This is a genomic window from Pseudoalteromonas sp. NEC-BIFX-2020_015 (genome assembly GCF_012952265.1).
Taxonomy (GTDB): Bacteria; Pseudomonadota; Gammaproteobacteria; order Enterobacterales; family Alteromonadaceae; genus Pseudoalteromonas; species Pseudoalteromonas neustonica.
Map to the genome: position 1 here is coordinate 115,343 of NZ_JABCJL010000002.1, position 115,343 is coordinate 230,685.

Annotated in this window: 101 protein-coding genes and 1 tRNA gene (2 of these 102 running past the window's edge); 35 read left to right on the forward strand and 67 right to left on the reverse strand. The window is 40.3% G+C overall.

The genetic code is table 11. From position 1 onward, the window contains the following. A protein-coding gene (gene prfC, locus HH219_RS02045; RefSeq protein WP_054204212.1) for a peptide chain release factor 3 crosses the window boundary here: on the reverse strand, positions 1-449 show its 5' end (the start). The gene continues 1,135 nt to the left of window position 1, outside the view; 449 of the gene's 1,584 nt are visible here — the first part of the coding sequence; it begins with the start codon at positions 447-449; its stop codon lies off the left edge, out of view. Between the two features lie 262 nt (positions 450-711). Between prfC and HH219_RS02050 the strand changes: the two genes are divergently transcribed. Next, entirely contained in the window at positions 712-3,390 is a 2,679-nt protein-coding gene (locus HH219_RS02050) for an ATP-binding protein (RefSeq protein WP_054204213.1), read from the forward strand. Here HH219_RS02050 and rimI read toward each other — a convergent pair. The 5 genes from rimI to guaB all read right to left on the reverse strand — a co-directional run bounded on the left by rimI (position 3,376) and on the right by guaB (position 7,578). Beyond that, complete coding sequence (gene rimI / locus HH219_RS02055; protein ID WP_054454862.1) at positions 3,376-3,837, reverse strand: ribosomal protein S18-alanine N-acetyltransferase; 462 nt, start codon at positions 3,835-3,837, stop codon at positions 3,376-3,378. The two genes, HH219_RS02050 and rimI, sit on opposite strands and share 15 nt — an antisense overlap. Next, the gene (locus HH219_RS02060) at positions 3,824-4,132 is read right to left on the reverse strand and encodes a hypothetical protein (protein WP_169326492.1); all 309 of its coding nucleotides are present in this window, start codon (positions 4,130-4,132) and stop codon (positions 3,824-3,826) included. Before HH219_RS02060 ends, rimI begins: the two co-directional genes overlap by 14 nt. Before the next feature lie 65 nt (positions 4,133-4,197). Beyond that, positions 4,198-4,274: transfer RNA gene (locus tag HH219_RS02065), tRNA-Trp, on the reverse strand. A gap of 154 nt (positions 4,275-4,428) precedes the next feature. Then, the gene (gene guaA, locus HH219_RS02070) at positions 4,429-6,006 is read right to left on the reverse strand and encodes a glutamine-hydrolyzing GMP synthase (protein WP_169326493.1); all 1,578 of its coding nucleotides are present in this window, start codon (positions 6,004-6,006) and stop codon (positions 4,429-4,431) included. Between the two features lie 102 nt (positions 6,007-6,108). Beyond that, positions 6,109-7,578 (reverse strand): IMP dehydrogenase, encoded by a 1,470-nt coding sequence (guaB, locus tag HH219_RS02075; protein WP_054204217.1) that lies wholly within the window; start codon positions 7,576-7,578, stop codon positions 6,109-6,111. A 135-nt stretch (positions 7,579-7,713) separates the two neighbouring features. Between guaB and xseA the strand changes: the two genes are divergently transcribed. Continuing rightward, the gene (gene xseA, locus HH219_RS02080) at positions 7,714-9,048 is read left to right on the forward strand and encodes an exodeoxyribonuclease VII large subunit (RefSeq protein ID WP_169326494.1); all 1,335 of its coding nucleotides are present in this window, start codon (positions 7,714-7,716) and stop codon (positions 9,046-9,048) included. Positions 9,049-9,084: 36 nt separating this feature from the next. Here xseA and HH219_RS02085 read toward each other — a convergent pair whose 3' ends face one another. The 3 genes from HH219_RS02085 to HH219_RS02095 form a co-directional block, all read right to left on the reverse strand. Next, positions 9,085-9,759 (reverse strand): hypothetical protein, encoded by a 675-nt coding sequence (locus tag HH219_RS02085; protein WP_169326495.1) that lies wholly within the window; start codon positions 9,757-9,759, stop codon positions 9,085-9,087. Between the two features lie 110 nt (positions 9,760-9,869). Then, complete coding sequence (gene cysE, locus HH219_RS02090) at positions 9,870-10,688, reverse strand: serine O-acetyltransferase (RefSeq protein WP_054204220.1); 819 nt, start codon at positions 10,686-10,688, stop codon at positions 9,870-9,872. Between the two features lie 558 nt (positions 10,689-11,246). Beyond that, positions 11,247-14,132, reverse strand: a complete 2,886-nt coding sequence (locus tag HH219_RS02095; protein ID WP_169326496.1) for a M16 family metallopeptidase — start codon at positions 14,130-14,132, stop codon at positions 11,247-11,249. Between the two features lie 247 nt (positions 14,133-14,379). Here HH219_RS02095 and HH219_RS02100 point away from each other — a divergent pair, with 247 nt between their 5' ends. After that, complete coding sequence (locus HH219_RS02100; protein WP_054204222.1) at positions 14,380-15,336, forward strand: hypothetical protein; 957 nt, start codon at positions 14,380-14,382, stop codon at positions 15,334-15,336. A 10-nt stretch (positions 15,337-15,346) separates the two neighbouring features. On the opposite strand, the gene HH219_RS02105 is transcribed toward HH219_RS02100, so the two are convergent. The 6 genes from HH219_RS02105 to proB all read right to left on the reverse strand — a co-directional run bounded on the left by HH219_RS02105 (position 15,347) and on the right by proB (position 22,422). Beyond that, positions 15,347-16,324 carry a sensor domain-containing diguanylate cyclase gene (locus HH219_RS02105; RefSeq protein WP_169326497.1) on the reverse strand — a complete coding sequence of 326 codons (978 nt, stop codon included), beginning with the start codon at positions 16,322-16,324 and terminating at the stop codon, positions 15,347-15,349. 222 nt (positions 16,325-16,546) lie between these two features. After that, a complete protein-coding gene (locus HH219_RS02110) occupies positions 16,547-17,791 on the reverse strand; it encodes a DEAD/DEAH box helicase (RefSeq protein WP_054204224.1) in 1,245 nt (414 codons plus the stop codon). A 109-nt stretch (positions 17,792-17,900) separates the two neighbouring features. After that, positions 17,901-18,602, reverse strand: coding sequence for a DUF3581 domain-containing protein (locus HH219_RS02115; RefSeq protein WP_054204225.1), 702 nt, complete (start codon positions 18,600-18,602; stop codon positions 17,901-17,903). Between the two features lie 322 nt (positions 18,603-18,924). Then, the gene (gene gltX, locus HH219_RS02120) at positions 18,925-20,409 is read right to left on the reverse strand and encodes a glutamate--tRNA ligase (protein ID WP_169326498.1); all 1,485 of its coding nucleotides are present in this window, start codon (positions 20,407-20,409) and stop codon (positions 18,925-18,927) included. A gap of 82 nt (positions 20,410-20,491) precedes the next feature. Continuing rightward, a complete protein-coding gene (locus HH219_RS02125) occupies positions 20,492-20,851 on the reverse strand; it encodes a glutaredoxin domain-containing protein (RefSeq protein WP_054204227.1) in 360 nt (119 codons plus the stop codon). A gap of 467 nt (positions 20,852-21,318) precedes the next feature. Next, positions 21,319-22,422, reverse strand: a complete 1,104-nt coding sequence (proB, locus tag HH219_RS02130; protein ID WP_054204228.1) for a glutamate 5-kinase — start codon at positions 22,420-22,422, stop codon at positions 21,319-21,321. A 258-nt stretch (positions 22,423-22,680) separates the two neighbouring features. Here proB and HH219_RS02135 point away from each other — a divergent pair, with 258 nt between their 5' ends. Together HH219_RS02135 and HH219_RS02140 are read left to right on the forward strand one after the other, a co-directional pair. Then, positions 22,681-23,622 (forward strand): DMT family transporter, encoded by a 942-nt coding sequence (locus tag HH219_RS02135; RefSeq protein WP_169326499.1) that lies wholly within the window; start codon positions 22,681-22,683, stop codon positions 23,620-23,622. A 266-nt stretch (positions 23,623-23,888) separates the two neighbouring features. Beyond that, complete coding sequence (locus HH219_RS02140; RefSeq protein ID WP_054454874.1) at positions 23,889-24,122, forward strand: hypothetical protein; 234 nt, start codon at positions 23,889-23,891, stop codon at positions 24,120-24,122. A gap of 30 nt (positions 24,123-24,152) precedes the next feature. On the opposite strand, the gene HH219_RS02145 is transcribed toward HH219_RS02140, so the two are convergent. From HH219_RS02145 to HH219_RS02160, 4 genes are read right to left on the reverse strand one after another with little or no spacing between them, the layout of a single operon-like run. After that, the gene (locus tag HH219_RS02145; RefSeq protein ID WP_064435251.1) at positions 24,153-24,653 is read right to left on the reverse strand and encodes a DUF1543 domain-containing protein; all 501 of its coding nucleotides are present in this window, start codon (positions 24,651-24,653) and stop codon (positions 24,153-24,155) included. Positions 24,654-24,674: 21 nt separating this feature from the next. Further along, complete coding sequence (locus HH219_RS02150) at positions 24,675-26,024, reverse strand: sigma 54-interacting transcriptional regulator (protein ID WP_054204232.1); 1,350 nt, start codon at positions 26,022-26,024, stop codon at positions 24,675-24,677. A gap of 2 nt (positions 26,025-26,026) precedes the next feature. Continuing rightward, a complete protein-coding gene (locus tag HH219_RS02155; RefSeq protein ID WP_169326576.1) occupies positions 26,027-26,539 on the reverse strand; it encodes a hypothetical protein in 513 nt (170 codons plus the stop codon). A 1-nt stretch (position 26,540) separates the two neighbouring features. Continuing rightward, entirely contained in the window at positions 26,541-28,013 is a 1,473-nt protein-coding gene (locus tag HH219_RS02160) for a HAMP domain-containing sensor histidine kinase (RefSeq protein ID WP_231658994.1), read from the reverse strand. Between the two features lie 312 nt (positions 28,014-28,325). On the opposite strand from HH219_RS02160, the gene HH219_RS02165 reads away from it, so the two are divergent. From HH219_RS02165 to HH219_RS02185, 5 genes are all read left to right on the forward strand, one after another. After that, complete coding sequence (locus tag HH219_RS02165) at positions 28,326-28,553, forward strand: cag pathogenicity island protein Cag25 (protein WP_054204235.1); 228 nt, start codon at positions 28,326-28,328, stop codon at positions 28,551-28,553. Between the two features lie 20 nt (positions 28,554-28,573). Next, positions 28,574-28,801 (forward strand): hypothetical protein, encoded by a 228-nt coding sequence (locus HH219_RS02170; protein ID WP_169326500.1) that lies wholly within the window; start codon positions 28,574-28,576, stop codon positions 28,799-28,801. Between the two features lie 113 nt (positions 28,802-28,914). Beyond that, positions 28,915-29,151 (forward strand): calcium dependent protein, encoded by a 237-nt coding sequence (locus HH219_RS02175; RefSeq protein ID WP_054204237.1) that lies wholly within the window; start codon positions 28,915-28,917, stop codon positions 29,149-29,151. 9 nt (positions 29,152-29,160) lie between these two features. Next, positions 29,161-29,397 (forward strand): calcium-binding protein, encoded by a 237-nt coding sequence (locus HH219_RS02180; protein ID WP_054454883.1) that lies wholly within the window; start codon positions 29,161-29,163, stop codon positions 29,395-29,397. 115 nt (positions 29,398-29,512) lie between these two features. After that, entirely contained in the window at positions 29,513-31,171 is a 1,659-nt protein-coding gene (locus HH219_RS02185; RefSeq protein ID WP_169326501.1) for an amidohydrolase, read from the forward strand. A gap of 6 nt (positions 31,172-31,177) precedes the next feature. Here the strand turns inward: HH219_RS02185 and HH219_RS02190 are convergent, their stop codons facing one another. Further along, the gene (locus HH219_RS02190) at positions 31,178-31,417 is read right to left on the reverse strand and encodes a YgjV family protein (RefSeq protein WP_054204240.1); all 240 of its coding nucleotides are present in this window, start codon (positions 31,415-31,417) and stop codon (positions 31,178-31,180) included. Between the two features lie 268 nt (positions 31,418-31,685). Here HH219_RS02190 and HH219_RS02195 point away from each other — a divergent pair, with 268 nt between their 5' ends. From HH219_RS02195 to HH219_RS02205, 3 genes are all read left to right on the forward strand, one after another. After that, a complete protein-coding gene (locus tag HH219_RS02195; protein ID WP_054204241.1) occupies positions 31,686-32,342 on the forward strand; it encodes a cyclic nucleotide-binding domain-containing protein in 657 nt (218 codons plus the stop codon). A gap of 478 nt (positions 32,343-32,820) precedes the next feature. Continuing rightward, positions 32,821-34,428: a hypothetical protein gene (locus HH219_RS02200; protein WP_169326502.1), complete on the forward strand. Its 1,608-nt coding sequence runs from the start codon at positions 32,821-32,823 to the stop codon at positions 34,426-34,428. 162 nt (positions 34,429-34,590) lie between these two features. After that, positions 34,591-36,756, forward strand: coding sequence for a YjbH domain-containing protein (locus tag HH219_RS02205; protein WP_169326503.1), 2,166 nt, complete (start codon positions 34,591-34,593; stop codon positions 36,754-36,756). A 375-nt stretch (positions 36,757-37,131) separates the two neighbouring features. On the opposite strand, the gene HH219_RS02210 is transcribed toward HH219_RS02205, so the two are convergent. Both HH219_RS02210 and pepB read right to left on the reverse strand, forming a co-directional pair. Next, positions 37,132-37,698: a phosphoribosyltransferase family protein gene (locus HH219_RS02210; protein WP_054204243.1), complete on the reverse strand. Its 567-nt coding sequence runs from the start codon at positions 37,696-37,698 to the stop codon at positions 37,132-37,134. Positions 37,699-38,033: 335 nt separating this feature from the next. Beyond that, the gene (gene pepB / locus HH219_RS02215) at positions 38,034-39,329 is read right to left on the reverse strand and encodes an aminopeptidase PepB (RefSeq protein ID WP_054204244.1); all 1,296 of its coding nucleotides are present in this window, start codon (positions 39,327-39,329) and stop codon (positions 38,034-38,036) included. Positions 39,330-39,419: 90 nt separating this feature from the next. Between pepB and sfsA the strand changes: the two genes are divergently transcribed. The 8 genes from sfsA (at position 39,420) to HH219_RS02255 (ending at position 46,046) form a co-directional block, all read left to right on the forward strand. Beyond that, positions 39,420-40,136: a DNA/RNA nuclease SfsA gene (gene sfsA / locus HH219_RS02220; RefSeq protein WP_169326504.1), complete on the forward strand. Its 717-nt coding sequence runs from the start codon at positions 39,420-39,422 to the stop codon at positions 40,134-40,136. Between the two features lie 224 nt (positions 40,137-40,360). Next, positions 40,361-40,804 carry an RNA polymerase-binding protein DksA gene (dksA, locus tag HH219_RS02225; protein WP_054204246.1) on the forward strand — a complete coding sequence of 148 codons (444 nt, stop codon included), beginning with the start codon at positions 40,361-40,363 and terminating at the stop codon, positions 40,802-40,804. An 18-nt stretch (positions 40,805-40,822) separates the two neighbouring features. After that, positions 40,823-41,761: a tRNA glutamyl-Q(34) synthetase GluQRS gene (gluQRS, locus tag HH219_RS02230; protein ID WP_054204247.1), complete on the forward strand. Its 939-nt coding sequence runs from the start codon at positions 40,823-40,825 to the stop codon at positions 41,759-41,761. Between the two features lie 507 nt (positions 41,762-42,268). After that, a complete protein-coding gene (gene pcnB, locus HH219_RS02235; protein ID WP_169326505.1) occupies positions 42,269-43,621 on the forward strand; it encodes a polynucleotide adenylyltransferase PcnB in 1,353 nt (450 codons plus the stop codon). Between the two features lie 4 nt (positions 43,622-43,625). Beyond that, the gene (gene folK / locus HH219_RS02240; RefSeq protein WP_169326506.1) at positions 43,626-44,111 is read left to right on the forward strand and encodes a 2-amino-4-hydroxy-6-hydroxymethyldihydropteridine diphosphokinase; all 486 of its coding nucleotides are present in this window, start codon (positions 43,626-43,628) and stop codon (positions 44,109-44,111) included. A 31-nt stretch (positions 44,112-44,142) separates the two neighbouring features. After that, positions 44,143-44,937, forward strand: coding sequence for a 3-methyl-2-oxobutanoate hydroxymethyltransferase (gene panB / locus HH219_RS02245; protein ID WP_054204250.1), 795 nt, complete (start codon positions 44,143-44,145; stop codon positions 44,935-44,937). Continuing rightward, the gene (gene panC, locus HH219_RS02250; protein WP_054454896.1) at positions 44,937-45,788 is read left to right on the forward strand and encodes a pantoate--beta-alanine ligase; all 852 of its coding nucleotides are present in this window, start codon (positions 44,937-44,939) and stop codon (positions 45,786-45,788) included. The genes panB and panC overlap by 1 nt, the downstream gene beginning before the upstream one ends. Positions 45,789-45,806: 18 nt before the next feature. Beyond that, positions 45,807-46,046: a hypothetical protein gene (locus HH219_RS02255; RefSeq protein ID WP_054204252.1), complete on the forward strand. Its 240-nt coding sequence runs from the start codon at positions 45,807-45,809 to the stop codon at positions 46,044-46,046. Between the two features lie 243 nt (positions 46,047-46,289). Here HH219_RS02255 and HH219_RS02260 read toward each other — a convergent pair whose 3' ends face one another. The 13 genes from HH219_RS02260 to HH219_RS02320 all read right to left on the reverse strand — a co-directional run bounded on the left by HH219_RS02260 (position 46,290) and on the right by HH219_RS02320 (position 60,529). Next, complete coding sequence (locus HH219_RS02260; RefSeq protein WP_054204253.1) at positions 46,290-47,258, reverse strand: phosphate ABC transporter substrate-binding protein PstS family protein; 969 nt, start codon at positions 47,256-47,258, stop codon at positions 46,290-46,292. A gap of 91 nt (positions 47,259-47,349) precedes the next feature. Further along, the gene (phoR, locus tag HH219_RS02265; RefSeq protein WP_169326507.1) at positions 47,350-48,669 is read right to left on the reverse strand and encodes a phosphate regulon sensor histidine kinase PhoR; all 1,320 of its coding nucleotides are present in this window, start codon (positions 48,667-48,669) and stop codon (positions 47,350-47,352) included. Positions 48,670-48,739: 70 nt separating this feature from the next. After that, positions 48,740-49,429: a phosphate regulon transcriptional regulator PhoB gene (gene phoB, locus HH219_RS02270; protein WP_054204255.1), complete on the reverse strand. Its 690-nt coding sequence runs from the start codon at positions 49,427-49,429 to the stop codon at positions 48,740-48,742. A 279-nt stretch (positions 49,430-49,708) separates the two neighbouring features. Beyond that, complete coding sequence (locus HH219_RS02275; RefSeq protein WP_169326508.1) at positions 49,709-50,641, reverse strand: porin; 933 nt, start codon at positions 50,639-50,641, stop codon at positions 49,709-49,711. Positions 50,642-51,295: 654 nt separating this feature from the next. Next, a complete protein-coding gene (gene fba / locus HH219_RS02280) occupies positions 51,296-52,360 on the reverse strand; it encodes a class II fructose-bisphosphate aldolase (protein WP_054204257.1) in 1,065 nt (354 codons plus the stop codon). Between the two features lie 213 nt (positions 52,361-52,573). Beyond that, positions 52,574-53,749 (reverse strand): phosphoglycerate kinase, encoded by a 1,176-nt coding sequence (locus HH219_RS02285; protein WP_054204258.1) that lies wholly within the window; start codon positions 53,747-53,749, stop codon positions 52,574-52,576. Positions 53,750-53,804: 55 nt separating this feature from the next. Further along, positions 53,805-54,821 carry an erythrose-4-phosphate dehydrogenase gene (gene epd / locus HH219_RS02290; RefSeq protein WP_169326509.1) on the reverse strand — a complete coding sequence of 339 codons (1,017 nt, stop codon included), beginning with the start codon at positions 54,819-54,821 and terminating at the stop codon, positions 53,805-53,807. A 159-nt stretch (positions 54,822-54,980) separates the two neighbouring features. Beyond that, positions 54,981-55,241 (reverse strand): hypothetical protein, encoded by a 261-nt coding sequence (locus HH219_RS02295; RefSeq protein WP_054204260.1) that lies wholly within the window; start codon positions 55,239-55,241, stop codon positions 54,981-54,983. A 200-nt stretch (positions 55,242-55,441) separates the two neighbouring features. Continuing rightward, positions 55,442-56,065 (reverse strand): 3'-5' exonuclease, encoded by a 624-nt coding sequence (locus tag HH219_RS02300; RefSeq protein WP_054204261.1) that lies wholly within the window; start codon positions 56,063-56,065, stop codon positions 55,442-55,444. Positions 56,066-56,098: 33 nt separating this feature from the next. Further along, positions 56,099-57,937, reverse strand: coding sequence for a DUF294 nucleotidyltransferase-like domain-containing protein (locus tag HH219_RS02305; protein WP_054204377.1), 1,839 nt, complete (start codon positions 57,935-57,937; stop codon positions 56,099-56,101). 108 nt (positions 57,938-58,045) lie between these two features. Continuing rightward, positions 58,046-58,258, reverse strand: a complete 213-nt coding sequence (locus HH219_RS02310) for a cold-shock protein (protein ID WP_054204262.1) — start codon at positions 58,256-58,258, stop codon at positions 58,046-58,048. Positions 58,259-58,530: 272 nt separating this feature from the next. Continuing rightward, on the reverse strand, positions 58,531-60,255 hold the full coding sequence (locus HH219_RS02315) for a sodium:solute symporter family protein (protein ID WP_169326510.1): 1,725 nt from the start codon (positions 60,253-60,255) through the stop codon (positions 58,531-58,533). A 10-nt stretch (positions 60,256-60,265) separates the two neighbouring features. After that, entirely contained in the window at positions 60,266-60,529 is a 264-nt protein-coding gene (locus HH219_RS02320) for a DUF4212 domain-containing protein (RefSeq protein ID WP_004586074.1), read from the reverse strand. Positions 60,530-60,916: 387 nt separating this feature from the next. On the opposite strand from HH219_RS02320, the gene HH219_RS02325 reads away from it, so the two are divergent. After that, complete coding sequence (locus HH219_RS02325) at positions 60,917-64,357, forward strand: PAS-domain containing protein (protein ID WP_169326511.1); 3,441 nt, start codon at positions 60,917-60,919, stop codon at positions 64,355-64,357. Positions 64,358-64,505: 148 nt separating this feature from the next. Further along, a complete protein-coding gene (locus tag HH219_RS02330) occupies positions 64,506-64,883 on the forward strand; it encodes a hypothetical protein (RefSeq protein WP_054204265.1) in 378 nt (125 codons plus the stop codon). Between the two features lie 92 nt (positions 64,884-64,975). On the opposite strand, the gene HH219_RS02335 is transcribed toward HH219_RS02330, so the two are convergent. From HH219_RS02335 to HH219_RS02345, 3 genes are all read right to left on the reverse strand, one after another. Beyond that, positions 64,976-65,578, reverse strand: coding sequence for an alpha-ketoglutarate-dependent dioxygenase AlkB (locus HH219_RS02335; protein ID WP_169326512.1), 603 nt, complete (start codon positions 65,576-65,578; stop codon positions 64,976-64,978). A 122-nt stretch (positions 65,579-65,700) separates the two neighbouring features. Next, positions 65,701-67,317, reverse strand: coding sequence for a M56 family metallopeptidase (locus HH219_RS02340; RefSeq protein ID WP_169326513.1), 1,617 nt, complete (start codon positions 67,315-67,317; stop codon positions 65,701-65,703). Between the two features lie 11 nt (positions 67,318-67,328). Further along, positions 67,329-67,709 (reverse strand): BlaI/MecI/CopY family transcriptional regulator, encoded by a 381-nt coding sequence (locus tag HH219_RS02345; protein ID WP_169326514.1) that lies wholly within the window; start codon positions 67,707-67,709, stop codon positions 67,329-67,331. 385 nt (positions 67,710-68,094) lie between these two features. Between HH219_RS02345 and HH219_RS02350 the strand changes: the two genes are divergently transcribed. Continuing rightward, positions 68,095-68,868, forward strand: coding sequence for a hypothetical protein (locus HH219_RS02350; RefSeq protein WP_169326515.1), 774 nt, complete (start codon positions 68,095-68,097; stop codon positions 68,866-68,868). Positions 68,869-69,066: 198 nt separating this feature from the next. Here HH219_RS02350 and HH219_RS02355 read toward each other — a convergent pair whose 3' ends face one another. The 4 genes from HH219_RS02355 to HH219_RS02370 all read right to left on the reverse strand — a co-directional run bounded on the left by HH219_RS02355 (position 69,067) and on the right by HH219_RS02370 (position 77,580). Next, the gene (locus HH219_RS02355) at positions 69,067-71,799 is read right to left on the reverse strand and encodes a DUF2339 domain-containing protein (RefSeq protein ID WP_169326516.1); all 2,733 of its coding nucleotides are present in this window, start codon (positions 71,797-71,799) and stop codon (positions 69,067-69,069) included. A 110-nt stretch (positions 71,800-71,909) separates the two neighbouring features. Continuing rightward, on the reverse strand, positions 71,910-73,274 hold the full coding sequence (locus HH219_RS02360; RefSeq protein ID WP_169326517.1) for a hypothetical protein: 1,365 nt from the start codon (positions 73,272-73,274) through the stop codon (positions 71,910-71,912). Positions 73,275-73,438: 164 nt separating this feature from the next. Beyond that, positions 73,439-74,746, reverse strand: a complete 1,308-nt coding sequence (locus HH219_RS02365; protein ID WP_169326518.1) for a metallophosphoesterase — start codon at positions 74,744-74,746, stop codon at positions 73,439-73,441. 47 nt (positions 74,747-74,793) lie between these two features. After that, positions 74,794-77,580 carry a TonB-dependent receptor gene (locus tag HH219_RS02370; RefSeq protein WP_169326519.1) on the reverse strand — a complete coding sequence of 929 codons (2,787 nt, stop codon included), beginning with the start codon at positions 77,578-77,580 and terminating at the stop codon, positions 74,794-74,796. Between the two features lie 336 nt (positions 77,581-77,916). On the opposite strand from HH219_RS02370, the gene HH219_RS02375 reads away from it, so the two are divergent. Together HH219_RS02375 and HH219_RS02380 are read left to right on the forward strand one after the other, a co-directional pair. Then, positions 77,917-78,849 carry a GGDEF domain-containing protein gene (locus HH219_RS02375; RefSeq protein WP_169326520.1) on the forward strand — a complete coding sequence of 311 codons (933 nt, stop codon included), beginning with the start codon at positions 77,917-77,919 and terminating at the stop codon, positions 78,847-78,849. Beyond that, the gene (locus tag HH219_RS02380) at positions 78,846-79,883 is read left to right on the forward strand and encodes an AraC family transcriptional regulator (RefSeq protein WP_169326521.1); all 1,038 of its coding nucleotides are present in this window, start codon (positions 78,846-78,848) and stop codon (positions 79,881-79,883) included. The genes HH219_RS02375 and HH219_RS02380 overlap by 4 nt, the downstream gene beginning before the upstream one ends. A 310-nt stretch (positions 79,884-80,193) precedes the next feature. On the opposite strand, the gene HH219_RS02385 is transcribed toward HH219_RS02380, so the two are convergent. Beyond that, entirely contained in the window at positions 80,194-80,715 is a 522-nt protein-coding gene (locus HH219_RS02385) for a DUF1566 domain-containing protein (protein ID WP_169326522.1), read from the reverse strand. A 176-nt stretch (positions 80,716-80,891) separates the two neighbouring features. Continuing rightward, on the reverse strand, positions 80,892-84,113 hold the full coding sequence (locus HH219_RS02390) for a DUF1566 domain-containing protein (protein WP_169326523.1): 3,222 nt from the start codon (positions 84,111-84,113) through the stop codon (positions 80,892-80,894). A gap of 480 nt (positions 84,114-84,593) precedes the next feature. Between HH219_RS02390 and purU the strand changes: the two genes are divergently transcribed. Then, complete coding sequence (gene purU, locus HH219_RS02395; RefSeq protein WP_169326524.1) at positions 84,594-85,424, forward strand: formyltetrahydrofolate deformylase; 831 nt, start codon at positions 84,594-84,596, stop codon at positions 85,422-85,424. 81 nt (positions 85,425-85,505) lie between these two features. Here the strand turns inward: purU and HH219_RS02400 are convergent, their stop codons facing one another. Beyond that, positions 85,506-86,159 (reverse strand): response regulator transcription factor, encoded by a 654-nt coding sequence (locus tag HH219_RS02400; protein WP_054204275.1) that lies wholly within the window; start codon positions 86,157-86,159, stop codon positions 85,506-85,508. Between the two features lie 97 nt (positions 86,160-86,256). Continuing rightward, complete coding sequence (gene acs, locus HH219_RS02405) at positions 86,257-88,197, reverse strand: acetate--CoA ligase (protein ID WP_054204276.1); 1,941 nt, start codon at positions 88,195-88,197, stop codon at positions 86,257-86,259. 298 nt (positions 88,198-88,495) lie between these two features. On the opposite strand from acs, the gene HH219_RS02410 reads away from it, so the two are divergent. Both HH219_RS02410 and HH219_RS02415 read left to right on the forward strand, forming a co-directional pair. Further along, a complete protein-coding gene (locus HH219_RS02410) occupies positions 88,496-89,662 on the forward strand; it encodes a DcaP family trimeric outer membrane transporter (protein ID WP_054204277.1) in 1,167 nt (388 codons plus the stop codon). A 156-nt stretch (positions 89,663-89,818) separates the two neighbouring features. Then, positions 89,819-91,951, forward strand: coding sequence for a TonB-dependent siderophore receptor (locus tag HH219_RS02415; protein WP_169326525.1), 2,133 nt, complete (start codon positions 89,819-89,821; stop codon positions 91,949-91,951). Between the two features lie 395 nt (positions 91,952-92,346). Here HH219_RS02415 and recA read toward each other — a convergent pair whose 3' ends face one another. Together recA and HH219_RS02425 are read right to left on the reverse strand one after the other, a co-directional pair. Then, the gene (gene recA / locus HH219_RS02420; protein WP_169326526.1) at positions 92,347-93,390 is read right to left on the reverse strand and encodes a recombinase RecA; all 1,044 of its coding nucleotides are present in this window, start codon (positions 93,388-93,390) and stop codon (positions 92,347-92,349) included. Between the two features lie 65 nt (positions 93,391-93,455). Next, positions 93,456-93,947, reverse strand: a complete 492-nt coding sequence (locus HH219_RS02425) for a nicotinamide-nucleotide amidohydrolase family protein (RefSeq protein ID WP_169326527.1) — start codon at positions 93,945-93,947, stop codon at positions 93,456-93,458. A 21-nt stretch (positions 93,948-93,968) separates the two neighbouring features. Between HH219_RS02425 and mutS the strand changes: the two genes are divergently transcribed. After that, positions 93,969-96,539 (forward strand): DNA mismatch repair protein MutS, encoded by a 2,571-nt coding sequence (gene mutS / locus HH219_RS02430; RefSeq protein WP_169326528.1) that lies wholly within the window; start codon positions 93,969-93,971, stop codon positions 96,537-96,539. A 77-nt stretch (positions 96,540-96,616) separates the two neighbouring features. Here mutS and rpoS read toward each other — a convergent pair whose 3' ends face one another. The 11 genes from rpoS to HH219_RS02485 all read right to left on the reverse strand — a co-directional run bounded on the left by rpoS (position 96,617) and on the right by HH219_RS02485 (position 104,227). Continuing rightward, positions 96,617-97,600: an RNA polymerase sigma factor RpoS gene (rpoS, locus tag HH219_RS02435; protein WP_054204282.1), complete on the reverse strand. Its 984-nt coding sequence runs from the start codon at positions 97,598-97,600 to the stop codon at positions 96,617-96,619. Between the two features lie 57 nt (positions 97,601-97,657). Next, positions 97,658-98,482 (reverse strand): peptidoglycan DD-metalloendopeptidase family protein, encoded by an 825-nt coding sequence (locus HH219_RS02440; RefSeq protein ID WP_169326529.1) that lies wholly within the window; start codon positions 98,480-98,482, stop codon positions 97,658-97,660. 41 nt (positions 98,483-98,523) lie between these two features. Next, entirely contained in the window at positions 98,524-99,102 is a 579-nt protein-coding gene (locus HH219_RS02445; RefSeq protein ID WP_054204284.1) for a YqaA family protein, read from the reverse strand. Positions 99,103-99,111: 9 nt separating this feature from the next. Then, entirely contained in the window at positions 99,112-99,750 is a 639-nt protein-coding gene (locus HH219_RS02450) for a protein-L-isoaspartate(D-aspartate) O-methyltransferase (protein ID WP_054204285.1), read from the reverse strand. Then, positions 99,740-100,504, reverse strand: coding sequence for a 5'/3'-nucleotidase SurE (surE, locus tag HH219_RS02455; RefSeq protein WP_169326530.1), 765 nt, complete (start codon positions 100,502-100,504; stop codon positions 99,740-99,742). The genes HH219_RS02450 and surE overlap by 11 nt, the downstream gene beginning before the upstream one ends. Next, entirely contained in the window at positions 100,485-101,534 is a 1,050-nt protein-coding gene (locus HH219_RS02460) for a tRNA pseudouridine(13) synthase TruD (RefSeq protein WP_054204287.1), read from the reverse strand. The genes surE and HH219_RS02460 overlap by 20 nt, the downstream gene beginning before the upstream one ends. Then, positions 101,531-102,013, reverse strand: coding sequence for a 2-C-methyl-D-erythritol 2,4-cyclodiphosphate synthase (ispF, locus tag HH219_RS02465; protein ID WP_064435243.1), 483 nt, complete (start codon positions 102,011-102,013; stop codon positions 101,531-101,533). The genes HH219_RS02460 and ispF overlap by 4 nt, the downstream gene beginning before the upstream one ends. Further along, on the reverse strand, positions 102,010-102,711 hold the full coding sequence (gene ispD, locus HH219_RS02470; RefSeq protein ID WP_064435242.1) for a 2-C-methyl-D-erythritol 4-phosphate cytidylyltransferase: 702 nt from the start codon (positions 102,709-102,711) through the stop codon (positions 102,010-102,012). Before ispD ends, ispF begins: the two co-directional genes overlap by 4 nt. After that, positions 102,701-102,991, reverse strand: a complete 291-nt coding sequence (gene ftsB, locus HH219_RS02475; protein WP_054204290.1) for a cell division protein FtsB — start codon at positions 102,989-102,991, stop codon at positions 102,701-102,703. The genes ispD and ftsB overlap by 11 nt, the downstream gene beginning before the upstream one ends. 58 nt (positions 102,992-103,049) lie before the next feature. After that, positions 103,050-103,682 carry a hypothetical protein gene (locus HH219_RS02480; protein WP_054204291.1) on the reverse strand — a complete coding sequence of 211 codons (633 nt, stop codon included), beginning with the start codon at positions 103,680-103,682 and terminating at the stop codon, positions 103,050-103,052. A gap of 62 nt (positions 103,683-103,744) precedes the next feature. Then, positions 103,745-104,227 carry a DUF2947 domain-containing protein gene (locus HH219_RS02485; RefSeq protein WP_054204292.1) on the reverse strand — a complete coding sequence of 161 codons (483 nt, stop codon included), beginning with the start codon at positions 104,225-104,227 and terminating at the stop codon, positions 103,745-103,747. Between the two features lie 60 nt (positions 104,228-104,287). Here HH219_RS02485 and HH219_RS02490 point away from each other — a divergent pair, with 60 nt between their 5' ends. From HH219_RS02490 to HH219_RS02500, 3 genes are read left to right on the forward strand one after another with little or no spacing between them, the layout of a single operon-like run. Then, positions 104,288-104,527: a DUF1653 domain-containing protein gene (locus tag HH219_RS02490; protein WP_064435241.1), complete on the forward strand. Its 240-nt coding sequence runs from the start codon at positions 104,288-104,290 to the stop codon at positions 104,525-104,527. A gap of 51 nt (positions 104,528-104,578) precedes the next feature. After that, positions 104,579-105,427 carry a MoxR family ATPase gene (locus HH219_RS02495; protein WP_169326531.1) on the forward strand — a complete coding sequence of 283 codons (849 nt, stop codon included), beginning with the start codon at positions 104,579-104,581 and terminating at the stop codon, positions 105,425-105,427. Between the two features lies 1 nt (position 105,428). After that, positions 105,429-106,616, forward strand: a complete 1,188-nt coding sequence (locus HH219_RS02500; protein ID WP_169326532.1) for a VWA domain-containing protein — start codon at positions 105,429-105,431, stop codon at positions 106,614-106,616. A 261-nt stretch (positions 106,617-106,877) separates the two neighbouring features. Here the strand turns inward: HH219_RS02500 and HH219_RS02505 are convergent, their stop codons facing one another. The 4 genes from HH219_RS02505 to HH219_RS02520 form a co-directional block, all read right to left on the reverse strand. Next, the gene (locus HH219_RS02505) at positions 106,878-107,126 is read right to left on the reverse strand and encodes a hypothetical protein (protein WP_054204296.1); all 249 of its coding nucleotides are present in this window, start codon (positions 107,124-107,126) and stop codon (positions 106,878-106,880) included. A 205-nt stretch (positions 107,127-107,331) separates the two neighbouring features. Continuing rightward, on the reverse strand, positions 107,332-108,579 hold the full coding sequence (locus tag HH219_RS02510; protein WP_169326533.1) for a divalent metal cation transporter: 1,248 nt from the start codon (positions 108,577-108,579) through the stop codon (positions 107,332-107,334). A gap of 142 nt (positions 108,580-108,721) precedes the next feature. Beyond that, on the reverse strand, positions 108,722-109,078 hold the full coding sequence (gene raiA / locus HH219_RS02515; protein ID WP_054204298.1) for a ribosome-associated translation inhibitor RaiA: 357 nt from the start codon (positions 109,076-109,078) through the stop codon (positions 108,722-108,724). Between the two features lie 183 nt (positions 109,079-109,261). After that, on the reverse strand, positions 109,262-109,573 hold the full coding sequence (locus HH219_RS02520) for a pyrimidine/purine nucleoside phosphorylase (protein ID WP_054454931.1): 312 nt from the start codon (positions 109,571-109,573) through the stop codon (positions 109,262-109,264). Positions 109,574-109,650: 77 nt separating this feature from the next. Between HH219_RS02520 and HH219_RS02525 the strand changes: the two genes are divergently transcribed. Then, positions 109,651-109,812: a hypothetical protein gene (locus tag HH219_RS02525; protein ID WP_169326534.1), complete on the forward strand. Its 162-nt coding sequence runs from the start codon at positions 109,651-109,653 to the stop codon at positions 109,810-109,812. 118 nt (positions 109,813-109,930) lie between these two features. Here HH219_RS02525 and HH219_RS02530 read toward each other — a convergent pair whose 3' ends face one another. The 3 genes from HH219_RS02530 to tkt form a co-directional block, all read right to left on the reverse strand. Then, the gene (locus HH219_RS02530) at positions 109,931-110,470 is read right to left on the reverse strand and encodes a hypothetical protein (RefSeq protein WP_169326535.1); all 540 of its coding nucleotides are present in this window, start codon (positions 110,468-110,470) and stop codon (positions 109,931-109,933) included. A gap of 46 nt (positions 110,471-110,516) precedes the next feature. Next, on the reverse strand, positions 110,517-110,735 hold the full coding sequence (locus HH219_RS02535) for an HNH endonuclease (protein ID WP_169326536.1): 219 nt from the start codon (positions 110,733-110,735) through the stop codon (positions 110,517-110,519). A gap of 434 nt (positions 110,736-111,169) precedes the next feature. Next, on the reverse strand, positions 111,170-113,161 hold the full coding sequence (gene tkt, locus HH219_RS02540; RefSeq protein ID WP_054204301.1) for a transketolase: 1,992 nt from the start codon (positions 113,159-113,161) through the stop codon (positions 111,170-111,172). A 278-nt stretch (positions 113,162-113,439) separates the two neighbouring features. Here tkt and metK point away from each other — a divergent pair, with 278 nt between their 5' ends. Beyond that, a complete protein-coding gene (metK, locus tag HH219_RS02545; protein ID WP_054204302.1) occupies positions 113,440-114,591 on the forward strand; it encodes a methionine adenosyltransferase in 1,152 nt (383 codons plus the stop codon). Positions 114,592-114,726: 135 nt separating this feature from the next. On the opposite strand, the gene HH219_RS02550 is transcribed toward metK, so the two are convergent. Next, positions 114,727-115,343 carry the 3' portion of an START domain-containing protein gene (locus HH219_RS02550; protein ID WP_064435234.1) on the reverse strand. 52 nt of this gene lie beyond the right edge of the window, so only the last 617 of its 669 coding nucleotides appear in the window; its start codon lies off the right edge, out of view; its stop codon occupies positions 114,727-114,729.

Below are 115,343 nucleotides of genomic sequence, written 5' to 3' on the forward strand. Positions count from 1 at the left end.
ATAGGATCACGGATGTCGCGGTCACATTTATTCATAAAGGTAACAATTGGCGTGGTACGAAGACGTGTTACTTCCATTAATTTACGAGTTCGGGCTTCAACACCTTTAGCTGCATCGATAACCATTAAACATGAATCCACAGCCGTTAAGGTACGATAAGTATCTTCAGAGAAGTCTTCGTGCCCTGGGGTATCAAGTAAATTAACAAGTGCTTTATTAAACGGAAATTGCATTACAGAAGTGGTTACAGAGATACCACGCTCTTTTTCCATCTCCATCCAGTCAGATTTAGCATGTTGATTTGAACCGCGACCCTTTACCGTACCGGCTTTTTGAATTGCTTGTCCGAACAACAACACTTTTTCAGTGATGGTCGTTTTACCCGCATCTGGATGCGAGATGATTGCGAACGTACGTCGCGTATTGATTTCGTTTAATAAATTAGACATGTAAGCCGCTTTAAGTCAGAACAAGGCGCAACTAAAAACAAACCTAAGCAAAGGTCTTTTTTGCGCACTGTAAATATAAAATAGAATTACCCGCATTATACCTTGTTTACCTTAGCCAAAAAAGCAACGATTGTAAGTAATTAGCTGATAACTTTGTTTCAAATTGCACCAAGCACGTAGGTGCAGTCAACGCGCTAAACTTGTGTAATTTTACACTAGCGCATACTATTGATGGATTACATGGAGGATATTTTGTTTGGGCATGAAAACCAGTAAGCTAAGCATACGATTATTATGGTATATCACGCCGTTGGTGATCTTACCGTTACTGTTTTTAGGGGGCTTTACGCTCACTAACGTCACTAGTTCAACACAAAAACAAGCTGAACTTATCGTGAGCCGTTTTGTAGAACAACAACAGCAAAAAATGTTCAACTACATTGACTCCTTTCATTCCACCACAAAATTACTGTCAACCTCCCCTGTTTTAAGCGACTTTCTCGCTGACGACCTTCGCTATAATGGTAATTACACACGTCGTTTGGGCGCATTAATGGACGTATTTGCCAGTTATTCTGAAGCGTACCCAGACATTATTAGTGTAAATTTAGTTTCCCCAAATGGTAAAAGTGACGCGTATTACTCTAGCAGTTTAAATATAGCTCCTGACAGCTACCCTTTTTTCGATCAAGTATTACAAAGTAATTTAGGCCAACAACAGTTTATGGTGCAAAAAAAAGATGGCACCACCAGCTTGTATTTCATCCAACGTATTTTTAGTGCTGATTATTACTTAAAGCGTCCTCAGCAATTAGGTTTTATTATTGTTCATGTTGAGCCGTCAATTTTAAATACCAGTATTTTAGAGGCCCCCTATAACAACACACTTAATTTATTATTAACTAACGACGGTAAAATTTTATTTAGTTCAGATTATGACAAACGGGGTAATTACATCAGTGAGTATGAGTTAAAACAAATTCATGAATTAGCTGATTTAGGTAAACTCTCCACCATAGAGCTCTCCAGTATCGATAAGGTTGAACGAATGATTTATGCCGTGCAAATGAGTGGCGGTTATTATTACGTATCGACTATCCCAAAAGCACTGCTTTATCAGTCGGGTAGAGCCATTAGCCTGATCACAGCTTTAATTGTAATTATTTCGGTGGTTACGCTACCACTGCTTATTTTTATTGTAGTGCGTAACTTATTACTCAATCCCATTGAGCAACTAGGTGCGGCGAGCCATCGCGTTGGCGATGGTGATTTATCAGTTTACTTACCAGCACACAACAATGATGAAGTTGGTGTTTTATTTAATGATTTTAATCATATGATCAACCAAATCCGTCATTATCAAGATGAATTAAAAGAATACAAGCACCACCTTGAAGATAAAGTTGAAAGCCGTACTAAAGCGCTTGAAACAATGAATAGCCAGCTTGAAGGGGCTATTGCACAAGCGGAACAAGCCAACCAATTAAAGAGCCGTTTTTTAGCGAATATGAGTCATGAGATTCGCACACCACTAACTGCGATTATGGGTTTTACAGAGCAACTGCTACATACAAAAAAAGCAGTTAATGATGAATTGCATTTAAGCACGATTTTACGTAACTCAAAGCACTTACTTGAGCTAATTAATAATATTTTAGATTTATCAAAAATTGAAGCTGAAAAACTAGCCGTTGAACGTGAGCCGCTGTCTGTTGTTGAATTAGTCCATGATATTGATTCGATTATTCGCCCGTTAGCGCAAGAGAAACAGCTCACTTTTGAAATAAATTACACATTACCTTTACCGCAAACAATCTATAGCGATGCGACTCGCTTAAAGCAAATTCTGATTAATATTGCCAGTAATGCCGTAAAATTTACTGAGCAAGGCCAAATAACCCTCGATATTAAATACCTCGAAGATAAACAATTTATTGAATTTGCAATTGAAGATACCGGCATTGGCATGTCAGAGCATGAAGTTGAACGAGTCTTTAAACCATTTGAACAAGCCGATGCAACGACTACGCGGCGTTTTGGCGGTACTGGTCTCGGGTTATGTATTTCCAAAAATTTAGCACAATTACTTGGCGGTGATGTTCATTTAGAAAGTGAACCGGGTAAAGGCAGTCGATTTTGCATTCAAATAGCCTGCCACCTTGATGAAAATGCAGAGCATGCCCATGCAATGCTAACAGCAATAGAGCAACTAACCCCCACTAAAGACCAGCAGCTTTCCTTTGCAGCTAATAGCTTTGATGCCAATATCCTTGTTGCTGAAGATAACCCTGATAACCAAGTGCTAATTAAGTTATTACTACAAACATGGGGGCTTGAGCCTGATATCGCAAAAAATGGAGCTGAAGCTGTCGAAATGGCGTTAGTGAATGACTATCAGCTCATTATTATGGACATGCAAATGCCTGTGATGGGTGGTTTAGAAGCCACACAAATGCTACGTCACGCCGCTTACGATGGTCCTATTATTGCGCTTACTGCGAATGTAATGAAGCATGATGTTGACACCTACCTCAAAGCAGGTTGCGATGAAGCACTAGCAAAACCTATCGACAAAGATGCGCTTGAAAGCGTACTCGTTAGTTATTTACACATAGAAAAAGACAGTCAAAGCAAATGGGATAGCTTGCTCAACAGCGATAAGTTTCAACAGATAAATGAAAACTATCGCTCTAAACTACCTGATTACCTAGTTGAAGTGACGGATTTATATAATTCAGGTGAATGGGATCAACTCAGGGCACTAGCACACAACTTAAAAGGCAGTGCTGGGTGCTTTGGGTTTAGTAATATTCATCATGGTGCTGCGACTCTTGAGGATAACTTGCGAGGGCGCGATCATAGTCGTCGTGACTATTTGGCATTGAGTTTAATTGAAGCAATTAAATATACGATACAACAAGCTAAATCACCCAAAGAGTAAAGTGAGCCCCATTAGTATTGCATCTTCATGACCATTTTTTGATGGGTCATCACTTGGGTAGTAATTTTTACGTACTGACATCTCACTAAAGCCTGCCCGTTCATACAAGTTAATTGCACGGGTGTTGGTTTCGCGTACTTCTAAGAATAAGTTTTCAGCGTTGTGCTTTTCGCCATATTCAATAAATGCTGTAAGTAACTGCTTTGCTATGCCTTTCCCCTGAAAATCAGGTGCTACGCAAATATCCATTAAGGTAAAGTCAGGTCCTGCTTTCTCACCAATGTAAAAACCAATCATTTGTTGTTCACTAAACGCGGCTAAATTAAAGTAGCGCCCAGCTAAACATGATTTCATTGTGTTAACAGTCCACGGATGGCTGTGACATGCACTCTCAACACGCATTAGCGCGTCAATAGATGATTCAGTAACAGATTCAAAGGTTATCAAGGTGTATGCTCATCAGCGCCCATAGCGCGCGTTTATTATCAGCACTAAGCTGTTGATTTGGTAAACTCAGTTGGCCTTTATGCCATGCTAGCGTATCACTTTGCACTACGTGCTTAATTTGCTCTGGTGCAATAGCACGATTTAGATCTGCTAACAGCTTTTGATTTAACTCTAGAGTTACCTGTGGTGCCGTCATTGTTTGATCAGGAAATTGCTCAACAATAGACTGTGGACGAAAATGTTGATTTAGTTCAAGGTTTTCTATACCAAAAATAGCTGCGTATCGTGGATGCATAACAACTCAGTAGATTTAAAAACAAGAACAATATAAGAAGTAATAAAAACGATGTAAAGAAGAAATGGCAGGGGCGGAGAGACTCGAACTCCCAACCATCGGTTTTGGAGACCGCTGTTCTACCAATTGGAACTACGCCCCTGCAATGCGACGAATTATAGAGAAGTTTCGCTAAAGGTAAAGAAAAAAATTACACTTTTAGTTCAACTGCTTTTTAAATAAACAAAACGGCGAATTAGCATGCTAATTCGCCGTTTTACAATCAATTATCAAACTAGTTTGCTACTAAGTTTTAATTATTCCCATTCAATCGTTGCCGGTGGTTTACCTGAAATATCGTAAACAACACGTGAGATACCATCAATTTCATTAATGATACGGTTTGAAACCAAACCTAAGAACTCATACGGTAAATGTGACCAACGCGCTGTCATAAAGTCGATAGTTTCTACACAACGAAGCGACACAACCCAATCGTACTTACGTGCATCACCCATTACCCCTACCGACTTAACTGGCAAGAATACCGTGAACGCTTGGCTCACTTTATGATAAAGCTCAGCTTTGTGTAGCTCTTCAATGAAGATAGCATCAGCGCGACGTAGTAAATCACAGTATTCTTTTTTGATTTCACCAAGTACGCGCACACCTAAACCAGGCCCAGGGAACGGATGACGGTAAAGCATGTCGTATGGTAAACCTAGCTCTAAACCAATTTTACGCACTTCGTCTTTAAACAATTCACGTAATGGCTCCACTAAGCCCATTTCCATATCATCCGGTAAGCCACCCACATTGTGGTGAGACTTGATCACATGTGCTTTACCTGTCGCTGATGCTGCTGATTCGATGACATCTGGGTAGATAGTACCTTGGCCTAACCATTTCGCATTTTTAAGCTTTTTAGATTCGCTATCAAATACCTTAATAAACGTATGACCAATGGCTTTACGCTTATCTTCAGGATCAGATTTACCAGCAAGGTCCGCTAAAAATAACTCTTCAGCTTCTACTTTAATGATGTTCAAGCCAAATTTATTACCGAACATATCCATTACTTGTTGGCCTTCGTTTAAACGAAGTAAACCATTATCAACAAATACACAGGTTAAACGGTCGCCAATGGCGCGATGGATAAGCATAGCTACAACCGATGAATCAACACCGCCTGATAAACCTAATATGACTTCATCTTCACCAACAGTCTCTTTAATTCGCGCGATTGCGTCATCAATGATTTTTTCAGCAGTCCATAATTTTTCACAACCACAAATATCAACAGCAAAGCGCTCTAATAAACGCTGACCTTGATGAGTGTGTGTTACTTCAGGGTGGAACTGCACGCCGTAGAAACGCTTTTCTTCGTTAGACATTGCCGCATGTGGGCAAGTAGATGTTTTAGCTGTGGTTTTGAAAGTATCAGGGATTTCCATTACTTTGTCGCCGTGGCTCATCCATACATCTAGAATGCCTTCGCCGCCGTCAGTAATGCTGTCTTCAATGGCATCAAATAATGCACAACTGCCTACTTTTTCAACTTGTGCATAACCAAACTCTTTCTTATCAGAGCTATGAACGTTACCACCAAGTTGAGTCGCCATTGTTTGCATGCCGTAACAAATACCAAGTACGGGTACACCGGCATTAAATACATATTCAGGGGCACGCGGGCTGTTTTCTAACGTTGTTGACTCAGGGCCACCAGATAAGATGATACCTTGTGGATTGAACTCACGGATTTGCTCTTCCGTTACGTCCCATGCCCACAGTTCACAGTAAACACCAATTTCTCGCACACGGCGGGCGATCAATTGCGTGTATTGCGAACCAAAGTCTAAAATAAGAATTCGTGAATCGTGAATGTCTTTGCTCATTGAGGGTCTCGTTAGTCAAGAACTGGCACTCAGGGTATCTGAATGACTAAAAATAAATAAGGGCCAGCAAAAGCTAGCCCAGTAATATCAATAATATATTGATTAACCTAAGCGGTAGTTAGGTGCTTCTTTAGTGATTTGCACATCATGAACGTGTGACTCACCCATACCTGCTGAAGTAACGCGTACAAACTGAGGTTTAGTGTTTAATTCATCAATAGTTGCACAACCGGTTAAACCCATTGCACTACGCAGGCCGCCAACTTGTTGGTGAATGATGGTTGCGATTGGGCCTTTATAAGCCACTCGACCTTCAATTCCTTCAGGAACTAGCTTGTCTGCTTGGTTTGACTTTTGGAAGTAACGATCAGATGAACCTTCTTTTTGGTTCATCGCGCCAAGCGAGCCCATACCACGGTATGATTTGTAGTAACGACCTTGATAAAGCTCAACTTCACCCGGCGCTTCTTCAGTGCCCGCTAGCATAGAACCAACCATTACACATGATGCACCAGCAACCAATGCTTTTACGATATCGCCAGAGAAACGGATACCACCATCAGCTATCACTGGAATATCGCGACCTTTTAGGCCTTCAACTGCATCAGAAATAGCCGTGATCTGTGGTACACCACAACCAGTAACGATACGCGTAGTACAGATTGAACCTGGGCCGATACCAACTTTAACGGCATCAACACCGGCATCAGCCAGCGCTATTGCGCCTTCAGCTGTTGCCACATTACCCGCGACTATTTGCAAGTCTGGGTAAGCTTGACGTGTTGCAGCTACGCGGTCAATAACACCTTGAGAGTGACCATGTGAAGTATCTATTAGTAATACATCAACACCCGCTTCAACTAATGCGGCAATACGTTCATCTGTACCAGGACCGACACCTACAGCAGCGCCTACACGAAGACGACCTTGCTCATCTTTACACGCATCAGGTTTGTCTTGTGCTTTTTGATAATCTTTTACTGTGATCATGCCTTTTAATTTAAACGCATCATCAACAACAAGGATTTTTTCGATACGGTGCTCGTGCATTAACCCTAAGATTTCATCACGTGCAGCACCTTCTTTAACGGTGACTAATTTTTCTTTTTTAGTCATTACCGTTGAAACTGGCTGTTCAAGTTTTGTTTCAAAACGCATGTCGCGGCTGGTAACAATACCCACAAGGCCATTTTCAGCATCCGTTACCGGAAAGCCTGAAAAGCCCTTTTCTTCAGCAAGTACAATCGCATCTGCAATGGTTAAATCCGCTGTAACTGTAACTGGAAAAGAAACAATGCCGGCTTCATACGTTTTAACTTTACGTACGTTTTTAGCTTGTTCTTCAATAGTCATGTTTTTGTGGATAAAACCTAAACCGCCTTCTTGTGCCAGCGCAATCGCTAAGCGGGCTTCTGTAACAGTATCCATAGATGCTGAAACTAGCGGCAAGTTAAGTTTGATACCACGCGTTAAGCGAGTTGAAATATTTGCCGTATGTGGCAAAACAGTAGAATGACCTGGTACTAAAAGTACGTCATCAAAGGTAAGAGCTTCTTTAGCAATTCTAAGCATTTTGGCAACTTCTCACATGTGGATCTTGTATAAGGAATTGCGGCCAAATTTTATCAGCGTTATGGGCACGAGTAAATAAGATTTCACAAATATTTATGATAAAATACCGTCATCATCGCTTTTTAGAGTCGCTTTATGGCCGTAACATCCCAGCAGCAAACGATTTATACCGTTTCTAGATTAAATAGAGAGATCAGAACCGTACTCGAACAAGGGTTTGCATCGTTAAATTTAACGGGTGAAATATCAAATTTCATTACACCTGCCTCTGGCCATTGGTATTTCACACTCAAAGATGATCGTGCCCAAGTAAAAGCAGCCATGTGGCGCGGTAACAACCGTAATCAACAATACCGCCCTATAAATGGCGCACAAGTAACTGTACGTGCTCGTGTTTCTTTATATGAGCCACGCGGCGACTACCAACTGATTGTTGAACATATGGAAGCCGCGGGCGAAGGTCAATTAAAGCAAGAGTTTGATGATTTAAAAATGCGTCTTGCCGCTGAAGGCTTATTTAGCTCAGCACATAAGCTGCCAATTCCATCTGTTGTGCATCGTGTGGGCATTATTACATCCGCTACAGGGGCAGCAATTAAAGATATTTTGACGGTTCTAAAACGCCGCGCCCCACAACTTGAAGTCGTGATCTACCCTGCGATGGTGCAAGGGAAAGAGGCGCACCTGCAACTGATTGATAAAATAAACATAGCCAATGCCCGTAATGAAGTCGACGTACTTATTTTAGGCCGGGGTGGTGGCTCACTGGAAGACTTATGGTGTTTTAATCATGAGCTGCTTGCCCGTGCTATTTTTGCCAGTGAGCTGCCAATTATTAGCGCTGTGGGTCATGAAATTGATACCACGATAAGTGATTATGTAGCTGATGTACGTGCAGCAACACCTAGTGCAGCTGCGGAGCTTGTAAGTCCAAACAGCAGCGAGCTTGCAAACCAAATTCAACAGCAGTTAAACCGTTTAGCAAATGCCTTTAAACACCAATTATCTGCAAAGCAAAGCATTGCAACCGCACTTGAACACCGCTTAACACTATGTCATCCGCGCAATCAGTTAAATCAACAATCACAACGCTTAGATGAGCTAAGTTTGGCACTACAACAAGCTATGCAACAGCATATTTATTTACACGAGCGTCGTTTAAATAATTTAGCCCCACGATTAATACAGCAATCACCTGATCGTAAACTTGCTCAAGCAAGTCATCAATTGCAGCAATTACAAGCAAGACTTCAGCAAAGTATGCAACAGCAACTAAATGATGCTAATAACCAATTATCAATGCAAGCAGGGAAACTAGAGTCAGTTAGCCCATTAAATGTGCTCGCCCGTGGTTATAGCATCACTAAAAATAAGCAAGGAAGTGTAATAAAATCAACGTCACAAGTGAATAAAGGCGATTCACTTGTGACAGAATTAGCTGATGGAGTAATTCAATCTATCGTTAGTTAACTTTAGTAAACGACTCTTTGCTTGCTGCACAATTGGTTATTTTGACTCTGTAGCAAGCAGTAAAGAAAAGTCTCGATCGCTGGATTTGGATGTACTAACGGTAAATTGTTGCCAAAATTCTTGTTTTACCAACTTATCATTTAACTCACGCCAGTGAATATGGTTAAAATCATCCATATCTTTTGGTGCTGAAAGGTCAAATTTACATACCGAACTTTTACACTGAGCATTTACCATGTCTGGGGTGATGCTTAGATCGGCCGTTTGCAAAAAGTCTTTCATTGCGGTCTCTGTTCGATAAGCCCACTCTTCGTTACGTGTTTGTTCGTCAAATTGGGTTAGTAACGCCTGTTCAAGATCGGTGGGAGCATTGAGGCGTTTTTCATATACTTTTACAAGCTTACGCTGTGTTTCTAATTCAACTCTCAACTCTTCTAACTGAGCTTCAAGTGGTGCAGGGTTTACTAATTCAGATATTGCTGAAATATTTACTCCAGCAATATCTGTTTGGCTTTGCGTTGCACTAACAGGCGCAGGAGGAAGCTTGATTGAGTCTGACTCAGTAAGAAATGTTTGAAACGCTTGCTCTGATTGAACATCATCTTCAAAAAATGCTAATTGAGAGGAGGCGATAAATCCAAAAAAAACAGAAGTAAGAGTTACACCAGCTAAAAAAGCCAATAATAAAGAAAGATAAATATTTTTTATCATTGTGCGGTAATTCCTTTACTACCCTTAACCACGGCTTGTAATCGAGGTTTTACTAAATCACTGTATTTCCCAAGATGATCACACCTTGGGATAGCCTGAATAAGTATGGTTTATAACATTGCACTGGTATGTGATTCGTTCTGTGGCTCATCCGCATCTAAAAAGTTTTGGTTCATGCTTTTCGCCGGACAGGGACAGTTTGGTTTACCCACTATTTTAGCTGGAACGCCAACAACAGTCGTATGTGCAGGTACTGCACTCAGAACAACCGAACCTGCACCAATGCGTGCCCCTTCGCCTACTTCAATGTTACCTAATACTTTTGCACCTGCACCAATCAAAACACCGGCACGAATTTTTGGATGTCGGTCACCTTTTTCATTACCCGTACCGCCTAGCGTCACAGACTGCAAGATAGACACGTTATCTTCTATTATGGCTGTTTCACCAATAACTATACCAGTTGCATGGTCAAACATAATACCATGGCCGACTTTACAAGCAGGATGGATATCAACGCCAAATACTTCTGAGGTACGACTTTGAATAAATCGCGCGAGCTCTTTACGATTTTGGCGCCATAAGCAATGGGCAAGTCTATGTGCTTGAATTGCATGAAAACCCTTTAAGTTTAATATCACTGTTAAATAGGTATCGGCAGCTGGGTCACGATCTTTAACGGCTTTTATATCATGAGCAACATGCGTAAGCATTCGGTCACAATCAACAAAGGCCTGATCAAATAATTCTCGAATGGTAAATGCTGATACCACTGCGTCCGACAATTTATTAGCAACAATAAAGCTCAGCGCAGACCCTAAACACTCATGATTTAAAATGCATGAATACACATGACTTGCTAACAGAGGTTCACGGGTAACGACTTCTTTTGCTTCAGTGCGAAGCTGTTGCCAAATTTCATGACGCATAGGTTTGCCTTATTTAATACCTAGATGGGCTTTTCCTCAGTCTAACGGATTTCTACCTTGATGTGTTAATACAGCCGTTATTTGTTCTGGTTATTATATATAACTAATCTATACCCAAGCCACCTCAAGATGCACAATTCAGCGTTTCACTGGGGCTTAATACCAATCGTGTTAAGTTAATGACCATTTATAGCGAAAGATAAATACAGTGATAACAAGGCAGAAATTTTGACATGGTGTTGTTCTCGGCAATTGCACCTGCATTGCTCTACCTCCTGCATCCATGCAGTCGTACATGAAAAACTACTAACGCAGTTAGCGCTTTATTTAGTCCGCTAGAATGGTTAAATATTTAAGTCGATTGGTATAATATCAAGGCGTTACTTTGCAACAATAGTCGTCCCTTTTAGAAGTAGCAACGATAAGAGTGAGTACCGGTGAAATGCCCGAAGGGTTGGTTTGGGTATATTGGCTTACTTTGTTATAGGCAAAATAAAAATGCCCCAATTATTGGGGCATTTTAGTTAAGCTGAGCTTTCTTAGGTATTTGAATATTGATTATTCAAATACTTTATCTACAGCAAGTACTTCAATATTTTTCGCTGGTATTGCCAGTTTATAATCAGCAATGACTTTATCTTCGGCAACTAACTCAGCTGGTTTTTCAGCGTTATACACCATTGGCGATGTTTGCTCTGACGCTAGGCGTTTTTGCATGTCTTTGCCATCACCTGTGATAAATACATACTGAATATTATCCGTTTGTAAGTTAGCTTTAATAACGCGGTTTACGTCAGCTACAGTGAGCTTTTCAAGCTTACTGGTTACATATTTTACGAAGGTATCTGTATTATAAAATTCACTGTCAAGCGCATAACCCAATTGACGATTTTGACTTGCGACCATTTGTGGCACAAAGTTGATTAAGAAGTTACGCGTTGCGTCAAAGTCTTTTTCTGTCATGCCATTTTTGATCAGCTTATCAAGTTCAAATAACGCTGTACGTGTTGCAAAGTGCGCATCGTTATTTGAACGAAGTGGGCGTAACCAGACTTGAAATATTTGCTCTGAACGAGCAAGGTTTGCGTCTGGCTTTGTTTGATACATACCACGAGGGAAATACTCGATATACGCGTAATCACCGTAGTTCATGCCACGTGTTTGACGAATGCGCTCATATAAATATGAGTTAGAGCTGCGGTGTTCGCCAAAGTAAGAACGCACAAGCCAAAGCGCAGTCCAATCTTCGCTACTACGAATAGTGTCTATAGGGAAACCAAACGATACTGCAGTTGACTGTGCTGACTTTTCAACAATAGTTGCGTGGTGACCTTTTAACTCTGGTGCATCTGGAATTGATAAACGGCTTTGCTCACCTTTAGGTAATGCGCTTAAATCCGCAAACATGGTGTTTTTAAGCGAATCAGGCACTGCACCAATCAAACCAACTGTAAGCTTGGCTTGAGTAAATTCTTTAGCATAAAACGCCTTTACATCATTTAATGTTAATGCTTCTAAATCAGATAAGTCACCATAGTTATAACTTTCATAAGGGTGACCTTGATATAGTTTGTGATAAAGCACTTCTTTACCTAGCTCTTCATCGTTAGACGCTTTTAAGCCTGATTTAATGCCGTCAATCAGTTCTTTCTTTAAACGTTTAAAGTCATCTTCTCTAAAACCGGGGTTAAGTAACTGTTCACTTACAAGTGCATACCATTTTGCTGCATTATCTTTATGAACACGCCCTTGCAATGAAATCATTTCTTTATCTAATTGGTAACCAAAGCTGCCAGCCAGTGGATAAAGCGCTTGTTTGATATCGTTATAGCTCTTAGATTCTGAGCCACCTTGTGCAAGCATTGCTGCTGTTAGTGCTGCTACGCCTTTTTGACCTTTAGGGTCTGCCGCAGCGCCGGTATGAAATAACCAATTTACATCAATCAGTGGTGAGCTATTGGTTTTATCAAGCACATTAAAATGGCGTTCTTTAACTGTTTGCTGACTAGCAACTAAGGTATTTAAATCAACCTCTTGATCAAACCCTGCAATTTTATCAAGTGCAGACATAGTTACTGTTGTACGGCTGCTATCTATAAAATATTTATTAGCAATGCTTTGAATATCTTGCGCACTGATACTGTCAGCGGTTGCATATAGCTGATTAACAACTTCAGGGTCTCGCTCAAAATGCATGTAACTTGCAAGTGTTGATGCGATTGATTGAGATGAATCTAAACCATTAATAAAGCTGTACTTAAGGTTCGATTTTAAATCAGCTAACTTTTGACTATCAACTAATTCTGTACGAGCTTTTGCATAAGTATTATTAATTGCTTCGCGGGCTTTCGCTAAATCTTCTTCATTTTCAACTTTTACAAACACATGGAGTAAACCCGGATCTTTAGTGTCTGGGTTGTAGCTAAACATTTGGCTAGCAATTTGTTTGTTAACAACTAACTCTTGATATAGCTCTGAGTTGCTTGAAAAATAAAGCTGAGAGAGAAGATCAAGTGCTGCTCTGTCTTTTTTCTTAGGTTCCCAAGCTGCCCCTTTATAAGACACTAACAACCAATGCCCTGGTAAGCCTTCATTTTGCTCATGTACATATTTAGCAGCTTGTTGTTTTGGCTCGGTTGGTATATCGGCAACATAGTCACCCTTTTGCCACTGACCCCAATGTTTTTTAACCATTGCCATAGTCTCTTGCGGATCGACATCCCCCACAATCACTAACGATACATATTCAGGCTTATAAAACTTCTCAAAAAACTCTTTACCATAGGCCATTTGATCAGGCATCGCTTCAATGTCTTCAAAAAAGCCCATTGTGGTATGTTTATAAGTGTGTTTTTCGAATGCTTCATTACGAACAGCTGAAAGTAACTTGCGTACTGGGCTGGCATTATTTTTAAGGTACTCACCTTTAACAGTTAATGCTTCGGTACGGAACTGCTCTTCTGAATACTTTAAGTTTTGAAAAATATCAGCTTCGATCTCAAGCACTTTATCAAGATGCTGCTTAGAGAAATTTAAATGGTAGTTAGTATAATCATTTGTTGTATACGCGCGGTTATCTACGCCTGAGTTTTTTAAAATATCTGAATATACATCTTGCGGAAATTTTTCAGATCCTTTGAACATCATGTGCTCAAAAAAGTGTGCAAAACCGGTTTTTCCTGCTTCAACTTCATTACGTGAACCTACCGATACCGGTATTTGTAATGAAACAACATCAGGGTAGTCAGTTTTAACAACCATGACGCGTAAACCATTCTCTAACTCTTCAAGTAAGTAGTCTTGTGAAAACACACGATCATTTGCAGCTTTAGCAGCCGTTTGTGTTATTTCAACCTCTTTCACCATAGTTGAACCTGAGTTACTCGCACAACCACTTAGTGCAAGTGTCACCGCGAGGCTTGTTGCTAATAATTTAAATTTCATTGCTATCCCTTGTTAGTTGAATAAATTTCTTGTTTTTAGTCATTTTATTATGCAATAAAGCGAGCAGATATGAGAGCCCTAGCGCAGCTATTTATGTAAACAGTTGTGTATACACAAACTCAGTTACATGCCAAACATGAATAAATTTCATATTAATTGAATAACTTTCATTAAAAAAATCTATCTAGACGTCTAAATGGCTGTTATATTGTTTGGCATAGACATCTAAACAGCTGGAATGAGAGTTATGGCTTTATCACTGCAAGAGAAAATCGAAGATACTAATCAAGGCGTGTATTTAATTGGTACAACTCCGCCACGTATTGGAACTGATGAAACTCAGCTTGAAACCATTGCACAAAAGCTTTTAGCTCGTTTACATGAAATTGAATACGATGGTGTCATCATATACGACATTCAAGATGAAAGCAGTCGCACAGAAAAACCACGGCCATTCCCTTTTAAACAAACGGTCGACCCGCGTGAGTACAGTCACTTGTTACGTAAGTTATCACACCAAGATGTCATCACTTATAAAAGTGTGGCACAACGCGGGGTGGCTGAATTTAAAGATTGGTTAAGCGAAACGAAGGAAAAATTTGATTTAAAAAACTTAGTGCTAGTAGGTAGCCCATCGTCTGCTGGCGATATTAAATTAAGCTTACCTAACGCTTATAAAACCCTAAGTGAACAGCAGCAAGATTTCTTTTTAGGCGGTGTTACGATTGCAGAGCGTCATGCAAGTAAGCGAAATGAACATGAACGTCTGCTTGAGAAAACGGCGCAAGGGTGTCAATTTTTTATCTCACAAGCCGTATATGACGCGCAAGCAACCATTGATTTAATTACCAGTTATGTACGTAGCTGTAAAGCACAAGATATTGAGCCAAAACGCATTATCCTAACGTTTACACCGTGTGGTAGTGAAAAAACCTTAGACTTTATGGAGTGGTTAGGTATATCAGTGCCTGAAGCGACAAAGTGGCGCATGCTAGATTCGCACAACCCATTAAGTGAGTCTGTGCGTATTTGCCGCGAAAATTTAGACTTGATCTTAAAAAGCTGTGCACATTTAGAGGTGCCGTTAGGTTTAAATATTGAAAGCTTAACTAACCGCAAAGAAGAAATCGACGCATCAATAAACCTATACCGTTTATTAAAAGCGACTATGGAACTTAATTTAGCTGAAAAACAAATAGCCTAACAACTTACGTTTAAAGTAATTGCCCAGCTTTAAACGCCAATTTATTTTTATACATGTCTTTATCGGCTTTATTGAGTAGTATTTCAAACGTTTCTTTGGTGTGCTCAGCAAATCCATAACCAATACTAATACTCAACGGTGGTAAAGACAGCTTAGCTAATTGAGCATTATACCCTTGAACTATCTTAGCCTTTATTTGAAGTGGTTCATTGGTATCATTTGTTTGTAATACAACCACAAATTCATCTCCCCCCAAGCGGCCAATTATATCAGCCTCTCTTAAGCACTCTTTAAGCGTTGCGGCTAATACAACCAATGCTTTATCACCTACCTCATGGCCATGCGTATCATTTAGTAACTTAAAATCATTTACATCGATAAATAGACAACAGACCTCAAAACCTAACCTTTGCGCTAAATTTAGCTTTTGCTGAGAAAGAATACTTACTGCACGCCGATTATAAATATGAGTAAGGGGATCAAGCATGGCTATTTCGCGCATTTGCACAAAACTATTAACCATGAATAAATCATCTTCAATCATATCCCGTAATTGTTTTATCAACTCTAAGTAATTTCGCTGATAATCTGTCTGCTCAAAATCCATCACACACAAAGTGCCAAAAACATCCCCATTGGGCCAATGAATAGGCAAGCCTAAATAAGATTCAAACCCATCTTTGCTTACTTCAGGGTTGTCGTGCCAATATTCATCATTACTGGCATTATTAACATAGAGGGAATGATTATCTTGTACGACTTTTTTACAAAATATGTTGGTTTCTAGCGGGATCATAGTACCCGCAGTGTAAGGATTGTCTTGCTGTTCACTGGCAATGACAACACGATAACCACTTTGCATCGCTTGCACAATAAAACCCGCAGGCGCAGCAAATAGGTCAGACATTAAATCGACTGTTTTTTGCCACTTCTGCAGTGATATTTGATTATCTTTGTCTGTAAAAATCCACTGGTTGCTTTGAAACATAGCACATACTCACACAATTAACCTTATATGAGTATACCCAAACCACCTCAAGATGCGAGTTTCAGTTGGAGTTAAAATTGGGCGTTTCGCAGGCGCTCACTCTCATCGTTGTTACTTCTTAAAAGGGACTGCCATTCTTCGCCTTGATATTTGTTGTGATTCAATTAAACCCCTGTGAAACGTTGAATCCTGCATCTTGAGGTGATTTGGGTATATAAACTACTAACGACGACGGTTTGGAGTTTTTTTGCCCAAAACACGCTTTTTGTCGCGTTCTTTACGGGATTTATTACTATTTTTACGATTATCTTTCGGCTTTTTGTTTGGATCAGGCTCATAACCTGTTAGCCACTGTGGTGTTAAACGCGTATCAAGTAACACTTCAATCTCTTCCAGTAACCATTGCTCATCAAGGCTTACTAAAGACATGGCGAGCCCTTGTTCACCAGCGCGCCCTGTACGACCGATGCGGTGTACATAATCTTCAGCAATATAAGGTAATTCAAAATTAATAACGTATTTTAACGCTGGAATATCAAGGCCTCGTGCAGCTACATCCGTAGCCACTAAAACGCGTGTTGAACCTTCTTTAAAATCTAACAAAGCTCTATCGCGTGCGCCTTGCGATTTATCGCCATGGATTGACTGTGTTTTTAAACCGTCTTTACACATTTCTTTAGCGAGCTGATCGGCCATTTGCTTAGTGCGCGTAAAAATTAATACTTGGCGCCAGTTTTTCATGCCAATCATGTGTGATACAAGCTCACGCTTACGATCTTCATCTACCGCGTAAATAACCTGTTCAACTTCAACAGCCGCAGAGTTTCGCTTATCAACTTCCACGAGTTCTGGGTTTCTAAGTAATTTTTTACTAAGCTCAAAAACACTGTCATCAAATGTGGCTGAGAATAATAATGTTTGGCGATCACTCGGCACATGGCGCAATATACGTTTTATCTCATCAATAAAGCCCATGTCGAGCATACGGTCCGCTTCATCAAAGACTAATGAATCAACACTTGAAAGTTTAATGCTGCCTTTAATGATGTGATCAAGTAAACGCCCTGGTGTGGCGACTACGACTTGCGCATCTTTCATCGCTTTAATTTGCGGGCCAATACTGGCACCACCATAAGCTAAAGCGCCTTTTATATCACTGCCCTGTGCGTACTTTTCAAAACTGGCAAACACTTGCTGAGCCAGCTCACGCGTTGGCGTTAAAATAAGAACACGAGCCAAGCCTTGCTCATCTTTTTTAGGCGTGTTTAGCAACTTATGCAATAGCGGTAATACAAATGCGGCTGTTTTGCCTGTGCCTGTTTGCGCACTGCCCATTACATCACTACCCGCTAAGATAAGGGGGATAGTTTTGAGTTGAATTGCGGTAGGTTGAGTATAATTGTTTTGCTCAATTGCGTTTAATAACACCGGATCGAGATTAAGTGATGAGAATGTAGTAGCAGACATAGGCTTGGCTTTAAAATGACAAAGAGCGCTATTGTACGCATATTCAGCCACCTCGTAAATTAACCAATAAAAAAGGCGCTAATTTAGCGCCTTAATATAAATGGTTGCTTTATGCTGGTTTTAAAGTTGCTTTACGTTCATTGTAAAACGCAATTAAATCATCAACCGTTGTTTGGCAATACTCACGAATACCTGAAACCACCATATGCTTTTCACCACAACCTACTTTAACGCCATTTTCTAATAGGTTAAAACGTAATGTGATTTTACCGCGCTTGCCTGTGTATTCAAAACTTGGCTCTGCAAATTCAAGTGTAGGCGCTGTAATATCAATATTATCAAGATTAATAAGCATTGATTCGTAAATAACCATTGGTCGTGCGGGGTTAATCATTACCTCTTGCTTACCCATTAGTGGAATAATCACATGGGGGAAAGTAGTACCAGAGAACTCAACATAATTTTTTATTAAACTATTCGTTAGTGTTGGGCATTGACTGGTTTTACCTTCACGCTTGACCTTTAAAATAACCTTATCACCACTGGTTATTTCAAACTCATCGGCACCTTCTGGAAAGTGTAGTTTAGTATTTTCATCCACCATACCCGAAAACGTAAATTCCATTCGCTCACTCAGACCATAGCGGTCTAGCACTAATGAAAAAAGTAAGTCTCCTGGTGCGCAAAATTTCTTTGCATCTTTATCATGAAGAGGATTGTAATCATCAGCAATACATTTGGCGAAACGACAACCTTGCTCACGAGAAATAGAAACATAATCAGCATGTTGCTGATAAAAAGGACTTAACATAGTTTTTTCACTGCTTAAACTGCTTATAACCGAGCTATTCTACCAGATAAAAATTAAATAGAGGTCGAATCTGTTAAAGTTTTGTTTCAAATATAAAAAACCGAGATGTAGAACCTCGGTTTTTAAATTTATAAAATGCTTTGATATTTATACCCAAATTACCTCAAGATACGAGTTTTAGTTGGAATTTACTCCCATCGTTGTTACTTATTAAAAGGGATTGCCATTGTTGCAAAGTAACGCCTTGGTATTAAGCCCCTGTGAAACGCTGAATTCTGCATTTTGAGGTGGCTTGGGTATTATCAGCTATTTGATCATATCTTTAGCTCGCAGGGTATTCACGATACGCACGCTCGATATTCTTAGCCTGCTTTTTAGAAATACCTAAATGAGCAAGTGCCACACGTAAACGAGCTCGTGATAGGTCAGACCCTAAAATCTCCATCGCATCAAGCACTGATGTAGATGATGTTTTCCCTGTGATTGCTACAAATATCGGCTCTAAAAAGTCTTTAATTTTAAGCTCGTGGAATGTTGCCACTTCTTTTGCGATAGCAAAAATAGCTGGTTTATCAAAACTACGTAAACCTTCAAGCTGCCATACAAAAAATTGTAAAGCTTGGCGAATTACATTCTCATCCGCTTTACCTGCCGTTAATAAAGCCGGATCGTAAGTTGGAATACCACCTACAAAATGACCAGCTAAATCAACCATATCCGACAAAGTATTAATACGCGTTTTCGCTTCAGGTAATACTTTAGCGAGCATTTTAGCGTTAAATTTCCAATCAACAAAGCGCTGTATAAGTTCTTCGTCAGTTAGATTTTCGCGGATCCACATGCCGTTTAACCAGCTTAATTTGTCTACGTCAAATACAGGGCCACCAAGCGATACACGCTTCATGTCAAAGTTTTCAATCATTTCAGCAAGTGTGAACTTTTCACGCTCATCAGGCATTGACCAGCCCATACGGCCTAAGTAGTTCAGTACCGCTTCTGGCAGGTAGCCCATTTCTTTATAGTAGTTAATAGACGTTGGGTTTTTACGCTTAGACAGCTTTGATTTATCTGGGTTGCGTAATAATGGTAAATGGCCAAGTACTGGCGCTTGCCAACCAAAATCTTCATACAGTTTTAATAACTTAGGTGCTGAGTTGATCCACTCTTCACCACGGAAAATATGACTAATTTCCATGTGATGGTCATCAACAACATTCGCTAAAAAGTAAGTAGGGAAACCATCTGCTTTAAGCAGAACCTGCATATCAACATTTTCCCACGGGATCTCAATTTCATCACGTAAGTAATCGTTAAACTTAAAGGTACCTTCGCTTGGGATTTTCATACGTATAACGTAAGGTTTGCCCGCAGCTAAATTTGCTTTAATTTCTTCGTCTGTGTGATTTAAACCACGACCGTCGTATTTAGGGCGTAGGCCTTCTGCCATTTGCTCTTCACGCATTTGATCAAGTTCTTCGCTGGTTGCAAAACAATAAAATGCTTTGCCATCGTCAACTAATTGGTGCGCATATTTTTTATATAAATCACTTCGTTCTGATTGGCGATAAGGACCAAATTCGCCGCCCACATCAGGACCATGATCCCATTGAAGGCCTAACCAACGAAGGCTATCCATAATAGCTTGTTCTGATTCTGATGTACTACGTACTTGGTCGGTATCTTCAATACGAAGTACAAACTCGCCACCTTGTTGTTTGGCAAAACAGTAATTGAATAAGGCGATATAAGCGGTGCCAAGATGCGGGTCACCCGTTGGTGATGGTGCAACACGTGTGCGAATTGTCATGGTTAAGTTCTCTTTCTATGGGCAATAAAATTGCGCTAAATGCCAACATAGCAAATGCGCTATAAAAATGAATACAGGGGTATTATGCGGCTACTTTATTTAAGTAAGCAATAATATCGTTTGATTCGTATAACCAAGTAACTTGATTATTTTCTTCTATACGTAAGCACGGTACTTTTATTTTTCCGCCTTGTTCTAGTAGCTCTTGACGATACTGCTCATTATTTTTAGCGTCACGTGTGTCTACCTTTAAACCTTCACGCTTAATAGCGCGACGTACTTTTACACAAAATGGACAGGCTTTGAATTGATACAATTTAAATTGTGCGGTGCGCTCATCTAATTGAGCTTGCTCTGGCGCGGGACGTTTTTTACTACGTGGCGTAAAAACAAAATCAAAAAACAAGATTAAACTACCTAAGACTAACCGAACTAACTTCATTTACTTCGCCCTTGTAACCAACAATTTAGGGCGCGATTTTAACACACATAATTACCAAGTCACTTGGAAATAAGTAATTCTATTTGATGTAAATATAGGAATATTTACCTATTCGCGTATATTTAAATTGCACTTGATGTATTGATTATATTAAAAAACGTACAAGCATTAGCGCTGAAGTAAAGCATATCACCCACATTTAACTTTATTTAACTTTGTGTGGGGATTAATAAATGTGGAAACAGTGTCACGGTTAAAGTGATTATTGACATAAACCGCAAAAACGTTTTTTTTCAAACCTTTATAAGCGAAGACATAAGTGCATTATCTAGCTCAAGTTCACCACCTTGCAGTGTTATTTAAACTATCCACACATACCCGCAAGGGTTAACCATATTTCAAGCGGCCCTAAAACTTACATAAAATTAGGGGCAGCTTTTTCAATTTGTTAAAAATAAATAAATGTTCTAAAAAAGTACCAGATCATCACGATGAATAACTTCATTACCGCAATCAAAATCAAGTAAAGCTGCTATTTCATTTGAATGTCGGCCTTTTATTTTATCTATTTCAAGTTTATTAAAACGCACTAAACCTCTCGCTACTAGCTGCTGCTCACTGGTAACTAAATCAATTAAAGCACCTCGTTCAAACTGGCCATTTGCACCTCGAACGCCTTTGGCCAATAAACTCGCACCTTGTTGTTGCAAAGCACTGACAGCTCCGTCGTCTATCACTATTTGACCGTTACTTTTAGGACCTGCTAATAGCCATTTTTTACGCCCATCTCGCGGCGCTACTAATTTTAGAAAGCGTGTACCGGGCAGCTGTTCACTCATGCAATTGAGAATAACGTTTTGACCTGCGCCTCTTGCTATAATGACCTCTACACCGGCTCGCCGTGCAATATCAGCAGCTTGTAGTTTGGTCGCCATACCACCAGTGCCTAAGCTTGAGCCACTTCCCCCTGCAAGCTGGCGTAATTCATCATCAATATGACGCACTTCATCAATTAATTGGGCATTCGCATCGGTGCGTGGATCACCGGTAAACAAGCCTTCTTGATCAGTCAATAATAAGAGTTTGTCAGCATTGGCTAAAATAGCCACCAGCGCTGATAGGTTATCGTTGTCACCCACTTTTATTTCAGTCGTGGCAACGGCATCATTTTCATTAATAATTGGCACTACGTCATAACGTAACAGCGCAGTTAATGTATCACGGGCATTTAGGTAGCGTTCTCGATCATCTACATCCGCACGAGTTAGCAACATTTGCCCTACATTCACACCATATAAAGCAAACAAGCTTTGCCAAATATGAATAAGCTGACCTTGACCAATCGCCGCTAGCATTTGTTTATCAATGACTCCTCGCCCACATGGAGCAATCAATTGCTCTCGTCCCGCAGCCACAGCACCGCTTGATACTAATACCACCTGATGGCCTTGCTTTTTTAACTCACAACATTGGCGAACAAGTTCTACCATGTGTGCTTTATCGAGTTTATCTGTACCGCCGGTGAGTACACTAGTTCCCAGCTTAACAACTATGACCTGCGCCCTTTGCATGCTTTTTACTACGAATGAAATAATGATGAATTAATTTATACCAGCTATCATTTTTTGAACAAGTTAAAAATATTCAATATCACTAGGGCGTGTTGACCTTTCGTGATTTATTTTGCAGCAGACTGTTTGGTATTTAGGCAAGGCAGCGCCTATGCAGTGTGGTTGCTCCCCATAAATAGGCGATAACGCAGTATAAATGCCAAACATGCGCTATTAACATGCTAGGATCCTGTTTTAATTTAAGAGCAAGCGAGTGTCATGCCAGCCAGTTTATGTTTAATTATCGCCACTTTTTTATGGGGAAGCTCGTTTATCGCGCTAAAGTACGCAATTGCTATCTATGACCCCGCCCTAGTGATTTTTTTACGTATGCTAACCACATTAATTATGTCTTTATGTTTGTGGCGGTATGTTATCCGTTTTGAATATCGCATCGGTGATTGGAAGTATTTAGTAGGTATGTCGCTGGCAGAGCCGTGCTTATACTTTTTGTTTGAAGGACATGCAATGGAGTATACGTCAGCATCACAAGCCGGCGTTATTGTCTCATGCCTGCCGATCATAGTGGCGTTTTTAGCCTATTTCATGCTTAAAGAATACATCAGCAAAGCGATTATAATTGGTTTTACATTTTGTATTGGCGGCAGCATTTTACTGACTTTACTGTCACCCGAATCAGAACAAGCCCCCAACCCAATGCTTGGTAATTTTTTAGAGCTCTTGGCGATGGTCTGCGCAGCGTTTTATACCGTCAGCGTTAAGCATTTAGTGGCACGCTACTCACCATTAACTCTTATTGCATTGCAAGGCGTGAGTGGCAGTTTATTTTTTGCGCCCTTTCTACTCTTTATTGATTTACCGAGTGAAAATCAACATGACCTGACTGCCTTATTGAGTATTTTATACTTAGGGTCATGCGTAACACTCGGCGGCTATGGTTTGTATAACTATGCGATTAGTAAAGTCTCTGTATTAACCGCTGCTGCATATTCAAATTTAATTCCTATTTTCACTTTGATTCTTTCAGCAATTATTCTCGGTGAAATACTCACCCTAGGACAATGGCTTAGTATTGCGGTGGTTTTTATTGGCGTAATGATAAGTCAACGCCATCAGGAGTTAGCCGTTACGATCACTAATCCTCCTGTCAGCAACCACAAACGCAATTCAGCCCCAACCGCTAATGAGTTCAACGAATAACAGATTAATAAGTAAGGCCGCTTTGTGCTAAAAAGTATTATGCGGCCAACCACTGTAAAATACGACCTAATCTACCATTGTCTAAGAATTAATTTATAGGAACACCTAATTACCAACTAGGCAAAAGCGACAAAGCTGATAAATTCTTACTATTGAATACAAAAACCTTGATACAGCACAATATAATGAGAATTTACCACGTAGTTATTTGACCAAGGGGCTGTTCGCTCACTACAATGACGCATCTTAAATTGTTATGCTGTCTAATGAAAAATCACTCGTCAAAAAAAGAACTTATTTTACTGCCAATTTTACTGGTCGTGATCATAATGTGTATTGCTGGGCACTTTTTGTTACAGGCGAGTTTTCAAGATAGCAATATCATAGAGTATATGCTTGCCGCGTTACCATTTCTGATGTTTGGATTTGTTATTTTAGCGTTTAAAATTGCCAGCAACAGCGAAGACAAAGAGCGTGAAGAGCAAAGCGATAAAGACTAAATTACCTACTTTGCCCATTTTGTAACGAAATTACAGTATATGGTAACCAAACCAATCAGGTTTGATTGCTTGCGATTCGCCGCTAGGGGTTAGTTGAATATGTAATTGGCTATCAAGTAAATCAATAGCAAAGCAATCATCCACATCGTGTAAATCATCTTTATGAATATGACTTAGCCCTGCTAGTAAATCCGTTTTGGCGCGTTGCTTAGCCTGCTCAGCGTCAGTGGCTACATACAGCGCAAAATCATGCTGTTCAGCAAGGCTATCAGCCCGGTAGGCACCTAAATTAACAAAATACAGTTGCTGTACTTGCTTTACGGGATGATCAACAACTTTAACCTCAAAGCCATCAATGTGTTTTATAGCCATAAAACTATCCATATGCACGCTGTTTTTGTCACCCACCCATTGGCTTTTTAGCTTTGTATAAGTGTGTTCAATTGACTCACCCACAACAAAACGCACATCGTGCATTTCAATATGACAACCCTGAATTCGCCCACCTAAGTACACCATAAATAACTGCATTTTCACCCCTAAACCTCAATGTTAGATAATGTTATCAACATCAATGTTGTGTTTTTTTATTAATTTATAAAAATCTGATCGGTTACGCTTTGCAAGCTTTGCCCCCTCTGCCACATTACCACCCGCCATTTTTAAAGTATTGATCACGTAATCGCGCTCAAACTCTTTTTTAGCATCATTAAGCGATAGTGGTTCAATATTACTTTCATTACTATTGAGCGCACTTTCAACTAATTGAACTGATATTACCTCACCGGGAGTCAGTGCAACAACTTGCTCAACCACGTTTTGTAATTGGCGAATATTGCCAGGCCAGTCATGGCGCACTAAGGCATGCATGGCATCGTTTGTAAAACGCTTTTCTTTTTGGTTCATTCGCTTTGCAATTGAGGCACTAAAATATTGAGCAAGTAAACTAACATCTTCTCGGCGCTCGCGTAACGGGGGCAACTTAAGATTCACAACGTTTAAGCGGTAGTACAAATCCTCGCGAAACTGTTGATTGGCAATGGCATCGGGTAGGTTTTTATGTGTTGCAGAGACAATACGTACATCAATTGGTATTTCTTCTTGAAAGCCCACGGGGCGAATCGTTTTTTCTTGTAATACACGTAGCAGCTTAACTTGTAAGTTTAATGGCATGTCGCCAATTTCATCTAAAAATAATGTGCCACCTTGCGCCTGCTGAAACAGTCCCTGATGATCTTTAACAGCTCCCGTAAAAGCCCCTTTTTTGTGACCAAATAATTCAGACTCAAGCAACTCACCAGGCACAGCACCACAGTTAATTGCTACAAATGGGCCTTCACTTGCGTGGCTATATTGATGAATGGCGTTGGCAAGTAACTCTTTACCTGTCCCACTGGCACCGGAAATCAGCACATTTACATGGGTGGGGCCTAGTAATTTAACTTGCTCAAGCAAATGTAGCATCGCACCACTACGAGTCACTATATTGCTGCTTTTAGAGTTTTCGTCTGCACCTAAACCATGAATTTCAATAGCTTTTGCTAAGCTATCAAATAACTCATCCTTATCGACTGGTTTTGTAAGAAAAGCAAAAATCCCTTGCTTAGTTGCTTCCACTGCATCGGGTATCGAGCCGTGAGCTGTCATCATTATTACTGGCAATGCGGGATAACGACTTTGCAATTGGCGGTGAAGTGCCATGCCATCCATTTCGTCCATTCTTAAATCGGTGACAACAGCATCAAACACGTTGTTTTTTAATAATTGTAACGCTGCCATGCCACTTTCACAGGTCGTTACTTGGTAGCCTTTGGATTCAATACGAATAGCTAATAACTTTAATAAGCTTGTATCATCATCAACCAATAATATGCGCGCACCTTGGTTTTGCTCTGTTGACATAATTAGTGCTCCTTTGTCTCTTCGCGTAGTAATAGTTGTTGCTCAATGGTTGCCAGTGATGACATGGTTTTTTGCATTTTATCATTCAGTGCTTGTTGTGCTTCTTGAGCACTGATCTGTTGCTTAATTTGTTGTTTTTGCAGCCAAAGGTACTGTTTAATATCATCAGGCCAGTAAAAAGCCTGATCCAACTGCAGTAATTTAGCTAAAACTTTAGTGGGCTCCAACGAATTATTCTTACAACTAAAATCAAAGTAACGCTCAATTGCAGCCGCACCAATATAAACAGCCTTAGTATCTGTGGCCTTAAAACCACCACACGCTTTTGCATGCCAGCCAATTACAACCTCAGCAGGCGGATACATGGGCTCACTTTTTGGTCGCGGCTTAGGGTTGGGTTCTACAACTTTAATCGCTTGCTCGTTGTCATTAACTGATGGTTTAATCAACTCGCATCCTGCAAGCCCTAAGACTGTAATATAAACCATTAAAATGGCTTTAAAGCGCACGCCCATGCTACTTAACTCCCTGCTTTTCATTAATTGGTATGTGGATCACAAAACGACAACCGTGTGGCTCATTGCTTTCAAGTTCTAATCTGCCCATTAACTGCTCAACGGACTCTTTCACTATGGTAAGTCCCAAACCACTGCCTTGTGCACTAATATCTTTAGCGTGCTTACCTTGATAAAAAGCGCTAAATATATGTGTTTTATCTTGGTCTTTAATGCCACAGCCGGTGTCGCTCACAACCATTGTTAAGTTACTTTGTGACAACCCAAGAGTAATATTAACAACACTGCCTGTAGGTGAGAACTTCAAGCCATTTGAAATGAGTTGAATCAACATCATTTCAATGAGTTCAGCAGCCACTGCTATGGGCTGCTCAGGTAAACTCGATTGCCAACTAATCGTTTGATTTCGCGCTAATAAACGATGCTCAAAATGACTGTTTATTTTATTAATGAGATGCTTAAAGTCAATCTCATTAATACTTTCTTTGCTTGTTCTAATTGCATTGTAGCTAAGCAAGCTGTCAATCATTGCTCGCAAACGCACTGTGCTTTGGGTAATTAGTTCAAGCACCGCTTGTTGCTCTGTATTCATAGGACCAACAATTTCATCCGCCAATAAATCAGTGCCCTCAACCATAGACGCTAGCGGTGTTTTTAACTCATGAGTAACGTGACGTAAAAAAGTATCTTTTTGTTGCTCTAAAATATGTAGCTGTTCTTGCACCCATTGCAACTTGTTTCCCAGCTCAACTAGTTCAGCTGAGCCTTGTACAGATATTTGTTGTTGCCAATGTCCTTGCCCTAGCTTATCAATTACTGACGTTAGCCCTTTTAACCTTCCGCTAATACGCCATAAAAAACCACCGCCAACTAATAGCGTCAAAGGAATTAACGCTATTAGCCAGTTAATAAAAGAGTTTTGCAATGCTTTTAGTTCTAATTGGTTTTTTGTAATTTGTAATTCATTTTGATCTTTTAGCCATAAGGCTTGGCTGGTAATTAATTCACTCATTGGAATAAATAACTGGGCATCTTGTCGTTGCTGAATAACTAACTGCTCATGTGCCAGCTGCAATGCCTGCGACAATTGCTGCCACTGATTAATATACTCAGATGCGGGACTTATAAACATAAGCTCATCAATATTGCCCAAAGATGATTGCCATTTATCTATTATCAACTTATCTAATGAGTCACTTTTTAACACCCAATTTTGCCGCGTTGCACGCTCAAGACTGTTAAGCTCTTGCTTTAGGTTATTAAACGATTTAGTAACTTGGTAGTTATCACTTACGATTTGCTGAGTTACAGCCAGTTGTTTATTTAAAGCGTTTAAAAATACAATCACAACTAATGACAATGGTAGTAAAGATAGCAATGTACTAAATAAAAATTGTCCGATTAAGTTAGGTCGCCAAGCAAGTATTGCAGAGTACTTTTTACCAAACGGCACCAGCATAGCTATTCCCTTCATTTAAATGCTTTATTATCTGATCTGCTACTTATACACAAGCTGAATCAATAAAAATAATGAATGAGGTAAATCAATTCTTCTCACTTAGCTTCTTGACGCAAAATTGAGACAAGCTAATGGCATGTTTTTAATAGTATTTATTATTCTCCCTCGCGCTATGTTGCAAAAAAGACACAGTTATGGGTAATTATTTCAGTTTCACACCAATGAAAAACCTTAAACCACTGATAATAAACAGTAAAAATAGTTGGCATCGTTTTTGTATTACTACTTGTAATTATGAAGTTTGGATTCAGATTATAAGGACATCACATGAAACAATTAACTGTATTGTGCGTATGTATAAGTACCTTACTCAGTAGCGCCGCTTTTGCAATGGATGCGAAAATTACGTTTTCTGAATTAGACAAAGACGGTAATGGCAGCTTAAGTTCAGCTGAAGCATCTGAGGATGCCTTATTACATGGAAGCTTTGAGCAAATTGATAAAGACCAAGATGGTCAAATTTCCCTTGCCGAATTTAAATTATTTCTCCAATAACTTTAACGAGGAAAACTGATATGAAACAACTTATCGCCGCATTTTCACTGCTTTTTTTAATGATAAGCGCCACCGTTTTAGCAGCGCAACTGAATGTTAAATTTGCAAAATTAGATATTGACTCTGACGGGAAAATATCACTGCTTGAAGCGAAAAAAAACATGGCGCTGTTTAAACAATTTAGTGATCTAGATGATAATCAAGACGAACACTTATCTGAGCAAGAATTCTCTAAATTTAAAATTTAAAAAGACGTTAAAGTATTTGCCATAATCCCGGAGGGAGTGTGTAAACGGATTTATTGTTGGGATTTAAATTATGGCAAATACTTTACTCTTTCTTCTTTTAAAGGATATTAAAAATGAAAAGTGTAACATTGATATGCTCGGTGTTATTAATAAGTAGCTTTGGCGTTGCTGCACTTGATGTAAAGCAGCGTTTTAATCACCTAGATTACAACAAAGATGGTTATTTAACCCACGACGAATTAGAGCCTCAGCCACAATTACTTAGTAACTACCAACGCTGGGATAAAGATCAGGATAATAGGATTTCACTTGTGGAATTTAAAGATTTTTTAACTAACAATCTCTATTAGTGAGTGCCTATGAAGTACAAGACACAATTAGGGTTAATAGCCCTACTGACCATTAGTTGTGGCAGTTTTGCAACAACTGATAAAATCAAAGATATCTTCAACAATTTAGACCGAAATAAAGATGGTCTGCTTACGCGATCGGAATCAGCCAAAGATCCCGCTCTTTGGTCACGTTTTAAAAGTTATGATACCGATAAAGATAATAAGTTATCGCTAAGCGAATTTACCCTATATGCTAGTAAATAAAGGATCAAATTCTGCTCCTTTTTTCTTACCCAAATTGCATTCTGTGTTTTGAAAATAACTTGCGGCGATGAGATTCTCTGTTAATGTTGAATAAACACAATAATAAGAACAATCCATGAAACGCTTACTGCCTTTATTTTTAACACTTACCTTTCCCAGCCTCGCATCAACCACTGTGATATACAACGCCAATGGTTACACTCCTACTTACAAAGGTGAATTAAAGCAGTTTTCAACGTTAGTAATAAAAGATGGCAAAGTAGTTAAAGTCGGAGACGATGAACTCAAAAATAATTTCCCTGGCTCACAAAGTATTGATGCAAAAAAGCAAACCTTACTACCTGGACTCATTGATGCACATGGCCATGTCATAGGTTTAGGCAATAATTTAACGCAATTAGATTTACGAGGTAGTCAATCAATAGTTCAAGTACAAACCACGCTTGCTGAATTTGCAAAAAGCAATAAAGAAAGTTGGATCATTGGCCGAGGTTGGGATCAAGAATTATGGCCCGATAAGCAATTTCCCACCGCTGCCGACTTAGATAAAATAATTAAAGATACCCCAGTTGTACTATCTCGGGTTGATGGGCATGCAATTTGGGCTAACAGTAAGGCGATTGAACTTGCTAATATCACGATTAAAACCCCCACTCCCGATGGAGGTGAGATAATTCGCGATCATAGTGCTCAACCAAGCGGTATTTTTATTGATAAAGCACAAAGCTTGATCACTTCACATATTCCTGCCCCATCAGATCACAGTGTTAATTTGGCTTTAGATCAAGCAGGCCAACATTTATTAAGTTTAGGGATCACCTCAACCCATGATGCAGGGATTGATAAGCAAACATGGCTAATTTATAAAAGCAGAGCTGCTGCTGGCACTTTGCCTCTGCGAATTGTTGCTATGCTCAGCGCAGCAGATCCTGACTTTAAAACGATGCTCAAAGCTGGCCGCTACAAAGATCTAAATGATTTTATGTCAATTCGTAGTGTTAAAATATACGCAGATGGCGCTTTAGGTAGCCGCGGTGCTGCTTTATTAGCTGATTACGCTGATCGAACTGACCATCAAGGGTTAATGCTCGAAACTCAACAGCGATTAGAAGAACTACTAACATTAAGCTTTCGTAGTGGCTTTAGTGCCAATACACATGCAATTGGTGATAAGGCAAATCGGATAGTATTAGATGCATATCAAAATGTATTTAAAAAAACGGGGGGGATTTTACTGCGTAACCGCATAGAGCATGCTCAAATTGTTGCCCCAGAGGATATTGCTCGATTTAAAACATTAAAAATAATTCCGTCGATGCAACCTGTACATGCTACCTCTGACATGCATATGGCGCAGCAACGCCTATCTGAGCAGCAATTAATAGGCGCATACGCATGGCAAACGTTTTTAAAACAAGGATCTGTAGTTGCAGCTGGTTCTGATTATCCGGTCGAGCTTGCCAACCCTTTTGATGGCCTTTATTCAGCCATAACACGCCAAGATCACAATCAATTACCCGCACAAGGCTGGCGAGTAAGCGAAGCGCTCAACAGAGAAGACGCGCTTCACGCGTTTACGCTTGGCGGTGCTTATGCTGCGCATCAAGAGTTTAAATTGGGAAGTTTAGAGCAAGGTAAATGGGCTGATTTTATTTTAATTGATAAAGATTACTTCACAGTGCCAGTGCAAGAAATTTTTACTATTAATGTCGAGCAAACGTGGATTGCCGGTAAGCTACGCTTTCAAAGAACACCGCCTCAAAAAGAAGAATAAAATCGATTAATCTTTTACAGTAATACTGCTTTTTGGCTCGCGAGATAACTTAATGAGGTGATAGATATTTACAAATGCGAGTAAACCATTTGTTATAGCCACAGGCCATGCAGTAATAGCAACACCATAAAGTGTAAAAGCAATGCAACCGACTAGATTAAGCCACCGTAATTTGGTTACGTCACTCATCATCAAAGAGGCAACAAGTAAAGCGGAAGCTATATAGCCTAAATATTCCCAACTCATTTGTTCTCTCCACTCGTTTAGGTTAGCATTACAGGCTGTGTGGTTTTTATAGTGGCCACACATTGCCACAACAGTATAAAAAAGCTAACTTACATAAAACCAAAAGTTGCTCGAGGGCATACTTTTAATAATCATTACACGGGATATCAGGTTTCAACTCAATTAACCGTAGTTAACTCAGCTAGTAAGTTAGCGTAAATTCTTAGAATCTTAATGCTAACGTCATTAAGGTGTAATAAATAGGACAATTGTCCGAAGAGCACAATCGATGTTTCAATATCATTTTTCTAGTTATTTGGTCGACCAGTTACTCACCTTTGCAGGTAGTCGCTACCAGCAGTCTAAAAAAGAAGTGCTGATCCACCAAGATCAACCACTTACTAAATTAGTGTTAGTAAGAAGCGGCACAATTTCGTTTAGTTACGATGTTGGTAATGGTCGTCGCCTGCTGTTAGGGCAGCTCGATTGCAATAATACGTTGATAGGTGAAATAGAAGCACTGAATAACAATCCCTGCATTTATACTGTTACCTGCTTTAGTGACGTTAGTTATAACTTAATTGAACTAAAACATTGGCGCGCATTACTATTAGATAAACCTGAGTTAAGTTTATATACAGCGCAGACCATTGCGGCTAAATTTCAAGAAAATCAAAAAATTAATCTAGATAAGCTGCTATTACCACTGGGCTACAACATAGCGAAAGATTGTTTATTACGTGCCAAAAACAACAACCCTACCCTACTACGCGCTTACCCCACTGTAAATGCTGAAGCTGAGCGGTTTGCCACTACAGAACGCGCTTATCGCAGAGTTGTTTCAGAGTTAGTAGAAAAAGGATTAGTGGAACGCTCTAGCGATGGTCTAAAAGCGGTGGATTTAGAAAAGTTAAGCGACTACGTAGATAGCTTTTCACAGTTGTAGTAACACGGGGATAAAAATATAGCTAAGATGAACTTATGAGTACCAAACGTTCATTTTAGCGTCATATCTATTAATGTAGAATACGACCAAACAATATTGCCTGCTAAGGCGAAAGCAATTTGTACCTATACTGATTATTTATCTTGTAGAATGTAAAATAGTCATCATGAAATAGATGCTTTTCATTTACAAATGCACAGCTCTGCCTTAGCATGTACACCAATTAAAGGATCGACGCAAAATATCAATTATAAGAAAAAAGATTTACTCGCCTATATAAGCGGTAATGATTTTCTCTTGTGATGAGTAAAAGTATATATAACGTTCACTTGACGTATATATAATGTGCGCTTATCCTTCACTAACTTATTATTGTATTAGAGCTATAGGTCATAATTGACAGATACTTTACTACATGTATAGCACTGCAATTAAGTCTGTTTACTTTACAAAGAGAAAGGAAAGAAAGGTAACTATTATGGGAAATAATACATTTAAACTCACCAAGCTAGCTCTAGCAATTGGTCTTACAGCTACTCTAAGTGGTTGTTTTAGCGATAATGACGATAATGATTACGTTAAACCACCAGAGCCACCGGTACCAACGGTAAAAGCGCCTGTTGCTGATACACCTGCTGCTCTTACATTTTATGTTGCTGGTAACGTTGTTGATTCTGAAACTGGTGAAGTAGTTGCTTCTACTGTAAAGTTTTTAGAAGCAGGCGTAGCTTCAGCTAATGTTGTTGCCCTTAATGGCGACGCAATTACTGAAGTTGCTACAACTGACGGTTCTTTCACTTTCAACCTTGTTGAAGGCGCAGAGTTAACTCAACTAACTGCACTAGTGACAGCTGAAGGTTATGCTTCAAACAGTGTTGTAGTTGATTTAAGCGACAAATCTGAAGTAGTTGATACGATTGTATCTCTAGTTAAATTAGATGAAAATAAAGTAACACTTATCAAAGATAAGAAAGTTGCTGCTGCTGACGGTAAACTTGCTGCTCCTTTAGCTGAAACAGCTGGCGCTGCTACAATTGAAATCGGCACAGACGTAGAACTTCAAGACGCTGAAGGTAATGCTGTAACGGGTACTGAAGTTACACTTAACGTTGTAACTGCTGATATTAACGCTGCTGCAGGTAAAACTGCTGCTGTTGACTTAATCCCTGAAGGCTTAACTAATGCAGACGCAACTAAAGTAGTTGTTCCAGCTGCTTATATGAGCGTTGAAATGCTTGCTGGCGATACTAAGATCAAAAGTTTCTCAGAAAACATTTCTTTGACAGCTAACTTACCAGCTACATTTAAAACTATTGATGGTTCAATGGTTGAAGCGGGTGACAAATTTGACGTATCTTCATACAATGAAGAAACTGGCGTTTGGGCTAATGAAGCAGAGCAGGCAACTGTAGGCGATGCAGGTGCATTAACTTTACCTGCTAAATTTGCTACTGACCACTTAACTGGTTTTGCACTAAGCGAAGCTCAAACAGCATGTAGCACTCCTATTTCTTATACCTTCACAGGCGATGCTGTTCCAGCTTCTGGCTTGTATGTACACCTTAATTCTTCAACTGTTTCTAAAAAGAAACTAGTTAAGAAAGTTCAAGGCAACCTTTATGGTGCAGGTGTTGTAGCTGATAATGCTGTTGCTAACGTATCTGTTAAAGATAAAAATGGTAACGTATGGGGCACTGTAGCTAATGCAAACCTATGTGGCGCAATTACAGTTGCTTTAGATAGCCCTGTTACTATCGTGGCTCAAAACTTAAACGTTACATATACATGTTCTAACGCTGAAGTTGATAAAGATAAAACATTCCCACTTACTGGTGCGGTAGTTTTATATTCTCAAACTAAGAGAACTATTTCAACAGCTGTTGAAACAGCAGGCTCTTACGCGTTAACAGGCCTTGAAAGTGGTGTTACTTACGATGTTAAAGTAATTCCTACTGGCATCAATGTTGGCTTACAAAGCACTACAGTGACAGCTAACGGTACTGATTCTGCATTCAATATCGTTCGTGATAACTGTACTCTTGAAGACCGTGTAGTTACTGGTACTGGTACTACTGGCGGAAGCTAATAGCTAAAGTCTTAAGTAAACTTTTTAAAGCCGCGCATTAGCGCGGCTTTTGTTTATCTGCTCAATTAGTTACTTTTTGTTTAGAGCATTTATTGTTAAAGTACTAGAATAAACTGGTTTTAAGGATTTAAAACCTAATTTTAATCAACTTTGGTTAATCACGTGACTTATAATAAAACAGCCCTCGCAGCATTTTGTGCACTCAGTGCAAGTACTTCAGCTTTTGCCGAACAACCTATCAATCACGGTATTGCATATAACGGTTTTACTGGTATTTTTCATACACCATCCGCGTCCGTTATGGATAAGGGAGTTGTTGATATAGGTTACAGTAACCAACTAGAAATTCGTGGTAAATACACTGATGGCCACAATTTCACTTTTTCTGCAGGGTTATTTGACGGACTAGAAGTCAGTGGTCGCATAACCTCATCAAGCATGCATGATAATTTATTTAGCTCGAGTAGCCGTGGACAAACTCGCGATTTATCATTTAATGCTAAATACCAAATTCCTTTTATCCCTAAAGACTGGTTTAGCCTTGCAGTAGGTGCTAAAGATTTTGGTGGTGCAGCAAATAATTATGAAGCATTTTATGCTGTTGCTTCTAAACAGTGGTGGGATTTTCGTTTTAGTGCCGGTGTTGGCACCTCTGACACACTAACAGGTCAGCTTGATGGTGCATTTGCCGGCATTGAATATCAACCTTTCACTTGGTTGTCGGTACTTGCTGAGCATGATGCTGAGGCATTTAATGTAGGTGCACGTGTAACAGTTCCAAAAGAATGGTTATACGATTTAGCGACGGTTTCATTTAACACCCGCTTATATTCAAACACTGAACTGGCCGATGATGATGTTTACTGGGGGGTTAACATTAGCATGCCTCTTAGTGATGAAGCACAAGCGAACTATACGCCTGTACAACCAGCGCCAGTACAACCAGCGCCAGTGCAATCAGCGCCAGTAAGAGTACAACCGACAGAAACACTAAGAAACAAAGCGCAGGAGCCACAACCTGCTAGTGTGACGGCTTACTCTGACAATCAACCTAATATTAATAAACAGCCAGCAACAGTCAGCTCAACGACAGAGAACATTCAAACTGAGTCAGCGACAAATCAGCAATTACACAGTTTAAAAAGCGCACTCGTAAATGATGGGTTTGAAAATATTCGGGTTGGTCTTTCTAGCGCGCAACTTCTCATTGTCGAATTTGAAAACTCTGTGTTTAACCGCAATGAAATTGACGCACTAGGTTTAGTACTAGGACGTATTACAGAGCATTTTAATCACAGTGATAATGAATTTGTAGTGCGTTTATCAAAACAAGATATCCCTCAACTACAAATAAAAGGCCGATTAGATAATTATCGCCGTTTTGTAAACGATAACATCACACCAGATTTATTGATTAGTAATGAGTTTACTGATCAAGATTTACCTACAGTAAAATGGGCTGGCAATGCGCCAAGCACAAGCCCTTATTTTGTCCCAAGGCTTTCATTTACACCATCATTGGCAACAACGTATGCAACAGAGCTGGGCGTATATGATTACTCATTAGCATTGCAAGCAGATTTGCATATGCCACTTTGGTATGGGGCAGGTATAAACGTGACAGGTCAGGTAAACGTCCATGACACTGACCATTTTGAAAAGGGTAAAATCTTTCAAAACTCTCGCCAAGAAACTGGCATAAAACGCGCCATCGTGTATCAGACTTTCGCGCTACCATTTAATATTTATAATCAAACTCAATTTGGTCTTTACCAAGATTACTTTGATTACATGGGTATTACCAATGAAACAGTATGGCAAAGCCCTGAAGGCCGCCATAAGTTAAAAGCTAAACTAGGCTACTTTGAGTACAAAGACTACAACACTGATAAACGTGATTACTCAGTGTATTCATACCGTTATTTTTGGGCAGAAAAAGATGTGTCATTCCATGTTTCAGGCGGGCAATTTTGGAACGAAGATAGTGGCTTTAAACTAGAGACTAAATTCTGGTTTGGTGATGCCAATGTTGCACTTACATACAGTAATACAACGATAGAAAAAGTGGGTATCGGGTTTAGTATCCCATTAACATCGCGTAAAGATATGGATGCTGGTAACTGGCAAGTAAAAGGTACCAATAGCTGGAACCATAGCGTTCAAACCCGAATTGGCGACTCACATAACCAACTTGACTTTGGTAGTGCGACGACGCTTCGCTCAAGCATTGATATAGATAAAAACTTCTTGAATCAAGATCGCTTATCGAGCAGCTATGTTTATGCTCATCTAGCAAGATTAAAAGAAGCTTTTGAAACGTTTAAATAACCTGAGCTCTAGGGCGTGTTGACCTTTCGTGATTGATTTTTTAGCAGTCTATTTGGTATTTAGGCAAGGCAGCGCCTATGCAGTGTGGTTGTTCCCCATAAATAGGCGATAACGCAGTATAAATGCCAAACATGCGCTGCCCAAAGGGTTCTTCCTAGGGGAGATTGACTCTTTGTTACCTACACGGATGTAGGTAAGGGGCGTGAGCAGGACGCGGAAGCTTTGCTCGGTTTTTACTTAGCCCGCTAGGTTACAAACCTCGCGCCGCGATTAAATCGCCTCTAGATTGAACAAATTTCAATCCACAAAGGTCAACACGCCCTAGAACAAAAAGGCCTTTTAAAAGGCCTTTTTTAATTTAAACAACTTATCGTACTATTTCTCAAGCAATATATCGTGAATTTTCACCAGATCTGTTTTCCCTGCAATTATTTCATCCGGTGTTAAACCTGATAGTTCATGCGGGAATACCAACCACTCTTCTGATTCATGAATGTAGTAATCTGGTTTCATATCTACTTTTGAGTTTTTTGGCTTGTAATACGGACAGGCAATACGAATATCTTTCGGCAAGTTTAAGCGCATTAGCTCTGATAGCTTTTCTTTAAGAGCAAAAATACTGCGCCCAGAATCAAATACATCATCAACAATTAGCAATGAATCACCCGCATTAGCGTTTTCAATGATGTAGTGTAAACCATGCACTTTGATTTCTTTCGATTGTTTATTAATACCGTAATATGACGAAGTACGTACCGCAATATGATCTGTCTCTATGCCTTTATAATCGTAATATTCTTGCACTGCGATACCAATAGGTGCACCACCACGCCAAATACCGATAATAAAATCAGGACGAAAGCCATCCTGGTAAACTTGCGCTGCTACGCGAAATGAATCTTCAAGTAATTGTTGCGCTGTGATGTAGCACTTATCTGACATAATTAGAATTCCCAGTGTGAGTAGATCATTTAAGTGTAGCCGATCTTAAAAAGATAATGGCGTACTTAAACTGCTAGTAGCGGTGAATTTTATCGTAAATAACGTGAAAAAGCTTGTTTCACTTTCGACATTAACGTTTTTACTCTAAAACAGGCTGCCCGCTATCAACAGAATGAAACACAGCTACTTGATCAACAGCTTTTGTAATAGGGTAATAAGTGCAATGTTTCTGAAGGTTTTTGTAACGCTTTATAAAAATGGCATTCAACTTTCGCTGAATGCCATTTATTAATTAACAGGACTGAATGCGGTTGATTCAATCAACTATCTATAATTTACGCTTTTTCTAATAGCGTACGTGCAACTGTTCGCATACCAACAGTTGTAGCACCCGCAGCCCATTGACTCGTGCTGCCCATATTAAATGCTGCAGCTAAATCAATATGCACCCAGCCTTTACCATCATTTGGCACAAAACGTGATAAGAAACCAGCCGCGTTTGATGCACCACCATAACCGCCACCTTTTTGTGCTCGACTATTTGCAGTATCAGCATAAGGTGATGGGCAGTTTTGTTGATGCCACTTTTCAAGTGGTAATGGCCAGCCTGCTTCCATTTCTTGCTCTGCAAAGCCTTCTACTTCACGTACAAACTCTTTATCTAGACCAAACAGCGCATTGTACTCTTGGCCTACCGCAACCAAGGCTGCGCCTGTTAGCGTAGCAGCATCGATGATCAATGGTGCACCTGTTTCACCTGCGGCCATTAAACCGTCAGCTAACACTAAGCGACCTTCAGCATCAGTATTAACAATTTCCACTGTTGTGCCATTTTTATACGTAAGAATATCGCCAAGTTTATAAGCATGACCAGAGATCATGTTCTCTGCGCAACATAAAAACAACTTGATGCGCTTTTCAATACCACGACTAATTGCCAATGCTAAACCAGCTGTTACCGTTGCTGCACCGCCCATATCGCATTTCATGCCTAGCATGCCTTCGCTCGACTTAATAGAATAACCACCTGAGTCGAATGTAATACCTTTACCAACTAACGCTGCATCAACAGGTGCGTTTTCATCGCCTGTTGGATTGTAATCTAGTGCTAATAAAACCGGTGGACGCTCACTTCCACGACCAACAGCATGAATACCAATCCACTGCTGCTCAAGCAATGCATCACCTTTAATAATTTGATAGCTAACATGCTCTGGTGCTAGTGACTGAATAAATTCAGCCGCTTTTCCAGCTAAGCTTTCTGGGAAGATGTCATCAGCAGTGCCGTTGATCATTTCACGTGCCCATGTTGCTGAGCGTTTTAGCGACTCTAACTCTTTACTGTCGGTCTTTGTTGTTTGTGCAAACTCAACTCCGTGTAATGTTTTAGGTGACACAAACCCTTGGTAAAACGCCCATTGCGTCTCAGTACACCAAGTATCGCCAGCTAAAACAACATTTTTAATGCCTTGATTAGCAATGCTACGCGCCGCTTTTTGAACATTTTTTAATGTGTCTTGCTCTGTTAAGTGAACGCTTGCACCTTGCTCATTAAAAGATAATGTAGCGGTTTCGCCCCAATGCACTGCAGCACCCTGCTCGCTTAATTGAACAACAAATTTTTCAGTCATGTTAGAATACTCTTGCGCTTATAATAGTGACTTTGAGTTTACTATAGCCACAACAACTTCCCAACTGCTTGAGACTAAATAACCAAAATAATGAAATATTCAACGCCACTGCAACACGCCACATTAATTAAACGCTATAAACGCTTTTTAGCTGATTTACGCCTGCACGATAGTACAGAGTTTACAGCTCACTGTGCAAATACAGGTAAAATGACAGGCTGTGCTGAACCTGGTTTTACAGCCTTCTATTCTACCAGTAGTAACCTTAAGCGAAAATATCCACATTCTTTAGAGCTGACTAAAAATCAATTCGACCATTTTATATGCGTCAACACCGCTATAGCGAATAAAGTAGTTGAAGAAGCGCTGCAAGCACAACTCATTGGTGAATTGTGCAACTACACAAACATACAAGCGGAAGTAAAATATGGGCAAGAAAATAGCCGCATTGATTTTTTGCTGCGCAATGAACAATTGCCACCGTGCTATGTAGAAGTCAAGTCGGTCACGTTGCTAAGTCAATCTGAGCCTAATAGCGGCCAGGGCTATTTCCCTGATGCACAAACGCTGCGTGGGCAAAAACACTTACGCGAGTTAATTGAAATGGTCGAGCAAGGCCATCGCGCTGTATTACTCTTTGCTGTTTTACACCAAGGTATAGAGCAAGTAAGCGCTGCTGCGCATGTTGATGAAACATATGCGAAGCTATTAACTGAAGCAATGAGTAAAGGAGTTGAAGTACTTGCTTATAAAGCGAGCATTTCGCCTAATGAGATCCACATTACACATAAAATCCCTTTTATTTAAAACAAGCCTTGTAATTTGTACTTTTGCCCATATTAATAGGCAAGTTAAAAATCACGTTTGAAGTTAAAAAGTAGCCTACACTCTCTTTGTACCCTTTTTAATCAACCGATATGATTTACGTACAGCCAATTAATTTAAAAATAAATTTGCCTAGGCCATAGGATTCTGTTATTTATAGCCGCCGGCTAAAGCTGGGTATTATATTAAGGATTTAGGAGAAAGTTATGCCAGACCAAAAAAAATTAGGGTTGTTGGCTCAGGCCGGATTAGAACCATACCAGGAAAAGCCGGGCGAAGAGTATATGAATGACGCACAACGCGCTCATTTTAAAACTATTTTGGAAGCATGGCGCAACGATTTACGCAACGAAGTAGACCGTACTAAATCGCACATGCAAGATGAAGCAGCTAACTTTCCTGATCCAGTTGATCGCGCAGCACAAGAAGAAGAGTTCTCATTAGAGCTTCGTACTCGTGACCGTGAACGTAAACTGATCAAAAAAATTGAAAAAACAATAATTCTTATCAAAGAAGATGATTTTGGATATTGTGATTCATGCGGGATTGAAATTGGTATTCGCCGTTTAGAAGCACGTCCTACTGCAGATTTATGCGTAGACTGTAAAACGCTTGCAGAAATCAAAGAAAAACAATCTGGACGTGGTTAATTACCTGTAATTAAATCAATGTCTACCACAGCCGTTACTGCGCCAATGCGCAATTATCGCGGTCGTTTTGCACCGTCACCTTCTGGGCCACTTCATTTTGGCTCACTTGTGGCGGCTGTGGGCAGTTACCTTGACGCTAAAAGTAACCAAGGTGCTTGGTTAGTGCGTATTGAAGATATCGACACGACTCGCGTTATAGAGGGTGCAGATACAGATATTCTCACCACACTGGAGGCCTATGGTTTACAGTGGGATGAAGACGTTGCCTATCAAACAAAGCGCCATCACTTATACGCTCACACCATTGAATATTTAAATAGCCAACAAGGCGTTTATGCATGCCACTGCTCACGTAAAGAAATTAAAGCCTTAGGTGGTATTTATCAAGGCCATTGCCAAAGTTTACAACACTCACAACAAAACAGCGCATTACGATTAATACAACGCCACGCCACCTGCCACTATAATGATTTGATTCAAGGTGACATTAACGTTGATCACGCCCTCGCGCATGAAGACTATTTAATAAAGCGCAGTGATGGCTTATATGCTTATCAATTAGTTGTGGTTGTAGACGATATTGAGCAAGGGATCACCAACGTGGTGCGTGGCGCAGACTTACTTGAGCCCACAGCACGCCAATTAAGCCTGTTTAAGCAACTCGATAAACCCGCTCCTCGCTATGCACATTTACCTTTAGCTGTCGCCAAACCAGGCTTTAAATTATCAAAGCAAAATTATGCGCCAGCAATTGATAAAAAAAATCCAAAACCGGCGCTATTAAATGCATTCGAGTTTTTAGGTTTAGCGCCTAGCACTGAGCTACTCTCACTAAATATCGATGAAATGATGACTTGGGCAATCAACAATTACACCCTGCAAAACATTCCAAAAGTCCAGCAGATTCAAATTTCGCAACAGTTACAGAGTAAAGCCCCCCAATTTACTCATTTATAGCGATAAAAATCACTTTTAAGCGTTAATTTTAAAACCTTCAACTTAATTTTTGAGCTGTACTGGTATATTATACCCAAACCACCTCAAGATGCAGAATTCAGCGTTTCACAGGGGCTTAATATCAAGGCGTTACTTTGCAATAATGGCAGTCCCTTTTAAGAAGTAACAACGATGAGAGTAAATGCCTGTGAAATGCCCAATGGGTTGGTTTAAAAGCGATTTATACTGCGTTATTGATTTTAGCAAAGGAATGACCATTACTTGCAATCAATGCCTTGCCTAAATCGCTTTTAATTCCAACTGAAACTCGCATTTTGAGATGGCTTGGGTATATAGCCATCTTTAAGCCCAATGCGTTTTATCGCCAAGTATGCACATTACTCGTGCAGTTAATAACTAAATACAGCTATACTTGATCTGATTTTTGATGGTTATCCCCATCAAACAACCGAATTCTGTAGGAGACAGACTATTATTTCCAAGCTTTTTCAATTTTGTCGGCAAATTATGGGCCCATCAGCCACAGTAAACACCGAACAGCCCCAAGTCTCTACGCAGCCTTTAATTATTGGACGCAATGAGCATGGCATTTCCCGCAAACAATTTAGCCCAAATGCAATCAAGGTATTATATCGTTTAAAAGACGGTGGCTTTGACGCTTACCTCGTTGGTGGTTGTATTCGTGATATTTTGTTAGGGCAACAACCTAAAGACTTCGACGTAGTCACTAACGCGACCCCAGAGCAAGTGAAAAAGCTATTTCGCAACTGCCGCTTAATTGGTCGTCGCTTTCGTTTAGCACACATTGTTTTTGGCCGTGAAATTATTGAAGTCGCCACTATGCGTGGTCACCACGAAGCGCCTGTTGATAAAAATCAAACCAGTCAATCCAGTGGCGAAGGTCAGTTACTACGTGATAACGTTTTTGGAAATATTGAAGAAGATGCTGAGCGTCGCGATTTTTCAATCAACGCTTTATATTACTCTATTAATGATTTTTCAATTCACGACTATGCCAATGGCCTTGCGGCTATTAAAGCAAAACAAATAGAGCTTATTGGTGATCCGCAAACTCGTTATCGAGAAGATCCTGTGCGTATGTTACGTGCAGTACGTTTTGCCACAAAACTTGATATGAGTATTGCACCAGACACCGAAAAACCATTAACCGAATTAGCCAGCTTACTGGATAACATCCCTTCGGCGCGTTTATACGAAGAAACATTAAAGCTATTTTTAAACGGCAAAGCCGAAGCAAACTTTTTAATGCTACGTAAATATGGGTTATTCAATGCATTATTCCCTGCCTTAGATGGTATTTTAGAACAAAATCCAGATGGCTTTGAACATGCATTTATTAAGCAAATGTTCCGTAATACTGATGAACGTATCAACGCAGAGAAAAAAGTGACACCTGCTTTTGTATTTGCTGCTTTGCTGTGGTTCCCACTTTTAAAAATTACCAAACAATTACAGCAGCAAGAACAATTATCAGAGTACGATGCTTTTCAACAAGGCATGAATAAAGTCTTAAGCGAAAGCGCACAACATGTTGCCGTACCTAAACGCTTTACTTTAGGCGCCAGAGATATTTGGCATATTCAGCACCGTTTAGACAAACGCGCTGGCCAACGAGCATATCGTCTAACTCAACAGCCTCGCTTTAAAGCTGCGTACGACTTTTTATTATTACGTGTTGAAGCCGGTGAGCAAGAACATACTGAGCTTGTAAAGTGGTGGACGGAGTATTTAGCTAAAGATATTAACGGCCAAAAAGAACTAGTCAAAGCACTTGGTAGTCAAGGCGCGCCTAAAGGCCGTCGTCGTACTCGCCGTCGTAGCCCAAAACCTGCTGAGTAACTAAATGGAAATTGTTTATCTCGGTTTAGGGGCTAATTTAAATGCCCCTCGCAGCCAGCTTGATAACGCAGTAGCAGCACTTAAAGTGTTGCCACAGAGTAACTTTATCAACGTGTCGCATTATTACGCCAGTAAACCTATGGGCCCACAAGATCAACCTGACTATGTTAATGCTGTTGCGACAATTAAAACGTCGCTGATGCCAAAGCAGTTACTTGATTTAACCCAACAGATAGAGCTTGAGCACGGGCGTGTACGTAAAGCACAGCGTTGGGGCGCTCGCACCTTAGATATTGATATTTTATTATTTGGTGATCAACACATAAACTCTGAACGTTTAACCATACCTCATTATGGTTTAACCGAGCGCGAGTTTGTGGTTTACCCACTATTAGAAGTTGCCCCTGATCTTATTTTGCCAGATGGTACTAAACTAAAAAGTATTACTGCTACTTTGGCATTAAACGAATTACAACAATTACCTCTGTAATTAATTACAGGCCGTCGCCAACGAGGATACTATGTCTAAAATAACCGTTTCTACTCTCAATAAAATGAAAGCAGAGCAACAAAAAATCACCGCATTAACAGCCTATGACGCCAGCTTTGCTAAGTTATTTCACGATAACGGCGTTGACGTTATTCTAGTAGGTGATTCATTAGGGATGGTTTTGCAAGGCGGTGACGATACGCTAGGTGTTACTAACCAGGATATTGCTTATCATACTCGCAGTGTACGCGCTGGTAGCCGAGATTTATTTGTTATTGCTGATATGCCATTTATGACCTACTCAAACCCTGAACAGAGCTGTAAAAATGCAGCTGAGTTAATGCGTGCTGGTGCAAATATGGTAAAGCTAGAAGGCGGTGAGTGGTTATACGACTCAATTGTTGCTCTTACTCAACAAGGTATTCCTGTGTGTGGGCATTTAGGTTTAACACCACAATCTGTCCATGTTTTTGGTGGCTTTAAAATTCAAGGCCGTAGCGATGAACAAGCACAAAAAATGATTCATGATGCTAAAGCGCTTGAAGCAGCTGGTGCGCAAATGGTTGTACTTGAGTGCATCCCTTCTGAACTTGCAAAATTGATTACTGACGCACTATCTATCCCGACGATTGGTATTGGTGCAGGTAAGTTAACTGACGGTCAAATTTTAGTTATGCATGACTTAGTAGGCATATCAGCGGGTTACATTCCAAAATTTTCTAAAAACTTTTTACTCGAAACTGGCAATATGCCAGATGCCGTTAAAAAGTATTGTGCCGATGTTAAAAACGGTGCATTTCCAAGTACAGAACACGAGTTTAAATAATGCAGGCAATCACTGAAATAAAATCACTACGTAGTCAAATTAAAGCATGGCGACAGGCCGGATTAAGCGTTGCATTAGTGCCAACGATGGGCAATTTGCACCAAGGTCATTTTTCACTCGTTGAAAAAGCCAAAAATATGGCCGATAAAGTGGTCGTGAGCATTTTTGTTAATCCTATGCAGTTTGGTGTAAATGAAGATTTAGATAATTACCCTCGCACACTTACAGCAGATAAACAGGGACTTGCAGAGCTTGGAACCGACATCGTATTTACACCGAGTGTTGAGGCAATTTATCCAAACGGCTTAGGCGCACAAAGCTTTGTTGATGTACCTGACATATCTATGGGTTATTGCGGGGGTTCTCGCCCGGGTCACTTTCGCGGTGTGGCAACGGTTGTCACTAAGCTATTTAACTTAGTGCAGCCTGACTTTGCCTGTTTTGGTGAAAAAGACTTCCAACAATTGCAAGTTATTAAGACCATGACTCGTGATTTATCAATTCCTGTTGAAGTAATTGGTGTCGCAACAAGTCGTGAAGTATCAGGGCTTGCCATGAGCTCGCGTAACGGTTATTTGTCTGCTGAACAAAAAGAAACTGCGACCATATTATTTAAAACACTTAACTGGTGTGCAGAACAGCTTACCAATGGTGAACGTGATTTTATTAGCGTTTGTGAACAAGCAAAGCAACAATTGCAAGATGGCGGACTAAAACCAGATTACTTTGAAATAGCACAGCGAGACACCTTAATAAAAGCTACACTTAACGATAATAATCTAGTGATTTTAACTGCGGCTTATTTAGGTAGCGTTAGGTTAATCGATAACCTGCAAGTTGATATTACATAACAATAATTAGGGATAAGAATGAATTCATTAATAAAGTTATCAAGCGTTGCTGTGTTCGTTACTCTTTTTTCTGGTTGCCAAAACCAAATTGAGAATCCCGAAATGCAACAATGTGCCCAGCAAAACTATCAATGCGAAGTCAATTGTGAGCAACAAAGTACAGGCGAAGGCTTAGTTCATAAAGTCTGCAGCACAAAATGCATTGAAGCGTATAACCAATGCAAGACAAACGCAGAAGCGTTGGGAAATGTTAGATAACCAATTATACCAATCGACTTAAATATTTAACCATTCTAGCGGGCTAAATAAAGCGCTAACAGCGTTAGTAATTTTTCAAGTAGTAACAACTACATGTCAAAATTTCTGCCTTGTTATCACTGTATTTACCTGTCGCTATAAGTAGTCTGTAACTTAACACGATTGGTATTATCTATTTTTCAATATAAAAAAACCGCGCAATGTACATTACGCGGTTTTTTATTAACTTTTATGTTTTAGGGCTTAAAGAAGACCTAGCTTTTTAAGCTCGCTCATCGCCATTTTTCCAGAAAGTGGCACATAACCATCTTTCTCTACAATTTTTTGACCATCTTGTGATAACACCATTTTTAAGAACTCAGCTTCAATAGGAGCAAGTGGCTTATTCGGATGCTTGTTCACATAAACATATAAGAAACGAGACAGCGGATACTTACCTGTTGCTACATTCTCAAGTGTTGCATCAACAAAGTTATCGCCTTTCTTCGCCAGTGGTACAGTACGTACACCAGATGTTTTATAACCGATACCTGAGTAACCAATTGCATTTACTGATGACGAAATTGACTGTACAACAGATGCAGAACCTGGTTGCTCATTTACATTGTTGCGGAAATCGCCTTTACACAATGCTTTCTTTTTAAAGTAACCGTAAGTACCCGATACTGAATTACGTCCGTAAAGTTGGATATCTTTAGCAGCCCAATCACCAACAAGACCCACGTCACTCCAACGATTTACTTGTGAACTTGCGCCACATTTACGTGTTGAAGAGAAGATTGCATCTACTTGATCAATACGTAAACCTTCAATTGGATTATCTTTATGAACAAAGACTGCCAATGCGTCGATAGCAACGCGTACTTCTGTTGGTTTATAACCGTAGCGTTTTTCAAACGCTTCGATTTCTTTTGACTTCATTTTTCGGCTCATTGGGCCAAAGTTTGCGGTTCCTTCAGTCAAGGCTGGTGGCGCAGTTGAAGAACCCGCAGCTTGAATCTGAATGTTTACATTTGGGTAGATACGTTTGTATTCTTCTGCCCAAAAAGTCATCATGTTGGCAAGTGTATCAGAGCCCACAGATGAAAAGTTACCTGAAATACCACTGGTTTTTTGATACTCAGGAATACTTGAATCTACAGCCATAGCTTGTGCAGATACAAAAGTTGTTACAGCCACACCCATTGCGGCAACTAAATTTTTAAATTTCATAGGGGTTACTCCGATTTGTTCGTCCCATTTTCTAACTGTGCTCTACTGTAAAGACATCACATGACAGTTAGATTACTCTAAAATGACAATTTTATGACTTATCTAAATTGGCTAATAAAACCGTTTTATCCTTATTAAAGGAAAATGAAAAGCACGACCCCTCGCCTAATTTACTCTTAATTTTCAATTGGCTATCATGACGTGTTAATACATGTTTAGTGATCGCTAAACCTAAACCAGATCCTCCGGTAGTGCGGCTACGTGCTTTATCAACCCGATAAAAACGCTCGGTTAAACGGTTAATATGCTCTGGGGCAATACCATCACCATTATCAATTACAGAAAAATGGGCTTGGTTTTCTGTGTACTGCCAACTAACTGTAACTTTCCCGCCAGCTTTAGTGTAATGAATAGCATTAAATACCAAATTTGAGAACGCGCTGCGAAGCTCTTCTTCTGAACCTTTAATATCAAGGTTAGTATCTATATCAAAAATTAATTCATGCTCTTTATCTTGATTAAGTGACTGTGCCTCTGTTTGGATATAAGTGAGTAACTGTGGCACATTAATTGGCTTATCGTTATCTTGGCGTCTGGCGCCTTCAATTCGTGATAAAGACAATAGCTGATTGACTAAACTATCCATGCGCTTACATTGTTCAAGCATGGTATTTTGCGCTTTACACCACATTGCCGGCGGCGGCATCATATCGCCATCAAACATTTCTAAATAACCAGATACAACGGTTAAAGGCGTTCTCAGTTCGTGGGATACATTCGCGACAAAATCTTTGCGCATTTGCTCAAGTTGCTTCAAGCGAGTAACGTCACGCACAACAACCATTAACTGCGAGCTGGCGTAAGGCATCACCCTAAATTCTAAAACTTGCTCAACGCTGTGACCACTTTCTAATTCCAACGCTTCATCAAACGACTCAGCATGCATATATTTTACAAACTTAGGATCGCGAACAAGGTTATCTAATCGCTGACCATGATCTGTCGGCCACTGTAAACCAAGTACTTTAAGTGCTAATTGATTACACCACACAATGCTTAGGTCACGTTGTAATACGATTACAGCATCGGGGACTGCTTCTGCACCATCACGAAAACGACGAATTAAATCAGCCAACTCATTTCGTTTTTTACGATTACGATGTTGAAGATGGTAAATCCCTTCAAATACTTGCTCCCATGCACCTTCCCCCTCGGGCGGATTAAAACTATGTTGATTCAATAGCCAATCACTCAGTCGATATAATTGATGATAATGCCAAATCAGTAATGAAAAAGAGCCTAAAAATAAAAGCAAAAATGGCGCACCAATAAGCACGCCAATTAATAATAAAGGTAGAAAATAGATAAACAGACGTTTAGCTAACGCCTGTTTATTGACAACTCGATACATACACTCACTTTACCTTAGAGTAAGTAAATTTAAGCCAATGTTAACATTCGCTAGGTCATCTGTGTGACACTTACAATTTACTAGAAAAACGATAACCTGCACCACGTACAGTTTGTACTAAACGATCATGTCCAAGCGGTGCGATAGCTTTGCGCAGGCGACGAATATGCACGTCTACCGTTCTATCTTCAACATAGACATTAGTCCCCCATACATTATCTAATAATTGCTCTCGGCTATAGACACGCTCTGGATGAGTCATAAAAAAATGTAGTAAGCGGAACTCGGTCGGTCCCATGTCAAGTTCACTACCTTCTGAGGTTACACGATGCGAGATAGGGTCTAGACGTAAACCATGCACTTCTATGGCCTCTTCTAATGAGGTAGGCGATACACGACGAATAACCGCTTTAATACGTGCCATTAACTCTTTTGGCGAAAATGGTTTGGTAACATAATCATCTGCCCCCACTTCAAGACCGCGTACTTTGTCTTCTTCTTCACCGCGCGCTGTGAGCATAATGATCGGGATTTGGCGGGTATATTCGCTTTGTTTGAATTTTTTAGCAATTTGAATTCCACTACCGCCTGGTAACATCCAATCCAGTAATACCATATCTGGATAAGGTTCAACCATAGCTGCAATAGCCGAATCATAATCTTCTGCTTCAATTGCTTGAAAACCATTTTGTTCTAATACAAAAACCAACATCTCTCTGATGGGTGCTTCGTCATCGACGACAAGTACTTTACGTGACATTCCAATTTATCTCTTTCGTTATCGAACTAGTTTTCATTATTATGACTAAGTATGACATTTTTATGAAAGTGTAACGTGTAAATCGAAATGGGGGCAAAAAAAACACTATTTATCCTATATTAGGTCCAAATTAATTGGATATCCTTATATTTCCTAAAAAATTATAAAGCCCGTAACTATATTCCTATTTTTATTATATGGACCGACTACTGTAAAATCGCTTTTTAGTCGGCCATTATTGGTCTAATTTTATTGTTAAATCACAGCAAAACTATAAATTTAAAAATCATACCTTAATGTTAGCGCTAAGTGATCTTGGTTATTTTTGCCATCTAACGAAAACTGCGTATACCACATATACATACGTATTTTCTTAGACACACTACGTTCGATACCAACGGAAGCACCAGTACCCGAATCTTTTAATTTTCCAAATATACCGTCATTATCTTGATACTGAGCTAATAATTTATATTTATCTATTTTATAAGACGCACTGACTAAGTAACCTTCTGCACTAATATCTGTATCAATATTTTTAGCCTCTTGATACATAGCACCAAGCACTAATGGGCCTACTTTTCCCTGCACTGTTGCTCTGCTAATGTCATATCCTGCGACTTTACTGTCATGCGCGACACTTACATAATATGTTGTTTTCTTGAGCTTACTGTCGCCATAAACAGCGGCTATCGATACCCCTGTCTCATCATTTTGCTTTTCGTTTTTATCTGCAACATAGGTAACAATCAACTGCAATTCACCTAACTTCGGTGAACTATAATGCATCACATCACCTAGGCGGTTATCGCCATTAAAGAATGACTTTAGATCACCGCTAAAATCATTCATTACATCTAATTTACCCTGTGATACTTTTAGTGCAGTATCATGACGACCTATTACAACTTGTCCAAAGTTACCTTTAAGCCCCACATATTGATTTCGAGACGTTAGGGTATCCGCATTATTATCAATATTTACAGCAAACTCAAATTTATAAATGGCCTCTAAACTTTTGCCTATTTGTGTATAGCCTTTTACACCAAGTCGGGATGAATAATTTTCTATAGAGGTTTCATTACCTTGCCCTATATCGCTATTTAATAAACCTAAATGAGCTCGACCATAGATTTTAATTGGCTCTGCCAATATGCATGATGAAAATATCACCGTAATAATACAAAAAAGTCGTAAAAAGCATAGAGCCATAATTGGATCCCTTAAAATTCACTTATGTATACCCAAGCCACCTCAAGATGCGAGTTTCAGTTGGAGTTAAAAGCGATTTAGGCAAGGCATTGATTGCAAATAATGGTTGCTCCCTTGTTAAAATCAATAACGCAGTATAAATCGCTTTTAAACCAACCCGTTGGGCGTTTCACAGGGGCTTACTCTCTACGTTGTTACTTTTAAAAGGGACGACCATTATTGCAAAGTAACGCCTTGATATTAAGCCCCTGTGGAACGCTGAATTCTGTATATTGAGGTGGCTTGGGTATAAAAGTCGTCTATAAATGCTTACTGGTCAAATGAATGGATCATTTACACCCAACTAGATCTGTAATAAACGGGTTGGGATCATTATTTTACCTACACATTACGATCTGAGATCGTATTTTTACCAATGACATTTCATAAGTTGTTGATAATTAGTACTACACATCTTCAATTAGATTGTTTTATAAGCGAAACGCCCATTATTCTTTAACTCCTTAGTAAAGATCTGATCCCAAACAACTAAAGTTAGTAAATGAATGATCCCTACTTTATTAGTTAGTAAAAAATCGATCCCCAATGATCAGCCACAAAAAAGCCAGTGAGGCTTCCCTCACTGGCTAATGTAATTTTAACTTAATAATTACATTACTTTATTTGTGGATCTAACTCACCCGTTAAATACTTAAGGTGCATTTCATCAAGTGAAATTGGTTTGATCTTATCAGCTTGCCCTGCAGTGCCAAACGACTCATAACGTGCAATACAAATATCTGTCATTGCTTTGGTCGCTTCAGCTAAATATTTGCGAGGATCAAAATTGGCTGGATTAAGTGCAAGGTGGCGACGAATCGCACCTGTTGATGCTAAACGTAAATCGGTATCAATATTCACTTTACGAACACCAAACTTAATACCTTCAATGATTTGCTCAACTGGCACACCATATGTTTCAGGGATTTCGCCACCGTACTGGTTGATGATCTCAAGCCATTCTTGTGGAACAGACGACGAACCATGCATAACCAAGTGAGTATTAGGGATACGTGCGTGGATCGCTTTAATACGATCAATCGCTAAAATATCATCCGTTGGTGGGCGAGTGAATTTGTATGCACCATGCGATGTACCGCAAGCAATTGCAAGTGCATCGACGTGCGTTTTACTTACAAAGTCAGCAGCTTCTTCAGGATCTGTTAGCATTTGCTCTGTGGTCAGTTTACCTTCAGCGCCAACACCGTCTTCTTCGCCCGCTTCACCTGTTTCAAGTGAACCTAATACACCTAGCTCGCCTTCAACTGACACACCACATGAATGCGCTAGTTCAACTGTTTTACGTGTTACATCAACATTGTACTCATATGATGATGGTGTTTTGCCATCACTCATTAATGAGCCATCCATCATTACTGATGAAAAACCTAATTGAATTGAACGTTGGCAAACGCCTGGTGAAGTACCGTGATCTTGGTGCATGACGACTGGGATATGTGGCCACTCTTCAATGGCAGCTAAAATCATATGACGAATAAAAGGTGCCCCAGCATAGGCACGTGCGCCTGCTGAACCTTGAACAATTACAGGGCTGTTTGTTTTATCAGCCGCCATCATAATTGCGCGGATTTGCTCTTGGTTATTAACGTTAAAAGCAGGCACGCCGTAACCGTGTTCAGCTGCATGGTCAAGAAGTTGTCGCATACTGATTAAAGCCATTGGGTATTCTCCAAATTGTCGATAGCAGTGCATACACTACTACCTAGTTCGAACGGGATAGTTTAATTTGATGCAATCAATACATCACGATAAGCAAGGCTTAGCCAAAATTACCGTTATACAAATCAGCTATTAAATTAGGGTGAGAGGTATTTAATATCTGATCATCGCCAGTGTACAAACCTAAGTTAATACACTGGCCCGTGACTAATTTTACTTAGCACGCTCTTCTAGCATAGCAACTGCTGGTAATTTTTTCCCTTCTAAAAACTCAAGGAAAGCACCGCCACCGGTTGAAATATACGAAATTTTATCGCCAATACCATATTTATCAATCGCCGCTAACGTATCACCGCCACCAGCAATAGAAAATGCATTTGAGTTAGCAATCGCTTGAGCAATTGCACGTGTACCGTTACCAAATTGATCAAATTCAAATACACCAACTGGGCCATTCCACACCACGGTACCTGCATTAGCAATAATTTTTGCAAGTTTATTAGCCGTATCAGGGCCAATATCAAAAATCATATCGGTGTCAGTTACTTCGCTAACATCTTTTAATGTTGCAACCGCAGACTCTGAAAATTCATTACCAACAACGACATCAGTAGGTACAGGTATTTCACCATTATTACTTTTTGCTGCTGCACTTAATTTATTTGCTTCGTCAATTAAGTCAGCTTCATATAATGATTTACCAACTGGGTAACCTGCTGCTGCAATAAAAGTATTAGCAATACCACCACCAGTAACCAATTGGTCAACAATGGTGGACAGTGAATCAAGTACCGTTAATTTAGTTGATACTTTAGATCCACCAACAATTGCTACAAGTGGACGAGCTGGATTATCAAGCGCTTTGCCTAATGCATCTAATTCAGCCGCTAATAATGGACCTGCACAGGCCACATCTGCGAATAAACCAACGCCATGGGTAGACGCTTGAGCACGGTGAGCCGTACCAAATGCATCCATAACATATACATCACATAACGCCGCTAACTTTTTAGAAAGTACTTCGTCATTTTTGCCTTCGCCTTTATTAAAGCGTACATTTTCAAAAACGATGACTTCGTTATCAGCAATTTCAACACCATTTAGATAATCTTTTTCAAGACGCACGTTTTGTTCTAGTGCTTCATTAAGATAATCAACAACTGGTGCTAATGAAAACGCTTCATCATGTTCCCCTTCCGTAGGGCGGCCTAGGTGTGACATAACCATCACTTTAGCGCCTTTTTCAAGGGCTAATTTAATGCTCGGTAGTGCTGCACGAATACGCGCATCTGAGGTCACTTTACCTGCTTTTACTGGTACATTTAAATCTTCACGAATTAACACACGTTTGCCGTGTAAATCTAAATCCGCCATATTTATGACCGACATGGACTTCTCCTTAGTTAACGATACTGGCTGAAAAAATACGATTTATAATTATAAATTAGTTACTTATTGCCATCATTGTACGCGCAGTGTCGAGCATACGATTGGCAAACCCCCACTCATTGTCACACCAGACTAATAATTTTATCAGGCGTTTATGACTAACGCGTGTCTGTGTGCCATCTATAATACAAGAATGCGGATCATGATTAAAATCCACCGATACCAATGGCTCTTCGGTATAACTTAAAATCCCCTCGAGTCGATCCTTTGCCGCTGCTTTTAATGCTTTATTTACAGCTTGTAAGTCGACATCTGCGTTGACCGTTACACTTAAATCCATCGCCGTTACATTAATTGTAGGAACGCGCACTGCAATGGCTTCAAAGCGGCCATGAAATTTAGGTAATATGCGTTCAATACCACGGGCAAGTTTAGTATCAACTGGAATAATTGACTGGCTCGCAGCGCGAGTACGGCGTAAATCGTGATGGTACGCATCAATCACTTGTTGGTCGTTCATCGATGCATGAATAGTCGTGATAGCGCCTGACTCTATACCAAACGCATCATCAAGTACCTTAATAACTGGTACAATACAATTTGTGGTACATGAACCATTTGAGACAATTGTATGCTCAGCTTTAAGTTCATCATCATTAATGCCATAAACAATAGTTGCATCAACGTCTGCGTCTGCAGGCTGTGAAAATAATACTTTTTTTGCGCCTGCATTTAAGTGCAATTGGGCATGCTCTCGAGAGTGATAAACCCCAGTACATTCAAGTACAACGTCAACATCAAGTAATTGCCAAGGTAATTCACTTGGGTTTTGCTCAGCAAATAACGATATGGTATCGCCAGCAACCGCCAGCGAATCTTCCCCTAAAATAACAGGAAACGTAAAACGCCCGTGCGATGTATCATATTTAAGAAGATGAGCAATCCCGTGGGGATCTGCGAGCTCATTGATTGCAACAATTTTGATCTCATCGCTAAGCCCTAATTCATAAAGGGCACGGACAATATTTCGTCCAATCCGACCAAAACCATTTATTGCAAGTTTGATTGCCATTAGATAGAAAATCCACTCTAGTTGCGTGCAGATAAAGGCAACCTGCCTTTTTGATGGCGGTATTGTAATCGACCTAGACTTTGAATATAAGAGGCTAACAGCAGAAATTTAAAATTAACCTGCTATGGCTAGCCCGATTTTCTAGGAAAGCTAAATTATTTAACGCTTAAATAGCTTGCGTACCAAACTACCTGTTAATAAAGAAACAAACATAATCACAATACAATAAATCACTAACATACCTGATGACGTTGCCAGCTCTATTACTTGCTCATTTTCACCCATACATAAGTTGGTTTTATGATCAATCGCGCCACCGCTGTCTAAACAACGATCCACCAACAAAAAACCGTGTAACCACCAAACGGCAAATAAACTGACTAACACACCAACTAAAGAGGGCACTAAATTATTTTTCATAGGATAAACCTAACAACAGATTGAATTACAGCGCGCTACAATAGCAAACTTAAAACCGAATAACCGCACTAACAAAGCCTGATTTTTACACTTTTAAATTAGTACTTAAAGCCTTGTTTGAACACATATTTACCAGCTATTCATCTAATGTAAACATACCTAATCCAGTAAACTGTATGCTTGCTGACTAAGGGATTAATTTATAACAATTCTCTTAATTTTAATACCTGCCCACGACTAATCTGATGACACTGCGCTAACAATAATTCGGCGGTTGCCATAGCGTCAGTCAATGCATGATGACAGGTGTAATGGGGTAACTCATAACGCTCCCTACAGGCACTTAAGGTTAATTCATCCAAAGCAATATCGTGACCTTGTTGATGTAAGCGTTTTTTTTCGATCTGAAAAGTGTCTAGAATTAACTTTGGTTGCACCGTTATACCCAACTCAGCATATGCGAGCTTTAAAAACCCCCAATCGAGCGTGGAATTATGAAACACTAAAATAGCATCTTCAAAATGTGCACTTAGCTGAGTCAAAATCATTTTTAAGCTCAGTCCTTTAGCGATATCTTGCTGTGCAATACCGTGATAAACAGGACTTTGATCTAACTGCTTTACACCTTTATTAATATGATGCTCTGCTTGACTTAGCTTAATACATTGCTGCTCGAGCATTACCCACGCAACCGAGACGATTTCATGTTGTTTAGGATCAAGCCCCGTTAACTCTAAATCAATTACAATAAAACGTTGCTCAAGTGCAGCCTGTGCAAGCAACTGTTTACGTTTCAAATAGCGATTTAACCAACGTTTAACCACTTAGCTTTTGATCCTACTTATTATAAATTGCATTTATAAACTTCCTCGCGCAAATTTAAATGCCGCCGCTTGCTGCGCCTGCTTCACCAAGTAAAACGCCTCTTTGAGTTGGTGACGCTCCAACGAATTTAGCTTATCTGGGTTAATACAATTACTCGGCAAACCCTCTTCATTAATTTGTGTGCGTAAGCGAAGTTGCGTTAAAAATCGCCAGCAATCTTTAAGGTTATACACATCGTGATTACTCAATAATGTATGTTTAAGTAACGCATCTAAACGCTCTTGGGTATTTGCACGGCGAATACCTGCTTTTAATGAATATAAACGCACTATGTCATTAATAATCACCACGCCGCGTTTTTTCAAATCAATGTACTTATGTTGTTTAGCGTCTTTTTCGAGTTTAAATTGATTAAACAAACCGATTGGTACTGAATTAGATTTGATATCCGTCGCCATCGCGGCATAAAACAATTCATTGCGTGATATGCGCGTCAGCTGCTCGCAAAACGAGGCATAAAGCGCCGTTGAGCCTTCAATAAAGCGTAAATCAAAAAATATTTTACAGTTAAGCATCGCCTCAGGTGTTGGGGTTTTAATCCACTTGAAAAAACGCTCACACCAATTAGAAATACTCATACGGCATAATTCATTGCTAGCCATAATATTTCCTGGGCAACGTTTAATACCGCACTCCACTAATTGCTCGCACACAAACTCCCCCATACGGCGAAAGTAATCTTGATGCTGGGCACTTAAATCATTGGGTAATAATAAGCCGTTGTCTTGATCTGAATGCAACGTTTGCTCTTCGCGTGCTTGGGAGCCAAAACAAATAAAACTAAAACTGGTTGGTGCTGCACCATTGTCTTCTTGAAATAAGTGAATTAAACGAGAAGTGAGTGCGTCAGTTAAACCACTTAGTAATTTGCCAATCAATGAGATGTCGTCAATGTTATTAGAAAATCCACGCAGCAACTCTGGTACTTCAGCGGCGTAGCGCTTTAGATCTGCCACACTGTGCGCTTTATAAATGCGGCCAATCAGTTGTACTGGATCACTTTTTTGCTGACGTAATAAATCGGTGCTGGTGATCATCCCCAATGCTTTATGATGTTCATCAAGTACTGGTAAATGGTGAATATTATGTTTAAGCATTAAATGCAGTGCCGAAAACACCCGATTATTCTCAAAAATAAACTTCGGTTTGGCGCTCATAATTGAGCTAACGGCATCTTTTGGATCAACCTCATCAGCTAGCACACGATTACGCAAATCACGATCCGTTACCACGCCAACTAAGCGTTCAAACTCAGTGATCATGATTGATGACACACCATGTTTTTTCATTTTTTTAGCTGTTTGGCGAATGCTCGCATCAGGCGCTAAAGTAACCGCCTTGCGCGACATTAGTTCAGAAATTTTACGCTCAGACCAACTCTCATTTTGACTTTTATAATGCGATGACAACAAACGATTCGCATGTGCGCGCACAAAATACTGCTCAAAGGGTTTATATTCGCGGCGTAGGTAATCAAAGGCGTCTTGATTGAGCATATAAACAATGCCCTCTTTTTGCACTGCCAAGCGATTTTTAATCTCCTCCCCTGTTAATAGTGAAGGAAAACCAAAATAATCGCCTTGTGCTAAGCGAGTGATCACATCTCCTTTAGCATCAACTAAATCATATAAGCCCGAACGAATTAAAAATAACTTAGGGGACGCTGACTGTAACCATTGCGATTGGTTTTCACGGGTCAGGTAAATCACATCAAGGTGCTTTACAAAATATTCTGTTACCGATGCATCTAGATGATTAAAGGGTGTTTGCGCCATTACAAATTGGGCGACTTCCTGTTGCTCATGATTCATAGCCGTACTCGCAAAAAACAATCGTATAACTACTGTACTGCTATCAGAAGTAAATAAAAAGCCCGACTTAAGTCGGGCTTTTTCATCTAACAAATAAAGACATTAAGATTATATTGCACAAACGTTAGATGCCTGCGGGCCTTTTTGACCTTGCTCAACTTCGTAAGACACTTTTTGGCCTTCAGCTAAGGTTTTGAAACCTTCAGATGCAATAGCACGAAAATGAACAAACACATCAGCGCCGCCATTATCCTGAGTAATAAAACCAAAACCTTTCTCTTCATTAAACCACTTTACTACCCCAGTTGTTGAGCTAGACATGCTGTATTCCTTTATATTTGATTAATAAAATTGACGCTGTATATCGTTTTTTACCCAATATCCTGAGTATTAATTAACGAATGCGGTACTGAAAATAATAAATTTAATATTTATCTGACTTTACGTCCCGGTAACAGTACCAACAGTGAAATGTAAATATGATATTAACAGGTACACGTATATTGTAAACACATGCATTCCCCTTAATATAAAAAGCCCGATTTAAGTCGGGCTTTTGGGTATATCAATATACTCATTAATAAAGTAAATTATTAGTGATCGTGTGCTTCACTAGAGCCTTTCGGGTTACGAATACTTTCAACCATTTCTTGAATTTCAAGCGGCGTCTGTGCTGTAAATTTAAGAACGATTGCAGCAACTGAGAAGTTAATGATCATACCGACTAAACCAATACCTTCCGGTGAAATACCTAAGAACCAATGCTCTGGGCTATTAAGCTCTGGGCTGATGAACTTAAAGAAGATGATATAAGCAGCGGTAAAGGTAATACCTGTGATCATGCCTAATACAGCGCCTTCTTTATTCATCTTCTTAGAGAAAATACCCATGATGATTGCCGGGAAGAAACTTGCTGCAGCTAAGCCGAATGCAAATGCGACCACCGACGCCACAAATCCAGGCGGATTAATACCAAAGTAAGCGGATATTACAATCGCGATCATAGCCGCCAACCTCGCTGCGAGTAACTCTTGTTTATCGCTGATGTCTGGTTTTAAAGTTCGCTTGAGCAAATCATGCGATACGGAGGTCGAAATAACCAATAGTAAACCTGCTGTTGTCGATAATGCAGCAGCAATACCACCGGCAGCCACTAATGCAACAACCCATGCTGGTAAGTTAGCAATTTCAGGGTTAGCAAGTACCATGATGTCGCGGTCAACATTAACTTCGTTAGCGCTGTTTGGATCATCAATTTTACCAGCTGTGTAGAACATTTTTCCATCACCATTTTTATCGTTAAAGGTAATTAGGCCTGTTCTTTCCCAGTTTTTGATCCACGCCGGTGCTTCTGCGTATTCAGTACCGCCACCGTCTTTACCGTTAATCGTATCAACCATATTAACGCGGGCAAATGCTGCAACCGCTGGCGCTGTTGTATAAACAATTGCAATGAATACTAAAGTCCATGCTGCAGAGATACGCGTATCTTTAACACGAGGCACAGTGAAAAAACGTACAATGACATGTGGAAGACCCGCAGTACCCACCATTAAGGCACCTGTAATAGCAAATACATCAATCATGCTCTTAGAGCCTTCAGTATACTGTGCAAAACCTAACTCAGCACTTAAGCCGTCAAGTTTATCAAGTACGTAAACACCATCACTACCAATTAGTGTTGCACCAAACCCTGTTTGTGGGAAGAAGTGACCTGTCATCATCATAGAGATAAAGATGGCTGGTACTAAGTAAGCAAATACCAATACACAATACTGTGCTACTTGCGTATACGTAATGCCTTTCATGCCGCCAAGTACGGCATAGAAGAATACGATAACCATACCAATGTATACGCCCGTTTCAATCTCAACTTCTAAGAAGCGAGAGAACACCACGCCTACACCGCGCATTTGGCCTGCTATATAGGTAAAACAAATAAAGATGGCACATAAAATAGCCACTAAGCGCGCTGTGCGTGAGTAGTAACGGTCACCGATAAAGTCTGGCACAGTAAATTTGCCGAATTTACGTAAATAAGGTGCTAAACACATGGCAAGTAGTACATAACCACCCGTCCAACCCATTAAGTAAACGCCGCCATCGTAACCGGCGAAAGAAATAATACCGGCCATTGAGATAAATGACGCTGCACTCATCCAATCCGCCGCTGTTGCCATGCCATTAGCAAGTGGTGGTACGCCGCCGCCTGCTACATAAAATTCTTTTGTTGACCCTGCGCGGGCCCAAATTGCAATGCCGATATAAAGCGCGAAGCTTAAACCGACAATTATAAACGTGAGTGTTTGAACATCCATTACTTAGCTCCTATTCGTCTACGCCATATTTTTTATCTAACGTATTCATTTTGAAAACGTACACAAAAATCAAAGCCACAAAGGTGTAAATAGCGCCTTGCTGGGAGAACCAGAAGCCTAATTTAAACCCAAAAAAGCGTACTTCATTAAGTACATCAACCAGTAATATGCCAAACCCAAATGACACGACAAACCAAACCGCTAATAATTTAAACAGCAGTGAAATGTTTTCCGCCCAGTAAGCTTTTGCTTGTTCTTCATCTTTAAAAGCCATTTTTATTTCCTCTTTAACATCTGTAAAAAGTGATGTGTATTTTGTTTTCTTCGCTAACCAATTTAGCAACGCAGCCTTAACATTGAATTGAGACCATAGTCGTAACAATAAGTTAACGTTTACGTAAACTGTAAACGGTCAGTTGTTAAAAATAAGTAAAAACCCTTTTTTATCAAAGTATTAACTATTTTATGGAATGATTTTAATTATTCACAAACGCTATATGGCAGATCTGCGACATTAGTCTAATGTAATTACAAGCATTGAAATTAACTATAAATATCAACACCTTAAATAAATCACTTTTTAAAGCGTGGAATTGACAGCTCAAAACTGCAAAAACTTCTGGTATGGTGTGCAGTAACATAATAAAAATTGAATAAAAACATGACTGCTGCACTTATTTTTGTTGCTTTGGCATACATTGGCGTGTTGTTTTGGCTGGCTAACTGGGGTGATAAAACCACGCCGCTTGCAAAACGTATTAGCCACCATCCCTTTGTTTACTCGTTTTCATTGGGTATTTACTGTACCTCGTGGACGTATTACGGCTCAGTGGGCACTGCAGCAACAAGCAGTTGGAGTTACTTACCTATTTTACTTGGCCCCGCGTTGCTGTTCTTTTTTGGGCAAGGGTTTTTACGTAAATTGGTACTGGTGAGTAAAAAGCAAAATATTACCACCATCGCTGATTTTATCTCAGCCCGTTACGGTAAACGCCAAACCACGGCTATTATGGTCACTGTAATTGCCTTATTGGCCACTATTCCATATATCGCTTTGCAGCTTAAAGCCCTAAGTAACAGCTTTTTACTACTGCAAAGCGACAATAAAATATCAGGTTCGATGGTGGCACTGTCGGCCACTTTGATCATGGCCATGTTCGCGATCTTTTTTGGCACTCGTAAAGTTGATGTAACCGAATATCGCTCAGGGTTAATGTTAGCTGTAGCCTTTGAATCATTGATAAAACTACTCGCATTAGTAGCTGTGGCAGGTTTAGCACTTTACACCTTGTATAATTTGCCCACAGGCAGACAAGCGCAACTGCAAGAATCGATTTGGCAGCACTGGAACAACTTTAACTTTTTTAGTTTTAACTTTATTGGCCAATCGCTCATGGCAGCTGCTGCAATTATATGCCTGCCACGACAATTTCACGTTACCGTGGTTGATAACCAAGACAAACGCCATTTATTTACCGCCCGCTGGGCATTTCCACTGTATTTATTGCTCACCGCAGCAATGATTTTACCTATTGCCACCGCTGCAATTCACCCCGGTATTGGTAATGGCTTTTCACCCGATAGCTTTGTACTAGCCCTGCCATTGATGCACGACAATGTACTGCTCACAACGTTTGTATTTATTGGAGGGATCTCCGCCGCGACAGCCATGATAGTGGTTGCCACATTAACGCTAAGCACCATGATCTCTAATGACGTCGTATTGCCGCTAATGCTACGTCGTAAATTTAAACGCAACCTAATTACCAGCAGCTATAAGCCACAAATACTGCTCGTACGGCGCTTTACTATTGCCGGTATTTTGATCTTATCGTACTTTTATCAGCAATGGTTTGGCCACGGCAAAGCACTTGCCAGCATGGGGTTAGTCGCCTTTTCATTAGTAACCCAATTACTGCCCGCTATTGTTGGCGGTTTATATTGGCGCAAAGGCCATGCTTATGGCGTATATGCAGGATTGCTTGCAGGCTTTATTTGCTGGATACTTTTTTTAATGTTACCGATATTAGACGCTGGTAATACCTTGGATTCTGAACTACAGCAAACCCTGATCACCCGTGGCACTCTAATCGCTTTATTTGCCAACATAGGTTGCTATATTAGCTTTTCATTAGGTGCTGATGAGCGCTTAATTGACAAAATTCAAGCGGCTGCTTTTGTTAACCCCAAAGAGCAAGCGGTGCTTGCAAGGCGCTTAAACAAAAACGTAAAAGCCACCGTATACGATTTTAAAATACTGCTACAAACATTTTTAGGTATTCAACGCAGTCAACAAGTATTGGCTCAGTTTTCACTTAATCACCAGCTTGGCGAAAATAATACTCACCCCACCTCTGAGTTTATAGCTTACTGCGAACGCGCCCTCACGGGTGTATTAGGTGCATCTTCTGCGCAAGCATTGATCCATACTGTTGCATCAGGTAAACGCATGGCGTTTGAAGAAGTCGTTAACTTTTTTGATGAAACCACGCAAGCACTGCAATTTAATCAAAACTTACTATTTACCTCGCTTGAAAACCTTAGCCATGGTATTTCAGTTGTTGATAAAGAACTTAATTTAGTGGCATGGAACAAACGCTACGCAGAAATGTTTGACTACCCCGATGGTTTTTTAGAGGTAGGCCAACCAATTGAAGACATTATTCGCTATAACGCGCAACGCGGTGAATGTGGTCCCGGCGAAATTGACCGCCAAGTTGATAAACGCGTGCAGCATTTAAAAAATGGCAGCTCACATCACTTTATTCGCCACCGTCGCAATGGCCAAGTGTTTGAGATGATTGGCAACCCACTGCCCGATGGCGGCTTTGTTACTAGCTTTTCAGATATCACTACCCACATTGCCACTCAAAATGCGCTCGAAGAAGTCAATATGGACTTAGAGAACCGCATTGAAGCGCGCACACAAGAAATTCGCACCATCAACAAAGATCTCGAAGCACAAATAGAAAGCCGTGTACAAACAGAGCAAGCACTCACTTTAGCAAAGCGTGAAGCAGAGCAAGCTAATGATAGTAAAACCCGTTTTTTAGCCTTGGCAAGTCACGATATTTTACAGCCACTCAATGCCGCCCGACTCTACCTTGCCGCAATTGATGAAAAATCACTTGCTGATAGCAATATCAACAACTTTGAAAAACTTGGCGCTAGCTTAGATTCAACTGTGCATTTAATGTCAGCTTTACTTGAAATTGCCAAACTAGAGCAAGGCGCCATGACCCCCACACCACGTCATTTTAGTATTGATGATATTTTAGCGCCGCTGCATAATGAATACGCAATATTAGCAAGTGAAAAAGGCCTACAACTCCATGTACGTTCAGGCCAGTTAATTGTGCATAGTGATATCACCTATCTGCGCCGAATTATTCAAAATTTAGTATCTAACGCAGTTAAATATACCGAAAAAGGTAAAGTATTAGTGGCGTGCCGTAAACGAAAACACCATTTACGCATCGAAGTATGGGACACGGGTCCCGGCATTAGTAAAGTAGAACAAGCTAAGATTTTTAATGACTTTTACCGTATTGAATCAGGTGATAACAAAGGCGTTGGTTTAGGGCTTGGTGTAGTCAAACGCATGGTTGATTTACTTAGCCTGCGCCTTGAAGTGGATTCTAACGTAAATAAAGGCAGCCGCTTTAGCATTGAAGTGCCCTATGGTGATAACCAATTTGTACAGCAAAAAAACATCACTAATAGCTTGTTTGAAAACCGCTCCGCAATGAACATTATTGCCGTTGATGACGATCCTGAAAACTTAACTGCAATGGCCAGTTTATTGCAAAAGTGGCAGGCAAATTATCAGTTATTTGAGCAAGTAGAAACCGTGCTGGAGTATGCCAAACAGCATAGTGCACCCGATGTCATTCTAATGGATTATCAACTCGGTCATGACTGCGATGGCATTACATTAATCAAAACCTTACGGGAGATTTGGCAAAGCCCCGTACCTGCAATTTTAATAACCGCAGTACGCGACGACGAGCTAAAACAAGCAACTAAAGCTGCAAACATCCATTACTTATCTAAACCAATCAAGCCAGGGAAGTTAAAAGCACTGCTTAACCACAGTGCTTGATGTAAAAGGTTTTAGGAAAAAGATCAGGCTCTGCCTGATTTTTGCCCTTGCGATTTATCATTGTTTGTCATTTAATTGATTGTATATTATTTGAGCTACACTCATAAGCTAGCGCTATTTTAACTTTGTTATATTACAAGGAGTTTGTATGAATACTTGGGTTTTCATTGCAGGAATAATCGGTTTATTTACATCTTGCGTGCATATTTTTGCTGGACAAGTGGATCCAATTAGACCTTTTCTTAAATCAGATCTTCCCGACATACCTAAAGCAACATTACTGGCCTGTTGGCATATGGTATCTGCCACTCTTGTTATTTGTGGGCTTGTATTAACTTTTGTTGGTTGGTTTAACTTGAACTCATTTCAAAATGTAGTTATCGGAATATCTGTAACATTTATCATTTTTTCATTTGTGTTTTTTACTGTCGGTTGGTACTTTTTCAAACTTAATACGTTTATAAAATTACCTCAGTGGTTACTACTTTTACCTATTGGCGTTTTGGGTATAGTTGGCGCCATCTAAACATATAAATCAGGATAGCTTGCATCAGTCTTCCTAAACCCTATTGTTTAATACCCTAGAGCGATCACGTTTTTAATAAGAATTTGTATAAATTAAACGCTCACTTCATTGGGCCAAGCAAATTGCCGAAATGAGATATTAAACCTTGGACCGATTGCTTTTGGCGTGCTTGCCAAGGCGTGTTGATACATATCTTGAAAATCTTCCCCCATAATTAATAGCGAGCCATCTTCGAGCGTGACACAGTGCTGCTCTTCGTCATTATTTTGGCTTCGAATTAAAAATTCACGCTCAACTCCTAAACTTATTGAAGCAATAATATCTGTGGGGCCAAAAGCCGATAAATCACTGTGAAAGCTCAAACTCTCTTTTCCATCAGGATAATAAAGGCACACAGCAACACTAAACTCGACACCCGTAAGCTCAGCAATTTGCTGTTGCAATCGACTTAGAAGGGGAAACCAAGCAGCATGACGCCCATGGTGTGAAGAAAAAAGCCCAGATTTTTCTAATCTTGGCTCTAAAAAAATCATTCGCCAAGGAAAAATGTTTACTTCGCTACCATCTGGCATTTCAATGAATTCTGGCTCATTCAGATCAAAGCGTACGTTTAACCAGTCAAATATTGCACGACTTTGCGAACGAGACATAAACTGTGAATAGTAATGTGCATCGCAATTTAATGGGAGTTTCACTCACGTACCCTTAACGGTGATTTTAAATCCTTTTTAGAGCTTAGCAGTTTGTAGCGATAAGTAATAAAAAAGAACCTTAAGGCTCTTTTTTATTACTTATCGTGTATGTCATATCAACGTATTTATAGCATTGCTAGTAACTGTGAATGTGGAATGCCCATTCGTGGTAATCGTGCTGGAGTCACTGCAAAGGCTTCTGGAATTTTATCTTTTAATTCAGCCATTTTTTTACGATCATTTTGTTTTTCATACACATAGTATTTAAGGATATTTCCGTACACGTCTTCTTGTGCATCTATCTGTCCTAGTGTGCTTAATGCTTTATCGTAATCAGCTGCATAAATATATGCCAGCGCTAAACTACCAGCCGAGCCTACATGTAATTTACCATCAAGCTCTTTAGATAAACCTTCAAGCTCTGCAATTGCAAGTTCATAACGGCCTAATTGCATGTAAGCGTTTGCTAAAGAATTTTTCAAAAAGTATGGTGGATTACTGCCTTGCTCATACCATTTTTCATACGCGCTCAGTATGTCTTCATACTGTCCAAGTTTAGAGTAGACATACCCTAACAATCTAAAGCTTTGTACTTTCATTTCAACTTCTTCATGGCCAGTAAGCTTATCTCTGTTTAAATACCACTTATGGATCCCAAGTGCTGCTTGCTTTAATAAATCAGGGTTATCACTTTTTGCACCTACGGCGCCCTGAAGTAGATCGGCAAGTTGTTGCTTAAATTGCTCACTCTGAGCAGGCGTCTGTTGAGCATGAGTGCTTGATTGCTTATTCGTTGAATTACTATCAACAATTTGTGCTGCTGCGATTGCACTAAAAGACATTGCCGCCGCGACCATTACTAAATATTTACTTTTCATTGTTTTTTCCTTGTTTAACATTTTGATCCTTTGAATATTAAAGCTCTTTGAATGAGCAATATTCAAAAGTGGGGGGGTAAAAAAGTTATGTGACTGATTATTGCTTTGCTCACAGAGCAGTAAACTGGCGAGATCTAATTGATACTTCCCTTTGAGTTTACGCAAACAGTGCTCATCGCAGCTAAGCTCTAATTGTTCTCGCGCTAAGTTAGCTAATTTTAAGCAAAGTGGGTTCCACCAAAAAATGCTTTCGGCACAACAAATTAACCATGTCCAATAAATATCACCTTGTTGTAAGTGAGTTGACTCGTGTTGGATTACTGAATCCAACTCATCACGCTCTTTCATAGAAGACGCTAACCAAATAACAGGCTTCACCAATCCTGTTGCAAATGCAGGCCCACTAAAGGTTGTAATTCTTATTGGATAATCACTATTAATATGAGCAAACTCATCGCTTAACTTTGAATTAGCATGTAAATTTTTAAGAAGATTGACATACAAAACTACCCGTAATGTAAACAAGGCTATACCGGTACACAGTAAGACCATGAAAATATTACTCAGCGAAAGCGTAAAATCCCGGGTATTTTCAAAAACTGGCAAGCCTTCAGTAGCCACTGTTTGTGTATCGTTTAGGGTGAGAATATTGGTATTAAAAGAAAATTGCGCCACATTAAAAGTATAGCGAGATGCTCCCTCAAACAGTGATAACTGAGACATATATTGCCAAGGAATAAACCAACATAACAAAGCAATCATGAATAAGTAAAAATTTAAACGTGCTGGTGCATTTTTTAACCCTTTTGATGTTAATAAAATGCATAAACTAATTAGTGTGCAGGTTAGGAAGTAATCAATCATAACCCTCTCCTTTAATCTAACTTTTTATTTTTTAAAAGCGTTTGTAGATATTCAATATCTTCATCGTTTAGCTTTTCTTCTTTTATAAAATGTGCGATTAAGCTTCGCGAATTCCCTTTAAAAAACCGCTGCATAAAACCAGGCATAACTTGTTCTGATAACGCATCCTGAGTGATCAGAGATCTAAAAACAATTGCACGCCCATCTTGTCCACAGCGCTCAATGGCACCTTTTTGTTCAAGTCTATCGATAATTGTTTTAACCGTTGTGTAGGCTACTTTTTTGTCTTTTTGTGTATCTGCTAAAAGTACTTTATGTAACTGACTAGCTGTGCACGGTTCGTGCTGCCAAAGTAATTGCATAATATCCATTTCAAAATCGCTAAGTTTCATTGTTGCTCCTATTACTACACTTGTAGTTGTACTGTTACAAATGTAGTAGTAAGCAGTCATAGTGTCAATAGAAAATTAATGAATAAGTATAATTAGTCTGAAAGTGGAAATAAGGGCTTTAATTTCAATAAATTAACGATGCACAGTTCAGAGTTTTAATTACCCTAAAAAGTAATACTTTAAATCAATAGCTATTCGTAGAGGTAATATAGGCCGTGACTGCAATTAAATATGAGTAATACTGATTATTTTAAGTGCAACACTATAAGAAAGTCATAGTCTCAGGTAGAGTAGCCCAGCCTTTACAATATAACTTAAGGCACTCTTAATTATCGAACACTGACACCTCTAATTCGCTAAGCAAAACATATGAGAAGCTCTATTAATGCCAAGTAATCTATTAAATCGGCCAATTATTATGGTTCAACTACAACAATTAAGAATATTAATTGCTGCTTTACTGGCTATACCGTTATTTCTTTGGATGGATAGCCCTGCTGGCGATGTAACGTTTGGCAATGGTCAATTAACAGCAAACATAGCCGTATTCACTATTTTTATGGTGGGGGTTTTGCATTGTAATAGCCGAACTCGTACTGCCATGTTAATTGGAATTTTAGTTGGGTTTTTAGGGGAGTGTTTATTTTCGTTAGTTTTAAATATGTATAACTATCGGTTTGATAATATACCACTGTGGGTCGCATTTGGTCATGGGATGATATTTGGTCTTGTGTATCGCGCTTCTAAAAAACCGTTAATATTAAGAAATACGCAAAAACTAAAAATCATTTTGTTAATTGGCATCATACTATTCTCTACTTTTTGGTTTTTTGCCGAGAATGATGTATTTGGATTTATATGCACTTTGGTATTTTTAGCCTTTTTAATAGTGGCTAAAAAATCACAACTGTTTTTCTTACTGATGTTTTATGTGGTGCTGTATATAGAGTTAGTCGGTACATATACGGGTACTTGGTGGTGGCCTAACAACCTATCGAGTATTGCAAGCTTACCTAGTAGCGGTAACCCACCAACGGGGATTGCTGTATTCTATTTTTTATTCGATTTTGCTGTGTTTTATATTTATTTACACGCTATAAATCGAGTCACTCTAAAAAGATATAGGCGTTTTGAACAGCGATTAAAAGCAAACCCTTAAAACGAGTTTTATTGTTGAAACTTATCGCTCAGTAATGATGCTGAGCGATAATCCGTCATGTATACCCAAGCCAGTTCAAGATGCTATTTCAGTTGACGTTAAAAGCTATTTAGGCAAGGCATTATTGTAAAGTAACGCCTTGATATTAACCCCCTGTGAAACGCTGAAGTCTCTATGTTGTGGTAGCAGAAGTACATGCTAATGTACTTCTGCTTTACTTCTGAGCTTTTGAAACAGCCAGCTCAACGCCACCAGAGACAGCCCTAAACCAATAAATGAAATTGCTTTTAGTAAACCCGTTAGGTTTGCCATATCAATTAAGAATACTTTAACAATGACTGCGCCTAGAATACCCAATCCCAGTTTTTGTAGTAACAATTGGTGTTTTAAATGACCACTAATAACGACTAGCGCGCCAAGGGCTAACCAAATCACAGAATAGCTGTATAGCTCGGCATCACTAGCACCTTTTCCTAGGTGGATAAACGCACCTTGCCAATACTGACGAATAAGCGCATTAATTGCTAAAAACGCGAGTAGCCCCGATACACCTACGACTATAGCACTGAGTGTTGTATTAAGTGGTTTAACTAATTTAGCCAGCCAAAGTGCAAGTAAGCCTGGTACAAACCAAGTTAATAACACCCAGTTAAACACTGGGGTTTCGCCAATATATAGGCGCTCAAATAAAGGGTTGTTATCAAGTGATGTATTTAATAACAACAAAGCCGCTAATCCCGCAAGCGATAAGCCTGCCACTTTATAAAGCTTCCCTAACTGCCCTGCACTTTGTGAACGATATAAATAAACACAACCTAAAGCGAGCCAATTACAGCTTAGTAATACTTGCTCATAAAAACTTAATGAAGATAACTGTGGGTAGTGGCCAACAAGCTGATAACTGGTCTCTGTTGTAATAAACAGTGCTAAACAATGTAGTGTTGCGCCTTCGAGCCAGATTTTCATACCAGTTTGTTGCCACTGTTTTGCCGCAAACCAAAATAACCCAACGCATAACGGATAAACCACCGCGCTCCAATGTAACGATAACAAGGTTAAGTCAGAGTAACTTGCAATCCATGGTGCAAAGGTTAAACGGGCAAGCAACACAGCCACCAGCGCTTTAATTGGCCAATGCGGCATTGGCACATTATGGCGTTTTACTAAATAACTAATAACGAGCACTTGAATGGCTAGAGCAAGCGTTAATCCACTATCAGCTAATAGCATGGTTAAACACAGTGTTATATTGGCATTCGCGCCAATCCAATAGCTAAATTGTTGCCATTGAGTGCTGGCGGCTTGTGAGCGCTTAATTAGCACGCCACTGGTCAGTAATAAAATAACTGTCCACACTGGATATGCAACATCTAAATCCTGCTCAGGGGTAATCGTGTAAAGAGTTGCTAACATAACAAACACACCAAACGATGCCAGCAAATGAAAGGTTAGGCGTTTTCTATAACGAGCACCAAAATAAAGCCCATAGCAGCAAAAACCAATGCCCAGTATTAATCCTAAGCCATAAATACCTTTAAATATAAATAAGTGATCATCACCATTAAAGTGCCTCTGTTGGGTGATCACTAAAACCACAGCAACCACTAATGCAAGCCCCTGCCAGAGATCCCATCGGCTATTTTGCAAAACCAAAAACAGTAATATAACAATTGTACACAGCCCTATAATTTGCCACTGCATGCTGGCCAATGACATCACGATTGCAAGCAGTAACGGCACTACAATTGCCAATAATAATGGGTTGTCAGGCAATAACTTAAGTAATCGCTTAAGGCTATGCGGGCGGTATTCGAGTAAGCGTAGCATTAACCCTAAGCGCGCCATCGCAATCAGGCCAATAATAGATAACAACGCAAACCCACCTACAAGGTAATATTGCTGAGTATTCATTATGCTCAATGCGACCCAATACCAACCAATGTGGCATGTCCAAAGTAAATACCACAACCAATTGCGTTTTACTTTTTGCGCAACCAGTACCGCCGATAAAGTAACAAAACCAATATACATAAGCAGTGCCATAAGGTTGCCACTGCCTGTATTAACCCATATTGGCACGCTGTAAGCGCCAACAATGCCAAGCACGGCTAATAACGGCCCTAAACGCAACGCCATTACACTTGCCGCTAATGCTATAACTGCTAACATAACAAAGGCTGCAGTAGGGCTTAACATTGCGTAACTTGAATACGCAAGTAGAGTTAACGCAAAGCAGCTAATAAAACCGCCTCCCGCTAGCGCCGCAGGCACGTAGTTATTAAACCCTTCAAAGACAATGCCTTTCCTATGTAAATATTCAGCAAGGCCAATGAGTGTCACGCCAAATAAAGCGCCAAATGTAATGCGTAATGAAGGCGACAATAAGCCCGCTTCTAAACTGTATTTAGCTAAAAATATTCCACCGAAGGCTAGCGCAATCCCCCCTATCCAAGTCATCCAATTTTCTTGTAGCTGAGTTTTAAATTGACTTAAAAAGGTATTGAAAAAAGACGGTTGTTTTTTAACGCATGAGGGAGACGCTTGTTCATGCGATACTGGCTTGAAGGTATCTGGACTCTGCGGCGGCTCTACTGCAAATGATTGCACTGAGCGAGTTTGATGGGCTGCTGCATCTGTGTTGGTTATATCCGGATTGTCTGTCTCAGGATCATGCGGGTAAATACTGTGTGCATAAGCGCTTTGCATATCCGTGTTTTGCTTATTAAGCTGCGATGAATCCTGCTGTAAACTCTGATCTTTAGAACCTAACGCGCTATCTTTCTTCTGATTTAATACATAAGCCAGTTGCTTTTTTAATACCGTAATTTCATTTTTCAGCCCACCGAGCTGAAAAAAAGCAACTAAGCCTGCTATTGAACCTGCCAATATAATTAGTATCGCTAATACAATTAGCGCTATACCATCGTCCATTTTTCAATCCTTGGATATCTTTAATACCTCCGTTATAACGTAAAGTGTATTTAATATAAACACAAAAATCAGCGCTACTTTTTATAGCGCTGAAATTCATTTGCGTTAAATTATTCGACAGATTGCGTAATAGTGCGCTCTAACGTCATCTTATAGCCCGTACTACTGGCTTCGTCATGCTCAAGTATTAAAATATAGTTACCCTCTTGGCTAAAATCCATATCACCTTGCTGCATCAACACTATTTGCTGCCCGTTATCTTCATACAATACATAGGTGGTGTAAGTTTCATTATCAACAACGACGCTTTCTTGGCTGTATTGATCAATACCCGTCACTCTATTTTTTGCATCATCAACCGTTTCGCCGTTTAAGGTAAAGACCACATCGACATCAACAATATTTTGCCCTGCATAACTATCTAATAAGTTAACAACAGTCACTTTATGGCTATAACTGCTTGGCGTTAAATCTTCTTTTAATGTCAGCATTCGTGGGCCAAACTCTTTATCGGTATAAAAAAGTCCAACGTTACTTTGCTCACGTTCAAGGGTGAGTAAAAAATTATCAACAATGTTATCACCGGTATCATTCGTCATCGCAATACTGTAGCTATTAGGTGCAAGCTCAAGGTAGTTAGAATAGGTGTCGTTTGCAGTCAACTCAGATGGGTAACTTTGCGCGCCTCTGGTTACAGTAAAGCGAGTTTGGGAATAATCATCTATGGTATTAATAAAACGAACTTGCCCTTGCGCTGCCTGATGCTTTAACTGTGTCACGCTATTACTTGAGGTCACAATATCAAGTGCGATACCGTCATCTTGCGTAGCATAACTTGGGCGTATCATCATTACATAGCTGGCATTGTCGTTTAAATACACCGTAGCTGACTCAAAAATAACATTGGTGTCGCCACTTTGCGTGAGATATAAAGTGTAATAGCCTTCATCAATACTTTTTAAATCTAGCTCATTTAAATAAGTAGGTGACGTTATTAACTCTGCGGTATCAAACAGTCCATCATCATTAGCTAAGTAAACATCAAAGCTGATGTTCTCTCCTGCAATATTATAAAAACCTAAATTTAACTTACCATCATCGCTTGTGGTGGGCACGCTGAGTTCATTAATCGCTGGCTCAGCAAAGTCGCTGTTCATCACTAATAATTGGGTTACGCTATCTTTTACGTCGACGGTTTGCTCTTTGATGGTAATGTAACTGTCGTTTGCATCTAAATACTGTAGGCTAATATCATAACTATTTGTGCTGTAATTATGGCGCGTAGTTACATTGCCAAAGTCTGTACCTGAACGCTCAGCATCATCAATAAATAAGCGTGTGTATGGGCTATTATACGAGCCATTGTAAAGTTGAATGTAACCACTTTTGCTGGTGGATGAATCTCCTCCCGAGCAAGCTGTTAATGTTGTTATTAGCGTTGTTGTTAAAGCAATTTTAAATAGTGGGGTATTCATGGAATCAATTCCTTATTGTTTATAGTCGGCTTTAGACTCCTAATAAAGTTAATAATTTCATGATTTACAAAGCATTACTCCCGCTTACATAGCTTTACATACTTGTTAAAAACTGTGTAAATGTGCAAACAAATCGCACATTTACTCATAGTGATATTGCTTAATTATTGCGTGCGCTTATTAAAACTAAACTGAGCTTCTGACTGTAAATCACCACTTAAATCTCGCGCAGTTGTATAAAAACTCACATCAAGTTGATCGTCTTCATTATCAAGGTTTATGTGACTAAAGCCCCACACAAAACTCTTTGACCACACTAAATCATACTGAGGATACTGACGCGCTTGATACTGCGCAAACGGCGTATGCTTACCACGCATTTTTGAAGCCGCTCCTGAGATGATCAACGGTAACTTACCTTGACTATTGCCTGAGTCGTACTGTGTACAATCATCCGTTAATAGCTCTAAATCGTGCTCATGTCCTGCAATATAACCGTCTGCATATTTACATAGTGTAGGCATTAGTAAGCGCCTTAATACATGCCCTTCACTGTATTTTGTACCACCTATTGACCATAAAATATGGTGGCCATACACTAACTTCCACTTCGCCGTTGAGTTGGCAATGCCTTGCTTTAGCCATGCGAGTTGTTTAAGGTCTTCACCATTTTTGGGGCCTTCATGCTGCTCATGAACTTCAAGCTCGGCGGTGCCACTTGCTATTGCTTGGCCCTCATCGCCTTCACTGCCATCTGAATTCAGTGGTACTTCATAGAATGTCTGCCCTGCTAACAGCATATTGGTATCCAGTACAAAAAACTCTACATCATTACCTGGAACCCCTTTTTTATAACTGTAATAACCTTGCTCTTCCATATAAAAATTGGCCTGTTTTGCCATCCACTGTGTTTGTAAAGCAACACCTTTACGCGAGCTTTTCCAGTCATGATTACCCAATGCTGAATACACAACTAAATTGGGGTCAACATCAAACAACGGTTTAAGTGGCGCATACACTAAATCGTGCAGACGCTTTTGATCGTCTTTACCGTCATCGGCATCGGCGCCATCTGGGTATACGTTATCTCCCAATTGAATAGCAAACTGGCACGCTTTGGTTTTACATAGCTGAGCCATAGCTAAGCCAACCGCTTGTGCCCCACCTTGCTCTGTTGCAATATCAGTTCCGGGATAAACATAAATAGGCGCATGATCAAACTCAGCTCTGGGGCGGTAATCTTCAAGCCAATCGTTAAGCTCAGCAGCAATAAATTGCTGCTTGTTCTTTGGATTTTTAAGGTGCTTTATTTTTGGGTAATCCACATGGTACCCGCCATCACCAAACGCTAAGAATGCAATATCGGCGGTACCTATATTTCTCTTTTTTGGCTTATCTACATTTTGATATGTGCAACCTGATGCGGCTAAGCACACACTTAATACCAACCATACTGTATTTAATTTATTCATAACATTCTCAATAGCGAGCTTGCATAATTGCAAGCTCATCAATATTTTTATAAAGAAGAAAACGTAAAGCCCAACTCAAAGGTGCGCCCGTATGATTCATACTGATAGTTATAACGCTTATCAGAATGATATAAATACAATGGTTCATCAGTTAAGTTTGTCGCATTAAAGTACACATTAATATTATCGCTAAAGTAATACTTGCTACTTAAATCTAACTGCATATGACTGTCTTCGTATACAGCCATATCTGCATCATCAAATTGAAAGCTCTTACTTTTATAAGATGCACTTAAGCGAGTGCTGATTGTATTGTTCTCAAAACCGATGAGCACATTTGCGACGGTATCAGCTTGGTTAGGTAGTTTGTCATCAGCATTAATAAATGTGCCGTTGGCCCCTAATAAAAAGCCTGATTTAAAGGTTTTATTCCAGTTTAGTTCAACCCCAGTTAACGAGGCTTTGCCACCATTGACCATTTGGACTACTTCATCAAAACCATCCCAGCCGACATTTCCTTGTACTTCTTGTTGCACAATAAAGTTATCAATATCTTTATAAAACACCCCAGCAGATAGCACGCCAATCGTGCCCGGATAGTATTCTATTGATGCATCTAAATTCATTGATTCGTATGGGTTTAAATCGGGGTTCCCAACTTGTGCTTTACGTTGCGTTTCAATAACGCCATCGTCTTCGGTGGTTTCGCTCTCGATAAGTTGATAAGCAGCGGAGTCGCTAAATGTAGGCCGTGCAATGGTATTGGTATAGGCAAACCGAGTAACCAATTTATCATTAATGTTGTAACGTAAATTTAAGCTTGGTAAAAAATAATCATAATCTTTGCTAACCTGCCACGGTGTTGTGGTGACGCTTTCCGTGTCATTAATTTCATCTGTAATTAACTCCACTTGATTACCTTGAGTATCAAAATCAGTTGCTTCATAGCGTACACCAGCCACTATATGTAACTTATCTATATCTATGCTAATCATTGCATAGGCGGCTGTAATATCTTCATTACTTATATAGCTCTCACCATCAGATTCAACTCGAGATTCATTGCTGTTTAAATCAAACGTCGCTTTATTTGTACTAACAAACTGAGCTATCGCATGTCGACTTAACCCTGGGCCAAACTTACCTAAGTCATAGTTTGGCGCTAAAGTTGCAAAATCATTGCCCATCGCATCTAAAAAATCGCCATCGTAAATCGCTACATTTACATCGTTACGTTTTTCACGGCGCTGCTGTTTAAAGCCAAACTTAAACTCGCCATTGTTATTTTTCCAAACAAAATCACGCGTAAAATCAAGCTTAAAGCTCAGTTCTTCATCGTCGCTAGTATTATTAATAACCTCAACTTTGTCCATTTCAAACAGCGCTAAATCATGCGCATTAGCTGATTGAGTTAGCATTGGCGTATCAGTACGCGCGGTGTAACCCATATCAATATTCTCTGCTGCAAAGGTAACATCAAGACGGTTTGGTTCTTTTTCTTGAGATTTTGAATAACCTACATTGTATTCAACAAACCAATTATTTAGCTGGTTTTCACCCCCTACCACCATTGATAAAATGCTTTGCTCTTCGTATCTGTCTTTCGTGTCGCGGTCCATTTCTGCGCCAGTAAAACTTCCCGTGGTATCGTTACTTTGCAGTAATTTTCCATCACTGAATTTATATTCGTTTCGCTGGCGGTATTCGTCATCTGAAAAATCACTGTACAAAGTACGTAAGTAATATTTATCCGTCGCGCTCGTATGTAAATCAACATTAAGCGCAGCGCCTAAACGCTCTCGAGTTATTTGATAATGGCGCTGCTCAATTTCTTCAGCACCCATAATTGTTAGATCACTTCCTGTTGCTGCGTCTTCAACTTTAAATTCACTCCAGCCGCCATCGGTTTCTATATTTCGTGATCCAAAATCACGTTTAAACCAAGATACCGCTGTCGCTATACCTAAATCAACACCGCCATCAAGCTCATATATATTGGTATAACTACCGGAGAGCTTGGGGCTAGCTTTTGATTCTAACTCGTTATATGACCCATGCGCTGTAAAGCTATAGCTCTGCTTTGCTTTATCAAAAGCACTTAAACTTTTCACTTCAATAGAGCCGCCAATGGCACTGGCGTCCATGTCTGGCGTAACTGTTTTGCTTACTTCTAAACTTTGAATGAGCTCACTTGGGATCACATCCATTGCTACAGAACGCACACCCGCCTCAGGCGAAGGGACATTCAAACCATTCACTGTGACATTATTTAAATTAGGATCAATACCACGGATCCCAACAAAGCGGCCTTCACCTTGATCTCGGGCAATAAAAATACCGGGTAGTCGCTGTAATGACTCTGCTGCATTTTGATCTGGAAATTGGCCAATTGAATCAGCACTCACCACCGACTTTAAATTATTTGCATTTTTTTGACGGTTAATCGCCCCCGCTTGCCCAGCACTTTGTCCATAGACAATAATGTTATCAATCGCTTCTTGCTGCTCACCAATAATAATTTGCTGAGTGAAAACTTGTGAATCCACCACCGTTATTTTTTGTTCTACTGATGGTGCGCCAATGTATTCAACTACTAAGGTGTAGTCACCGGCTGGTAGCTTATTAAACGAAAACGAGCCATCGCGGTTACTAACGGTATTTAAGTTTAATTCTTTAACCGATACTTTCGCGCCACCAAAATACACACTTTGGCTGGCATCTGTAATACGTCCTTGCACACGGCCATCGGCGAGGGCTGGGGTCGCATATAAAATGCCACAACACGCTAATGCAATACTCGACTTAATAAAAAGTGACGTCTTAAACGGGTTCATAATTGTTCTCTTGGTTGCTGCTAGTGATTTTAATTATTTGCTTGGCCATACTTGGCTTGCAGCAACACCCTAAGGGGCAATCATGAAAGAAATATGTCAGTCCTTCAGGCAATACTGTTAATTCACTGTTATTAGGCTTTTTTAAGCACTTAAAGAGCTTGAAATGAGCCAATTTGACCCCTAGCCAAACTGTATTTTTCAACTAAAAGACGCGGTGTTTAGCGAAATAAATCACTGAACGTAAAAAATATGTCATCACTGTGAGCTAATCTGACCCTAGTGGCATTAAAGCTGTTTGCTTATTCTGCCAATCAGACATGACCAATTGAGCTCAATATGAATTTATCGTTTTTAAAATTACACCGCTCATTACTACTGATTTTAGTGGTAATGCTGGCCAGCGTATTAACCCTGACATTAAGCTACGGCCAATACAAAGGCCACAGTGAAGTTGATTGGTTTGATGTTGCGGGCGAAGGTGGCATAACTGCCATAACCTTAGTGTGGATATTTTTTATTCTACTAAGCAGGCCGAAGGGACGAGTAACCAATTTATTATTCGCCGGTCTTGCGATTATGAATCTATCTATGACATTAGATTTTATTGATGAGTTTGTCAGTTATAGCGATGAGCAAGCATGGCTCAGCACTATTGAATCAATTCCCGCCCCTTTTGGCATGATTTTAATGACTATTGCGCTTTATCATTGGCACCAAGAACAAATGAGCATAAATCAACAGCTGCGTAATCGGGAACGCTTTTACCGAGAACACCAACTCAGTGATGCCATTAGCGGCCTTGCCAGTGCTGACTATATGAAAAGCCAAATTAATCGGGAGCTAAACTTGTTACACCATAATCTGCATGGTTTTTCATTGCTGATGTTCGATATTGCCCAGTTTGATCGCTTTAATCGCCAATTTGGCGACGCTGAAGGCGATAATCTGCTGCAAGAGTTTGCACAAGTGATCACCCTCAATGTCCGCGAACAAGACTTAGTATGTCGTTACGCCAGTGATTGCTTTATTGTCATGCTACCTAATACAAAACTAGCTGTCGCTGAACAGCTGAGTTTATCTATTGTCGAGGCATTAGAGGCATTTTCATTTAACAGCAGCGATAACACGCTGACCTATAATCAAAAAGTGCATACGAGTTTAGTGACTGCAACAACCTCTGACTCGACGTCAGGTTTGTTAAGTAAGTTGCATCAAGGACTATTAAAAAATAAGCACTTGCACGAATATTCTGATGAGCAAACTGCGTGAATGCTGGTGTGAATGCTAAATCGGGCCAGCTAAGCTATATCGACACGCCGTGCCAAGGCTTGCCGTCGTGGGCGGCACAACTCGTTGATTTAGCAAAGCACCGTGGAGTACACCCAGATAAATTACTCAAAGGCACTAAATTATTTTACCAAGATTTTGCCGCAGGAACGGCTTCGCTCAGTGTTGAGCAATTTTATCGATTACAAGAAAACTGTCGTCAATTTGATAACCAACACCAACTCAGTTTTTTACTCGGGCGTAAGCTACTCAATCACAACCCGTTATACAGCGCATTTTCTCAAGCCGAAAGTTTACGTACACTGCAAAAACTACTCACCCGTACTCCTTTGCATGGCTTTAACTTATTTAATGCCGAACATAAATACCACCAAGGCCGCCATTACTTCATTATTAATCTCAGTTTTGGGGCAATAAATGTAATCGTAGAACAATTTTGCAGCGAATTATTTGCCAGTTTTATAGCCGCAACTTGTAAGTGGCGAATAGGAAATAACAGTGATCTCTGTTTTTCATTTCCTTACCCTGAGCCCAAACACATAGAGCAGTATCACACTAACCTGCAAGCCAGCTGCAAATTTTCACAACAGTTATTTATGATCAGTATTAGTGATGAGCTGTACAACAAACATTTAATTGATAGTTGCCCAAGTTTATTTCAACAATCGTTAACCACCATACAGCAGCTGCCGCTACCTGCTAGCTCTTGGCTGCAATTGGTACGTGATCATATTGCAGCTCATCCACGGCACAGCCTTGAAACCGTTGCCCACTATTTCACCATGAGCCCGGCTACATTTAAGCGAAAACTCAAACAGCATCATACTCGTTTTAGCGCCTTACAAGATTGTATCAACCGTCAAACAGCGGTGTTTAACATTACAACCTTAGCGCAAACTAACGAAACCCTCGCAGGCGAACTTAACTTTAGTGACCTAACCAATTTTCGCCGCGCATTTAAACGCTGGACGGGGACGACCCCCTCACAATTACGAAGCATCATTACAAACAATTAAATTAACAATTATTACCAACCTACGACTCATATGCCATTATAAATGATAAGGTTAATATTTTTTATGTATGGAAACTCCACTTGATGAATTAATTAATAACTGGCAAAGTGGCTGCTCTCAAAGTGCAGATAAACTTAAAGCACGTCTTTATTATCACCTAAAACATGTATGTCATATACATTTATAAAGCTACAGTAAAGAAATTGATTCAACCTATTTGCTAAAGCATTTATCTCAAACGTAGTTGCGGATTTACCCCACATTAGGGCTTCCCCTAGTATGAAATATAACGCGATATAAATCAAAACTACTATCTGGCTCGCACTAACCGCACATGGAAATCGTTGCCCTTATAGTAGTAGTAAACAAAGCCAATACCGACATTGACGCCCAATGCGTAATTGCTATAGTCGGCATAGGGCGACGACGACCAAAAATGATTAGCTGGCGTATCAGGGAAAATAGCCTCATTTATACTCGGGTTATAACAACGCTGCTCTAAAATAGAGGCCAATTCATTTTTATTTGGTACTCGCCAATCACTGTAACCCGCATACGCAGTACCGTTTTGAGCTAAGGCTTGCTGCCAAGTAAAACCACTTGCATCACCGGTACAGCTTTCATCTTCCCATGTTTGCCCAATGCTGCAGCGCATCCACATTAAGCCTGTAGTATTGTGCGTAACCGTGCCGTTATCATGGAGTGTAAAATCACTACTGGGCGTACTATAGGGAATAGCTGTATTTTCATTAGTACAACTGCCATTGGCTATAGCATTACCTAAGAAACACAGGCTAACCAAGCCAGTGGTAAGTTTAAGTATGGTATTCATTATTTCTCCTTACTCATATTATAAGCTTGCCCTTTAAGCTTTTGGCTATCGTGTGTTGCAATGAGGGTTTTATAGCGCTCCATACATCCAACTCTTTAAAGTTCATCCGCACACTCCGTATCTGTCAGGCGTTAACATAAATAACTCGATGATTCATTAAATCAGTGATCATTTTTTTAGGGTCTGGCTCGCACCAACCGCACATGGAAACCGTCGTCCTTAAAGACGTAGCGAACAATACCATGGCCGAAATCGACGCCCCATGCGCCATAGATTATGTCGGCATAGGGCGACGACGACCAAAACAAACTTGACCGAGTTTGCGGGAAGTACTGCGTGTCAATCGCTGGATTTTTAGTGCCATTGTCCACAATGCCCATTAGCTCTAATCGTGTTGGCATACGCCAATCGCTGGCACCACATAAACTTTGTATGTTCACTCGCTCAACATACGCGAAGGTATTGCAGTAACTAGCTTCGTTATTGACATCATAACCGTAGCAAATATCGCCACCGTAATCTTGGTAGCCAGGGCTTCCGCCATTGCTGTTGCTATTAGGGTTATACCAATTATAACGGTCGTTTTTATCATGCAGGCCGCCGTCATCGGTTTTTACTTCCCATATTAGCCCTGTGTGATTATCGCGCACGCACGACCATGTTGTTGCAGATTCTGGTAAGTCATTGCCATTGACATCCAATTTAGTTAAGTCAAACCCAGCATTACCACCACCGACTTTTTCAAGTGTGCCCGCTTTGGCTTTTGCATCACGGCCGTGCTCGGCGTCTTGCCCCCCGTAACCGGTAACCGGGCAGTCAAGGTTGTTGTTACTGTCATCAGCACACCACGTTATGCCGGTGTCATTCAATGGCATGGTAATATTTATTTGTGTTGTGATGGCTAATATATTGCTCACATCTGACTCAGTGCCTGTTATGTGGCTTGTCATTATAATGTAGTACGTTGTATTACTTTGTAAGTTAGTAAGTTCATGCGTAGTAGTTGATGTATCAAACTCTACTTTAACCCCACCGAGGTCGTTGTAGTTATCCGGGGTTATAGCTTCACTTGTTGCATAATAAAGGGTATACCCTGCAATATTGTCTAAGCCATCCCAGCTGACAGTAATACTCTGTACTGAAGCTTGTGCAGTAATTATGGGAGCTTTAGGTATAATTTTAAACTCAGCAGTTACTGAACATTGCGAAGTAATTAATCCTGTAGTAAAAACACTTTCAACCAATCCCCCTTCACAGCCATATACGCGGTCTATCATATAGCCTTCGTCAGTTGTTACACTAACTTGCGCGCTACTGCCATAATTAACACTTTGTGTTGTAGGAGTAACTGCACCACCTTCACCAGCACTGGCGCTTACTGTGTAGCTATTAATACTAAAACTAGCTTGCACTTGGCAATTTGCCGTCACAGCACCTGTGGTGTAAGTGTTTCCATTTAAACTGCCGCTACACCCTGTTACCGCGTCAATGCTGTAACCTTCTTTTGATGTAATTGTAATTTGCGCACTGCTACCATGATTTACGCTTTGTGTGGCAGGGCTAACTGCTCCACCTTCACCTGCACTGGCGCTTACTGTGTAGCTATTAATGCTAAAACTGGCTTGTACTTGGCAATTTGCCGTTACTGCACTTGTGGTGTAAGTGTTGCCACTTAAGCTACCGCTACAGCCTGTAACCCCGTCAATGCTGTAACCTTCGTTTGGTGTTATTGTAATTTGCGCACTACTGCCATGGTTAACGTTTTGCGTGGCAGGGTTAACTGCTCCACCCTCACCTGCACTGGCGCTTACTGTGTAGCTATTAATGCTAAAACTGGCTTGTACTTGGCAATTTGCGGTTACTGCACTTGTGGTGTAAGTGTTGCCACTTAAGCTGCCACTACAGCCAGTAACATTGGCAATGCTGTAGCCTTCATTTGGTGTCACTATAAGGCTTGCTTGCTGCCCAATATTAAGCTCTTGGCTCATGGGTGAAATACTGCCACCAGCACCAGCTTGTGCAGTCACTATAACTGTTTGAGGGTCAAATGTTGCGCGCACCTCACATGCAGCAGTAATAATACCTGTAGTATATATATTACCTGCTAGTGATCCATCACAGCCTTGGACTGACTCGATATTATGATCATCATCCGCTGCAACGGTAAATGTTAGAGTATCTCCATAAGAAGCCAGCTGTTCAAGTGGCGATATTTGCCCGCCCTCGCCCGCTTGAGCTGTAACTAAAAATGACGTAAGTGAGTACTCTGCTGATATTTCACAGTTTTGTGTAATTGCTGCCGTTTGATAATTGGTTCCATTTAATATGCCATTACACCCTGTTACACTTTCAAGGGTATAACCTGCATCAGTTGAAATAGTAAATAATGCTGTATCACCATGAGCCACTGCTAGACTCTCTGGCGTTATATCTCCTCCGGCTGACTGGTTTATAGTGACTGTGTGCATTTTTACTACAGCTGGGCCGCCAGGATCTTTAATAACACCATTTATTACGCCATCACTATCGCCGGCCCCACCATCGGTTAAAGTTAATGTAAGTGTTAATCTGTCCTCACTTACTGCTACGTTTTCTTGGTCTAATGCTTGCCATTGCTGCTCTATTAATTTTTGATAAGTAAATTGTGTAGGTAAGGGGTTTTCATAGGTTATTTGCAGCTCGATGGTTTGCCCTGCTTCGGTTGCAATATCAACGGCAAGTAAATCACGTTCAAACTCAAGTGAGCTATTCAAGGCTGGTAATTTAGGGTTAGATGGTTCAATAACCCCTTTACTTGACGATAGAATACTCCCTTTACCATCTAACACGGTTACATTGACTTGTGCTTCATCTTCACCACTAAATACTTGGCTTGTTGGTAACGTTGTTGCTGTTATTTGACAGTCAACTGTGAGTGCATCAACCTTGTACAAGTCATCATTCAATACACCATTACAACCTGTTATTTCATTTAATAAATAACCTGAACTTAATTCATAACTAATTACTGCTGAGTCACCATAAACATAGTCATTTTTATCAGTATTGAGTGTTATGTAGGCATCACTTTCAAGCGCGACATTAATTGTTTTTGCTTCAAATTTCGCGGTTACTTGGCATGATTGTGTGGCACTTTCTATAGTGTATTTGTTATCACTGTATGTACCGTTACACCCTTCAACGCTGGCAACTTGGTAACCTTGTTCAGGCTGTAGTTCAAATATGCCACTCTCCCCCTGTTTTAAAACAAGGCTTGTAGGTTGTAGCTGCCCTTCACCTTCAACATTGGTAGTTATAGTGTAACTTTGTATGGTTGTTTGATTTGTTGTTTTATTGTCATCACTACCACCACAGGCGGCAAGCAAAGCACACAATACAAATAACGCACTATTTTTCATGTCAGTTCCTTGAGACTCAATGGGTAATTACATTAATTTACGCTAACGCGGATATATTAGTGTGGTGATTAAAACTCCGTGTTTAATAATTCAATTATAAAAGCAAATTAACAACATAGCATTAACTTATTAGAAGCAAAATTTATACAGACGTATTTTATTTAAAATTTTCTCACAATTTTAAAATGTTTTTCTGGTAGCTGCGGGTTTACCCCGCGTCGAAAAATAGACGCGATTTAAAACAAACACGGTGTGAAATTACGCGATATAAAGTCGCTACGGGATTCATTTACGCATCGTGTTCTCTTAAGGGTTTACCTCGTGTCGGATATCGCATAAATATGCGCGATGTTAAACCAACGCGACGTAAAGTCGCTGCTACGACCCATAAGTAATAATCAATTACTTGATAAAGCCCTTGCAATAGTGACAAATTAACAAATAATGGAGCCACTGTTCACGGGATCAGAATGAGGAAAAATGAACACGATACTAACTACGCAATGCGCGGATGATGTAGGCTTAATAGCTAAAATCACCGGACTTTGCCACCAACATAATTTAAATATTACTCGTAATAATGAATTTGTAGATAAAGACGCCCAGCGCTTTTTTATGCGTACCGAATTAACTGGCGTACCAGCGCCTGACTTTTTAAATCAATTACAGGCTTTGCTACCCGATGGCGCGCAATTAGCACTGCATACTGACGAAAAAACCAAAGTCGTGTTGCTTGCCACTAAAGAAGCGCATTGCTTGGGCGGCGTATTACTAAAGCAATTTGAGCAAGCGCTGAATATTGAAGTGCTTGCCGTCATCGCTAATTACCCTGACTTAGCGCCATTGGCGAAGGGCTTTGATGTGCCGTTTCATGTGGTCAGCCATGAAGGGCTATCGCGCGCTGAACACGACCTGCAAGTGGGTGACTTAATTGCTAGTTACAAACCAGACATTATTGGCCTTGCCAAATATATGCGAATCTTAAGCCCTGAGTTTGTTGGTCGTTTTGACGGTAAAATCATTAATATTCACCATTCATTTTTGCCTGCGTTTATTGGTGCAAAACCGTATCATCAAGCATTTGAACGTGGCGTTAAAATTATTGGAGCTACCGCGCATTTTGTTAATAATGAGCTTGATGAAGGGCCAATCATCATGCAAGACGTGACTCATGTAAATCATGCGAATACCGCTGAAATGATGGCTAAAATGGGTAAAGATGTTGAGAAAACGGTATTTTGTAAAGCACTGCAATTGGCGTCTGAGCACAAGCTGTTTATTAATGGTAATCGTACTGTGGTGTTTAGTTAAGCTCTTAGTTTGTGGAAATAGCATGCCAATGAAAATGAAGAGGCTGTTCGCCTCTTTATTTTTGTTATTATTAATGTGTACTTATTGTGCAGGTTCAATCGGTTCTAGTTGTAATTTTGCTGCAATCAATACCGCTTGAGTACGGTTATAAACCCCGAGTTTACGGAATATAGCAGTAATGTGGGCTTTTACTGTCGCTTCTGAAATATGAAGTTCGTAGGCAATTTGCTTATTCAGTAAACCTTCGTGTAGATATTGTAATACTTTGTACTGCTGGGGCGTTAACGACGCAACTTGCGCTGCGATCTCTTTATCTTCGCCTTCAACGGTTGCAACTTTGTCTTTTAGTTCGAGCGGTAACCACACGTCACCATCCAAAATTTGGTTAATTGCACTGGCAATATCATCCGATGATGATGATTTAGGAATAAACCCCATTGCGCCATAACTCATGACTTTTGAAACAATATGTATATCTTCACTGCCTGATACAACTGCAATTGGTAAGCTTGGGTAGTCTTCACGAATGCGAATTAAGCCGTATAAATCGCCGCTTCCTGGCATATGTAGGTCAAGTAGTAAGATGTCTAAATCTTCTTGTTCGCTAAGTACCTGCAAAGTGCTATCAAAACTATCTGATTCAAAAACGTCTAAATCATCAAACTTTGAACTTAATGCTCCTTTTAGTGCTTCACGAAATAACGGGTGGTCATCCGCTATTAAAAACTGACTCATGGTTCACTCCTAATAAATTCGGCTGCTATCTATCAAGTAGACAACAGCCGATATACTACGTTTAGAATCAACTTCTAATCAAGTTTTTAACGCAAATTTAACGATTTAATCGGTTCTCGATTAATTCATCAACAACGCCCGGATCTGCAAGTGTTGAGGTATCACCAAGTTGTTGATGCTCATTTGCAGCGATTTTACGTAAAATACGACGCATAATCTTACCTGAACGCGTTTTAGGTAGACCAGGTGACCATTGAATCATATCTGGCGATGCAATTGGGCTTAGCTCTTTACGCACCCAGTTACGCACCTCTTTGGTCAGTTCATCGCTAACAGTAACGCCTTCGTTTGGCGTAAGATATACATAAATACCTTGGCCTTTAATATCATGCGGGTAACCAACAACAGCAGCCTCTGCGACTGCGGCATGGGCAACTAACGCGCTTTCTATCTCTGCTGTACCTAGGCGATGTCCTGATACATTTAGCACGTCATCAACGCGACCTGTGATCCAGTAGTAACCGTCTTCATCACGACGACAACCGTCACCGGTAAAGTACACACCCGGATACGCTGAGAAATACGTTTGTTCAAAGCGCTCATGGTCGCCATAAACTGTACGAGCCTGTGATGGCCAGCTATCAAGAATAACTAAATTACCATCAGTAGCGCCCTCAAGTGTATTACCTTCGGCATCAAATAATGCTGGGGCGATACCAAAGAATGGACGCGTTGCAGAACCCGGTTTCATGTCAATCGCACCTGGTAATGGTGTGATCATGATGCCGCCGGTTTCAGTTTGCCACCAAGTGTCAACAATCGGACAATTACTCTTACCAATACTTTCGTAATACCATGTCCATGCTTCTGGGTTAATTGGCTCACCAACAGAACCAAGAATACGTAAAGTATCGCGATTTGATGTGGCTGTAGGTTCATCGCCTTTAGCCATCAATGCACGAATTGCCGTAGGTGCAGTATATAAAATTGTTACACCATGCTTATCAACGACTTCACCCATACGGCCAGCTGTTGGGTATGTAGGCACACCTTCAAACAATACTTGCGTACAACCGTTTACTAATGGCCCGTAAGCAATATAGCTATGGCCGGTGATCCAGCCTACATCAGCGCTACACCAAAAAACATCATCTTCTTTTAAATCAAATACGTATTCGTGAGTCATCGATGAATAAACTAAGTAACCACCGGTGGTATGAACCACGCCTTTTGGTTGCCCTGTAGAGCCCGACGTGTAAAGAATAAAGAGCGGGTCTTCTGCGTTCATAGGCTCTGGCGCGCACACTGCTGGTACATCAGCAACTAAGTCATGCCACCAAACATCATGTTCGTTCCACTGCACTTCCCCACCAGTAAGCTGATGCACGACGACGTGCTCGATTGTCGTCACTGATGGTTGTGAAACGGCTTCATCTACGTTTGCTTTAAGCGGTACGGTGTTACCTGCTCGGCGGCCTTCATCAGATGTAATAACTATTTTAGCGCCAGAATCTTTAATGCGATCAGCGATGGCTGAAGGTGAAAAGCCACCAAATACCACTGAATGAATTGCACCTAAGCGCGCACATGCTTGCATTGCGTAAACCGCTTGCGGTGACATTGGCATATATATAGCGATTCGATCGCCTTTTTGTACACCTAATTTTTTTAAGCCATTGGCAAACTTAGCAACTTCATCATGCAGTTGCTGATAAGAAATATGTTCACTTTGTGAAGGGTCATCACCTTCCCAAATGAGTGCTGTTTTATCTGCTTTAGTCGCCAAATGGCGATCTATACAGTTATATGACGCATTTAGTTCGCCATCTTCATACCATTTAATACTGATATGGCCTTTATCAAAAGAAGTATTTTTTACTTTAGTGAAAGGTGTAGACCAATCAAGGCGTTTGCCGTGTTCACCCCAGAAGCTTTCTGGGTCATCAATAGATTGCTTGTAAAGTGTATTATATTTATCGTTATCAACTAATGCTGCATTCTTGATATGTGCAGGAACTGGATAGATACTTTGTGACATAGTCGTCTCCATTTTTAATTACTTGCCATCGGCCTACCCCAAGGATCACCCAGCATCGTAGGTGAAAGTATTAGACCTTAGTTGTAGAGCCTTTTAATTGTTTATATGTACCTAAAAAGATACTAAGCTATCGCACTTTTTACACCATTAATACAGTGTGTTAATAATTTGTACTTTTTATGCTCTGTAATAATGCCACCTTAGTCTAATAGACCAATAGGTAATTGAGTAAAAAGCGTACTTAATCAAAAGTGGTATTACAAAAATGCAACAAGCAGCCTCGAATAGGACATTGACTATGACAACAAAAACAACAGCATTAAAAACCCTCACCGCGACAGCCGTTCTATGCGCACTATCAGCAAGCGCGCATGCTGCAACCATTGGTAATACTGATGTAACTTACGGTGGTTATGTAAAGCTAGATGCTATGTGGAGTGACTACTCATCAGGTGTACAAGCTGGCGGAAGTATTGGTCGTGACTTTTACGTACCAGGCACGACACCTGTGGGTGCTGATGTAGATAGTGATCCAGTATTTGATATGCATGCTCGCCAATCACGCTTTTTCTTTGGTACTGCAACAACGCTAGATGACGGTAAAGAAATAAAAACTAAAATTGAAATCGATTTTATTGCATCAGCTGCCGGCGGAAATGAGCGCGTGAGTAACTCATACGCCCCGCGTGTTCGCCAAGCATTTATTACTTATGATGGTTGGTTATTTGGCCAAACATGGTCAAACTTCCAGAACGTAGGGGCATTACCTGAAACACTCGATTTTGTAGGCCCAGCAGAGGGCACTGTATTTGTTCGTCAAGCTCAAGTTAAATACACAACGGGTAGCTGGTCTTTCTCTATAGAAAACCCTGAAACCACAGTCACAATGCAAGGTGGTTCAAGAGCGTCAATTGATGATGCATCTTTACCTGATTTTACAGCTCGCTATGCGCACAAGGCAAAATGGGGTGAGATTGTGGTTGCGGGGCTTGCACGTCAACTTAGCTACAAACAAAACGGCATTGACGCAGACGAAACATCATTTGGTGTAAGCGCCTCTGGTAAAGTTAATTTTGGTAAAAACAACCTTAAATTTATGCTTACCCAAGGCCAAGGTTTAGGGCGCTATATTGGTTTAAATGTTGCTAATAGTGCGGTACTTAATGGCGATGATCTCGATGCGATTGATTCAACATCTGGTTTTATTGCTTATCAACAGCAATGGAATAACCAATGGCGTTCAACATTCTTATACTCATTCTTCTCAGCCGATAATAACTCAGATTTACTAGCGATAACTGGCGACCCAACAAAAACAAGTCAAAGCTATAGCGCTAATATTCTTTATTCTCCAGTTAAAAAGCTAACATTTGGTGCTGAGTTAAAAGTTGCCGAACGCGAACTAGAAAGCGGCTCTGATGGTGATATGGAACGCTTACAATTTTCTGTTAAATATGCATTTTAATATTATTTATTTCCTGTTACTTCCTTTTAAGCGGCTTTAGCCGCTTTTTTATTGCCAACCATACCACTCTAACTATCCACTTAAACAGAACAAGTATTGCAAATCACTATCATTTAGATTAAATTACTCGCTTCTTTGAACTATTTGGAACTTTACATGTCTGCCCCGCAATTTTTACGTTTATCTAAGTTAGCCGTACTAACCTCTTTAGCCCTCAGCAGTTACAGCCAAGCAGCTGAAAATAAAGGTAATGATGATGAGAATATTGAAAAAATCGCGGTGTATGGACAACACCACAAAAACTATATTACGGAAGATGCACAATCAGCGACCAAACTTGGCTTAACAATAAAAGAAACGCCGCAGTCTATTTCAGTGATCTCGCGCGCACTCATGGATGACTTCTCGCTTGATAATTTAAACGCAGTGTTAGAGAGCACACCAGGCGTAACCGTTGAACAAATAGAGACAGATCGTACGTATTTTAAAGCTCGTGGTTTTGAAATTACAAATTTTCAAATAAATGGTATGGGTTTGCCTCAAGATTTAGGTTCCATTCAAGGTACACTTGATACATCAATTTTTGAAAGTATTGAGGTTGTTCGCGGTGCCAACGGTTTAATGACCGGTGCTGGTAATCCATCAGCAACTGTTAATATGGTGCTTAAAAAGCCGACTTATCAAACTAAAGTTAGCGCTTCAGCTTCTTATGGTTCGTGGAATAACAAACGTTTTGAGCTTGATGCTTCAACAGCCTTAGCGGATGACCATGCAGTACGCGTCGCATTCACTAAGCAAAAAACAGATTCATACCTAGATCGCTATGAACAAGATAAAACTATTTATTACCTAGCCTACGAAGGGCAGCTAACCGATAGTACTCTTTTATCTGTTAACTACGTTAATCAAAAAAAGGATGCTGATAGTCCTCTATGGGGTGCGCTGCCACTTTATTACACTGACGGTACAGCAACAAATTATGACTCATCAACCAGCACTGCCGCTGATTGGTCATACTGGAACAATACCGCTGAACAAATATTTGTATCTATTGAGCAAAGTATTGCTGCTAGTTGGTTTATAAAAGCGAATTATGCCCATATAGAAAATGAGCAAGAGTCGGCTTTATTTTACGTATACGGCACACCAAATAAAGAAACTCAAACAGGTCTATCTGGCTTAGCAAGTAATTATAATTATAAAGATGAGCATGATATTTTTGATTTATATGCCACAGGTAAACTTGATTTATTCTCTCGTGAGCATGATTTATCATTTGGCGTAAACCAAGCCGATATGAAAAAAACCGAATCATCGCTATATGATGCAAACCAGCAGCACCCTAATCCAGCACCTAGCATTGATCACTTAAATACTTGGGACGGATCAGCGCCAGTACCCACTTTAAATGCAGGCTTACGTGGTGGGGATGTAAAAAACAGACAACGCTCGGCTTATATATCAGCACGACTTAGTCTCACCGATTCATTTAACTTCTTAACAGGTATAAGCCAAGTTAACTGGCAAACTGATGGTATTTCTTATGGCGTAAATAAAGCGAAAGATAGTGAGCAAACAGTGCCTTACTTCGGTGCTGTTTATGACTTCAACGAGAGTATTTCTAGTTATGCTAGCTACACCGAAACTTTTGTGCCACAAACACAACGCGACATTAACGGTGACTACTTAGATCCAATTACTGGTAAAAGCAGTGAAGTTGGCCTAAAAGCTCAATTACTTGAAGATAATCTATTTATTACTTTGGCATACTTTGATGCCAAACAAGTAGGACTTGCTGTAGCTATTCCTAATTCATCGCCAGATGATACGCGCTTTTATGGCGCTGACGGCATTAATAGTGATGGGTTTGAAGTAGAGCTCAGCGGTAAATTGACTGACGATCTAAGTGCAAGCTTTAGCTACAGTGGCGTAAATATTGAAGGTGATGACTTAGTTAAAGATTACACCCCTGAGAATCAATTTAAGCTTGCTATTACTCATCAAGTACCAACGATTGAAGGTCTAACCTTTGGTTTAAATTACCGCTGGCAAGATGATACTAAGCGCGTACAAGTGCGTGATGCCAACAATAATGCACTCGTTACAACAAAGCAAGACGCTTATGGGCTACTAGATTTAATGGCCACTTACGAAATTACTGATAACGTAGGGGTCACTTTAAACATTAATAATGTTACCTCTGAAAAATACATTAACAGCCTATACTGGGCGCAAGGCTATTACGGTGCACCACGTAGTTACGCCATCTCTGTAAACTGGCAACTATAATCACTAACACGCTTTTTATTTATTAAAGAGCACTAGGGCGTGTTGACCTTTGTGGTTGATTTTGCAGCAGTATGTTTGGTATTTAGGCAAGGCAGAGCCTGTGTAGTTTGCTCCCCATAAATAGGCGATAACGCAGTATAAATGCCAAACATGCGCTGCCCAAAGGGTTCTTCCTAGGGGCGATTGACTCTTTGTTGCTCGGTTTTTACTTAGCCCGCTAGGTTACAAACCTCGCGCCGCGATTAAATCGCCCCTAGATTGAACAAATTTCAATCCACAAAGGTCAACACGCCCTAGCTCATTACTCAAAAAGTAAAAATAAAAAACCGCTAAATAATTATATTTAGCGGTTTTTTAAAATTAAGCGCGGGTCAAGTCGAGCTTATTGAGTCTGTTTAAAGCTCTGCATCATCAGCTAAAAGAGCCTCTTCATCGTCAGGCTTAATGGTTGCTTTTAATAGCAATAAATCACGCAACTTACCTTCAATCTCATCTGAAATCTCAGGATTCTCTTTCAAAAACTTAATTGAGTTAGATTTACCTTGGCCAACTTTACTGCCATTGTAGCTGTACCATGCACCGGCTTTTTCAACCAATTTATGTTTAACGCCTAAATCAATAAGCTCGCCGTGTTTAGAGATACCTTGGCCGTACATAATAATAAACTCAGCCTGTTTAAATGGCGGTGCAACTTTATTTTTCACCACTTTAACACGGGTTTCGTTACCAACGACTTCATCGCCCTCTTTAACAGAACCAATACGACGAATATCTAAACGAACAGATGCGTAAAACTTAAGTGCATTACCACCTGTTGTTGTTTCAGGGTTGCCAAACATAACACCAATTTTCATACGAATTTGGTTTATGAAGATACATAACGTGTTTGAGCGTTTGATATTACCCGTTAGCTTACGTAATGCTTGTGACATTAAACGTGCTTGAAGACCCATGTGTGAGTCACCCATGTCACCTTCAATCTCAGCTTTTGGTGTTAGTGCAGCAACAGAATCGACAACGACTACATCGACAGCACTTGAGCGTACAAGCATGTCGCAAATTTCAAGTGCTTGCTCACCGGTATCTGGTTGTGAAACTAATAACTCATCAATATTAACGCCTAGTTTCTGTGCGTAAATTGGATCAAGAGCATGCTCAGCATCAACAAAGGCACATGTTTTACCTTCTTTTTGAGCTTCTGCGATAACTTGTAGTGTCAGCGTTGTTTTACCTGATGACTCAGGACCGTATATTTCAACAATACGCCCCATAGGTAAACCACCTATGCCTAACGCGATATCAATGCCTAGTGAGCCTGTTGATATTGCTTCAATGTCTAATGCCTTGTTATCACCCAATTTCATAATTGAGCCTTTACCAAATTGACGCTCAATTTGAGATAAAGCAGCGTCCAATGCTTTTTGTTTGTTATCGTTCATTTTACTCTCCAAATCCGGCTAATGCAGACAAGTATACTGTATGAAATCACAGTATCAAGCTTATTTTATAAATTTATCTTTTCAATAACACTTTTCAATGCATAAACAATAGCTTGCGACCTAACTTCGGCTCTGCCGCCCGCAAATATTTGTTGGCTAGAATACACTTTATTGCCAATTTTAATACAAAACCATACTAAACCGACCGGTTTGTCATTAGTGCCGCCACCTGGGCCTGCGATTCCTGATATAGCGACTGATATATCTGCATGTGCAGCTTTACTTGCACCTTCTGCCATTTGCAAAACAGTCTGCTCACTCACTGCGCCATAACGTGTTAATGTTTGTGTATTAACCCCCAGTAAATCTTGCTTTGCTTTATTGCTGTAAGTTACGAATGCACGGTCAATATACGCAGAGCTTCCGGGGGTATCTGTAAGCGCATAACTCACTCCGCCACCAGTACATGATTCAGCGGTAGTGATCCATAAGCATTTATCCGTTAAAATAGCACCTAATTGCGCAGCAAGTGTTTTAATCTCTTGATGTAATTCCATATTCAGCCTTTGGGTAAATACATGTCGTTTGATCTTTATGCACCACACACTATAAGTCAACAAACTCCGATGATGCAGCAGTATCTAAAAATAAAATCTGAGCATCGCGATATTCTAATGTTTTATCGGATGGGTGATTTTTATGAGCTGTTCTTTGATGACGCCAAACGTGCGGCTCAACTGCTTGATATTTCGCAAACTCATCGCGGTAAAGCTGGCGGTGATCCTATACCTATGGCCGGTGTACCTTACCACGCTGTTGAGAACTACCTTGCGCGATTAGTGCAGATGGGCGAATCGGTCGCTATTTGTGAACAAGTAGGCGATCCAGCCACTAGCAAAGGGCCTGTAGAACGAAAAGTTGTGCGAATAGTTACACCCGGCACTATTTCGGACGAAGCGCTATTACAAGAACGCCAAGATAATTTGCTCGCCAGTGTTTGGCAAAGCAAAAAAGGTGTATACGGTGTTGCTTATTTAGATATTAACTCTGGTGTGTTTAACATTGTTGAAGTAAATACCGACGAAGCATTTAGTTCAACCTTGCAACGTTTGGCGCCTGCAGAACTACTTTATAGTGAAGACTTTGCTAACTTTCATTTAATTGAGCATGTTAAAGGTGTGCGTCGTCGTCCTGAATGGGAATTCGATTTAGATACTGCACAACACTTATTATGCGATCAGTTCGGCACTAAGGATTTAGTTGGCTTTGGAGTTGATAAAGCCAAAGCGGCATTAGTGGCTGCCGGCTGCTTAATGCAATATGTAAAAGATACTCAGCGTATTACTTTACCGCATATTCGCGCCATTACTCTTGAGCATAATGAACACGCTGTTATTTTAGATGCTGCCACACGCAAAAACTTAGAGCTAACTGTTAACCTATCCGGTGGCTTTGAAAATACCCTAGCGCAAGTACTCGATAAAACCGCGACAGCCATGGGCTCACGGTTATTAAAACGTCGTATTCATACACCTATTCGTTCTAAGCTTGAACTGAATGCACGTCTTAATGCGATTAGTGCCATTATCGATGCCCAGCTCTACTGTGAGCTGCATGATTCTTTAAAGCAAATAGGTGACATTGAACGTGTTATTGCGCGCCTTGCTTTATGTACTGCCCGCCCACGCGATTTAACGCGCCTACGCAGCGCTCTACAAGCCCTTGTACCACTGCATGAGTTATTAACGGATGCCAGCGACCCGCGCATCACTCAAATCATCATGCAGTCACCTGAGTTACCAGATTTACAACATTTGCTTGAGCAAGCCGTGATTGATAATCCACCGGTACTTATTCGTGATGGTGGCGTTATTGCCCCCGGTTATAATAGTGAGTTAGACGAGTGGCGCGCGTTAAGCCAAGGCGCAACCGATGTACTTGAACAACTGGAACTGCGTGAGCGTGAACGCACAGGGATCAGCACTCTTAAAATAGGCTATAACCGTGTTCATGGTTTCTTTATCGAAGTGAGCCGCGCCAACGCCCACCTAGTACCTGCTGATTATATTCGTCGCCAAACACTTAAAAATAATGAACGTTACATCATTCCAGAGCTTAAAGAGCACGAAGACAAAGTGCTAGGTAGCCAATCAAAAGCGCTCGCACTTGAAAAACAACTTTATGAACAATTATTTGAATTTATAGCTCCCCACATAGAACAGCTGCAAATGATGGCCGCCGCATTAGCTGATTTAGACGTGCTAAATAACCTCGCAGAGCGTGCTGTTACACTTAACTACGCCAAACCCGTACTATGCGACAATGACGATATAAGTATCAAGCAAGGCCGCCACCCTGTCGTAGAGCAAGTTATGAAAGACCCGTTTATAGCCAATCCTGTTGAACTCAATGCACAACGTAAAATGTTGATCATTACAGGGCCAAACATGGGTGGTAAATCAACTTACATGCGCCAAACTGCACTCATTGTTTTAATGGCACACATTGGTAGTTTCGTCCCCGCTGACAGCGCACATATTGGTCATATTGATCGTATTTTCACACGTATTGGTGCCAGCGATGACCTTGCATCAGGACGCTCAACGTTTATGGTCGAAATGACCGAAACGGCGACTATTTTAAATAATGCAACAGCGCAATCATTGGTCTTAATGGACGAGATTGGACGAGGCACAAGTACCTACGATGGCTTATCTTTAGCGTATGCAACGGCTGATCATTTAGCATCAAAAATATCAGCCAAAACCTTATTTGCAACGCATTACTTTGAGTTAACCGAATTAGCTGAGCAACAAGCTGGGCTCGTAAATGTTCACTTAGATGCGATTGAGCACAATGATACTATCGCGTTTATGCATACCGTGCTTGATGGCGCTGCCAGCAAAAGCTTTGGCTTACAAGTTGCTGCATTAGCTGGCGTACCGAAAGCTGTGATTAAGCAAGCTAAACAAAAGCTAAAGATGCTTGAGAATCATCAACCCGTTACCGCTGATCTTAATGTTCAGCAGGCATCGTTATTTGAAAGCGAGCCGAGTGAGGTAGAAACTCAGCTGGCTGAAATCGATTTAGATAACCTAAGCCCACGCCAAGCCCAAGACTTACTTTATAAGTTAAAAGCACTGCTTTAATATTCTGAAAGCAAAAAAAGCTGAAGAGTGACACCCTTCAGCTTTTTTAATTATATTTACGTATGTAATAAAGCAGATTAATTGAATTGGTCAAATAAACTATCTGTACTTAAACCTTCATGCTGTAAAATATCTTTTAAACGGCGCAGCGCTTCAACTTGAATTTGTCTTACACGCTCACGAGTTAAACCAATCTCACGACCTACATCTTCAAGGGTTGATGGTTCATAACCTAACAGGCCAAAACGACGAGCAAGTACTTCGCGTTGCTTAGGGTTTAACTCACCAAGCCAATCTACAATATGCTTATTAATATCGTTATTCTGTACTTCGCCTTCTGGACCAAAGCCTTTCTCATCAGCAATAATATCCAGTAAAGCAGTATCGTTCTCACCACCAATCGGGGTGTCTACTGAGGTGATTTTTTCATTTAAACGCAGCATTTTTGTTACGTCTTCAACAGGTCTATCTAAGCACTCAGCGATTTCTTCCGCTGTTGGCTCATGATCTAGCTTTTGCGTTAATTCACGTGCGGTGCGTAAATATACATTAAGTTCTTTAACAACATGGATAGGCAAACGGATGGTACGAGTTTGATTCATAATAGCGCGTTCAATCGTTTGACGGATCCACCACGTTGCGTAAGTTGAAAATCTAAATCCACGTTCAGGATCAAATTTCTCTACCGCGCGGATTAAACCTAAATTACCTTCTTCAATAAGGTCAAGTAACGCAAGACCACGATTATTATAACGGCGGGCAATTTTAACAACTAAACGTAGATTACTTTCGATCATACGTTTACGAGAAGCTTCACAGCCTTTTAACGCTTTACGGGCAAAAAACACTTCTTCTTCAGCACTCAGTAAAGGTGAAAAACCTATCTCGCCTAAATATAGTTGGGTTGCATCTAAGTTTTTAGTTACTTCCTCTTTAGCAAATATTTCATCTTCGCTATCAACTTCTTCCAATAATGCTTTGTTTGGTTCTTCAACCGCTACATCATCGAATTTATCATCAATTACGTCTTTTGATTTTTCTACTTTTGCTGTGTTACCCATGAGCGTACCCTCAAGCAAATAAGTGATTTATTGACCACTTATATATATTCCCGATAGCTAAGGCAGGTACTTTGCAGGGTTGACTGCTTGACCCCGAAAACGAATCTCAAAACGTAGAGCCGTTACTTCTGAGTCAGAGTTACCGACTTCTGCAATTTTCTGTCCTGCTTTCACATCCTGTTTTTCTTTAACTAGCAGTTTTGAATTATGTGCATAAGCACTTAGATAATCATCATTGTGTTTCAATATGATTAAATTACCGTAACCTCTTAGCGCATTCCCCGCATAAACAACCGTTCCTTTGGCTGCGGCTAAAACAGGCGAACCTTTTTTATTAGCAATTTGTAACCCTTTAAAACCATTTTCCTTAGTAGAAAAACGCTGAGTTACTTTTCCTTTAGCTGGCCAAGACCAATGTACCCTTTTATCGTACATGCTATTGGAATTGCTAACTTTTTTACTAGTCTGTTTTTGAACATACTCTCGTTGTTTTGGCTGATCAAGCTCTTTCTTTAATTTTTTGTTATTTTTTTGTATTTCTTTTGTAGACTTTTTGCTCGAACTCGTATATTTTTTCTGCTTTTTCTTTTTTGTTGATGGTTTTTTAAACGTTATTATTTGCCCCGGTTGAATAATGTAAGGGGCTGGAATACGGTTGTTTTTCGCTAGGGTTCTAAAATCTTGTTTGGCACTAAACGCGATTGAATATAATGTATCGCCTTTTTCGACTGTATAGCGATCACCTGTGATATTAACCTTGCTTGTATAAGGTTTTACATTTGTATTTAAACTGCTTACAGGGGCTGGCGCTTGGCGGGATGAGCAAGCACTGAGCAAAACACTTGTAAATAAAGTAACATAGAGAATTTGTCGTTTATTCATAGTGTTTTGCCCTTAATTACCAAAAAGTGATTTTTTAATGCTTAGCGTAGTAAAATGTACGCTATCGCAACTAAAACCACGAGTCCCCAGCCAAGTACTTCAACATATTGACGTAATTTCTGCTCCATTTTAACTCCACCCCATTTCATTAAAGCAGAAACTAAAAAGAAGCGTGCGCCACGACCTACCGCAGACGCCAATAAAAATGGCAAAAACGCCATATGCAATAAACCAGCGCCAATAGTAAACACTTTATAGGGGATAGGAGAAAACCCAGCTAAAAATACAACCCAAACTCCGTAATTTTTAAACCACTCTAAAGCAACGTTAAATTTATCTTGCCATCCCATTTGCGCAATAAGCGGTTCAACAACAGGCTCAAATAACCAAAAACCAAGTAAATAGCCAAATACCCCACCAATAACTGAAGCTATAGTAGTCAGTGTAGCAAAACGCCACGCTTTGCTTGGTTGAGCAAGCGACATAGGCGCAAGCATTACATCAGGCGGTATAGGAAAAATAACTGATTCAGCAAAACTCATCCCTGCTAAATAACGCTCTGCGTGGCGATGTTTTGCCCACACTAATGCCATATCGTATAACTTAGTAAACAATTTCAAAGTAGCTTCCTATTCAATATCGCCAGGTATAAGAGGTACAAACCTCACTGGCGCAATTACATGTTGAGTAAATTTTTCGCCTTCACGCACAACCATCACTAGTTGCTGATCTTCATTACCAATAGGGGCAATCATCACACCGCCATCAGCAAGTTGATCCAATAGTGCTTGTGGCACGTGTGACGCTGCCGCAGTCACAATTATCCCTGCAAAAGGTGCTTGCGACTCCCATCCTTGCCAACCATCACCATGTTTCATGGTAACGTTATATAAATCAAGGTTCTGTAAGCGACGCTTGGCTTGCCATTGCAGCGCTTTTATACGTTCTACTGAAAATACCTTAGTAAAGGTTTTAGCCAGTATTGCTGTTTGATAACCAGAACCCGTACCTATTTCAAGAACTTTATCACGCACACCGGCTAAACGCAGCAATTCTGTCATACGTGCAACGATATAAGGCTGTGAAATTGTTTGCCCCTGACCTATAGGCAATGCTGTATTTTGATAGGCTTTATGCTTGAGTACATCGTCAATAAATACGTGACGTGGAACATCTGCAATAGCGGCCAATACGTCTTTATCTTCAACACCTTCGCGCTGTAATAACTCAGCGAGCCCATGTGCACTGCGTGTATAATTAGCTAGCACCGTTGATCTCCATTGTTTTGAGCCAATCACCTACCGCTGCTAAACTATCTTTTGCGGTCATATCTACACTTAAAGGTGTGACTGATGCGTAACCATTATTGATAGCAAAAAAGTCGGTGCCAACTCCAGCATCACTTTCGGCCCCTAACACACCATACCAATAGATATCGCGTCCCCAAGGGTCTTGTTGCTTGGTCATAGTTTCAGCTTTGTGGCGTGCGCCTAAGCGCGTTACCTGCACACCTTTTAGTTCACTTAATGGAATATCGGGCACATTAATATTAATGATCTGATCTTTAGGAAGGGGGTGCGATGCAAGCTCTTTAATTATACTGACCGTAACTGCCGCTGCCGTTTCAAAATGATTGCCCTCTTTAGAGCATAATGAGACTGCCACCGCAGGCAAACCTAAATGACGCCCTTCAGTTGCCGCCGCAACAGTGCCTGAATACAAGGTATCGTCGCCTAAATTAGCACCATGGTTTATACCTGCAACAACCAAATCAGGTTTTTCATCAAGTAGTTCATTAACCCCTAAATGCACACAGTCGGTAGGAGTTCCATTGACAGAAATAAACCCATTTTCTAGTGCTGTTGCACGTAATGGGTTCATCAACGTTAATGAGTTACTTGCTCCACTGCAATTACGGTCAGGCGCAACAAGTGTCACATCGGCAATTTGTGACAGCGCATGATAAAGCACCGTAATCCCTTTAGCATTTACGCCATCATCATTACTTAGCAGAATTTTCATTGGAAGCGTCCTTCTCTTTATGTACGCGTGGACTGGCGTCTGTGTAATCCACCAGCTCACGTAATAATGCCGTTGCAAAAGTCCCTTTTGGTAAACCAAAGCTCAATTTAATGGTGGTTTCATCAACCGTTTCAACCGCTAAATCTTGTGGTATCAAACGCAGCATTCTGCGTTCGTTTTTAAGCCCTAATTCACCTAGCCCTTCGCACCATTCTTTATATGGTTCTAGCCATATTTTTTCTTGTTCAGTAAGGCCTTTTTCGCTAGTGCCTACCAGAGGCGCTGACATCATAATATCGCCTGAGGCGAGCCTTGCTATGTTTTCATCACTGATTGCATCTTCAAAAAAAGCATTGCTACCACTGAGCATAAATACTTCGCGATGCATGGTTTTAGCCAAACCATGTTCAGCGACTCGCAGGTTCACTATTTGATTAAACACATACGAGCGCGCTGCAGAGATTATTAAACCACGCAGTTTTTTGTCACGGATACGCTCACCGGCAAACATTTTTTTAGCCATCACTAGGTTATGACCGTCGTGACCAAAACGTTGTTCACCGAAGTAATTGGGCACACCAGCACGTACTGCATTTATTCGACAAAGAATATCAAGCGGCTGAGTCACATTACGCAAGGTTATAGTAAATTTGTTACCTTTGTGACAACCAGTGCGAAGTTTACGGTTATGGCGTTGCTGAGAAATAATAAACAGTGATTCACTATTGAGCTCTGTAAAATCAATGTCTTTTTTAATAGGCACTGGCACGCTAAACCATTGGCTACAAACACCATGGCGATCTTTCATACCTGCGTAACTTACATCGCGCGGTGAAATACCGGCTTTTTGAGCAAGCAATTTGGCAACATATTGGGTGTTTTCGCCTTTTTTAACCACTTGCAAACACACATGCTCACCGCTACCCGTAAACTCTATACCTAAGTCTTCATCAACCATAAAGTCTTCAGCAGTGGTTTTAAAATCAGCTTTTGATAATGGCGCGCCATATAGATAATTTAATTCACTCATAACGACTCTTTGCTCATGATCACGACGGCGTGACTCGATATACCTTCTTTACGCCCTTCAAAACCTAGCTTTTCCGTGGTCGTTGCTTTTACGTTTACTTGACTAAGCTCTGCGTTTAAATCTGTGGCTAAGTTTGTTCGCATAGCTTGAATATGCGGCAACATTTTTGGTGCTTGCGCAACAATGGTTACGTCTGCATTACCAAGTACATAACCTTGCTGCTTAGCTAAGTCGACAACATGGCGCAGTAAAATACGGCTATCGATATTTTCATATTCACTGGCTGTATCCGGAAAGTGCTTACCGATATCGCCCATCGCCAACGATCCTAAAATAGCATCGCACAATGCATGGATCGCAACATCACCATCGGAATGAGCAAGAAAACCCTGTGGATACTCTATCTTTTCACCACAAATTGTTAACGGGCCTTCGCCACCAAACTTATGGACATCAAAGCCATGGCCAATTCTAATCATGATGCTTTCTCACTGTGTTGTTTTTGGAGTAAAAAATGGGCTAAATCTAAATCTTCAGGCGTGGTAATTTTAATGTTATCGCTTCGTCCAGCGATAAGTTTGACAGGCTTATTGGCCCATTCAATAGCTGATGCTTCATCGGTGATAGTTACACCTTGTTGTAATGCGCCCTCTAATGCCGCTTTTAGTTCGTGATATTTAAAAAGTTGAGGAGTCAATGCTTGCCATAAATCATCGCGCGGAACAGTCTGTTCACTGTGAGTATTACCGCGCTTAATGGTGTCTTTTACTTTACTGGCTAAAATCCCGCCTTCATTTGCATGCGTACATTGCGCGATGAGATTTTCAATGTCATCAATCGCAACGAGTGGCCTTGCGGCATCATGCACCAATACCCAGTCTGGGGGGTTATCTGACAAAGCCAATAAACCATTGAGCACTGAATCAGCGCGCTCTTTACCGCCCACAGTCCTAATAATTTTGACATCAATAAACCCTATATTTTGATAAAAAGGGTCATTATCACTCACCGCAACGACTATCTTACTTAACTGCGTAAGCTGCGCTAATTTCGTCAGTGTGTGCTCTAAAATCGTTTTCCCTGCCAAAATAATGTATTGCTTTGGCATACTATGCTGCATACGACTTCCCACCCCTGCGGCAGGAACAATGGCAGCGATTGTTTGATTATTTTTCATTATATTGCTGGCTCGGTAAAACACGTATAAATGTCTCTGCGGGTTTAATCATCCCAAGTTCATTACGGGCGCGTTCTTCAACCCCTTCTTGACCAAGCTTTAAATCTTCAATATCAGCTTTGAGCACTTTATTACGTTTAATAAGCTTGGCATTAGTATCTTGGTGAGAAATTACCGCATTTTTTAAGCGACTATAATCTTGTAAGCCATTATGACCAAACCATAAACGATACTGCACAAACAGTGCTAAACACAGCAAAGTAAATTGAAATAGTCGCATTAAACACTCCTTGATTATCTTTACCAGTACAAATTTAATGCGATTGAGGCAACTGGTATTATATTTTTTTAACGTGAACATACGGGCGTTTTAAATTACGCCAATTGATATTGCCAGCAAGCAGCATTTCTCTCAGTGATAGAGTTCGCGGTGTACAACGTTTAGCAAAATGCCATTGGTGACCACAACATGCAGCAGCCATTGTGGCTTTGCTGGGCTTAAGTAACACAACAGCTAACCCATCAAGTGAGCGCCCTGCGCAATCAAACCAACCGTGCTCATTACAATGCAGTTTATTGTCGCTTACTTGGTCGATGCTGTCTATTGCAACACGAGTATGATTATCGTTATTAACCAATAACGGCACTATTAAACCCGTTTTTTTATCTGTTTGATAAAAAGTACCATTCTTTTTTTCGTCGGGCGGGTGCGCTGTTTGTTTCTCAAGCCAGCAGCCATTTTGTGGATCTAATTGAAAAGGCACTTGGCCATTTACGATATGTGTCGCTGCGCATTCAACATAATAAGGCAGGCTTTTTAGTGTTTTTCGTAAGCGCGATTCATTGAGCTCATGCGTAAGCCGATTTATTTCTCGCGCATAAAAAGCGTTACACAGCTGTGCATAAAGCACACGTTGCGCATCTGATTGCCAAATATCACCTTGTTGATGGGGATCACTTGCAGCCAACACTTATACTCAAAAACGTTTAGTTAACTATTTTATAGCACAGTACTGACCGCATTTTAAGCTATTTACTTCGCTTGTGGCTTTGCGCCTAGTTTAGCGTCACCCGTTTCTAAAAACTGAACAACCTCGTCGCGCTTTTTGCCTAATAGCAAACTACCATCAGCTAAAAACATAAAGTTTTGCCAATTGCGCTTAAATACATCAAAACTGGTTTCGATAATATTATCGCGGGCAATACAAAAATACACCGTGGTATTTGCTTGCCAGCCTAAGTGATCAAGAATGTCTTGAGGGAGTTGATCTGCGCCTTCTTCCCATGCAGCTTCCCAATGGATAGTTTGCGTAAAGTTTTCTTCGTTGCCACACCAATCTGTTTTTTCAAAAAAATCGGGATGATCATGCTCGCGACTCACCATTGTACTCCATAAAACCGCAGCGCGCTCATGGCTCATTGGTTTTATTAAAGCAAGATCTTGCTCATTAACAGGGGCATCTTTATGGCGAAAAACCCACGCTTTTTTGTAATCATCTAACGGTATATAGTTCATAATAGTAGCAAATTAGTTAGCATTAAAAGTGCAAGCGCAAATTATACAAGAGATCAAAACATGACTACAGCAATAAAACCACATTCCCTCAAATCAGGCATATACCAACACTACAAAGGCCCTAAATACAAAGTATTTTATGTTGCCACTCATAGCGAAACGCACGAGCAGCTTGTTATTTATCAAGCCCTTTACGGCGAGTTTGGCATGTGGGCACGCCCACTGAGTATGTTTTTAGAGACCGTAGAAAAAGACGGCCAAACCATCCCCCGCTTTGCTTACCTTGGCGAGACCACTTAGATATGGCATCATGGCTAACATTATTACTGCTCAGACCAGATAGGTATTACCGTGCAATTTCATTCTACAGATAACTACATAGCAAGTAATTCGTTAAAACAAGCTGTTAATGCGGCTATTTTGCTTGAAAAGCCACTACTTATAAAAGGCGAACCCGGTACAGGTAAAACCATGCTGGCTGAAGAACTCGCTAAAAGTTTAGATACCACGCTTATTCAATGGCATATCAAATCGACCACCAAAGCACAACAAGGTCTGTATGAGTATGATGCGGTATCGCGCCTACGCGACAGTCAATTAGGCGATGAGCGCGTTCATGATATTGGTAACTACATTGTTAAAGGTAAATTGTGGCAGGCATTTACTTATGGTGAAGAACATAACAAACGCTCGGTATTATTAATTGATGAAATAGATAAAGCCGATATCGAGTTCCCTAACGACTTATTATTAGAGCTCGATAAAATGGAGTTTCATGTTTATGAAACCGGTGAACGTGTAGTCGCTAAGCTACGCCCTATTGTGATCATCACATCAAATAACGAAAAAGAACTACCGGATGCTTTCCTTCGAAGATGTTTTTTCCACTACATTGATTTTCCATCGAGCGATGAAATGCAGCAGATTGTTGATGTACACCACCCGCACGTTAAGCAAGATTTAGTACGCCAAGCACTGGAAGTATTTTTTGGCCTGCGTGACGTTAATGGCATTAAGAAAAAGCCATCAACCAGTGAACTACTTGATTGGCTTAAACTTTTAATGGCCGAAGACATCGACGCAAAAACGCTGCACGACAAAAGCCAAAAAGGCGGCTTAATGCCAATGTTTGGTGCGCTTTTAAAAAATGAACAAGATATTAGCTTAATTGAAAAACTTGCTTTTATGAGTCGCCGCTAAGATGTTGATTGCGTTTTTCTTCAAACTGCGTGAATACCGCTTACCTGTTAGCATGCGTGAGCTACTTGATTTAATCAACGCGCTAAAAAAAGGCGCGGTATTTGCCGATATTGACGGTTTTTATTATTTAGCCCGCACTATTATGGTTAAAGACGAAACCCATTTTGATCGCTTTGATAAAGCCTTTAGCGATTATTTTACTGGTATTGCCGATCTCGATTTATTAGAAAGTCTAAAGCAGCAACATGACTTACCTAATGATTGGCTGCGTAAAGAGTTTGAAAAACACCTGACGGATGAAGAAAAAGCGCAACTCAAAGCCATGGGCGGCCTTGATGAGCTAATGAAAACCCTCAAAGAGCGCCTAGAAGAACAACAAAAACGCCATGCTGGCGGGAGTAAATGGGTTGGCACGGGTGGTACATCACCCTTTGGCGCTTATGGTTATAACCCTGAGGGCGTGCGCATAGGCCAAGACGGCAACCGTAACCGCCGCGCTGTAAAAGTGTGGGATAAACGCGAATACCGCAATCTGGATTCAGATCGTGAAATAGGCTCGCGTACCATTAAACTCGCCCTTAAAAAACTACGTAAATTTGCTCGCACAGGCGCAAGTGATACGCTTGATTTAAATGAGACCATTCGCGCCACAGCTAAGCAAGGCGGCATGCTTGATGTAAAAATGGCTCCAGAGCGCCATAACGCGGTAAAAGTATTGATGCTGTTTGATATTGGCGGCTCAATGGATGATTACATTCATACCTGCGAAGAGCTGTTTAGCGCCGCCCACAGCGAGTTTAAACACTTAGAGTTTTACTACTTTCATAACTGCTTATACGAACACGTTTGGCAGGATAACCAACGCCGCCATTCAAACGTTATCGATACCATGACGCTAATCAACAAGTTCACCAGCGACTATAAAGTGATTTTTGTGGGGGATGCCACTATGGGCCCGTATGAAATAGCCTACCCCGGCGGCTCTGTAGAGCACTACAACGAAGAACCCGGCAGTGCCTGGTTAAACCGTATCACCAACCACTTTGATAAAATCGCCTGGCTCAACCCACAACCCGTTGAACACTGGCGTTACTATCAATCAATTGATTTTATAAAACAGCTAATGAATAACCGCATGTACCCGCTGAGTTTAGATGGGATAAGTAATGCGATAAGGGAGTTGAGTTAAACGCTTTAAGTGCTCTTTGCGAGGAAGGTATACAAGTTTTATTTTCATTAGCAGCAAAGTATCAAGCGTTAAATTAGCCACTTTTTATAAAAGTAAGAAGCAAGCAATAATTGAGACAGCTATTTTAGGCATAGCCACTGGACAGTGCTTGCTATTTATATACGGCGTTATCCCCTATTTATGGGGAATAACTCCACTATATAAGCTCTGCTTTGCCTAACAACCAAACATACGCAACCTCGAAAGAGAAATAACGCGGCATTAAGATGTTGTTACTTCTACAACAAAAATTAATAAGCCTTCCACAGCACTTTCCCAAAAGCTCATGTTAGCTCTTTGTTTTTTATAATGCTCGTCAAGGCATTCTTGGTATAATTCATCCGCAGATTTTTGCCCATTATTATCTGCTGTATTCGCTATCTCAATACAATGACTTGTATCAACTGGCTCCGTTGTTTCACAACCAGAAATAAAAAGGCTGATCACCAATACTAAAATAAATTTTTTCACTTAAATCCTTTTGCTATTCGAAAATAAAAATTACCGAACACTTCATTACTAGGCTAAAAATTGTCGGTTAAAATAAGCGAAGAAGGAACAAAAAACAACTGCCTTTGTCCCTATTTAAATGTTTTTATCTTCGCTAATAATTAAATGATGTTAATCATTCAACTTTAAACACACACGCCTAGAAGTTTAAGCTTTAGCATTACGGTTAAAACAGTTTCCAAACCACAAAGGCAACTGCAAAGCTCACCAAATAAATTAAGCCAACCCAGCTCAGCACTCTGACTAAAATTGAGTGTTCAATACTTGACTCTGATCGCACTAAACTAAAGTTTAGCCACGCAAATACCGGGGTGGTGATAAACGCGAGTGTCATGGCAAAGGTAAGCATGGGGCCGAGGGCTGATTTAAAAAATAAGATCACCGCCATGCCAGCGAGAGCTTGTATTATCAGCCATATTTTTAAGCTATGCTTGCTTTGCTTGAAGCCAAGTAGCTTGTGAGATTCGTTCAACGTACGTGCGTAGCCGTCTAGCACTGTTAGTGTCGTGCCAAACATACATAAAAAGGCAATAACCGATACAAGCGGACGCGCCCATTCGCCGATAGTAAGCGCGTACATATCAATAAGCTGTTTTGCAAATGCCACACCACCTAGCTCTATATTCGCGCTTTGACCATATTGCACTAATACGCCCAATGAGAAAAACACCAGCGCAAGCCCAGCGGTTAGCCAATAACCTACATTAAAATCAAACAAGCCCTGTGTTCGTGTTACCGTTTGTTGATTTTGCTTTTCTTTAAGCCAAAGTGAGCTTAGTGCTGAAATTTCAATCGGTGCTGGCATCCAGCCCATTAACGCAACCATAAAACCAAGCATGGCAAGTTCATAAGGCGATGGCCCTACATAATCAACAGGTGCTACTATTCCATGGTTCATAGCGCCATTACTAAACGCGATAACTAATGCACTCACCGTTGCCAATGTTAGCAGCGCCATAATCGCTTTAGCTGCGTTATCTAACGCTTTAAAATGACCAAGTAATAATATAATTAAGCAAACAGCTAAAATTAACCAACATAGTAATGTTACCGATACACTTACAGGCAACGCATAATGCAGTAAGCTTGCGGTTAACAGTAAAACCCCAGCAGTATTAACCACCGCAGCAATAATATTTAAGCCGATAAAACTATAAAAAAACCATGGGCCTTTACTTTTATACCCTTCAACGAGGCTTTTTTTAGTTGCTAGAGTGTACTCAATACCAAAACGAAAAAATGGATACTTAAGCACATTTACAACAACAATTAGCCAAAATAGCTGCCAGCCAAAAATAGCGCCAGCTTGGGTTGATGCAACAAGGTGAGAGCCACCAATAGCGGCCGTGGCCATTAAAATACCGGGGCCTAAAGCACTTAAACGAACTTTCCAATTTGTGCGGGTTGATTGCATTGATATGCTTAATATTTATTATTAGTAATAAATAAGTTACAGCGTTTTATTTAAAAATGGAAGGTGCACAAGTGGCGATAAAAATGCAGAAATAAAAAAAGAGCCCTTAGGCTCTTTTTGTAACTGTACTTACGTTTAATATTTAACGTAGGTCCATTTCTTGAATAATTTCGTGTGCAATTTCAGGTGTCGTGCTCACTGGTTTTTCATGTAAGTTGGCTTTGATTTGCCCTTTTCGATGTTTTAGTGCCGCATCGAGTTTTTTAGCTGCGTTTGAAATAGCTGGGTAAAGAACTTCGTTCTCACCTTTAACCGATAAACGCGCGCCTTCATAAATTGTGCTAATTTCAGCTTGAAGCTTATGGTGCTCTTTTGAAAGAATTATATCTAGTGCGATCAGAGATGGAAAATGACTCGCAATTTTTGAAAATTTTTCGTTGATGTGCTCTCTAATAGAGTCAGTAACGTCAACATGGTGACCAGAAAGATTAATTTTCATAGGGTATCCTTTTTTATGTTACCTCATAACTAGTATTGGGGGCTATTTAGATTAACACAAGGCAGAAAACCACAAATATGACATTTATTTGTTATTCATTGTGATTAAGCTTAATTACTGCACATTAAGTATGCAAAAACCCACGCAACGTGGGCTTTTGGGCTTAATCATTAATATTGAAGATTAAGTATATGAGCAACAGTAATCGGCAAAATCGGTTACTTTTACTTGAAATGTAACGTCGGCATCAACGTTAAATGATTCACCTGCTTGCATAGTTTGCCATTCGCTCTCGCCTGGCAGTAGAACACTCCATTGCCCACCATTGAGTTCCATAAGCTCTTTTTTACTGGTCGCAAATTCAAATTCACCCGCTTGCATAAAGCCTAATGTTTTAGTGCTACCATCAGCAAAAACCACCGTACGGCTTGAAACTTTACCATCAAAATACACATTGGCTTTTTTGATCACACTTACATTATCAAACTGAGACATCCTCACTCCTGTTTTATTTATAATATTTAATTACATTCACAGTGCCTGATACCCTATGTGCTTGCAAGTGTAGTGATGTGAAAAATACTCATGGGCTTCAGGCTTACATTGTAGGTCGTGCTTTAGCGCGTCAAGTAGTTAAGGGTTTAATAAATGATTTAATCACCGATTATGCACCATTGGTAGATAGTCGCAACACCTCAAACACCAGCAGCGTTTACAATGACCGAGTGCTTTGATTTGTTTGACTTATTTGCTCCATAAGCGGTAATTTAATAAACGAAAGTGTCTTGTAACAAAATTTATATACCACGCCTTCTTTCTCGACAAAAGAGGAACCCTTTTCAGTAAACTCAATTAATGCAGACAAGCCAAATAATTTAATAAAGCATACGTTATGAAAAAAAAAATCCAATGATGTTCATCATCGAAGAATACATTGTAAGATTGCTTTTCAGCTGGAAATTGCCAATATATTGTTTTATCAGGTTCTTGATTTTTTATAACCAAGCGAAGTTTATTTGCGATTGGATCATTGATATATTTTTCGTCGAAGTGGTATATCGCAAGTTCGTACGCAATTTTTGTGTAAAGCATTACCTGAGAAATAAAATCTAGAGAGATCTTACCTGCTATTTGAGGACTTTCTTTTTTCTTATGTCCTTTCTCTGCATTTTCGATTAGTTCACTTACTAGCTTAGATAACTTTTCTTTGTTTACTTCTTTTCCCTCAGTTTTAAAATGTCTCGATAACTTCTTTTCTAAATATTTTTCGGCTTTAGTCAGGTCGGATTTGTCAATTGACATTAATATTTCGACGCCACTTCCAGTGTTATTAATTTTGATATCTGGAATGAGATACAGGTCTCCTGTTTGGAATAATCTGAAATTTCCCAATATCAACATCCTCATAGACTCCAGAAAATGGTGTTGATAAATTCCCCTATTTACCTTCGATATTATGAAGAAAACGAGGAAGTTTATAGAAAAGGCTGTTAGCTAATTTCCCTTCAAACCCCGCTCCCATTTTACTATTACAAACTTTACAAACATTCTTTACTTTGAGTGAACCACCAATGAATTCTGGAACGATATGTTCATCTGTTAATGAATTCAGTTCTGATATTGGGTTTTCACCCTTGCAAATTATGCATGTTGTCATTTGATATTCCTTGAGCCTAACATTTTTATAGTACGATCACCGCGCATATTCCTGCTGGCTTAACGCTCATTTTTCTAATTTATATACTTTTAACAAATTACCTAAGGTATTACTATCAAAAAGCTTTTATTCTGCTTAGGTCAAGATCCTGAGTTTCGATCCGCTCTACCAGACCTACGCGCTACAAAAACAGCGTGCAAAACAAGTTTCACGCTAACAAGAATTAAAAAATAAACGAGAATATAGTGTAAAGAATAACAGGGGGCTGAAGCGTCAATATAATCGGGGCTAAAGCACCCTCCTACGGCTTTTCATTGGCACTGTGCCTCGGATTATTTTTATCTGACGGCTGGCGGCTGAAAGCTAACAGCTCCATACAAAAAAGCCCGCGCTGCGTAAACACAGTGCGGGCTTTTAAATTTTAGCCGTAAAAATTAAAACAATTCGTTTGCTTTGCTTACGATGTTTTCTACCGTGAAGCCAAAGTGCTCAAACAGCTCGTTAGCTGGGGCTGATTCACCAAAGGTGGTCATACCCACTACTGCGCCATTTAGGCCTACGTACTTGTACCAGTAATCAGCAATACCCGCCTCTACTGCTACGCGGCGTGAAACTGCAGCCGGTAATACGCTTTCTTTATAAGCGGCGTCTTGTGCATCAAACACGTCAGTCGATGGCATTGATACAACGCGTACTTTTTTACCTTGCTTACGTAATTCAGCCGCTGAGTCTTGTGCTAATTGCACTTCAGAACCAGTCGCGATAAAGATAAGCTCAGGCTCGCCATCACAGCTAAGTACATAACCACCTTTTTTCACGTCACTTAATTGCTGCGCTGAGCGTGTTTGCTGAGCAAGGCCTTGGCGAGTAAAAATAAGTGAGGTTGGACCGTCTTTACGTTCAATCGCTTGTTGCCATGCAATTGCAGATTCAACTTGGTCACATGGGCGCCAGTTAACTAGGTTAGGCGTTAAACGCATACTCGCAATTTGCTCAACTGGTTGGTGAGTTGGACCATCTTCACCTAAACCGATTGAATCGTGCGTGTATACAAATATGCTTGGCACTTTCATCAGCGCGGCCATACGTACTGCGTTACGTGCGTATTCCATAAACATTAAGAAAGTAGCACCGTAAGGAATAAAACCTTTATGTAGTGCAATACCATTCATAATGGCTGACATACCAAATTCACGTACACCGTAGTAAATGTAGTTACCACTGGCGTCATTGGCTTCAAGGCCTTTAGAGCCTTTCCAAATTGTTAGGTTTGAACCTGCCAAGTCAGCAGAGCCGCCCATAAATTCTGGTAATAGAGGACCAAATGCATTGAGTGCATCTTGCGACGCTTTACGTGATGCAGGATTTGCTGGGTTTGCATCAAGCTGTTCAATGTAGGCTTGTGACTTTTCAGCCCAATCAGCTGGCAGTTCACTACGAGTACGACGTTTAAACTCAGCAGCAAGCTCTGGGTGTGCGCTTGCATACGCTGCAAATTTTTCATCCCAGCTTGCTTCTAGTTGCTTGCCTTTTTCTTTGCCATCCCACTCACTGTAAATATCAGCTGGGATTTCAAATGCTTCACCAGTCCAACCAAGGAACTCGCGCGCGGCTTTGATCTCGTCTTCACCTAGTGGTGCGCCGTGACAATCATGGCTACCTGATTTATTAGGTGAACCGTAACCAATCACTGTTTTACAACAAATCAGTGTTGGTTTATCAGTGATGCTACGCGCTTCTTCGATTGCTGCGCGAATAGCATCTGAGTCATGGCCATCAACGCCGCTCACGACATGCCAGCCGTAGGCTTTAAAGCGTGCTGGGGTGTCGTCGCTAAACCAACCTTCAACTTCGCCATCAATTGAAATACCGTTGTCATCCCAAAATGCTACTAACTTACCAAGGCCTAATGTACCAGCAAGTGAACATGCTTCATGAGAAATACCTTCCATTAAGCAGCCATCGCCTAGGAATGTATAGGTATGGTGATCAACAATATCGTGACCTTCGCGGTTAAATTGGGCAGCGAGTGCTTTTTCTGCAATCGCCATACCTACCGCGTTTGTGATCCCTTGACCAAGTGGGCCCGTAGTGGTTTCGATACCTGGCGCATAACCGTATTCTGGATGCCCTGGTGTTTTAGAATGCATTTGACGGAAGTTTTTAATTTCGTCAATTGGTAAATCATAACCACTTAAATGCAATAGAGAATAAATAAGCATTGAACCGTGGCCATTGGAAAGTATAAATCGATCTCTGTCTACCCACTCTGGATTTGTTGGATTGTGGTTTAGATAATCGCGCCATAGTACTTCTGCGATATCAGCCATGCCCATAGGGGCTCCAGGGTGACCAGATTTGGCCTGTTGTACTGCGTCCATTGATAAGACGCGAATAGCATTTGCAAGTTCTTTGCGAGACGGCATGAATTCTCCTACCTTTACTGTATTTGCGCTGATTTGTGTGTATGTAACTTTGAACGCCCATTCTTACTTATTCTGGGTGCTGTGTGCAATTAAAAATCCCTATAAATTATAGGTACAAAGGAGTTTTATTCAGAACTAAAAGTTATTAGTAATTTTTTTTAGACGTCTAGGCGTAAAAATACTATGCAACTATCGTTGTTTTAGATAAAATACGCCCCTTAATTTTTTAGCGCTCTTACCGACGTTTGTGAAGCGCAATATTTGTGAGCACAAAGACAATGGCAAAACATTTATTTACTTCTGAATCAGTTTCTGAAGGTCATCCGGATAAAATTGCGGATCAAATCTCTGACGCGGTACTTGATGCCATCTTAGAGCAAGATTCTCATGCACGTGTTGCGTGTGAAACTTACGTAAAGACTGGTATGGTTATGGTTGGTGGTGAAATCACTACTAGCGCATGGGTTGATATTGAAGAAATCACCCGTAAAACTGTACGTGAAATTGGCTACACTCATTCTGATATGGGTTTTGACGCTGATTCGTGTGCAATTTTAAACACTATCGGTAAGCAATCTCCTGATATCAACCAAGGTGTTGACCGTACAAGCCCTGAAGAACAAGGCGCTGGCGACCAAGGCCTAATGTTTGGTTACGCATGTAACGAAACAGAAGTACTTATGCCTGCACCAATCACTTACTCACACCGTTTAGTACAGCGCCAAGCGCAAGTACGTAAAAGCGGCGAGCTTAACTGGTTACGTCCAGATGCAAAATCTCAAGTTACTTTTGCATACGAAAATGGCAAACCTGTAGGCATTGATGCCGTTGTTCTTTCTACTCAGCACAGTGAAGATATTTCACAAAAAGATTTAGTAGAAGCGGTGATGGAAACTATCATCAAGCCAGTACTACCTGCTGAACTAATTACAAGTGCAACTAAGTTCTTTATCAACCCTACTGGCCGTTTTGTTATCGGTGGACCAATGGGCGACTGTGGTCTTACAGGCCGTAAAATCATCGTTGACACCTACGGCGGCATGGCTCGTCACGGCGGCGGTGCATTTTCTGGTAAAGATCCATCAAAAGTTGACCGTAGCGCGGCATACGCTGCACGCTACGTTGCTAAAAACATTGTTGCTGCTGGTCTTGCTGACAAGTGTGAGCTACAAGTGTCTTACGCAATTGGTGTTGCAGAGCCTACGTCTATCAGTGTTGAAACGTTTGGTACAAGTAAGCTTGAAGAGTCACGTTTAATCGAACTTATTCGTGAACATTTTGACCTACGCCCTTACGGCTTAATTCAAATGCTTGATCTTGAGCGCCCTATTTATCTACCAACAGCGGCTTACGGCCACTTTGGTCGTGATGAATTCCCATGGGAACGCACAGATAAAGCAGACGCACTTCGCGCAGCAGCTGGCCTATAATTTCAGCCTCTGTATGAATAAAAAAAGCGCCTTCTGGCGCTTTTTTTATACTCGTAAACTCTATCCATTTGTACTTAATGACTTTGACTATAATTTCATGGTAATAAAATTAATCTGATAAATAATTTAAATTTTTTATGCTGCTTTGGCGGTGCACTCACCGATTTTGCTAACGGTGTTATTGGTCTGAAAATCTTTGCTTAATAACTTTTTCTCTAGCGTGAGCATAGTTAAAAGAGCACTTTTAAGGCCAACCTTATTACTTATCCAATGCGGTATAGCGCCACCGGGATCTGCATATATTTCATGAACAATCGTTAATTGTGGCAACCCTTGAACTACTTTTTCGCTTAAAAGCCAACTACCTTCTATTTCAGTAATGCGGATCATATTAGGCTGTTCATCAAAGTAATCCGGATATGCCGAAATTTTCAGCTCAGTGTCCGTATTGTTTAATCGCTTATAACAAGAATAACTCACCATATCGCGATCTGAGACAGGCCATGGTGAGTCTAATTGAGTGTACACGACAGTTTCTGAGGGGCTTAATCTTGCTAAAATTTTGACACTCTTAACATTTTCAATCCATTGCGGCGCATTCTCTGCATCACTAAGTAACGCCATAAAATCACCAGCATTCGTGTTACTAACAGTCACTGTACCGCGTACTTCAAAAATACCATTATCATGTTTTTTGTAGTGAATGCTAACACCATTCTGATGCTTCCATAATTGCCATGATTTTACTTCGG

What these genes read in the sequence shown, in the direction of transcription:
- HH219_RS02390 (WP_169326523.1), bottom strand. Translation starts at nt 84,113, where the DNA reads ATGAAAAATAGTGCGTTATTTGTATTGTGTGCTTTGCTTGCCGCCTGT.
- HH219_RS02500 (WP_169326532.1), top strand. Translation starts at nt 105,429, where the DNA reads ATGTTGATTGCGTTTTTCTTCAAACTGCGTGAATACCGCTTACCTGTT.
- HH219_RS02315 (WP_169326510.1), bottom strand. Translation starts at nt 60,255, where the DNA reads ATGGATGTTCAAACACTCACGTTTATAATTGTCGGTTTAAGCTTCGCG.
- HH219_RS02510 (WP_169326533.1), bottom strand. Translation starts at nt 108,579, where the DNA reads ATGCAATCAACCCGCACAAATTGGAAAGTTCGTTTAAGTGCTTTAGGC.
- HH219_RS02050 (WP_054204213.1), top strand. Translation starts at nt 712, where the DNA reads ATGAAAACCAGTAAGCTAAGCATACGATTATTATGGTATATCACGCCG.
- recA (WP_169326526.1), bottom strand. Translation starts at nt 93,390, where the DNA reads ATGAACGATAACAAACAAAAAGCATTGGACGCTGCTTTATCTCAAATT.
- pepB (WP_054204244.1), bottom strand. Translation starts at nt 39,329, where the DNA reads ATGACTGAAAAATTTGTTGTTCAATTAAGCGAGCAGGGTGCTGCAGTG.
- pcnB (WP_169326505.1), top strand. Translation starts at nt 42,269, where the DNA reads ATGGGCCCATCAGCCACAGTAAACACCGAACAGCCCCAAGTCTCTACG.
- panB (WP_054204250.1), top strand. Translation starts at nt 44,143, where the DNA reads ATGTCTAAAATAACCGTTTCTACTCTCAATAAAATGAAAGCAGAGCAA.
- HH219_RS02365 (WP_169326518.1), bottom strand. Translation starts at nt 74,746, where the DNA reads ATGAATAAATTAAATACAGTATGGTTGGTATTAAGTGTGTGCTTAGCC.
- HH219_RS02135 (WP_169326499.1), top strand. Translation starts at nt 22,681, where the DNA reads ATGCCAGCCAGTTTATGTTTAATTATCGCCACTTTTTTATGGGGAAGC.
- HH219_RS02425 (WP_169326527.1), bottom strand. Translation starts at nt 93,947, where the DNA reads ATGGAATTACATCAAGAGATTAAAACACTTGCTGCGCAATTAGGTGCT.
- tkt (WP_054204301.1), bottom strand. Translation starts at nt 113,161, where the DNA reads ATGCCGTCTCGCAAAGAACTTGCAAATGCTATTCGCGTCTTATCAATG.
- HH219_RS02100 (WP_054204222.1), top strand. Translation starts at nt 14,380, where the DNA reads ATGGCTTTATCACTGCAAGAGAAAATCGAAGATACTAATCAAGGCGTG.
- HH219_RS02520 (WP_054454931.1), bottom strand. Translation starts at nt 109,573, where the DNA reads ATGTCTCAGTTTGATAATGTAAGTGTGATCAAAAAAGCCAATGTGTAT.
- panC (WP_054454896.1), top strand. Translation starts at nt 44,937, where the DNA reads ATGCAGGCAATCACTGAAATAAAATCACTACGTAGTCAAATTAAAGCA.
- HH219_RS02320 (WP_004586074.1), bottom strand. Translation starts at nt 60,529, where the DNA reads ATGGCTTTTAAAGATGAAGAACAAGCAAAAGCTTACTGGGCGGAAAAC.
- HH219_RS02165 (WP_054204235.1), top strand. Translation starts at nt 28,326, where the DNA reads ATGAAACAATTAACTGTATTGTGCGTATGTATAAGTACCTTACTCAGT.
- phoR (WP_169326507.1), bottom strand. Translation starts at nt 48,669, where the DNA reads ATGTATCGAGTTGTCAATAAACAGGCGTTAGCTAAACGTCTGTTTATC.
- proB (WP_054204228.1), bottom strand. Translation starts at nt 22,422, where the DNA reads ATGCAAAGGGCGCAGGTCATAGTTGTTAAGCTGGGAACTAGTGTACTC.
- HH219_RS02145 (WP_064435251.1), bottom strand. Translation starts at nt 24,653, where the DNA reads ATGCAGTTATTTATGGTGTACTTAGGTGGGCGAATTCAGGGTTGTCAT.
- purU (WP_169326524.1), top strand. Translation starts at nt 84,594, where the DNA reads ATGAACACGATACTAACTACGCAATGCGCGGATGATGTAGGCTTAATA.
- HH219_RS02180 (WP_054454883.1), top strand. Translation starts at nt 29,161, where the DNA reads ATGAAGTACAAGACACAATTAGGGTTAATAGCCCTACTGACCATTAGT.
- HH219_RS02415 (WP_169326525.1), top strand. Translation starts at nt 89,819, where the DNA reads ATGTCTGCCCCGCAATTTTTACGTTTATCTAAGTTAGCCGTACTAACC.
- HH219_RS02375 (WP_169326520.1), top strand. Translation starts at nt 77,917, where the DNA reads ATGAATTTATCGTTTTTAAAATTACACCGCTCATTACTACTGATTTTA.
- ftsB (WP_054204290.1), bottom strand. Translation starts at nt 102,991, where the DNA reads ATGCGACTATTTCAATTTACTTTGCTGTGTTTAGCACTGTTTGTGCAG.
- HH219_RS02340 (WP_169326513.1), bottom strand. Translation starts at nt 67,317, where the DNA reads ATGATTGATTACTTCCTAACCTGCACACTAATTAGTTTATGCATTTTA.
- HH219_RS02400 (WP_054204275.1), bottom strand. Translation starts at nt 86,159, where the DNA reads ATGAGTCAGTTTTTAATAGCGGATGACCACCCGTTATTTCGTGAAGCA.
- HH219_RS02155 (WP_169326576.1), bottom strand. Translation starts at nt 26,539, where the DNA reads ATGGGCGTGCGCTTTAAAGCCATTTTAATGGTTTATATTACAGTCTTA.
- HH219_RS02095 (WP_169326496.1), bottom strand. Translation starts at nt 14,132, where the DNA reads ATGAAATTTAAATTATTAGCAACAAGCCTCGCGGTGACACTTGCACTA.
- guaA (WP_169326493.1), bottom strand. Translation starts at nt 6,006, where the DNA reads ATGAGCAAAGACATTCACGATTCACGAATTCTTATTTTAGACTTTGGT.
- HH219_RS02190 (WP_054204240.1), bottom strand. Translation starts at nt 31,417, where the DNA reads ATGAGTTGGGAATATTTAGGCTATATAGCTTCCGCTTTACTTGTTGCC.
- HH219_RS02345 (WP_169326514.1), bottom strand. Translation starts at nt 67,709, where the DNA reads ATGAAACTTAGCGATTTTGAAATGGATATTATGCAATTACTTTGGCAG.
- HH219_RS02460 (WP_054204287.1), bottom strand. Translation starts at nt 101,534, where the DNA reads ATGAGTGAATTAAATTATCTATATGGCGCGCCATTATCAAAAGCTGAT.
- HH219_RS02440 (WP_169326529.1), bottom strand. Translation starts at nt 98,482, where the DNA reads ATGAATAAACGACAAATTCTCTATGTTACTTTATTTACAAGTGTTTTG.
- HH219_RS02140 (WP_054454874.1), top strand. Translation starts at nt 23,889, where the DNA reads ATGAAAAATCACTCGTCAAAAAAAGAACTTATTTTACTGCCAATTTTA.
- xseA (WP_169326494.1), top strand. Translation starts at nt 7,714, where the DNA reads ATGGCCGTAACATCCCAGCAGCAAACGATTTATACCGTTTCTAGATTA.
- HH219_RS02085 (WP_169326495.1), bottom strand. Translation starts at nt 9,759, where the DNA reads ATGATAAAAAATATTTATCTTTCTTTATTATTGGCTTTTTTAGCTGGT.
- gluQRS (WP_054204247.1), top strand. Translation starts at nt 40,823, where the DNA reads ATGTCTACCACAGCCGTTACTGCGCCAATGCGCAATTATCGCGGTCGT.
- HH219_RS02210 (WP_054204243.1), bottom strand. Translation starts at nt 37,698, where the DNA reads ATGTCAGATAAGTGCTACATCACAGCGCAACAATTACTTGAAGATTCA.
- HH219_RS02115 (WP_054204225.1), bottom strand. Translation starts at nt 18,602, where the DNA reads ATGTTAAGTCCTTTTTATCAGCAACATGCTGATTATGTTTCTATTTCT.
- cysE (WP_054204220.1), bottom strand. Translation starts at nt 10,688, where the DNA reads ATGCGTCATGAAATTTGGCAACAGCTTCGCACTGAAGCAAAAGAAGTC.
- HH219_RS02485 (WP_054204292.1), bottom strand. Translation starts at nt 104,227, where the DNA reads ATGAACTATATACCGTTAGATGATTACAAAAAAGCGTGGGTTTTTCGC.
- HH219_RS02410 (WP_054204277.1), top strand. Translation starts at nt 88,496, where the DNA reads ATGACAACAAAAACAACAGCATTAAAAACCCTCACCGCGACAGCCGTT.
- fba (WP_054204257.1), bottom strand. Translation starts at nt 52,360, where the DNA reads ATGGCTTTAATCAGTATGCGACAACTTCTTGACCATGCAGCTGAACAC.
- HH219_RS02330 (WP_054204265.1), top strand. Translation starts at nt 64,506, where the DNA reads ATGAATACTTGGGTTTTCATTGCAGGAATAATCGGTTTATTTACATCT.
- HH219_RS02325 (WP_169326511.1), top strand. Translation starts at nt 60,917, where the DNA reads ATGACTGCTGCACTTATTTTTGTTGCTTTGGCATACATTGGCGTGTTG.
- rpoS (WP_054204282.1), bottom strand. Translation starts at nt 97,600, where the DNA reads ATGGGTAACACAGCAAAAGTAGAAAAATCAAAAGACGTAATTGATGAT.
- HH219_RS02275 (WP_169326508.1), bottom strand. Translation starts at nt 50,641, where the DNA reads ATGGCTCTATGCTTTTTACGACTTTTTTGTATTATTACGGTGATATTT.
- HH219_RS02200 (WP_169326502.1), top strand. Translation starts at nt 32,821, where the DNA reads ATGGGAAATAATACATTTAAACTCACCAAGCTAGCTCTAGCAATTGGT.
- HH219_RS02195 (WP_054204241.1), top strand. Translation starts at nt 31,686, where the DNA reads ATGTTTCAATATCATTTTTCTAGTTATTTGGTCGACCAGTTACTCACC.
- HH219_RS02295 (WP_054204260.1), bottom strand. Translation starts at nt 55,241, where the DNA reads ATGAAAAATAATTTAGTGCCCTCTTTAGTTGGTGTGTTAGTCAGTTTA.
- HH219_RS02350 (WP_169326515.1), top strand. Translation starts at nt 68,095, where the DNA reads ATGCCAAGTAATCTATTAAATCGGCCAATTATTATGGTTCAACTACAA.
- HH219_RS02305 (WP_054204377.1), bottom strand. Translation starts at nt 57,937, where the DNA reads ATGAATCATGAGCAACAGGAAGTCGCCCAATTTGTAATGGCGCAAACA.
- HH219_RS02185 (WP_169326501.1), top strand. Translation starts at nt 29,513, where the DNA reads ATGAAACGCTTACTGCCTTTATTTTTAACACTTACCTTTCCCAGCCTC.
- raiA (WP_054204298.1), bottom strand. Translation starts at nt 109,078, where the DNA reads ATGAAAATTAATCTTTCTGGTCACCATGTTGACGTTACTGACTCTATT.
- HH219_RS02490 (WP_064435241.1), top strand. Translation starts at nt 104,288, where the DNA reads ATGACTACAGCAATAAAACCACATTCCCTCAAATCAGGCATATACCAA.
- dksA (WP_054204246.1), top strand. Translation starts at nt 40,361, where the DNA reads ATGCCAGACCAAAAAAAATTAGGGTTGTTGGCTCAGGCCGGATTAGAA.
- ispD (WP_064435242.1), bottom strand. Translation starts at nt 102,711, where the DNA reads ATGAAAAATAATCAAACAATCGCTGCCATTGTTCCTGCCGCAGGGGTG.
- sfsA (WP_169326504.1), top strand. Translation starts at nt 39,420, where the DNA reads ATGAAATATTCAACGCCACTGCAACACGCCACATTAATTAAACGCTAT.
- phoB (WP_054204255.1), bottom strand. Translation starts at nt 49,429, where the DNA reads ATGTCACGTAAAGTACTTGTCGTCGATGACGAAGCACCCATCAGAGAG.
- mutS (WP_169326528.1), top strand. Translation starts at nt 93,969, where the DNA reads ATGTCGTTTGATCTTTATGCACCACACACTATAAGTCAACAAACTCCG.
- HH219_RS02060 (WP_169326492.1), bottom strand. Translation starts at nt 4,132, where the DNA reads ATGCATCCACGATACGCAGCTATTTTTGGTATAGAAAACCTTGAACTA.
- HH219_RS02125 (WP_054204227.1), bottom strand. Translation starts at nt 20,851, where the DNA reads ATGAAGTTAGTTCGGTTAGTCTTAGGTAGTTTAATCTTGTTTTTTGAT.
- HH219_RS02360 (WP_169326517.1), bottom strand. Translation starts at nt 73,274, where the DNA reads ATGAATACCCCACTATTTAAAATTGCTTTAACAACAACGCTAATAACA.
- acs (WP_054204276.1), bottom strand. Translation starts at nt 88,197, where the DNA reads ATGTCACAAAGTATCTATCCAGTTCCTGCACATATCAAGAATGCAGCA.
- metK (WP_054204302.1), top strand. Translation starts at nt 113,440, where the DNA reads ATGGCAAAACATTTATTTACTTCTGAATCAGTTTCTGAAGGTCATCCG.
- gltX (WP_169326498.1), bottom strand. Translation starts at nt 20,409, where the DNA reads ATGACAATTCGCACACGTGTTGCACCATCACCAACGGGTGACCCGCAT.
- folK (WP_169326506.1), top strand. Translation starts at nt 43,626, where the DNA reads ATGGAAATTGTTTATCTCGGTTTAGGGGCTAATTTAAATGCCCCTCGC.
- surE (WP_169326530.1), bottom strand. Translation starts at nt 100,504, where the DNA reads ATGAAAATTCTGCTAAGTAATGATGATGGCGTAAATGCTAAAGGGATT.
- HH219_RS02160 (WP_231658994.1), bottom strand. Translation starts at nt 28,013, where the DNA reads ATGAAGGGAATAGCTATGCTGGTGCCGTTTGGTAAAAAGTACTCTGCA.
- HH219_RS02260 (WP_054204253.1), bottom strand. Translation starts at nt 47,258, where the DNA reads ATGAAATTTAAAAATTTAGTTGCCGCAATGGGTGTGGCTGTAACAACT.
- HH219_RS02175 (WP_054204237.1), top strand. Translation starts at nt 28,915, where the DNA reads ATGAAAAGTGTAACATTGATATGCTCGGTGTTATTAATAAGTAGCTTT.
- HH219_RS02110 (WP_054204224.1), bottom strand. Translation starts at nt 17,791, where the DNA reads ATGTCTGCTACTACATTCTCATCACTTAATCTCGATCCGGTGTTATTA.
- guaB (WP_054204217.1), bottom strand. Translation starts at nt 7,578, where the DNA reads ATGCTTAGAATTGCTAAAGAAGCTCTTACCTTTGATGACGTACTTTTA.
- HH219_RS02105 (WP_169326497.1), bottom strand. Translation starts at nt 16,324, where the DNA reads ATGTTTCAAAGCAACCAGTGGATTTTTACAGACAAAGATAATCAAATA.
- HH219_RS02285 (WP_054204258.1), bottom strand. Translation starts at nt 53,749, where the DNA reads ATGTCGGTCATAAATATGGCGGATTTAGATTTACACGGCAAACGTGTG.
- HH219_RS02255 (WP_054204252.1), top strand. Translation starts at nt 45,807, where the DNA reads ATGAATTCATTAATAAAGTTATCAAGCGTTGCTGTGTTCGTTACTCTT.
- epd (WP_169326509.1), bottom strand. Translation starts at nt 54,821, where the DNA reads ATGGCAATCAAACTTGCAATAAATGGTTTTGGTCGGATTGGACGAAAT.
- HH219_RS02310 (WP_054204262.1), bottom strand. Translation starts at nt 58,258, where the DNA reads ATGTCTAGCTCAACAACTGGGGTAGTAAAGTGGTTTAATGAAGAGAAA.
- ispF (WP_064435243.1), bottom strand. Translation starts at nt 102,013, where the DNA reads ATGATTAGAATTGGCCATGGCTTTGATGTCCATAAGTTTGGTGGCGAA.
- HH219_RS02150 (WP_054204232.1), bottom strand. Translation starts at nt 26,024, where the DNA reads ATGTCAACAGAGCAAAACCAAGGTGCGCGCATATTATTGGTTGATGAT.
- HH219_RS02355 (WP_169326516.1), bottom strand. Translation starts at nt 71,799, where the DNA reads ATGGACGATGGTATAGCGCTAATTGTATTAGCGATACTAATTATATTG.
- HH219_RS02370 (WP_169326519.1), bottom strand. Translation starts at nt 77,580, where the DNA reads ATGAACCCGTTTAAGACGTCACTTTTTATTAAGTCGAGTATTGCATTA.
- HH219_RS02385 (WP_169326522.1), bottom strand. Translation starts at nt 80,715, where the DNA reads ATGAATACCATACTTAAACTTACCACTGGCTTGGTTAGCCTGTGTTTC.
- HH219_RS02170 (WP_169326500.1), top strand. Translation starts at nt 28,574, where the DNA reads ATGAAACAACTTATCGCCGCATTTTCACTGCTTTTTTTAATGATAAGC.
- HH219_RS02535 (WP_169326536.1), bottom strand. Translation starts at nt 110,735, where the DNA reads ATGACAACATGCATAATTTGCAAGGGTGAAAACCCAATATCAGAACTG.